This window comes from Nocardia harenae NBRC 108248, from assembly GCF_001612885.1.
In the GTDB taxonomy this organism is placed as follows: domain Bacteria; phylum Actinomycetota; class Actinomycetes; order Mycobacteriales; family Mycobacteriaceae; genus Nocardia; species Nocardia harenae.
Window position 1 is genome coordinate 1 of sequence record NZ_BDBH01000015.1, and the last position, 114012, is coordinate 114012.

A 114012-nucleotide genomic window follows, 5' to 3' on the forward strand; every position below is an offset into this window, starting at 1 on the left:
CGCATCATGGACCACCGGGTGCTCGCCCACTACCGGGGCGATGTGACCAAGGCCAATCTGCAGCCGGGGAAGCGGGAGCGGCTGCTCGCGCGGTACGGCAGCGCGGCCTAGCACCCCATGGTGCGGACGGGTGAGGTTAGGCTGCGCTCCATGCTCATGCGGATGATGTTCGCCGGCCTCGCGGCGGCGCTCGCCATGCTCGGCACCGCCGGGACGGGGCACGCCGAGCCCGCCCGTGCGGTCGTGGTGATCGTGCCGGGCCAGTACCTCGGGGCGCTGCCCTACCAGCCGCTGGCGGCCGCGCTCCGGGCCGACGGGTACGAACCGGTGGTACTCGATCTGAAGGGCATCGACATCGCCGCCGATGCCGGAGCGATCAGCGGCTCCGTCGCGGCTGTGGCAGCCGCGAACCCGGGGCGGGAGATCGCCCTGGTCGGGCACAGCATCGGCGCGCTCAGCACCCGCTACTACCTGCGTGAACTCGGCGGCACCGGCACCGTGGCCAGGTACGTCGCGATCGGCGCACCGCAGTACGGCTCGCCGGGCGCCTGCGGGCAGCCGGGCGCACCGGAGGCGTGCCCTGGCACGCCCTTCATGGCAAACCTCAATGCCGGGGACGACACCCCCGGCGCCACCGCCTACTACTCCATTCGCAGCGAGCGCGAGTGGAGCGACGGCAGGCTGGACGGCGGCCAGTGCCGCCTCACCCCGTTCCCGACCCTCGGCAACGGCGGTATCGACCACTCGCTGGAACCGGTGCTCCCCGCGGTACTCGAGCAGCTGCGCTCCGCGCTCGCCGGCGGCTGCGCGGGCGAGTACGCGGACGAACCGGACGGCGCCATCACGGCGGAGTCCACGCTCTTCCCGAGCGGGATTCCGTTCGGCTGAGCCGCACCGAATTCGGCTCGGTGCGTTCGGCCGCCGCAGCCGGGGACACCTCGGCACGGCCACCGACCGAGCGGCTAGCCTTGCCGGGTACCGCCGCCCAACCCTGGAGAGGCAGATGACGACTTCCGAACTTTCCGCTGAAACCGCTTTGACGGCCGATGTCCGCAACGGCATCGATTACAAGGTGGCGGATCTGTCGCTGGCCGAGTTCGGCCGCAAGGAGATCCGGTTGGCCGAGCACGAGATGCCCGGGTTGATGGCGTTGCGCCGTGAGTACGCGGAGGTGCAGCCGTTGCAGGGGGCGCGGATCTCCGGGTCGTTGCATATGACGGTGCAGACCGCGGTGTTGATCGAGACGTTGACTTCGCTGGGTGCGCAGGTGCGGTGGGCGTCGTGCAATATCTTCTCGACGCAGGACCACGCGGCCGCGGCTGTGGTGGTCGGCCCGCACGGGACGGTGGACGAGCCGAAGGGCACTCCGGTCTTCGCGTGGAAGGGCGAGAGCCTGGAGGAGTACTGGTGGGCCGCAGAGCAGATGCTGACGTGGCCGGGTGAGCCGGCGAACATGATCCTCGATGACGGCGGGGACGCGACCATGCTGGTGCTGCGGGGCGCGCAGTACGAGAAGGCCGGGGTCGTGCCCCCGGAGGACGAGGAGCACTCGGCGGAGTTCAAGGTCTTCCTGAAGCTGCTGCGGGAGCGGCTGGCGACCGAGAGCGGCAAGTGGTCGGCGATCGCGGAGTCGGTGCGGGGGGTGACCGAGGAGACCACGACCGGTGTGCTGCGGTTGTATCAGTTCGCGGCGGCGGGGGAGCTGGTGTTCCCGGCGATCAATGTCAACGATTCGGTGACCAAGTCGAAGTTCGACAACAAGTACGGCACCCGGCATTCGTTGATCGATGGCATCAACCGGGGCACGGATGTGCTGATCGGCGGGAAGAAGGTGCTGATCTGCGGGTACGGCGATGTCGGTAAGGGGTGTGCGGAATCGCTTGCCGGGCAGGGCGCGCGGGTGCAGGTGACCGAGATCGACCCGATCAACGCGTTGCAGGCGTTGATGGACGGCTATGACGTGGTGACCGTGGAGCAGGCGATCGGCCAGGCCGACATCGTGATCACCTCGACGGGGAACAAGGACATCATCACCCTCGAGCACATGAGGGCGATGAAGGATCAGGCGATCCTGGGCAATATCGGGCATTTCGACAACGAGATCGACATGGCCGCGCTGGAGCGGTCGGGTGCGGACCGGTTGAACATCAAGCCGCAGGTGGATCTGTGGACGTTCGAGTCGGGTAAGGCGATCATCGTGCTGTCGGAGGGGCGGCTGCTGAATCTGGGGAACGCGACCGGGCATCCGTCGTTCGTGATGTCGAACAGTTTCTCCAACCAGGTGATCGCGCAGATCGAGCTGTGGACCAAGCCGGACGAGTACGACAACGAGGTCTACCGGCTGCCCAAGCACCTGGACGAGAAGGTCGCCAAGATCCATGTCGAGGCGCTGGGTGGCACGTTGACCAAGCTGACCAAGGACCAGGCCGAGTACATCGGGGTGGATGTCGAGGGGCCGTTCAAGCCGGACCACTACCGGTACTGACGCACCGGGCCCCGCCGGGCACCCGGCGGGGCCCCGCGTAGTCTCCGTGCCCATGGGCACCCTCATCGTGCTGGAAGGGCTGGACGGCTCCGGCAAGCGCACGCTCACCGACCGGATCGTCGCCGATCTGGCCGCGCGCGGGGCGCGCACCGCCACGCTCGCCTTCCCGCGCTACGGGAGCTCGGTGCACGCCGACCTCGCGGCCGAGGCGCTGCGCGGCGCGCACGGCGATCTGGCCGCGTCGGTCTCCGGCATGGCGCTGCTCTTCGCGCTGGACCGGGCCGGCGCGCGGGACGACCTGGAACAGCTGCTCGCGGAGCACGATTACGTGGTGCTCGACCGCTACGTCGCCTCCAACGCGGCCTACAGCGCGGCCCGGCTCGGCCAGACCGCGGACGGCGACATCGTCTCCTGGACAGCGGAACTGGAGTACGGCCGGTTCCGGCTGCCCCGCCCCGACCTGCAGATCCTGCTCGACGTGCCGACCGAACTGGCCGCGACGCGAGCGCGGCGCCGCGGCGAACTGGACCCCGGCCGCGCGCTCGACGCCTACGAGCGCGATGCCGAGCTGCAACTGCGCACCGGCGCGGTGTACCGTGAGCTGGCCGAACGCGATTGGGCCGGACCCTGGTGGCGCTACCGCCCGGATGACGATCCGGCCACGGTCACCGACCGGCTGGCCGCGGTACTGCGCCGATAGCGCGGCGGGTACGGTGCGAAATCGCCAGTGTTGGCGTGGCGGCCCGTCGCCCGCCACCGAGATGACAACATAGGAATCATGAAGCCGAAGATTCTGGTCGTCGACGACGATATGGCTCTCGCCGAGATGCTGACCATCGTCCTGCGCGGGGAAGGGTTCGACCCGCACGTGGTCGGCGACGGTACCCAGGCGCTCTCCGCGGTGCGGGAGATCCGGCCGGACCTCGTGCTGCTCGACCTCATGCTGCCCGGCATGAACGGCATCGACGTGTGCCGGGTGCTGCGCGCCGACTCCGGCGTGCCGATCGTCATGCTCACCGCCAAGACCGACACCGTCGACGTGGTGCTCGGCCTGGAATCCGGCGCCGACGACTACATCGTCAAGCCCTTCAAGCCCAAGGAACTCGTCGCCAGGGTGCGGGCGCGGCTGCGCCGCACCGAGGACGAGCCCTCCGAGCAGCTCTCCATCGCGGACATCGTGATCGACGTGCCCGCGCACAAGGTCACCAGGGAGGGCACGCAGATCTCGCTCACCCCGCTGGAGTTCGACCTGCTGGTCGCGCTGGCCCGCAAGCCGCGCCAGGTCTTCACCCGCGAGGTGCTGCTGGAACAGGTCTGGGGCTACCGGCACGCGGCCGACACCAGGCTGGTCAACGTGCACGTGCAGCGGCTGCGCGCCAAAGTCGAGAAGGACCCGGAGAATCCGGAGATCGTGCTGACCGTTCGCGGGGTCGGGTACAAGGCCGGACCACCGTGATCGACCGCCTGATCGCGCGCTTGCGCCCGGCGGTGCAGATCGCCGCGGCGTGGGCGCAGCGCCAGGGCGTCGCACTCGGCCACCTGTGGCGGCGATCGCTGCAGCTGCGCGTGATCGTCTCCACCCTCACCCTCTCGCTCATCGTCATCACGGTGCTCGGCGTGGTGCTCACCAGCCAGATCACCGACCGGCTGCTGGACGCCAAGCTGAACGCGGCCATCGAGGAGATGGAGCGCGCCAGGAACACGGTGGAGAGCCAGCTGGCAGGCGCGCACGGCAACGGCATCCAGCAGCAGCAGCTGGCCGAGGCGCGGGATTCGCTCTCCAACCGCGGCGACACCGCGGAGTCCGGTGGCGTCGCGGGCAGCTTCGACTCCGCGCTCACCGTCATCGGCGGCTCCCCGCCGCAGCAGATGACCTCGGGGCCGGTCCAGGAGGTGCCCGAGGAGCTGCGCCGCTTCGTGCAGCGCAGCCAGATCAGCTACCAGTTCGCCACCGTCGACGACCCGGACGGCTACCGCGGCCGCGCGCTGGTGATCGGCAGCCCGAGCGCCGAGATCCCGACCCTGGAGATCTACCTGGTCTTCCCGCTGGTCAACGAGGAGCGCAGCCTCGCGCTCATGCGCGGCACCATGCTGGTCGGCGGCGCCGTGCTGCTGGTCCTGCTCGCCGCCATCTCCGCGCTGGTGACCAGGCAGGTGGTGCTGCCCATCCGGTCGGCCGCCCGGATCGCGGGGCGTTTCGCGGACGGCCGGCTCAAGGAGCGCATGCTGGTTCGGGGCGAGGACGACATGGCCAAACTCGCGCAGGCTTTCAACGAGATGGCCGAGAGCCTCTCCACCCAGATCAACCAGCTGGAGGAGTTCGGCAACCTGCAGAAGGGCTTCACCTCGGACGTCAGCCACGAGCTGCGCACCCCGCTCACCACCGTGCGGATGGCCGCCGACCTCATCCACAGCAGCAGCGACGAGCTCTCGCCCGCGCTGGCCCGCAGCGCCGAGCTGCTCGTCAACGAGCTGGACCGGTTCGAGGGGCTGCTCAACGACCTGCTGGAGATCAGCCGCCACGACGCGGGCGTCGCCGAGCTGCAGGTGGAATCGCTGGACGTGCGGATGTGCGCGAAGGCCGCCATCTCCACCGTGCGGCACCTGGCCAAGGACGCGGGAGTCGAGGTCGTCGCCGACCTGCCGGAGGACCCGCTGGTCGCCGAGGTGGACCCGCGCCGCGTCGAGCGGGTGCTGCGCAACCTGCTCGCCAATGCCATCGACCACGGCGACGGCAAGCCGGTGCTCATCCGGATGCGCGGCGACCAGGAGGCCAACGCGCTCGCCGTCGTCGTGCGGGACCAGGGCGTCGGGTTGCGGCCGGGCGAGGAGAAGCTGGTGTTCAACCGCTTCTGGCGCTCCGACCCCTCCCGCATGCGCCGCTCCGGCGGCACCGGGCTCGGGCTCTCGATCAGCCAGGAGGACGCGCACCTGCACGAGGGCAGGCTCGAGGCGTGGGGCGAGCTCGGCAGCGGCGCCAGCTTCCGGCTCACCCTCCCGATGGCCCGCGGCAGCAAGCTCGGCCCGAGCCCGCTGCCGCTGGACGCGCCGCGCAAGGTGCCGATCCGCACCGAGCCGGAACCGGACGAGTCGGACACCGTCCGGCTGCCGCGGGACGAGATCGAGGAGTTCGTCGCGAGTCTGGAGCGGGGTGCGTTCCCCACCGCCCCGGCGCGCCCCGAGGACCGGGACGTACAGTCATGACGATGCGTATCCGCCCCCCCGCCGCAGTACGCCGGGGCGTGATCGGTGTGCTGGTGGCCTTGCTGGTGCTGCTCACCGGCTGCGCCAGCCTGCCGGAGTCATCGGCCCCGCAGGCGCTCGGCACGCTCGACCGCGAACCGACCTCGGACGGCCCGCCGCCGCCCATCTCCGGCCGCGACCCCGACCTGCTGCTCCGCGACTTCCTGCAGGCCACCGCCACCCCGGCGAACCGGCACGAGGCGGCGCGGCAGTACCTGACCCCGTCCGCCTCCACCCGCTGGGACGACGCAGCGGGCACCGTGATCGTGGAGAAGCCGGACACGCTGCGCGAATCGCGCGGCGCCGACGCCGCGACCTACGTCATCCGGGCGCGCAAGGTCGGCGAGCTCGCCGCGGACGGCTCGTACCGGCCCGCGGACGGCTCGATGCTGGAGAACAAGATCGAGATGACCAGGGTCGGCGGCGAGTGGCGGATCGATGATCTGCAGGACGGCGTCGTCATGGACAATGCCGCCTTCGCCAAGGCCTACCAGCGGCACGCGCTCTACTTCCTCGACCCCAACGGCACCTCGCTGGTGCCGGACCTGCGCTGGATCTCGGTGCCGCCCGCGCAGCGCACCCAGCGCCTGCTCGACCTGCTGCTGGACGGTCCGCAGCCCGCGCTCACCGCGAATGTGCGCACCGTGGTCGCGCCGCCGGTGGCGCTGCGCGGTGTGGTGACCAAGGCCAATGGCGACCCGGAGGAGGTCGGGGTCGGGCTCGGCGGGGTCCGGATCGACCTGGCCGGGGCCGCCGCGCTGGCGCCGCGGGACAAGGAGCTGCTCGCCGCGCAGGTGGTCGCGACGCTCTCGGGGGCCGAGGTGCTCGGCCCGTACGTGCTGCTCGCCGACGGCAAGGCGCTGGACGACCGGTTCGCCGCCAACGGCTGGTCGGTCGCGGATATCGAGCAGTACACCCCGGATGCGCACCTGCGCAACAAGATCGGGCTCTTCGCGCTGCGCAACGGCACGCTGGTGCAGGTCAGGGAGACCGGCATCACCCCGGTGCCCGGGTACTTCGGCGCGGTGAACAACCTGCAGTCGGCCGCGCTCTCGGAGGACGGCCAGCTGGTCGCCGCGGTGGCCGACGCGGGCCGGGCCACCCTGATGGTCGGCAGCTACGGCGGCGACGCCTTCCCGGTCGCCGAGGGCGCCACCATCAGCAGGCCCTCCTGGAACTCGGACGGCAGCGCCGCCTGGGCCGTCGTCGACGGCGAGCGGGTGGTCAGGGCCGCCACCGACCGGGCCACCGGCACCGTCTCCCAGCAGGACGTCGACATCTCCGCGCTGACCGCGGTCACCTCGGCGCTCTCGCCCCGGCTGCCCATCACCGAGCTGCGGATCTCCGGCAGCGGGGTGCGGGCCGCGCTGATCGCGGACGGCAAGGTGTACGTCGCGGTGGTGGAGCGCCGCCCGGACGGCCGCTACGCCTTCACCGCGCCGCAGCCGCTCGCCGTCGGGCTCAGCACCAGGGCGGTCTCGGTGAGCTGGCTCAGCGGCGACACCATCATCATCGCCCGCGAGGGCAACGTCGACCCGGTCGTCACGGTCTCCATCGACGGCTCCGAGCAGGTCACCCAGACCTCGCAGAACCTGACCCCGCCCATGCGGGTGGTCAGTGCGGCGCTGGACACCTGGTACGTCGCCGACTCCCGCGCGGTGCTGCAGTTGCAGTACGGCCAGCCGGTGACCACCGAGGGGTTCTGGCGCGAGGTGCCGGGGTTGACCGGCGAGAACGTGGTCCCGGTGCTGCCCGGCTGATCGGTGTCGGTGGCCCCGGCCAGACTTACCGGCCATGCGGACCCTGCTGGACCTCATCCTGCCCGTCGAGTGCGGCGGCTGCGGCCTGCCCGCGGTGCCGTGGTGCCCCGCCTGTGCGAGCGCGCTGGACGGCCCGCCGGTCCGGCTGCGCCCCCGCACCGATCCGGGGGTGCCGTGCTGGGCGCTCGGCCCCTACGCCGGACCGGGGCGGCGCGCGGTGCTCGCGCTCAAGGAGCGCGGCCGCCGCGACCTCGCCGGGCCGCTCGGCTACGCCCTCGCCCGCGGGCTGCACCGGCTGCGCACCCCCGGCCGCCCGCTGCTGTTGATCCCCGCGCCCGGCCGGGCCGCCGCCGCCCGGCGCCGCGGCGGCGATCCGGTGGCGCGGACGGCGGCGGTGGCGGCGAGTTGGCTGCCCGGTTGCCGGATGCTGCCACTCTTGCGATCGCGGCACGGTACGCGGGATTCGGTGGGGTTGACTCCGACGCAACGCAGGCGCAATCTGGCAGCACGGGTCGTGGTGCGTCCCGAGGTCCTCGCCGCGCTGTCCGGGACAGCGAATCCGCAGGTCGTCCTGGTGGACGATGTTCTCACCACCGGCGCGACGGCGGCCGAGTCGGTCCGGGTCGCGCGACGCTACCGGATACCCATTCATGACGTGCTGGTGACATGCGGAACGTGATCGTCGGAAAATTTGCGTGAACAGTGGCGGACCGGTCGCGGGCGGACTAGCGTCGCGAACACACACCCGACACGGGAGTTGGAGGTGGGGCCTCGGACATTCGGTGCCGAGCGGAGAGCCGATCGGCACGATCAATCCCGCCGCACGCCATTTCGACGGTGCGGCCCTATCCGGGAGGTACGCGTGACGTCTTCACGTCCTTCAGTCCAAGACGCAGATCCTTCGATGCCGCGCGGCGGCACGCTGGACGAACCGGAAACCACCGCCGAGGGAGGAGGTAGCCGGGCCGACATCGTGGTCAAGGGCCGCAATGTCGAAGTGCCGGACCACTTCCGAATCTACGTCGCCGACAAGCTTTCCCGGCTCGAACGGTTCGACCCGTCGATCTTCCTCTTCGACGTCGAGCTGTTCCACGAACGCAACCGCAGGCAGCGCAAGAGCTGCCAGCGCGTCGAGATCACCGCGCGCGGCAAGGGGCCGATCGTCCGGGCCGAGGCCTGCGCCGACAGCTTCTACGCCGCCTTCGAGGCGGTCACCGCCAAGCTGGAGAGCCGCCTGCGCCGCACCAAGGACCGGCGCAAGGTGCACTACGGCGAGAAGACGCCGCTCTCGGTCGCCGAGGCCACCGCCGAGCTGGTCGACGAGACGCTCTTCGGCCGCAACGGCGCCACGCACGCGCACCCCGAGGCCGAGGCCGAGCCCGATCCGTGGGCGCCGCCCGAGAGCGAGGGCCCCGGCCACATCGTCCGCACCAAGGTGCACTCCGCGGCGCCCATGACGGTCGACGACGCGCTGTACCAGATGGAGCTGGTCGGCCACGATTTCTTCCTGTTCCACGACAAGGAGACCGACCGGCCGTCGGTGGTCTACCGCAGGCATGCCTTCGATTACGGCCTGATCCGCCTGGCCTGATCGAGCCCCCCGCCTCCAGCCGGCCGGTGCGCTCCGCACCGGCCGGTGGTGTGTCCGGGACAATCCGGCCCGCCCGACCTTACCCTCGGGTAAGTTACGGTCCATGGCCTCCACCGCTCGCCGTGCCGTCGTCGTCGCAGGCGCCCGCACCCCCTTCGTCCGCGCCTTCACCGATTTCACCCGGCTCGATTCGATCGCGCTCGCGGATGCCGCCGTCGGCGGGCTGCTGGAGCGCACCGGGCTGGACAAGCAGCTGGTGCAGGCGATCGTCTGGGGCGGGGTGATCCTGCCGAGCGCGGCGCCGAACATCGCACGCGAGGTCGCGCTCGACCTCGGCCTCGACCCGGGCTGCGAGGGGCACACCGTGACCAGGGCCTGCGCCTCCGGGCTGCAGGCGGTGACCACCGCCGCCGCCGCCATCGAGCGCGGCGAGTACGACGTCATGATCGCAGGCGGCAGCGATTCCACCAGCAATGCCGAGATCAAGCTGCCGCAGCACGTGGTGCACGCCGCCGCCCCGATCGCCCTCGGCAAGCCCAAGCTCCAGGACTACCTCGCCGCGGTGCGGCAGCTGGCGCCATTCACCGACATCCTGCCGACCCGGCCCAGGATCGCCGAGCGCACCACCGGCGAGGTGATGGGGGAGTCGGCGGAGAAGATGGCGCGGATCCACGGCATCGGCAGGGCCGCGCAGGACGAGTTCGCCGTCCGCTCGCACCAGCGGGCCGCGGCCGCCATCGCCTCCGGCCGCTTCGACGCCGAGGTGGTGCCGGTGCCCACGCCCGACGGCCGCACCGTGCGCCGCGACGGCCTGGTCCGCGGCGACACCAGCGTCGAGAAGCTGGCGAAGCTGAAGCCGGTCTTCGCCGCCGACGGCACCGTCACCGCGGGCAATGCCAGCCCGCTCACCGACGGCGCGTCGGCGGTGCTGCTCATGAGCGAGGAGAAGGCGCGCGCGCTCGGGCTGACCCCGCTCGCGGCCTTCCGCTCCTGGAGCTACGTCAGCGTCGACCCCGCCGACCAGGTGCTGATCGGCCCGGCCATCTCCATGCCGCGCGCGCTGGACAAGGCCGGGCTCGGGCTCGCCGACATCGACCTGGTCGACATCCACGAGGCGTTCGCCGCCCAGACGCTCTCCGTGCTCGCCGCGCTCGGCAGCGACGAGTGGGCCAAGACCAGGCTGGACCGCGCGCACGCGGTGGGCGAGGTGGACCCGGCGAAGGTGAATGTGCACGGCGGCTCGGTCTCGCTCGGCCACCCGTTCGGCGCCACCGGCGCCCGCATGGTCACCACCATGGCGAACGAACTCGCCCGCACCGGCGCCGAGACCGCGCTGCTCGGCATCTGCGCGGCGGGCGGCATCGGCGCCTCGGCCGTGCTCGAGCGGGTCTAGCCCGGCCGCGCTGCGGCGCTTCGGTCGCGCCGGATCGGGTCGGCCCCGGCGGCGTGGCCGGGCCCGTCCGGGCTCGCGGCTCGGCCGTGCTCAGGGGCGGTCCGGCCTGCGCGATGTACCGTTCGGCGGCTCCCCCGATCAGCCGCCGAAGCGCTCGGTGTGCACCGCCTGCTCGAGCGTGCGCCCGGCCCGCCAGCCGAACCGCTCCAGATCCGGCACCTGCTGGAACTCGCGCACCGGACCGACGCAGAGCCACGCCACCGGCCGCACCCCCGGCGGCAGCCCGACCAGCTCGGCGAGGTGGTCGGCGTCGTAGAACGACACCCAGCCGACGCCGACGCCCTCGGCGGTGGCCGCGAGCCAGAGGTTCTGGATGGCGAGCACGGTGGAGAAGATCCCGGTCTCCGGCACCGTGGCGCGGCCGAGCACGTTCGGCCCGCCGCGGGCGTGGTCGTAGCTGACCACCACGCCGGTGCCGCTCTCCCGGATGCCCTCGATCCGGATCGGGTCGAAGGTGGCGGCCCGCTCCGGCGGCAGGCTCGCCCGGAACTCGCGGCGCTTCTCCGCGACGTGTGCGGCGAACCGCTCCAGCGTCGCCGGTTCCCGCACCACCACGAAATCCCAGGGCTGGGAGTTGCCGACGCTCGGCGCCCGGTGCGCGGCGTCGAGCAGCCGCCACAGGGTGTCGTCGTCGATCGGGACCCCGGTGAACTCGGCGCGCACGTCGCGGCGCAGGCGGATGGCTTCGTAGACGCTCAGGGCGTGCTGGTGGACATCGTTGGCACACACCGTCTCAGTGAATCAGAATTCCCCACCCCGAACGGCCGAACGGCCCCGCACCGGGCAGGTGCGGGGCCGTTCGTGATCCCGGGTCAGCGCCGGCTGAGCCGACGCCTGCCCGCGGCCAGCGCGCTGCGCAGGCCGCGCCGCCGACCGGTCTCCGGGTCGATGATCGTCACGGCATTGCCGCCGAACTTGCGCTCCGACGCCGTCTCCGGCGCGTCGTCGACGGTGTCGCGCAAGTACTTGTTCGGCAGCGCGAGCTTGAGGATGGTGCGCCACGCCTTGAAGTACTGCACCGGCAGCGAGCCGGTGGTGTACGGCAGGTCGTACTTGTCGGCCAGCTCGCGCACCCGGACCGCGATGTGCACGTAGCGGTTGCTCGGCAGGTCGGGGAAGAGGTGGTGCTCGATCTGGTGGCTCAGGTTGCCGGTCATGAAGTGGATCACCGGGCCGCCGCTGATATTGGCGCTGCCGAGCATCTGGCGCAGGTACCACTGGCCCTTCGACTCGCCGTCGATATCGGCCTTGGTGAACTTCTCCGCGCCGTCCGGGAAGTGGCCGCAGAAGATCACCGCGTTGGACCAGACATTGCGCACCATATTGGCGGCCAGGTTCGCGGTCATGGTGCTCTTCCAGGCCGGGCCGGTGAGCGCGGGGAACATCACGTAGTCCTTGACCACCTGGCGGCCGACCTTGACCAGCACCTCCTGGCGCTTGCGCTCGAACTCCGCGCGCTCGGCGCTGCCCTCCTCGAACCGCCCCGCCGCGACCTTGCCCAGCTCCAGGTGCTGCACCGCGACCCCGAGCTCGAAGAAGAGCTGCAGGAACAGGTTGTAGACCGGGTTGCCGATATTGAACGGCTTCCACCGCTGGTCCCTGGTGACGCGCAGCAGGCCGTAGCCGATGTCGTCGTCCATGCCGAGCACGTTGGTGTACTTGTGGTGCAGGAAGTTGTGCGTCTGCTTCCAGTGCTTGGACGGGCCGGTGTTGTCCCACTCCCAGGAGCTGGAGTGGATCTCCGGGTCGTTCATCCAGTCCCACTGGCCGTGCATGACGTTGTGGCCGATCTCCATGTTCTCGATGATCTTGGCCGTGCCGAGCAGGGCGACGCCGGCCAGCCACGCCGGGCGCTTCCGGCTGGCGAAGAGCGCGGCGCGACCCGCGATCTCCAGCCCGCGCTGCAACCGGATGACGTTGCGGATGTAGCGGGCGTCGGCCGCGCCGCGCGACGACTCGATGTCCCGCCGGATCGCGTCGAACTCCGCACCGAGCGCCTCGACATCGGCCTCCGTGAGGTGCGCGTACTCCTTGACATCCGAAATAGCCATGCGGGTTACTCTATCGTAAGTTACGAGACCGTAGGTTACGACTTCTTTGCTCCCGCTGTGGTCTTGGTCACGTAGCCGGGCGGCGCCTGCCCCTGGCGCGGACCCGGTCGCGCACGGTGCTGCGCGCCTCCCGCAGCACGTCCTGCTCATGCCGCGCCTTCTCCTGCAGCGCCAGCTTGGCCTCGCGCAGCACCTGCTTCTCGTGCTCCGCCTTCTGCCGCAGCACGATCTTGGCCTCGTGCAGCGCCGAGCGCAATCCGCGGTGCCTGCCGGTTGCCGGGTCCACCCGGGTGGGCAGCGCGATCCCGGCGAACTTGCGCTCCGATGAGGTCTCCGGGGCATCGTCGGCGGTGCGCCGCAGGAAGCGGTCCGGCAGCGCCAGCTTGTGGATGGTACGGAAGGCGAGCAGGTACTGCCTGCCCAGCGAGCCGGTGGTGTAGGGCAGGTCGTACTTGTCGCAGAGCTCGCGCACCCGCACCGCGATCTCCGGGTACCGATTGCTCGGCAGGTCGGGGAAGAGGTGGTGCTCGATCTGGTAGCAGAGGTTGCCGCTGAGGAAGGCCATCGGGCGCCCCGCCTCGAAATCGGCGCTGCCGAGCATCTGCCGCAGGTACCACTCGGCCCTGGTCTCGCCGGTGAGCTGCTCCTCGGTGAACTTCTCCGCGCCGTCCGGGAAGTGGCCGCAGAAGATCACCGCGTAGGCCCACAGGTTGCGCACCAGGTTGGCGGTGGCGTTGGCCTTCAGCGTGCTCTTCCAGGCCGGGCCGGTGAGCGCCGGGTAGAAGACGAAGTCCTTGCCGACCTGCCTGGCGATCTTCCTGGCGAAGAGCACATTCGGCTCGGAGGCGAGCTGCCAGCGCGGCACCCCGGAGAGCTGCTTGTCGATCTTCCAGTCGTGCAGCGCGATGCCCCACTCGAAGCTCGCGGCCAGCACCAGGTTGGCGATCGGCTGCACCAGGTGGAGCGGGCGCCACGGCTCGTCCCTGGTCATCCGCAGGATGCCGAAGCCGAGGTCCTCGTCCTTGCCGAGCACGTTGGTATAGGTGTGGTGCGAGTAGTTGTGCGCCCGCCGCCACTGCGCCGACGGCCCGGTCTGATCCCACTCCCAGGTGCCGGAGTGGATCTCCGGGTCGTTCATCCAGTCCCACTGCCCGTGGCTGATGTTGTGCCCGAGCTCCATGTTCTCGATGATCTTCGCCAGCGAGAGCAGCGCGGTTCCGGTGAGCCAGGCCCACCGGTTCCGGCTGCCGAAGAGCACGGCGCGGCCCGCGACCTCCAGCCCGCGCTGCGCGGCGATCGTGTGCCTGATGTACCTGGCGTCCCGCTCGCCGCGCGACAGCTCGACCGAGCGGCGGATGGCGTCGAGCTCGTCCCCCAGGGTCTCGATGTCGGCGGCGGTGAGGTGCGCGAACGCGCCAATATCGGTGATGGCCACCGGGTTCCCTTCCGTGCTCTGGCTCTGCCCCGAGGGTACCGGCTCAGGCGTCCAGGGTGCAGTCGCCCGCGGCGGCGGAGATGCAGGTCTGCACCTTGTCGCCCTCCCGCCGCTCGTCGCCGTTGCGCAGGTCGCGGGCGTGCCCGGCGGTGATGGTGAGCACGCAGGTCTGGCAGATGCCCATGCGGCAGCCGAACGGCATCCGCACCCCCGCCGCCTCGCCCGCCTCCAGCAGGCTGGTCGCGCCGTCGGCCACGGTGCTGCGCTCGCTCCTGGCGAAGGTGACGGTGCCGCCCTCGCCGACCGCGGAGCGCTCCACCTCGAACCGCTCGACATTCAGCTTGGCCGCGAGTCCGGCGGCCGCCCAGTGCTTCTCGATGTCGTCGAGCATGGCGGCCGGGCCGCAGGCCCAGGTCTGCCGCTCGCGCCAGTCCGGGAAGAGGGTGTCGAGATCACCCGGCTCCAGCTTGCCGTGCACGCCGGTGAGGTGCAGGTGCGAGGTGAAGCCGGGGTGCCGCTCGGCGAGCGCGGTGAGCTCGGCGCCGAACATCACGTCCTCGGCGCTGCGGGCCGAGTGCACGTGCACCACGTCGCTGAAGTCGTCGCGCCGATCCAGCGCGCGCAGCATCGACATCACCGGGGTGATCCCGCTGCCCGCGGTGAGGAAGAGCACCTTCGCCGGCGGCGGCGACGGCAGCACGAACCCGCCCTGCGGCGCGGCCAGCCGCACCACGGTGCCCGCGGTCACGCCGTTCACCAGGTGGCTGGAGAGCAGCCCCTCCGGCATCGCCTTGACCGCGATCGAGATGAGCCGCTTTCCCCGCCCGGCCGGGTCGTCGGACCAGTTCGGCGGGGAGGTGAGCGAGTACGAGCGCCAGTGCCAGCGGCCGTCCACCAGCACGCCGATGCCGATGTACTGGCCCGGCTCGAAGGCCCAGTCGAAGCCCCAGCCGGGCTTGATCACCAGGGTCGCCGAGTCCGCGGTCTCCTTGCGGACCTCCAGTACCCGGCCGCGCAGCTCGCGCGCCGACCACAGCGGGTTCACCAGGTGCAGGTAGTCGTCCGGGAGCAGCGGCGTCGTGATCCGGGCGACCGCGCCACGCAGCACGTTCAGCCGGCCACCCCGGTCGGCCACCTCCGCCGCGGGCTCCTCCAGCCATTGCCGCACATTCTCGAACACCATCGTCGCCGGTCGTCTCCTGAGTTGCCGCGGGCCCCGTCGGGGCCCGTCCTGCCGTCAGGTTACGGCATCGTAGGTTCCGCTGTGGAGACGGCCACCGCGGCTTTGTGACTCCTCCCGACCGCCGATCACAGCAGCTCGAGCAGGAACGGCAGCTCCTGGGTCGCGTACCAGGCGAGCTGGTGGTCCTCCGCGTCGCCCAGGGTGAACTCGGCGTCCGGGTCGCCGAGATCGGCGGCATCGATCACCTCGACGGCCTTCGCCACGTCGGCCTCGGCGTCGGCCAGGTCGACGTGCACCGAGGCGATCTTCGCGTAGGGCACCGGCCCGGCCAGCCGGACCACCGCGTCGTCCAGGTCGGGGCGCGGGGTCGCGCCGGTGACGTCGGCGGCGATCACCGCGCGCCGCTGGATCGGCGGGGCGCCGGAATCCTCCGCCTCGGCGGCGAGCAGCCGCAGCGCGGCCCGCGCGGCCTCGCCCATGGCGACCTCGGCCAGCTCCTCGTCGTCGCCGGAGGCGTACGCCTCGCGCAGCGCGGGGGTGACCGCGAAGGCGGTGCCGCTGACCGCGCGCAGCTCCCGCTCCTCGACCAGGGTGCGCAGCATCGCGATGGTCGCGGGCAGGTAGACGCGCAGCGGGCGGTCGTCAGGCGCAGGCACCGAGCAGCTCCTCCAGGGACTCGTGCACCGACGCGGCCAGCACCCCGAGATCCGCCATCGCGTCGCGATCGGCATTGAGCCCGTAGCAGACCCGCCCGTCGTAGGAGGTGAGCCCGAGACTCAGTGCCTGATTGCGCAGCAGCGGCGACACCGGGTACATCTCCAGCATCCGCGCCCCGCCGATGTACATCGGGGACTGCGGACCAGGCGCGTTGGTGATCACCAGATTGAACGTGTGTTCTGCGAACGTACTCGCCGCCCGCACGCTCATCGCATGCAGGCTCGCCGGGGCGAAGCCTGCCAGGTGCACCAGGGTGCGGGCGCGCACGCCGCGGCGCCTGCCGCCCGCCGCCGCGGTGGCGTGCGTGATGTGCGAGAGCCGCATCACCGGGTTGGGCTCGCCGACCGGAAGGTCGATCAGGAACGAGGAGACCTCGCCCGCGGTGTCGCCGGGCGGATCGTCGGAGTAGACCGACATCGGCACGATCGCGCGCAGCGTCGCCGACTCGGTGACGGCCTGGTCGCGGGAGAGCAGCCACTCGCGCAGCGCGCCGGTGATCACCGCGAGGATGGCGTCGTTGATCGAGCAGCCGAAGCGGGCCCGGATGCGGCGATAGTCGGCGAGCTCGGTGCGGACCACGTCGAAGCGGCGATTCCTGGTCATCCTGGCATTGAGCGGGCTGTCCGGCGCGCCCGCGGTGGCGGTGCGCACCGCCGAGACCACCGAGTCCACCGCCCGGTTCGCCGCGCCGAGCACGGTGAACGCCGCGGCGCCCGCCTCCCGCGCGACCTCCAGCGCCTCCCGCGGCTGCTGGGCCAGGTGGCTCAGCGCCCCGGCGAGCAGCTCGGCATCGCCCGGCTCGCGCGGCGGGTGCCAGGAGTCGGGGGCGAGGGTGCGCGGGTCCGGGCCCTCGTCCAGGATGACGTGCCCGATCTCCAGCGCCGAGTCACCGTCGACCAGCGCCGCGTGCGTCTTGGTGAAGACCGCGGCGCGGCCGTCGGCGAGCCCCTCGATCAGGTACATCTCCCAGAGCGGGCGGTCCAGGTCGAGCGGGCGCGAGGCGAGCCGGGCGACCAGGTCGTGCAGCTGCTCCGCGCTGCCCGGCGCGGGCAGCGCGGAGCGCCGGATGTGGTAGGTCAGGTCGAAGGCGCTGTCCTCCACCCACACCGGTCTGCCCAGCGCCAGCGGGATGGCGCGCACCTTGCGGCGGTACCGCGGCACCATCGCCAGTCTGGTCTCCACCAGATCGAGCAGGCGGTCGTAGTCGAGGGGGCCCTCCACGATGGCGAGCGAACCGATGTAGACGGGGTTGCTGCTCTGTTCCTGACGGTGGAACGACGCGTCCTGCGCCGTCAGTCTGGTGATCACGCTGTCCGCTGCTCCTTCCGATGGCCTGCCGACCCATTGTGCGGGCAGTACCGCGTTTTGGCTCGTAGCCTGTGCGTCCGTGGTGTGACCGGCGTCGTTCTTTACCGTGTCGGGGGTGCGTGGCAGGATGGCGCGCATCGAGCTCGGGGGACTCGATTCGCACAGGGGGACGTCGGATGGAAAGCAGAGTGTCGTTGTCGTGCGCGCCGCACGGGGAGGTGCCGTTGCCAGGGATGCCGGTGTCCGGCGCCGAGCCGGACGGGGCGGCAGGGGTCTCGGCGGCAGGGGTCTCGGCGGTCGGAGTCTCGGCGGTCGGAGTCTCGGCGGTCGGGAGCGGCGCGGCCGTGGCGGCCCGGCGCGCGGCGGCCCGGCGCGTGGCCCGGCCGGAACTCGGGTCCGGCGCGGTGGCGCGTCCGGCAGCGAATCCCGCCCGGCGCCGCCAGGGGGCAGCGCCGTGTGCCCCGGGGCTGCCGGGGCAGGGCTCCGGCCGGGAACGGGACGCCAAGCGCTTCGCCGAGCGGGCACTGCGCGCGGTGCTCGAGGCACTCGACGGCCGCCGCCGTGCCCTGCACCTGCGCGATCTCGCCGACCCGGAGGTGGTCGCCGCGCTGGAGACCTACGCCCGCACTGGCGGAAGGGAGCGCAGGCTCGGCGCCGCCGTGCTGGAGCGGGTGAGGTGCGCGCCGGGCGCACACGGCCGGGTCGAGGTCTTCGGCCGGTACCGCCGCGGCGACCGCGTCTTCGCCGTCGCGGCCTGCCTGCGGGCGCACCGGGGCGGGTGGCGGCTCTGCGCGCTGCGGGTACGGTAGGGCCGGAGCGGTCCGGCGGGTCGGCGCTCTCCGCGCCTACCATGGGTGCCGCATTACCATGAAACGTGCCGATGACGTCGCGGGTCGCCGCGCCGGACGGCCCGGCCGACGACGGGACGCCGACGACACACCCGCACACCGACCAGAGGACTGACGAGACCCGTGCCTGCGCTGACACTTTCGAGGTTGCTACGGATTGGTGAAGGTCGCGTCGTGAAGCGGCTCGGCCAGGTCGCCGACCAGGTCACCGCGTACGGCTCGGAGATCGAGGAACTGACCGACGCCGAGCTGCGGGCCAAGACCGACGAGTTCCGCGAGCGCTACGCCGACGGCGAGGACCTGGACGACCTGCTGGTCGAGGCCTTCGCGGTGGCGCGCGAGGCGTCGTGGCGGGTGCTGAACCAGAAGCACTACAAGGTGCAGATCATGGGCGGCTCGGCGCTGCACCTCGGCAATATCGCCGAGATGAAGACCGGTGAGGGCAAGACCCTGACCTGTGTGCTCCCCGCCTACCTGAACGCCATCTCCGGCGCGGGCGTGCACGTCGTCACGGTGAACGACTACCTCGCCAAGCGCGACGCCGAGTGGATGGGGCGCGTGCACCGCTTCCTCGGCCTCGAGGTCGGCGTGATTCTCTCCGGCATGACGCCCGCGCAGCGCCGCCACGCCTACGCCGCCGACATCACCTACGGCACCAACAACGAGTTCGGCTTCGACTACCTGCGCGACAACATGACGCACTCGCTGGACGACCTGGTGCAGCGCGGGCACAACTTCGCCGTGGTCGACGAGGTCGACTCCATCCTGATCGACGAGGCGCGCACCCCGCTGATCATCTCCGGCCCGGCCGACGCCTCCTCGAAGTGGTACGCCGAGTTCGCGCGGATCGCCCCGCTGCTGAAGAAGGACCTGCACTACGAGGTCGACATCAAGAAGCGCACCATCGGCGTGCACGAGGCGGGCGTCGAGTTCGTCGAGGATCAGCTCGGCATCGACAACCTGTACGAATCCGCGAACTCCCCGCTGGTCAGCTACCTGAACAACGCCATCAAGGCCAAGGAGCTGTACAACCGGGACAAGGACTACATCGTCCGCGACGGCGAGGTCATCATCGTCGACGAGTTCACCGGGCGCATCCTGGTCGGCCGCCGCTACAACGAGGGCATGCACCAGGCGATCGAGGCCAAGGAGAAGGTCGAGATCCAGCCGGAGAACCAGACCCTGGCGACGATCACGCTGCAGAACTACTTCCGGCTCTACGACAAGCTCTCCGGCATGACCGGCACCGCCGAGACCGAGGCCGCCGAGCTGCACCAGATCTACAACCTCGGCGTCGTGCCGATCCCGACGAACCGCCCGATGGTCCGCATGGACCAGGCCGACCTCATCTACAAGACCGAAGAGGCCAAGTTCGCCGCGGTCGTCGACGACGTCACCGAGCGGCACGAGAACGGCCAGCCGGTGCTGATCGGCACCACCAGCGTGGAGCGCTCGGAGTACCTCTCCAAGCAGTTCACCAAGCGCGGCATCCCGCACAGCGTGCTGAACGCCAAGTTCCACGAGAACGAGGCCGCGATCATCGCCGAGGCGGGCCGCCCCGGCGCCGTCACCGTCGCCACCAACATGGCCGGTCGCGGTACCGATATCGTGCTCGGCGGCAACCCGGACATCATCGCCGACATCCTGCTCCGCAAGGAGGGGCTGGACCCGGTCGAGACCCCGGACCAGTACGAGGCCGCCTGGCTGCCCGCGCTGGAGCGGGTCAAGCAGCAGACCGAGGCGGACGCCGAGGCGGTGCGCGACGCGGGCGGGCTCTACGTGCTCGGCACCGAGCGGCACGAGTCCCGTCGCATCGACAACCAGCTGCGCGGCCGCTCCGGCCGCCAGGGCGACCCGGGTGAATCCCGGTTCTACCTCTCGCTCGGCGACGAGCTCATGCGGCGCTTCAACGGCGCCGCCCTCGAAGCCATCATGACCAGGCTGAACCTGCCGGACGACGTGCCGATCGAGGCCAAGATGGTCTCCAAGGCGATCAAGAGCGCGCAGACCCAGGTCGAGCAGCAGAACTTCGAGATCCGCAAGAACGTGCTCAAGTACGACGAGGTGATGAACCAGCAGCGCACCATCATCTACGGCGAGCGCAACCGGATCCTGCGCGGCGAGGACATGGAGGGCCAGGTCCAGGGCATGATCAGCGACGTGATCACCGCCTACGTGGACGGCGCCACCGCCGAGGGCTACGTCGAGGACTGGGATCTGGACAAGCTGTGGTCGGCGCTCAAGACGCTGTACCCGATCGCGCTGAACCATAAGGAGCTGACGGGCGAGACCCAGGTCGGCGAGGCGGGTGACCTGAGCCGCGACGAGCTGCTGGAGATCCTGCTCGACGACGCGCACGATGCCTATGCCAAGCGCGAACAGGAGATCGACGGCCTGGCAGGCCAGGGCGCCATGCGCAACCTGGAGCGCCAGGTGCTGCTCTCCGTGCTCGACCGCAAGTGGCGCGAGCACCTCTACGAGATGGACTACCTCAAGGAGGGCATCGGCCTGCGTGCCATGGCCCAGCGCGACCCGCTGGTCGAGTACCAGCGCGAGGGCTTCGACATGTTCACCGCCATGCTGGAGGGGCTGAAGGAGGAGTCGGTCGGCTTCCTGTTCAACCTCCAGGTCGAGGTGCAGCAGCCGCAGCCCGCCGGCGTCGCCGTCGACCCCGGCCTGCGCTCCCCGGTCGGCGCCGGCGCCCCCGCCCCCCGCCCGCTCCCCACCCAGGAAGCCGCCGCCAAGGCCGCCCCCTCCGCCGCGCCCGCCGCCCTGCTCGCCAAGGGCATCGACGACGCCGGCCCCCGCGGCCTCAGCTACTCGGGGCCCGACGAGGGTGGCCGCACTGCCGTGCACACCGACGACGAGGAGTACGGCGGAGACAACTCCGGCTCCCGCCGGGAGCGGCGCGAGGCGGCGCGGACCGAGTCGCGCGGGAAGCGTGGGCCCAAGAGCCGCCGCAGGCACTGATCTCCGTTCCGATCGAGGGCGTCCACTTCCGGGTGGGCGCCCTCGCTCATGCGGTAGATCGCGTCACAGGTCGAGGCCGGTGACGAAAGCCGCGGCAATCGGCCTGATCTCGTCGCACGACGGCGGCACCGGGACGAATGCCGCGTTCGCGAGGTAGCTGATGTCCACCCGGCCGTCGGGCGCCGCGAACGCCGCTCTGCACTCACCGTCCAGCCGCGGCACCGTGTAGAGCACCGCTTCGCGCCCTGCGAGCTGCTCCGTCGCGAAGATCGAGTACTCCGCCGAACCCCGGATGTCGTCGATACCGCGGTTCTGCACGCTGATCCAGACGGTTCCGGTCGGGACCGCGGCCGCGCCGGTGCCCTGGAAACGCAGAAATCTGCAGCCGAGCACCACGAGGTCGCCGGAGACCAGGTCGCCGGAGCGGTCTCGGGTCGACGGGTCGAAGCCGGCGGCGGTCGCCGTCGCGTCGTCGACGGCGAGGCACGGGTCGAGCCGGACCTGCTCGGCCACCCCGGTCTGATCCGGCGCGGCGGGCACGGAGACTGCGATCGAGGGGTTCGCGATCCTAGTCGGCGGGCCTGCGGTCGGCGAGTCATCCCCCCAGGCACCTGCGAGCAGCCCCAGCGCGACGATCGGCACGGTGTATGGCGACATCAACTCGACCTCCCGGTGGCCGTCGACAAGAACTGACCGCGGCGGTGAGTCCCCCGCGCTCAGCGTAAAGCACAGTCGGATGTGCTCTGCCCGAACTTCGGACCTATGCGGAGCGGGTTCGCGCCGGCGAATGTCACTGGTCGGAGATCGAGTATCGAGCGCAGACCGGCCCCGCGCTCGGCGGATACCGTTGGGCCGTCGGACTGGCCGGACGATTTCGACGACTACCCCACCCGGCGCTCCTGGCTGGAGTAGCAGCGGCTCAGGACTGGGAGCCGCTGTTGTCCGTACTGCTCGGCGGCTCCCACTCGAACGGCTGCACCACCACGAAACCCGGCCCGTGGAAGGCGTACTGGAACGCCTCGCCACTCCCACCGCGCAGCATGGACTTGAGATTCATGCTGGAGACCACCTTCGGCGCCAGATTCGCCGACCAGGCCACCGCGGCCTGGGTGTCGACGTAGGTCGGCTGCGTACTACAGTCCAGCACAACGGGTTTGCCGACCGCGCAGAGCGCGACGGTGCCGGTGCCGGTGACCGTCGTGTTGAACAGCCCGCCGGTGAAGAACCCGGCCCCCTTGACCCGGTTGATGTCCCACTCCAGCGCGGCGTCGAAGGCGAGCAGGTTGGTGCCGTTGACGCTCAGCGCGTCGCCGGTGAGGTCGATGAGGAAGACGTGGCCTGCCTGGTTGGCGAAGAACACCTCGCCCTGCCCGGACACCCGCATGAGCGGCACGTCCTCGTTGGTCACCATTCGCTTGAGCAGCTTCCCGACGCTTCCCGAACCCTGGTGGTCGAAGCGGATATCGCCCTGGTAGGCGACCATCGCCCCCTTCACCGCGAGCACATCCGGGCCGAGCCCCACCCGCAGCATCTGGGAGTTCTGCAGCGAGAACCGCTGCTGCGCCTGCACCTCGAGGTTGGCCTGGTCGAACAGTACGCTTCGCATGCTCTCCAGGGTACGGAGCGCATTCGCTACCGCCAGGCGAACGAGATCGTCCGGCCCATGCCGAAGGTACGTTCGCCGCCGCCGCGACGATATCGTCCACGCTGCCGGACATGAGCACCCGAACCTGCGCACTCACCTGCTCGATCGGCCGATCCCACCACGCCACCCCGAGCAACCGGGCGATGTCGTTGTCGGTGAGGATCACCGATCGCCGGGAGCGACAGCGCTTTTCAGGCCCGGTGCTCCGGGCAGTACGCGGCGACGGCGGCGTAGACGAAGAGGTACGGGAACTCGATGGTCTCGCTCGCGGACTCGGCCAGGTAGATGTGCTCGGCGGGGGAGTTGCCCACCGCCGTGAGGTAATCGCACTGGGTGCGCGCCAGTTTGATCGCCGCGTCCTGCACCGCGGCGGTCTCGTCGTCGTAGTGGCTGTCCCGAAGGAACTGCCGGTCCGCGGCGCTGCGCGGGGTCGCGGCGCCGACGATGTTCGATTGCGGCGCGGCTAGGGCCGCCTGCCCGCCGCCGAGCAGCAGCGTAGTCGCGGCGAGGGCGATGACGAGGGTGCGCATGGGGCCTCTCGGGAGTGTTCGATGGCTAGCCGGGAAGGGGCGGAACCTGTGGAACGGCGCCGTAGACGGGGTGGAACGGCCGTACGGCGTTGGATGTCATGCGTTGCGGCGCAACCGGATACGCGGGGGAGCCGTAGAGCTCGGGCAGCGGCCGGGTGTGGTCCTCCTTCGCGTCCTCGGCGGGAAGCGGGTCGGGCGATCCGGACATTCGAAACGACCTTCTGTCGAGCGAGAGCAGCGTGCGTGCGGAAGCCGCCGATGGGTACTCCGGTGGCGGCGGTCCGAACGGTAACGGAAAAGACTGCCGCAATACCGGTTTCACCCGCCCGGACAACGGTTGTTCGGGACGGCACCGGCGAGTGGTCGGGGCTCGCCGGTGCGCCGGTGCGGTCGGTTTTCCCGCCCCGCGACAAGCCGGGCGGTCTGCAAGTTCTAGCGCCGGGCGTGGAAGTACTTGGCTATCACGCCCACCGGGATCTCCACGTTGCCCTCGTCCTGGTCGGCGAACTCCTGCCAGGCCGGCTCGGCCTTGGTCATGTTCCGCAGCTTCCAGCCCGCAATGCCGCCGTAGGTGTTCCAGACCTTGGTCAGGAAGCGGGTGGTGTCGGCGTCGACGGCGTCCCAGTGGAACGGGTCGTCCTCGGCGAGCACCACCCAGCCCGCGCCGAACCCCTCGAACTCGCGGAAGACCGCGGGGACCACCGGCCCGGAGCGCCAGGCCTGCACCGGATCCTCGAAGAGCGGGCCCTCGTACTCGGCGAGGTGGTGCCCCTGCGCGTAGTAGAGCAGTTTCTGCAGCTTCAGGTTGGAGACTCCGGCGTCCTCGGTGGTCGCCCAGTCCACGAACCAGCGGGCTATGGTCGGCGCCGAATACGAGGGCACGGGTTCCGGCGTTGCCATGCGGTGCTCCTGCCCATCGACGTTCCCTCCCCGTGTCGTGCAAGCCGAGTTTACGTCCGGGAGTCCGCGGCGCCGCCGTTTTCCATTGTCACCAGGGGTCGTTCGAGTTCAGCGCGACGAGCAGACGGCGAATGGCGGCCACCCGCCGTTCCTTGCCCGGCAGCTCGTCCAGCGCGCACTCCGGGTCGGCGGGCGGGCCAAGGTGGGTGCAGCCGCGCGGGCAGTCCTCGATGGCGTCGGCGAGGTCGCTGAAGGCGGCGATCACGTCGTCGGGGGTGATGTGCGCGAGGCCGAAGGAGCGCACACCGGGGGTGTCGATCACCCAGCCGCCGGATGGCACCGGCAGCGCCACCGACTGGGTGGAGGTGTGTTTGCCCTTGCCCACCCCCGACACCTCGCCGACGGCGCGGAAGGCATCCGGCACCAGGCGGTTGACCAGCGTGGACTTGCCGACGCCCGAGTGCCCGATGAAGGCGGTGAGCCGCCCGGTGATCCGGTCCAGCACCGGTTCCAGCGGGTCCTCGATGCCGCCGTGCACGATGATCAGGTCCAGGTCGGCGAAGTCGGTGGCGAAGTCGGACTCGGCGGCCAGGTCGTCCTTGGTCAGGCAGAGCACCGGCTGCAGTCCGCCGACGAAGGCGGCGACCATGGTGCGCTCCACGAAGCCGGTGCGCGGCGGCGGGTCGGCCAGCGCGACCACGATGAACAGCTGCTCGGCATTGGCGACCACGACCCGCTCGAACGGGTCGGTGTCGTCGGCGGTGCGGCGCAGCACGGTGGCCCGCTCGGCCACCCGGACGATCCGGGCCAGGGTGTCCGGCGCGCCGGAGAGATCGCCGACCACGTCCACCAGGTCGCCGACGACGATCGGGGTGCGGCCCAGCTCCCTGGCCCGCATGGCGACCAGGCGCCGCTCCGGGTCGCCGGCGAGCACGCAGCCCCAGCGCCCGCGGTCCACCGCGACCACCATGGCCTGCTCGGCGTCGCTGTGCTGCGGCCGGGTCTTGGTGCGCGGGCGCGACCGCCCGCCGGGCCGGATCCGGACGTCGGATTCGTCGTACCCGGCCGCGGAGCGGCGCTGCCTGCTCAGCGGGCGGCCTGTCCGGCCGGTTCCGGGTCGAGCATGCGCTCCCAGAGCGCGACGAAGCCGGGCAGCGTCTTGGCGGTGGTGCCGATGTCCTCGATCCGCACATCGGCCACCCGGAGCCCCAGAATGGCTCCGGCCGTCGCCATCCGGTGATCGGCGTAGGAGTGCCAGGTGCCGCCGTGCAGCTCGGCGGGCTCGATCTCCAGCCCGTCCTCGGTCTCGGTGACCCGGCCGCCGAGCCGGTTGATCTCGGTGGCGAGCGCGGCCAGCCGGTCGGTCTCGTGCCCGCGCAGGTGCGCGATGCCGCGCAGCCGGGAGGGCGAGTCGGCGAGCGCGGCGAGCGCGGCCACGGTCGGCGTCAGCTCGCCGACGTCGTGCAGGTCGATATCGATGCCCGCCAGCCGCTCCGGGCCGCGCACCGTGAGCACGCCGTCCACGATCCCGGCCTCGCCGCCCATCCGGACCACGATCTCCCGGATGACGTCGCCGGGCTGGGTGGTGAGCCGCGGCCAGTGCGGGATGCTGACCTCGCCGCCGGTCACCGCGGCGGCGGCGAGGAAGGGGGTGGCGTTGGAGAGATCCGGCTCCACCTCGCGGTCCAGCGCGCGGATCGGGCCGGGCAGCACGGTCCAGGTCTGCGGGGCGCGTGGATCCTCCGGCGCCTCCACCTTGACATCGGCCTGGCGCAGCATCTCCACGGTCATCTCGATGTGCGGCATGGAGGGCAGCGCCGCGCCGCTGTGGTGCACCGTGATGCCATCGGAGAACCGGGCCGCGGAGAGCAGCAGCCCGGAGACGAACTGCGAGGAGCCGGAGGCGTCGATGGTCACCGGGCCGCCGCGCAGCCCGCCCGCGCCGCGCACGGTGAAGGGCAGCGTGTCGCCGGTGATGTCGGCGCCGAGCTCGCGCAACGCGTCCAGGATGGTGCGCAGCGGGCGGACCCTGGCCTGCGCGTCGCCGTCGAAGTGCACCTCGCCGGTGGCCAGCGCGGCCAGCGGCGGCAGGAACCGCATCACGGTGCCTGCGAGGCCGCAGTCCACGGTGCCCGCGTGCAGCGGGGCGGGGGTGACCACCAGGGTGTCGCCATCGCCGGAGATGTCGGCGCCGAGCGCGCGCAGCGCCCCGATCATGAGGTTGGTGTCCCGGCTGCGCAGCGCGCCGGTGATGGTGGAGGGGCCGTCGGCGAGCGCGGCCAGGACGAGTGCCCGATTGGTGATCGATTTCGAGCCGGGCAGGGTCACGGTCGCGTGCACGGGGACATCGACTTGGGGCGCTGGCCAGATACTCACTCGTCCATCTTCACCCATGTGAGTGCCGACCGGTGAACGCGGTACGGGCCGGAGCCGCCCCTCGACGGTTCCGGCCCGCGGATGGAGTGCGTGGCCGACGCCGTTGTCGCGCCACGCACCCCCGCCCGGAAAGCGGGCGGTCCGACCCCTTATTTGTTGCGCCCGTGCAGCACCGGGACGACCTTGCGCAGCAGGTTCACGGTCGACTTGGTGCGGCCGAAGCTGAGCAGCGCCATGCCGGGCACGGCGAACTTCTGGATGGCGATCGAGTGCGGCCGGGCGAACTCCTTCAGCCCGGGCTCGCCGTGGATCCGGCCGATGCCGGAATCCCCGACGCCGCCGAACGGCAGCCCCGGGATGGCGGCGAAGCCGAGCACCGAGTTCACCGAGGTGGCGCCGACCCGCAGCCGCCGCGCGATCTCCAGCCCCCTGCTCTTGGAGAAGACCGCGGAGGAGAGGCCGTACTTGGAGGTGTTCGCCAGCTCGATCGCCTCGTCCACGCTGTCCACCGTGCGCACGGTGACGGTCGGGCCGAAGGTCTCCTCGACCACCGCCTCCGACGACTCGTCCACGTCCACGAAGACCACCGGCTCGATGAAGGCGCCCTTGACCGACTCCGGCCCGCCGAGCACGGCCTTGCCGCCGCTGGCCAGCGCGGCGTCGATGTGCCGCTGCACGATGTCGATCTGGCTCGGCATGGTCATCGGGCCGTAGTCGGCGTCGTCACCGGAGCCCGGCTTGACGTCCTTCAGGATCCGGGTGAGCTCGGCGACGAAGGGCTCGCGCACCGAGCGCTCCACGTACACCCGCTCGACGCCGGCGCAGGTCTGCCCGCTGTTGCCCGCCGCGCCGAACGCGACGGCGTCGGCGGCGGCCTTGATATCGGCGTCCGCGGCGACGATCACCGCGTCCTTGCCGCCGCACTCCAGCAGCACCGGGGTGAGCCGCTCGGCGGCGACCGCCATGATCTTCTTTCCGGTGGCGGTGGAGCCGGTGAAGGCGATCTTGTCGATATCGGCCTTGACCAGCTCGGCGCCGGTCGCGCCGAAACCGTTGATTCCGACGAAGACGCCCTCGGGCAGCTCCGGGTTGGCCGCGCGGAACGCCTCGACCAGGAAGTTGCCGATGCCGGTCGAGTACTCGCTCGGCTTGAAGACCACGGCGTTCCCGGCGGCGAGCGCGTACGCGATCGAGCCGTTCGGGGTGTAGACCGGGTAGTTCCAGGGGCCGATGATGCCGACCACGCCGAGCGGGCGGTACTCCAGCCGCGCCGAGAAGTTGGACATCAGCGGGCCGGAGGCGATTCGCTTGGGGCCGAGCACCTTCTTGGCGTTCTTGGCGGCCCAGGCGATGTGCTCCAGCGCGAGCATGAGCTCGAGGAAGGCGTCGTCGTGCGTCTTGCCGGTCTCCCGGTGGATCAGGTCGGTGAACGCGTCCGATTCGGTGACCAGCCGGGTCGACCAGCGCAGCAGGGCCTTGCGGCGGTCGTCGAAGCTCAGCGCACCCCAGGCGGGGGCGGCGGCGCGGGCCTCGGCGACGGCCGCGCGCACCGCGTCCGCGTCGGCGACCGGATAAGTGGCGATGACCTCACCCGTGGCCGGGTCGACCGATTTCAGCGCCGTTTCGGGAGCGGCCGGGGTGGTCTCGGTGGTTGTCACGGTGGGTTCTCTCCTTGAACTGGGTTGGCCGGTCGGTGCGCGGCCGGCGCGTGCGGGTGGCGTGCGTCACCACCGCTGAGAGAATGCTAGGCCATATTTCTCACCAGGTCACCCCTGGTGTACTCGATTGTTCCCGATGCCCGCGGCGCGCGGTGGGAGTATCGATGCATGTGCGGACGATATGCGACCACGACCGATCCAGGGCGATTGGCAGCGGAGCTGGACGCCATCGATGAGGTCGAGGCGACGGAGAGCACGCCCAACTACAACGTGGCCCCGACCACCCAGGTGCTCACGGTGGTGCGCAGGCACGACCACGAGCATCCGGACGACGACCCGCGGCTGCGGGTGCGCCGGATGCGCTGGGGGCTGATCCCGCTGTGGGCCAAGGCCGCCGAGCCCGGCGTCCCGGTCAAGGGAAAGCCGCTGTTCAACGCGCGGGCAGACAAGGCCGCGACCACCCCGTCCTTCCGGGACGCGGTGCGGAAGCGGCGCTGCCTGGTGCCGATGGACGGCTGGTACGAGTGGCTGGTCGAGCCAGGCGCCGGGAAGGGCAAGGCCGCCAAGCAGCCGTACTTCATGGCGGCGGGCGATGGGGAGCGGCTGTACATGGCCGGGCTGTGGTCGGTCTGGCGCGACCGCGACGTGCCGGACTCCGCGCCGCTGCTCTCCTGCACCATCCTCACCACCGACGCGGTCGGCGAGCTGACGAAGATCCACGACCGGATGCCGCTGCCCATGCCGCGCGAGCACTGGGACGCCTGGCTGGACCCGGACCATCCGGCCCCGGCCGAGCTGCTGGCCACCCCGGACCCGGCCGTGGTCGCGGATATCGTGCCGCGCGCGGTGTCGCCGCTGGTGAACAGCGTGCGGAACAACGGGCCGGAGTTGCTCGCGCCGGTCGACCCGGGCGAGCTGCCCGAGCAGATCAGCCTGCTCTGACACTCAGAGCGGGCACTGCACCGCCGGGGTGGCCACGGCGAGCCCGCACTTGGCGGCGTCGGCGAGCAGGTCGATGATCTCGGCGGCGAGGTTGCCGCCGTACTCCGCCGCGCGGTCACCGGGGTCGGCGCCGCGGTTCGGGGCGTCGTCGGCGCCCTGCCCGTCGAACGGGAAGTCGGCCACCGGCGCCGCCGCGGGCGCGGCGGTGGCCTGGGCGCCCGCCATCCCGGTCAGCGCGGCGGCGGTGCACAGGGCGGCGAGCAGGCGGGACGCGGACATTCGACATCACTCCTCGGTTCGGCGCGGACGCGGTGATACGCATCACGTATACCCCGAGCGTGGAACTGGAATCGCGGCGGGCGGCGCAGCTTCGGGGCCGTCCGGCACGATCTCGCAGACGGGCTGCCGGATCCGCCTCGCGCGCGGGGGCGGGGGCGGTACTCACCGGCTGCGGATCGCGCCGGACCCGTGCGCGCGGCGTCGCTCAGGCGGCGATCGCCGCGGTCCGGGCGGAGGTGAGCCGGACCAGGTCGGCGGGGGCGAGCTCGATCTCCAGCCCGCGCCTGCCCGCGCTGCACAGCACGCGATCCCAGCCGAGCGCTGTCTCGTCGATCACCGTCGGCAGCCGCTTGCGCTGCCCGAGCGGGGAGATGCCGCCGAGTACGTAGCCGGTGCTGCGCTGCGCGGCCGCGGGCTCCGCCATGACCGCCTTGGCCGCGCCGAGCGCCGCGGCCGCCGCCTTGAGCGCGAGCGAGCGCGGCACCGGGACGACGGCTACCGCGAGCCCGCCGGTGTTCAGGCTGATCACCAGGGTCTTGAAGACCTGCGCGCCGACGATGCCGAGCTCGTGGGCGAGCGCGTCGACCGCCTCGGTGCCGTACGAATCCGAGCGCGGATCGTGGCCGTAGGCGTGCACGCGGTGCGCGACGCGCGCGGCGGTCAGTGCCTTGATCGCGGGGGTGGAGGCTCCGGCCATGTGCGCAACGGTAGCGGGAACACCGCGCACCGCTCGCGGCGTTGCACGCCGTGAGAGCGAACCAACCGAAGGAGGAGTGGTGCCCGTTCTGGTCGAGGAACGCCCGGCGTGGGCCGCGGCTTCGCCGAATGACCTGCGGTTCCCGGTCGCCTCGGACCTGCCGGTAGATTTGGCTGGTACGGCGACCGAAGGGACTCGTGTGACGAGCGACGATGACACCGGAGCCGGCCCCGCGGACGACAGCGGCGCCGGGCAGGAGAGCGACGAGGCGCGGTCCGAGCGGTTCGAGCGCGACGCCCTGCCGCTGCTGGACCAGCTCTACGGCGCGGCGCTGCGGATGACCAGGAACCCGGCCGACGCCGAGGATCTGGTGCAGGAGACCTACGTCAAGGCGTTCCAGGGCTTCAAGTCCTTCAAGGAGGGCACCAACCTGCGTGCCTGGCTCTACCGCATCCTGACGAACACCTACATCAACTCCTACCGCAAGAAGCAGCGGCAGCCCGCGCAGTACCCCACCGACGAGATTACCGACTGGCAGCTCGCGGCGACGGCCGAGCACACCTCGACCGGGCTCCGCTCGGCGGAGGTGGAGGCGCTGGACGCGCTGCCGGACGACGACATCAAGGCGGCACTGCAGGAACTCCCCGAGGAGTTCCGGATGGCGGTGTACTACGCCGACGTGGAGGGCTTCCCGTACAAGGAGATCGCCGAGATCATGGGCACTCCGATCGGTACGGTGATGTCCCGGCTGCACCGCGGGCGGAAGCAGCTCAAGGGGTTGCTCGCCGACGTGGCGCGCGAGCGGGGGTTCAACCGGGCGGATCGGCAGGAGGTCAGGCAGTGAGCGAGCTGGACGAGGGCACGCCCGAACCCGACCTGGAGCTGGACTGCACCGCGGTCCTCACCGACGTCTGGCTCATGCTCGACGGCGAGTGCGACGACGCCACCAGGGCCAGGCTGCAGCACCACATGGAGCACTGCTCGCCGTGCATCGAGGCGTACGGCATCGAGGAGAAGATCAAGAGCCTGCTCAGCCGCAAGTGCGGCGGCGACCGGGCGCCCGAGTCGCTGCGCGACCGGTTGACGCTGGAGATCAGGCGATCGGTCACGATCACCCGGATCGAGAGCACCGACCAGGGCTGACGACGAAAACGAGCGGCACGCGTCCTCCGGTGGAGGAGCGTGCCGCTCGTGCGTTCGGGCCGCGATTCAGGAATTGGGCCGCTTGCCGTGATTGGCCGCGTTTCCCTTGCGGCTGCGCTTCTTACGTCCGCGCTTACCCATAGGTAGTCTCCCTTCTGACTGGTTCACGGCCATTCTTCCACGTGTGGTTGGCTGTAACCGCAGCGGATGGGCCGATGCGAGGACGGGGTGTCATGGCTGAGGAAGTGCGGGCGGAGATGGTCTCCACGGTGCTGACCGTCGAGGTCGCGGTGGGTGACACGGTGCGGACCGACCAGACCCTCGTGCTGCTGGAATCCATGAAGATGGAGATCCCGGTCATCACCGAGTCGGACGGCGAGGTCACCTCGATCGCGGTCGAGCCGGGCCAGGTCCTGCAGCAGGGCGATCTGATCGCCGTCATCTCCTGATCCGGGGCATTCGTGGCCACCCTGAGCGAGCTGCTCGCGGAACATACCGACCTCCCCGGCCTCGCCGTCGACCACCTGCAGCGGGTGGTGGGCGACTGGCAGCTGCTGGCCGACCTCTCCTTCGCCGACCTGCTGCTCTGGGTGGGCTCCGGGCTGATCGACGACGGCGCCGACATCGTCTGCGTGGCCCAGTGCCGCCCGACCACCGCGCCCACCGTGCACCTGGAGGACCGGGTCGGCACCGCCGCCTCCAGGGACGAGCACGCCCAGGTCTTCGAGGCGCTCGGCACCGGGCGGATCGTCCGGGCGGACTCCGAGGTGGAGGCGCAGGGCGTCTACCACCCGCATCCCACGCACGCGGTACGCGAGGCCATCCCGGTGCGCTGCGGCGAGGACGTGATCGCGGTGCTCAGCCGGGACACCGACCAGCAGCGCTCGCGGGCCCGCAGCGCGCTGGAGACCGCCTACGTGGCCTGCTCCGACGACCTCTGCCAGATGATCGCCGACGGCACCTTCCCGACCCCGGAGGACCGCGCGGCCACCCACTCCAGTCCGCGCGCGGGCGACGGCTTCATCCGGCTGGACACCGACGGCATCGTGGTCTATGCCAGCCCGAACGCGCTCTCCGCCTACCACCGGATGGGGCTGCAGAGCGACCTGGCCGGGCAGGACCTCGCCATCACCACGCGCTCGCTGGTCACCGACCCGTTCGACGCGCAGGAGGTGGTCGGCGACATCCAGGCCGCGCTGGCCGGGCGCACCGGGCGGCGGATGGAGGTGGAGGCGCGCGGCGCGACCGTGCTGCTGCGCACCCTGGTGCTGCGCCCGCACGGCGAGCTGGCCGGCGCCGCGGTGCTGGTGCGCGACGTCACCGAGGTCAAGCGCAGGGACCGCGCGCTGCTCAGCAAGGACGCCACCATCCGGGAGATCCACCACCGGGTGAAGAACAACCTGCAGACCGTGGCCGCGCTGCTGCGGCTGCAGGCCCGCCGCACCGAGAACTCCGAGGCGCAGGTGGCGCTCACCGAGTCGGTGCGCCGGGTGACCTCCATCGCCTCGGTGCACGAGATGCTCTCGATGTCGGTGGACGAGGAGGTCGACCTCGACGAGGTGGTGGACCGGCTGCTGCCGATCATGGCCGACGTGGCCACCGTGCACACCGCGCGGATCAAGGTGCGGCGCGTCGGCTCGCTCGGCGTCTTCTCCGCCGAGCGGGCGACGCCGCTGGTCATGGTGCTGACCGAGCTGGTGCAGAACGCCATCGAGCACGCCTTCGACGCAGGCGAGAACGGCACCGTCACCATTCGCTCGGAGCGCTCGGCGCGCTGGCTGGACGTGATCATCAGCGACGACGGCCGCGGCCTTCCCCCCGGCTTCAGCCTGGAGTCGTCGGACCGGCTCGGGCTGCAGATCGTGCGCACCCTGGTCACCGCCGAGCTCGGCGGTTCGATCGGGCTGCACCCCGGCGCCGATATCGGCACCGACGCGGTGCTCCGGGTGCCGCTCGGCAGGCGTCCCGGCCGCTAGGAAAACAGCCCCGGGAAGCAAAGAAGCCCGGCACCACGGGGGTGCCGGGCCGGGTGGCATCCACCGGGCCGGGCTGGGCTCGGGTTCAGCCGGTCGTCGAAAACTAGACGACGGTGCGGGTGCGGGTGCGGGCGTTGCGACGCTTCAGCGCCCGGCGCTCGTCCTCGCTCATACCACCCCACACGCCGGCGTCCTGCCCGGACTTCAGGGCCCAGGAGAGGCAGTCGGCAGTGACAGGGCAGCGAGCGCAGACCAGCTTGGCATCAGCAATCTGCGCGAGCGCAGGACCACTGTTACCCACCGGGAAGAACAGTTCGGGGTCCTCGTCGCGACAGATGGCATTGTGGCGCCAGTCCATTCCTCTGCTCCTTGTCTGGGCGCCCCGAAAGACGCTTTGCTTTGTTGGTGATCAGTTCACTTGTGCGTATCGAATGTTTCCGCACGGTTGCTTGTGAATGCTTTCACGAACACCGTAGATGTCAATAGGTCTGCGGTGCACCGTGTGGAAGCTCACGCTGCGAAGGAACCCCTCGGGGATCCTGCTCGGTCCTTTGTACTCGCTATACCCGGTTCGTGCAGCCCAACCATGCGGGTTTGGCCTGGATCACACCCCGGGCGGCGGGGGCGGGGCGATGACGCCGAGCATGTCCGGCACCGCGGTGAACTCGACGGCGGTGCGCTCGCCGAGGTAGTCGCCATCGATTTGCAGCCCGATCGGCGCGTGCGCCTCGACCCGGACCGACTTCACGTCGTCGTCCCGGAAAAGGTTGCGTGACTTGGGGTTTCCCCCCGGCCTGAGGAGCTGCGCGGCGAGCAGGATGGTGGGTGCGACGGCGGTGGTGCGGACCGCGAAGAGCCCGAGCCCGGTCTCGAACCTGGTGCCGGGGTTGGTGTGCACCGGCGTGCTCTCCAGATAGGTCCACGGTGTGGTGTTGGTGACGAAGGCGTAATGCACATCATCAATGGGGGCATGGCCGGGGATGTGCAGCCGGACCTTCGGTTCCCGGCGCTTCGCTCGGAAGAACTCGCGGATGGTGGTGCGGACGTACCGCGCCGGGGTCGCGGCCTTGCCCCTGGCCCGGCTCGCGTCGATGGCCGCGCAGACCTCGGCGTCCAGCCCGACCCCGGCGGAGAAGGTGAACCAGCGGTCCTCGGCGAGGCCGAGCCCGATCCGGCGGTCGGAGCCGGTGCCGAGCAGCCCGATGAGCTGGTTGGTCGCGGTCACCGGGTCCGGCGAGATGCCGAGTGCGCGGGCGAAGACATTGGCCGAGCCGCCCGGGATCACGCCGAGCCGGGGCAGCCAGGCCTGGCCGTCGTCCACCGCGGGTAGCGGCAGGAAGCCGTTGATCGTCTCGTTGACGGTGCCGTCGCCACCGTGCACCACGATCAGGTCCATCTCGTTCGTCGACGCCCACTGCGCCAGCTCGGCCGCGTGGCCGCGGTGCTGGGTGTGCGCGACGGTCAGCTGGGTCCGGCTCTCCAGTGCGTGCGCCAGCAGATCGCGGGTCGCGGCGGTGGTGGAGGTGGCGTTGGGGTTGACGATGAGCAGCGTCCGCACACCGGAAGCCTAGTTGGCGGATCGCGCCAGTGCCGCCGGGGCGTCCCTCGCTAGGCTGGGCGGGTGGTCGACAGCGACGAGAACGAGCTCTCCGGGCAGGATGCGCGCGCCGCGACGCCGAACTCGGTGCGCGGGGCGGGAGCCCTGGTGGCGCTGGAGGGCGCGGTGGCGGTGGTGGTGGTCGTGGTGCTGGTCGTGCGCGGCCTGCGGGGTCACGATCAGAGCCAGGCCAGCGGGTACGGCACCGCCGCCTGGTTCGGCATCCTCGGCGGCGCGGTGCTCGCCGCCGGGATCGCGCTGCTGGCCGGGCAGCGCTGGGGCCGGGCCATCGCGGTGATCGCCCAGGTGTTGCTGCTCCCGGTGACCTGGTCGCTGCTCACCGACTCGCACCAGCCGTTCTACGGCGCGCTGCTCGGCGTGGTCGTGGTCGGCGCCCTGGTCCTGCTCTTCGCGCCGGGCACGAATCGCTGGATGGCGGCGGAGTACGGGGTCGAGGCGCCCTGAGTCAGGCGCCGTCGCGCAGGCGCTCCCGCGGCGCGATGGCGGCGTCGGCGGGCAGCTCCGGCGGGCCGGGCCGCGTCAGCCCCTGTCCGCGTCGGCGGCCAGCTCGGTGAGGGCGGCGCCCGCCAGCCGGTAGCCGATCCAGTCGTCCTGGGGCACGGCGCCGAGAGCGCGGTAGAACTCCAGCGCGGGGGTGTTCCAGGTGAGCACCGACCAGGCCACCCGGCTGTAGCCCTTGTCCACCGCTTCGGCGGCGAGCGCGGCGAGCAGCGCCCTGCCGTGGCCGCTGCCGCGCGCCTCCGGGGTGACGTAGAGATCCTCCAGGTAGATGCCGTGCACACCGTCCCAGGTGGAGAAGTTCAGGAACCAGACGGCGCTGCCGACCACCCGGCCGTCCGGCTCCTCGGCCACGTGCGCGAAGAGCGCGGGGGCCGGGCCGAAGAGCGCGCCGTGCAGTTGCTCGACGGTGAGCCTGCACTCGGCGGCGGCCTTCTCGTACTCGGCGAGATCGTGCACGAGCCGGACGATGGCGGGGATGTCGGAGGGGACGGCGCGGCGGATCACGCGGGGGCTCCTTCGGGTTCGGGGGTGCTGCCGACCAGGTTGTGCGCGAGCAGGGTGCGGACGTCGCGGTCGAAGCCGAGCACCGAGACGCCGCCGGTCGCCATGGCGAAGCGGCGCCCCTCGACGATCGGGAACTCGTTCCAGCGCGCGATGAGAGCGCGGGAGAAGTGGCCGTGGCCGACCAGTACCACGTCGCGCTCCGGCAGCACCGGAAGCGCCCTGGCCAGCACCGCGTCCGCCCGCGCGGTCACCCGCGCGGCCGATTCGCCGCCGGGGACGGCACCGGTCCAGATGGTCCAGTCCGGCACGGTCTGCCTGATCTCCTCGGTGGTGCGGCCCTCGTAGTCGCCGTAGTCCCACTCGGCGAGGTCGTCGTCCACGTCGTCCGGGGTGAGCCCGGCCAGCTCGGCGGTGTGGATCGCGCGCCGCCGCGGGCTGGTCAGGACGAGCGGGGTGCGCAGGGCGAGCCCGCCGAGCACCCGGCCCGCGGCCGCGGCCTGGTGCTCGCCGAGCGGGGTCAGCGGCAGGTCGGTGCGGCCGGTGTGTTTGTGCAGCGTCGACCACGGGGTCTCGCCGTGCCGGAGCAGTACGAGCCTGGCCTCGTCGAGTGCGGACATGGCTCCCATCATGTCCCCCCGGTGCTCAGCCGAGGGCGTGCACCCGGCCGTCGCGCAGCTCGAGCACCGTGGAGCCGCTCACCGCGAGCGCCACCGGGCCGGTGCCCGCGCCGCGGTCGACCGGGATGCGGCCGAGCACCTCGCCGGTGAGCGGATCGAGGACAAGGATGGCGCCGGGCGCGGGCAGCAGCAGCCTGCCCGCCATGGTCGCGGGTGAGCCGATCGCCTCCGGCGCCACCCAGAGCGGGTCGAACGAGCTGACGTTCAGCGCGATCACGCTGTTGCCGGTGAAGAGCAGCGCGGCCGAACCGATCCGGGTGAGGGTCGCGGAGTCGGCGAGCGGCGAGGAGAGCTCGTGCGTGGTGACGCCGTTGCCGGTGCCGTCGTAGACCTCGAGCCGGGGCGCGGCCGCGGTGCCGTCCGGGCCGGGGCCGCCCGGTAGCGCGACCAGGATGCGGTTCTCGGTCACCGCGAGCACCCGCGCCCCCGGAGCGTCGGCGCCGGGGGAGGTGAGCACCCGGGAGCCGAACTCCTCGGGCACGGTGTTGTCCTTCGGCGCCGGATCGAGCACGGTGAGCCGGGTGGAGGCGTCGCCGGGGCAGCGCTCCAGCACCGCGAGCCGGGAGGCGGAGGAGACCGCCGAGCGCAGCTCGCAGTCGCGCCGCGGCTGGGTCTTCACGTTCACCGGGGCGTCGACGTAGCCGTACTCCAGGGTGCGCACCAGGTCGGAGCGCCAGACCTCCAGCCTGCGGTCCCCGCTGGCCAGGGTGTAGGTGCCGTCCACCGTGAGCCGGATCTCGCCGTCGGCGTAGCTGCTGCGCGCAGTGCGGCGGGCGCCGGTGTCGGCGGCGAGCATGGTGGTCTCGCTGCAGCCGCGGTCGTCGCGGTAGGTGGCGATGACGGTGCCGAACTGGGTCTCCAGGCCGCAGAGCGGGAGGTCGCGGCGGTAGTGCCAGAGCTCGGCGCCGGAGGTGGCGTCGCGGCCGGTGACGGTGCCGCCCTCGCCGGTGATCAGTACCGCGCCCGCGACCAGAACCCGGGTCGAGACCGGGTCGGGGGCCTGCCACAGCTCGCGCAGCGCGGCCGGGACGGTCCCCGCCGCGGGCGGGGGTGCGAGGGTCGTCGCCGCCGTCGCCGATTCGGTCTGCCGCGCGCCCGAGTTGACCCAGACCACCAGGACCGCGAGCAGCACGAGCGCGGCGATCCCGGCGGCGGTCATGAGGTCGGCGCGGGTCTGCCGCTCGGGTTCGAGCACGCACGCGAGCGTAGCGCAGGGGTTTGCCGCGCCCGGCGCGACGGAGCGTGCGGGCCGCGGGGTTACCCGCGCGGGCCGGTAGTGGCAGCCGAGCGGAGGGCGCGCGGCGCGGAGCCGGCCGGGGCCGAATGGCCGGATTTCCGGTTTAGAGCGGGGATTGCAGGCGCCTGCCGGTGGTGGCGGCCGAGCGGACGGCACGCGAGCCGGCTGGGGCCGAATGGCCGGATTTCCGGCTACGGAGAGCGGGGGTTGCAGGCGCCCTCCGGTGGTGGCGGCCGAGAGGACGGCGCGGGAGCCGGCTGGGGCCGAATTGCCGAATCTCCGTCTGCGGAGACGCGACCGCCGCCGCACCGTGGCGATGCGGCGGCGGGCCGGGTGTGAACTCAGGCTTCGGCGGTGGCCTCGGACGGGGTGGCGGCGGTCTCGCCGGACGGCTTGCGCCGCCTGCGGCGACGGCGGGCGGGCCTGTCGCCGGAGTCCTCGGACTCGGCGGTGCCCTCGGCACTGCCTGCCTCGCTCGCCGCGATGGCGCCTGCCTCGGCCGTACCGGCCCCGTCGGCGGCGTGCACGCCGGACCCCTCCGCGACCGGAGCATCACCGGCGCGACGCCTGCGACGGCGTCTGCGCGGCGCATCGCCTTCCGCATCGCCTTCCGCATCGCTGTCGGTGACCGCACCGCTGTCGGTGCCCGCGTCCTCGACGGGCTGCCCGCCGCGCGTCCGCCGCCGCGACCTGCTGCGCGGCTCCCGCGCGGGCCGCTCGACGACGACCGCGTCGTCGTCCCGCTCGACCCGCGCCGTGCGCAGGGTCCCGGTGACCCCCTCCGGAATGCCGAGCTCGGCGAAGAGGTGCGGCGAGCGCGAGTAGGTCTCGACCGGCTCCGGGATGCCGAGCCCGAGCGCCTTATCGATGGCGGCCCAGCGGTTCAGCTCGTCCCAGTCGATGAGCGTGACGGCGACGCCGGTGCGCCCGGCCCGCCCGGTGCGGCCGATCCGGTGCACGTAGGTCTTCTCGTCCTCCGGGCACTGGTAGTTGAGGACGTGCGTGACGTCGTCGATATCGATGCCGCGCGCCGCAACGTCGGTGGCGACCAGCACGTCGATCTTGCCGCTGCGGAACCGGTCGAGCGCCTTCTCCCGCGCGATCTGCCCGAGGTCGCCGTGCACCGCGCCCACCGCGAACCCGCGCTCGGCCAGGTCGTCGGCGACCTTCTGCGCGGTCCGCTTGGTCCGGGTGAAGATCATGGTGGCGCCGCGCCCCTCCGCCTGCAGCACCCGCGCGACCAGCTCCGCCTTGTCCAGCGCGTGCGCCCGGTAGACGAACTGCGTGGTGCGCTCGTGGATGGCGGAATCGTGCGGCTCCTCGGCCCTGATGTGCGTCGGCCGGGTGAGGAAGGTGCGGGCCAGCGTGATGATCGGGCCGGGCATGGTGGCCGAGAAGAGCATGGTCTGCCGCTTCTCCGGGACCATGGTCAGGATCCGCTCGATATCGGGCAGGAAGCCGAGGTCGAGCATCTCGTCGGCCTCGTCCAGCACCAGCACCCCGACCTTGCCGAGGATCAGGTGCTGCTGGTCGGCCAGGTCCTGCAACCGGCCGGGGGTGCCGACCACCACGTCGACGCCGGAGCGCAGCGCGGCGATCTGCGAGTCGTACGGGCGGCCGCCGTAGATCGAGGTGACCCGCAGCTGGCCCTGGTGGTTGCGCAGGTACTTGCTCGCGTTCTCCAGATCCTGGGTGACCTGGATGCACAGCTCGCGGGTGGGCACGATGACCAGTGCCCGCGGCGTGCCGTCCAGCGGTGCGGTGCCGTCGGCGCTCGCGATCCGGTTCAGCAGCGGAACGCCGAATCCGAAGGTCTTGCCCATTCCGGTGCGCGCCTGGCCGATCAGGTCCTCACCGGCGAGCGCCAGGGGCAGGGTGAGTTCCTGAATCGCGAAAGTGCGTTCGATTCCGAGCTCGGTGAGCGCGCGGACGATTTCGTCGCGAACCCCCAATTCGGCGAATGTCGGTGCGGTGTGCGTCGCATCCAGTTCGGCGGTCAGCAGCGTATCCGCCAGCCCCGGTTCCTGTTCGACAGTGATCTTGCTCAGGTTCGTGCCTTTCCTCGTCGATCGCATCAGCGCGCACGAGGTGTGGGGCCTGGTGGCCCGCGACGACCACGTTTCTCCTCGGTCGACACCTGCTCGGCTCGCTGCCGGACGATCGGGGCAGGCAGCCCGTGGGCGGGGCCTGCTCGGGGAATCGTCGGCGCGGCGCGGCGGTGCCGCGGATTCGGTGCGCGCACATTTCCCGGCAACGGAGTCCCGAGTTCGGGCTGCGTTTCGCCGAGTTGTCGCCCCGGCAAACTTCCGTTGTCCGCAATGATTGTAGCGTGCTATTGTTCCGCGCCCGGAAAGGCGGGTTCGCGCAATTGCGATCGCCCGGTGGCTTGTCCTCGGTGAACGCCCACGTACGCTGCGGCTCATGGCAATTCATCCGGCCCGGCGAATCTGGACGACGCTCGAACCGCTGCACGATGTGGTGTATTTCGGGTCCGGGGTCAAGGAGGCCGGTACCGCGGTGGGGCTGCGCGGTTACTGGCAGACCTACTTCGCCTTCCGGGCCGCGCCGCTCGGCGCCGTCGCGCCCGCCGCGGTGCTCGCCACCTTCGCCGGATTCCATCCGGAGATGGTCGCGCGGGCGCTGCCGGACGCCTGGGCCCGCGCGACCCCGGAGACCTGCCTGACCGCCCGCTCGGAGATCGCCACCGCGCTGCTCCGCGGCGCGGGCGCCGGTGCCGCCGAGTGCGCCCGCGCGGTCGAGCTGCTCGCGCCGGTGCAGCGCGCCGCCGACCCCACCGGCCGGCCGCTCTTCGCCGCCAACGCGGCGCTGCCGCTGCCCGCCGACCCGGTGGCCGCGCTCTGGCAGCTGGCCACCGCGCTGCGCGAGCACCGCGGCGACGGCCACGTGGCCGCGCTGGTCGGGGCGGGCGTCACCGGGCGGCAGGCGCTGGTGCTGCAGACGGCGGCGGGCAAGACGCCGGTCTCGGTGATCCGGCCCGCGCGCGGGGTCTCCGAGTGGGAGTGGGCGGACGCCGTCGACGAGCTGCGCGCCGCCGGGCTGGTCTCCGGCGAGCCGGACGGCCCGACGCTCACCGGCAGCGGCGCCGCGCTGCTGCAGCGGGTCGAGCGGGTCACCGACGAGGCGGCCTGGAACGGCGCGCTGGCCGCGCTGCCGAGCGATGCCGCCACCGAGCTCACCACCTCGCTGGCGCCGCTGGTCGACGCGGTGCAGCGCGGTATCGTCCCGGCGGTGAGCCCGGTCGGATTGCGGCGCGAGTGATCCTCGGCACGAAACACAACTACCTGGTACCGGCGGTACCGTGATGTGCGACAGTGATCCGGTGAGCATCGTCGCCGCTGTTACCCGCGCCGCCCGCAACGCGCTGGCCCTGACCCCGCTCGGCTCCGGCGTCGGGGTGCCCGAGCCGATCCCCTCCGACGTGCTGCACGCCGAGCCACACCTGACGCTGCGCCGCTACCACCACGCCGCCCCGGCGAATGCCCCCGCGGTGCTGCTGGTGCCGCCGCTCGCCGCCCCGGCGAGCTGTTTCGACCTGCGGCCCGGGCAGAGCGTGGTCGAGTTCCTCGGCGGCTCCGGCCGGGCGCCGTACCTGGTCGACTACGGGCCGGTGGGGTACGCGGACCGGCGGATGGGGCTGGCGGACTGGATCGACCGCATCCTGCCCGAGGCGGTGCTGCGCACCTCGGCGGAGCGCGGCGGCGAGCCGGTGGACCTGGTCTGCTGGTCGCTCGGCGGCACGCTCGCGCTGCTCACCGCGGCCGCGCACCCGGAGCTGCCGATCCGCTCGGTCACCGCGGTCGGCTCGCCGCTGGACTACAGCCGGATGCTCGGCGTGCCGCAGCTCCGGCTGCTGGCCGCGCCGACCGGCGGGCAGCTCACCTCGGCGGCGATCAGGGCCGCGGGCGGGGTGCCCGCCCCGCTGACCCGGCTCTCCTACCGCCTCTCCGCCTGGGACCGCGAGCTGATGCGGCCGTTCTTCATCGCGGGCAACCTGGCGAACACCGACGCGCTGGCGAGGATGCAGACCATCGATCGGTTCCTCGCCGATATGGCCGGGTACCCCGGCCGCTTCATGGACCAGGTCTGGCGGCGCTTCGTGCTCGCCGGTGACCTGGAGTCCGGCGTCCTCCGGCTCGGCGCGCGCCGGATCGCGCTGGCCGATGTCACCGCGGCGGTGTTACTGATCGGCGGCCCGCGCGACGCCATCACCGCGGCGGGCGCCGTGCGGGGCGGGCTGCGCACCCTCACCGGCGCCCGCTCGGTGCGGTACGAGACCGCCCCCGGCAGCCATCTCGGCATTCTGACCGGCCCGGATGCCGCGGCTACCACCTGGTCGTACCTGGACGCGTTCCTCACCGAGCAGGTCGAGGTGCCGGGCGGGGCGGTGCCGGTCGGGTAGCGGGCTAGGCTGGTGCACATGGGAGTCGAGTCGCCTGCCGACGTGTCCTCGTCCGAGCCGGCCGTTGCCGCCGAGCATCCCGGGGTGAACGATCTCTTCGCGGTGCTCGCCTACGGTGAGATCTCCGCCTTCTACCGGCTCGCCGAGGAGGCCGCGCTCTCCCCGACGCTCTCCGGCAAGGTGCTCGCGGCCAAGATGGCGGCGGCCGAGATGGGGCACTTCCGCACGCTGGAGGTGGCGCTCGCCGAGCGCGGCGTCGACATCTACGCGGCGATGGCCCCCTTCATCCGCGCCCTCGACGATTACCACGCCTCCACCGACCCGTCGACCTGGCTGGAGTCGATGGTCAAGTTCTACGTCGGCGACGGGATCGCCGCCGACTTCTACACCGAGATCGCGGGCGCGCTGCCGACCGAGGTCGGCGCCGTGGTGCGTGACGTGCTCGCCGAGACCGGGCACTCCCAGTTCGTGGTGGACGAGGTGCGGAACGCGGTGCGGGAGAACCGCTCCGAGCGCGATCGGCTCACGCTCTGGGGGCGCAGGCTGCTCGGCGAGGCGATCACCCAGGCGCAGTACGTGATGGCGCAGCGGGACGAGCTCACCGAGCTCGTGCTCAGCGCCACCGGCGATCTCAACGGCATGGCGAAGCTCATCGAGCGCATGCAGGCCGGGCACGCGGCCCGCATGGAGGCACTCGGCCTCTGAGCCGGGCCGGCGCCGGGGAGCAGTCGCGCCCGGCGGACGGTGAGCCCGCGGCCGAGCACGAAGGCCGGGGTCGGGTCGAGCGCCCGGATGATCGCCTCGATGCCCTCCGGCACCATCCGCACCGGCGCGGCGCCGCCGGGGCAGCGCTCCTCGCGGGCTCCTCCGCCACCGCAAGCATCGACCGCACCGCGCTCGGCGTCGGCGCGCCCGCGCCGGGATTCCTGAGCAGCGCGGTCACGATCGAGCTGGAGATCCAGCTGGTGGAGCCGGCCTGAACCGTTCGCTGACAGCGGAGCAGCCGTGTGCCGCCCCGGTTACCTGCTCGACTAGCCTGGGACCGACAGCACAGGACTCTAGGTTCGGAGGTTGGCCGTGGAGGTCAAGATCGGTATTTCGGATAGCCCGCGGGAGCTCGTGATCGCCAGCTCGCAGACCCCGGCCGAGGTCGAGTCCCTGGTCAGCGGCGCGCTCGCCGGCGAGAACGGGGTACTGGCGCTCACCGACGAGAAGGGCCGCAAGTACCTGATCCAGTCCGGCAAGGTCGCCTACGTCGAGATCGGCACCTCCGCCGCGGGCCGGGTCGGCTTCGCCGCGGTCTGAACCGCTCGCCCACGACGAGGGCCCCGCACCGTCGATCGGTGCGGGGCCCTCGTCATCGCCGGATCAGGGCCGCTCGAGCGGGTGCTGCAGCGGGATGTGCGAGAGCCCGCCCCAGGCCAGCGCGACGGTGGTGTCCACCGCCTCCTCCTTGGGGATCGGGCGATCCGCCTCCAGCCAGTACCGCGCGGTGAACTGGCTGGCGCCGACCAGTCCGACCGCGAGGATGCGGGCTCGGTACGGGTCCAGCCCCGAGTCGTGCGCCACCACGTCGAAGACGGCGTCCACGCAGGCCTCGGTGGCCTGCTCGACCCGGCGCTGCACCTGCGGCTCGCTGGTGAGGTCGGACTCGAAGACCAGCCGGAAGCCCTGCTGCTCGTTGTCGACGAAGTCGTAGTACGCCTGCACCGCCGCGCGCACGCGCTGCCGGTTGTCGGTGGTCGAGCGCAGCGCCTGGCGCACGCTGGAGACCAGCATGTCGACGTAGTTCTGCAGCACGGCGACGTACAGCTCGAGCTTGCTGGTGAAGTGCTGATACAGCACCGGCTTGCTCACTCCCGCGCACTGCGAGATCTCGTCCATCCCGGAGGCGTGGTAGCCGCGGAGCACGAAGACCTCACTCGCGGCCTGGAGTAGCTGCAGCCTGCGCTCATCGCGCGGCAGCCTGGTGCCACGTTTGGTCGCTGTCGCGCCGCGGTTACCCGCGGGCTGGGGATCGGGCGACGAGTTTCGCGCCATCCGATCCACGAGGTCAGTCATGTCGGCTCTCCCAGTCGGCGCCCCGGCAAGAGTTGGGGTTTGCACCGGGTATCCCAAGCACGATACCAACTGTCGGCCGCCGCCCGTGCCCGCCCGTGATTGCCGGCCCAACGCCGCTGCGGCATGCGGCGATTCGAGGCAGACTGGCCGCTGTGAGAGTCTGTCTTCCGTGACCGACCGACCGGAACCACCGTCCGGCGCCGAGCTCGACCGCCTTCCCGTCGCGGCCGGAGGGGCCCCGCCGGTGCGCTACAGCCCGCCGGATCGCTCCCGCCAGCCGCTCGCCGCGAGCTGGAATCCGACCGAGCACGGCCCGGTCGCGGACGAGCCGGAACAGCGCGACGGCCCCGTCCGGCGATTCCTCTCCACCTACGGCTGGCGCGCCTACGTACTGCCGGTGCTGCTCGTGGTGTCGGTGCTGGTCGGGGTGGAGGCGGTGCGCGGCGGCGGGCCGCCCCCGGTGGTGGCGGCGAGCGGCGTGCCCGGCTTCGGCACGCTGAGCCCGCGCGCGGACGACGTCGGCATCATCGGCGCGCCGCCGGGCGACGGGAAGTTCCCGGCCGACCTGCCCACCGGCGCGCTGCCGGGGGGCGGGCCGTTCACCGAGGTCGGCGCGGGCACGTGGCGGGTGGTGCCGGGCGGCACCGAGCAGGTCGGGCACGGCACGCAGTATGTCTTCACGTACACCGTCGAGGTCGAGGACGGAGTGGACACCGCGGCCTACGGCGGCGACGCCGCGGTCGCCACGATGGTCGACTCCACGCTCGCCAACCCCAAGAGCTGGGGCCATGATTCGCGCTTCGGCTTCCGCCGGGTGGACCGGGGCGACCCGGACTTCCGGGTGGCGCTGAGCTCGCGGGCGAGCACCAGGAAGGCCTGCGGCTTCGACATCCCCATCGACTCGTCCTGCTACAACGCCGACTCCGAGCAAGTGGTGCTCTCCGAGGCGCGCTGGGTGCGCGGCGCCCCCGCCTTCGAGGGCGATATCGGCTCCTACCGGCAGTACCTGGTGAACCACGAGATCGGCCACGCCATCGGCTACCACCAGCACCAGCCGTGCGAGACCGACGGCGGGCTGGCGCCGGTGATGATGCAGCAGACCTTCGGCACCGACAACAACGCCATCGCCACGCTGGACCCGAGCGGGGTGGTTCCCATGGACGGGAAGCGCTGCCGCTTCAACGCATGGCCCTACCCACGTGGGTGAGCGCGGCTGCCCGGCCGGTGCGGTGCGGTGGCGGCGCAGACAGCAGCCCTACCCACGTGGGTGAGCGCGGCTGCCCGGCCGGTGCGGTGCGGTGGCGGCGCAGACAGCAGCCCTACCCACGTGGGTGAGGCGCGGCTGCCCGGCCGGTGCGGTGGCGGCGCAGACGGCGGCCCTACCCCGGGAGTGAGCGTGCTCGCCCGGTGCGCGACGATGGCCGGGAAGAACCGGCCGGTCACCGGCGTTGCACGGAGAAATTCACCGGCCATCGACGCGAGGAGCCCTTGACGTGTCATCACCGAAGCCGCTGCCGCCCCTTGTCGAACCGGCCGCCGAGCTCACCAGGGACGAGGTGGCCCGCTACAGCCGCCACCTGATCATCCCGGACCTGGGCGTGGACGGGCAGAAGCGGCTGAAGAACGCCAGGGTGCTCGTCATCGGCGCGGGCGGGCTCGGCTCCCCGGCCCTGCTCTACCTGGCCGCGGCCGGCGTCGGCACGCTCGGCATCGTGGAGTTCGACGAGGTGGACGCCTCCAACCTGCAGCGCCAGATCATCCACGGCGAGTCCGATATCGGGCGGCCGAAGGCGGAGAGCGCGCGCGACTCCATCCTGGAGATCAACTCCGGGATCGACGTCCGGCTGCACACCATCCGGCTGGAGCCGGAGAACGCCGTCGAGCTCTTCCGCGAGTACGACCTGATCGTCGACGGCACCGACAACTTCGCCACCCGCTACCTGGTGAACGACGCCGCGGTGCTGGCGGGCAAGCCGTACGTCTGGGGCTCGATCTACCGCTTCGAGGGCCAGGTCTCGGTCTTCTGGGAGGACGCCCCCGACGGCCGCGGCATCAACTACCGCGACCTCTACCCGGAGGCCCCGCCGCCGGGCATGGTCCCCTCCTGCGCCGAGGGCGGCGTGCTCGGCGTGCTCTGCGCCTCCATCGGCTCGGTCATGGTCACCGAGGCGATCAAGCTGCTCACCGGCATCGGCGAGCCGCTGCTCGGCCGGCTCATGGTCTACGACGCACTGGACATGAACTACCGCACCATCAAGCTGCGCCGCGACCCGGAGCGGCAGCCGATCACCGAACTGATCGACTACGACGCCTTCTGCGGCGTCGTCTCCGAGGAGGGGCAGGCGGCCGCCGCGGGCTCCACCATCACCGCGCGCGAGCTGGAGGCGCTGCTGGCGGAGAACAAGGTCGAGCTGATCGACGTGCGCGAGCCGGTGGAGTGGGACATCGTGCACATCGACGGCGCCACGCTCATCCCCAAGGACCGGATCCTCTCCGGCGAGGCGCTGGCCGAGCTGCCGCAGAACCGCCCGATCGTGCTGCACTGCAAGACCGGGATCCGCTCGGCGGAGGCGCTGGCCGCGCTCAAGCAGGCGGGCTTCGCCGACGCCACGCACCTGCAGGGCGGCGTGATCGCCTGGGCGAACCAGGTGGACAAGAGCCTGCCCGTCTACTGACCGGAGCCGCTCCGCACGGCGGATGCTACGGATGTGCTACAGCGGTTTTCCGCTGCGGCGCGGCATCCGTCGGGGCTCCGGCACCGGGGTTACGGTACGGCCGTGACCTCCGTGGAACCTCCCGATCACGTGCGTGCCACCTTCGGTCTCCAGTCGGTGACTCCGGTGTCGCTGGGGGACTGGGACGGCGGCTGGTTGTTCGACGATGTGGTGCTCAGCCCGGTGGCCGACCACGCCCGCGCCGCCTGGTCGGCGCGGGTGCGCGAGACGCTGGCGGTGGACGGGGTGCGGCTGGCCCGCCCGGTGCGCGCCACCGACGGCCGCTACGTGGTCTCCGGCTGGCGTGCCGACTACTACCTGGACGGCGTCCCCGAACCGCGGCACGACGAGGTGGTCTCGGTCTCGCTGCGGCTGCACGAGGCCACCGCCGCGCTGGAGCGGCCGCGCTTCCTGGTGCAGCCGCCGGTCGCGCCGTGGCTGGACGTCGACGTCTTCGTCGCCGCCGACCGCGCGGCCTGGGAGGCCATCCCGCTGCGCAGCCTGCGCGGCGCGGGTGCGCCCCCGCCCACCTCGCCGGACGGCGTGCACAGCATGGAGCTGCTCGGCCAGCTGGCCACGCTGCGCCGCCCGGTGCGCACCCCCGCGCAACTGGTGCACGGCGACCTCTTCGGCACCGTGCTCTTCAACGGCCTCAGCGCCCCCGGCCTCACCGACATCACCCCGTACTGGCGCCCCGCCGCCTGGGCCGCCGGGGTGATCGTGGTGGACGCGCTCTCCTGGGGCGGTGCCGACGACGGCCTGCTCGACCGCTGGGGCGAGCTGCCCGAGTGGCCGCAGATGCTGCTGCGGGCCGTGATCTTCCGGCTCGCGGTGCACGCACTGCACCCGCGCTCCAGCGCGGCGGCGTTCCCCGGGCTCGCCCGCACCGCCGATATGGTCCGGCTCCTGGTCTGAGCACGCGAACGGCGCGCCGGGGGCCCCGGCGCGCCGTTCGCGTCTGCGCGGACTCAGACCTTGGCGTAGGCGAGGGAGGGCGCGCGGCTCACCGCGAACGAGGAGCGCAGGTAGAACCACCAGGTCACCCCGGCCATCACCAGGAAGGCGGCTGCGTAGGCCCAGAAGGCGGGCGCCATGGTGCCGAAGTTGATGTTCGACAGCCGCAGCGCCTGCTGCAGCAGGTACCCACCGGAGGCGCCGACCGCGCCGATGACGCCGATCGCCGCGCCCGCCTGGCGCCGAGCCGATGCCGCCGCCTCCACGGCGTCCATGCCGTTCGCCTCCGCCCGCCGGGTGGCCTCGGCGCTGAAGATGGAGGGGATCATCCGGTAGGTGGAGCCGTTGCCGATCCCGGTGAGCACGAAGAGCAGCAGGAACGAGATCAGGTAGAGCGGGAAGCTCTTCAGCTCCAGCGCCGCCATGATGAGCCCCACCGCGACCGCCATGCCGCCGAACACGGCGACGGTCATCCGCGCCCCGCCCACCTTGTCCGAGATCCAGCCGCCGAACGGCCTGCTGAACGAGCCGACCAGTGCGCCGAGGAAGGCCAGGTTGCCCAGCGTGGTGATCCAGCCGATCTTCGCCAGGTCCGGGAAGTTGGCCTTGATCAGGGTCGGGAAGGCGAAGGAGAAGCCGATGAAGGAGCCGAAGGTGCCGATGTAGAGGAACGACATCACCCAGGTGTGCCGGTTGGTGAGTGCCAGTTTGTACGAGCGGCCGTCCGACCTCGCGGTGGTGATGCTGTCCATGTAGCGCAGCGCGCCGAAGGTCGCCACCAGGATGAACGGCACCCAGATCAGCACCGAGAGCGTGATGCCGAAGCGGTACCCGGCCGGGTCCTTCGCGGTCAGGTGGGTGCCGAGGGTGATCAGCAGCGGCAGCACCAGCTGGGTCTGCGCGACGCCGAGATTGCCGCCCGCGGCGTTGATTCCGAGCGCCGCGCCCTTCTTGCCCTCGGGGAAGAAGAACGAGATGTTCGCCATCGACGAGGAGAAGTTGCCGCCGCCGACCCCGGCCAGCGCGGCCAGCACCATGAACACCCACATGGGGGTGCCGGGCTGGTTGACGAAGAAGGCGAGCCCGAGCGTCGGGATCAGCAGCATGGCCGCGCTGAACGCCGTGAACGCCCGCCCGCCGAAGCGCGGGATGGCGAAGGTGTACGGGATCCGCAGCGCCGCGCCGACCAGGGTCGGGGTGGAGGTGAGCAGCAGCGCGTTGCTCACCGCGACGGGGTTGCCCTGGCCGAGCCCGGCCAGGAAGGGGAAGCCCGCGGCGCCCATGCTGGTCACCACGGTGCCCCAGATCACCCAGACGCTGAAGCCGAGGTTCTCCGCGAACACCGAGAACGCGAGGTTCTTCCTGGCCGTGCGCTTGCCGCCGGACTCCCAGAACCGGGGATTGTCCGGCTCCCAGCGCTCCAGCCAGCGGCCGCGCTTCTCGTGGGTGAACGGTTCTGTCTGCGTACCGGATTCAGCCACCGCTGTCATCGGATTCCTTCCCTCGACGCCTCGGTCGAGACCAAGGTAGGAAACCGTTGTTGCGTCCCCGTGGCCCCCGGTGACGTGGGCGGCAATTCCCGCTCACATCGCCGAAGGCCGGATGGTGACCCTTCGGTTACCTCAGTGGTCCGGGTACTCGGCGATGAGCGAGCCGAGGAAGCACTGCGCGGCCCGCTCGGCGCGCTGCTGGTCGCCGTCGATCACCGCCTGCACCAGGTCGGTGTGCTCCTCCTGGTAGGCGGCGGGCTGCTTGACCGCCCGCGCGGCGATCACCCGCTCGATGGTCGGCAGCAGCGAATCGTAGAACTCCAGGTACACGGCATTGTGGCTGGCGACCACGATGGCGCGGTGCAGTTCGACGTCGGCGGCGACCGAGTCGGCGTCGTAGTGGTCCCAGTTCTGCTCGTTGCGCACCGCGAGCAGGCGCAGCAGGTTCTCGATGTCGGCGTCGTCGCGGCGGCGCGCGGCCAGCCCGGCGGCGGTGGTGTCGAGCGCCTTGCGCAGCTCCAGGACGTCGCGCTCCTCGGCATCGGCGAAGTACTTGCCGAGCGTGCCGCCGACCTCGGAGGCGGCGATGACGTAGGTGCCCGAGCCCTGCCTGCGCTCCAGCATGCCGGCGTGCACCAGCGCCTGCACCGCCTCGCGCACGGTATTGCGGCCGGTGCCGGTGAGCTCGGTGAGCTCGGGTTCGGTGGGGATGCGCGAGCCGATGGCCCAACGGCCGGAGCGTATTTCGGCTCGCAGCTGTTCGGTCACCTGGGCGATGAGGCTGGTGCGCCGGACGGGTTGCACCGCAACAGGGTACCGCTGCTCACACCGGGTTGCCCGATATCATCGGGTCATCCTATGATTTCCAGGTGACTGCCACCCTCGACCCCTCGACGACCGAATCCACGTCGACGCAGCCCGCGGCGCGTCGGCGCGCGTTGCTGGAGGGTCGCCTGCTGGTATTCGCCGCCATTGTGATGTCCGCCTTCACCCTCCGCGTCGCGGTCACGGCGTTCAGCCCACTGGCCGAGCGGATCGGCGCCGACATCGGCTACGGCACCGCGGTGGTCGGGGTCTTCGGCATGATCCCCACCGCGGCCTTCGCGCTCTCCGGCGTGCTGGCGCCGCTGCTGGTGCGGCCGCTCGGGCTGGAGCGCACCGCGCTGGTGGCCATGCTGGCCGCGGGCGCGGGGATGCTGATCCGCGCCACCGTCTCCGGCACCGGCGCGCTGCTGGTCTTCTCCGCGCTCGCGCTCGCCGGGATGGGGATCGGCAATGTGGTGATCCCGCCGCTGGTCAAGCGGTACTTCCCGGACCGGGTGCCGGTGCTCAGCGCGCTCTACATCACCATGGTGCAGCTCGGCACGGTGCTGCCCGCGCTGGTGGCGGTGCCGCTGGCGGAGGCGCAGGGCTGGCGGATCTCGATCGGGGTCTGGGCGCTGGTCGGCTTCGCGGCGGCGGTGCCGTGGTTCGCGGTGCTGCGCGCCCGGCGCGGCCGGGACCGGGCGGATGGCACCGCGCTGCCCGAGTCGGGCGCCGCGCGCGGCCGGGTCTGGCGCTCGCCGGTGGCCTGGGGCATGGCCGTCATGTTCGGCATGACCTCGCTCTCCACCTACGCCATCTTCGCCTGGCTGCCCGCCGTGCTGGCCGACGCCGGCGCCGACGCCGCCTTCGGCGGCACCATGGTGGCGCTCTTCTCCCTGCTCGGGCTGGTCGCGGCGCTCGGCTCGCCGGTGGTGGTGGCCCGCTTCGCGAACCCGTTCCCCATTGTCTTCGGCTGCGCGGTCTGCTTCTGGGTGGCCTTCGCCGGGCTGCTCTTCGCGCCGATGGCGGCCCCGGTGCTGTGGGTGGTGATCCTCGGCCTCGGCCCGAGCACCTTCCCGATGGCGCTCACCCTGATCAACCTGCGCACCCGCACTCAGGCGGGCTCGGCCGCGCTCTCCGGCTTCGCGCAGGGCGTCGGGTACGCGGTGGCCTGCGTCGGCCCGCTGCTCTTCGGCGTGCTGCACACCGCGACCGGGGGCTGGGCGGCCTCCTTCGGGCTGCTGGCGGTGGTGGCCGTGGTCATGCTGCTCGGCGCGTGGCAGGCCTGCAAGCCGCGAATGCTCGAGGACAGCTGGTGATCCGGTTGCGCCCGGAGCGCGCCCGGTTCATGCTGTAGGTCACACCTCACCGTCGGCAGCCTGCGGTTTCGGCTCTTCGTGACGCGACGAGAACGCTTGCGTCACATGCCTGAAACAAAGCTCCGGGTCTCACCCGCGGTGATCACGGCAGGTGAGCAACCGTTGATCCGGCGGTCATTTCGCGCAGCATTCCGGCAATACCCGTTACCTACCGTTGGGCCATCCGCAAGACAGGGAGGCCTCGTTGAGCACGTCGACGCGCAAGCACACCATCTCCGAGTGGGATGCCGAGGACGTCGCGGCCTGGGAAGCAGGCGGCAAGGACATCGCACGGCGCAATCTGATCTGGTCGGTCTTCGCCGAGCATGTCGGGTTCTCGGTGTGGTCCATCTGGTCGGTGATGGTGCTCTTCATGCCGGCCGAGCAGTTCGGGATCGACCCGGCCGGGAAGTTCTTCCTGGTCGCGGTGCCGACGCTGGTCGGCGCGATCCTGCGCATCCCCTACACCGTCGCCACCGCCCGCTTCGGCGGCCGCAACTGGACGGTCTTCAGCGCCCTCATGCTGCTGATCCCCACGCTGCTCACGCTGTACTTCGTGAACCAGCCCGGCACCTCGTACACCACGTTCCTGGTGGTCGCGGCCTTCGCCGGGCTCGGCGGCGGTAACTTCGCCTCCTCCATGACCAATATCAACGCCTTCTACCCGCAGCGGCTCAAGGGCTGGGCGCTCGGGCTGAACGCCGGTGGCGGCAATATCGGCGTCCCGGTGATCCAGCTGGTCGGGCTGGCCGTGATCGCGACGCTCGGCAACGAGTACGCCTCGGTGATCTGCGCGGTCTACCTGGTGCTGATCGCGGTGGCCGGGCTCGGCGCCGCGCTCTACATGGACAACCTGGCGAATCAGAAGGCCGACCTCGGCTACATGCTCACCGCGCTCAAGGTGCGCCGCTCCTGGGCCGTCGCGTTCCTCTACATCGGCACCTTCGGCTCCTTCATCGGCTACGGCTTCGCCTTCGGCCAGGTGCTGCAGCTGAGCTTCAAGGCCGGTGGCGACACCGCCGCCCAGGCCACGCTGCACGCCGCATCGATCGCCTTCCTCGGCCCGCTGCTCGGCTCGCTGGCCAGGCCCTACGGCGGCAAGCTGGCCGACCGGATCGGCGGCGGCCGGGTGACCGCGGTGGTGTTCGTGCTGATGACCGCGGCGGCGCTGCTGGTCGCCGGGGCGAGCACCGCCGGTGACAGCAACGGCGGCGTCCCGACCGGCGGCACCATGACGCTGCTGGTCGTCGGCTTCATCACGCTCTTCGTGCTCTCCGGGCTCGGCAACGGCTCGGTCACCAAGCTCATCCCGTCGGTCTTCGAGGAGGAGTCCCGCGGGCTGGGGCTGCCCGAAGCCGAGCGGGCCGCGTGGTCGCAGAACACCTCCGGCGCGCTCATCGGCTTCGTCGGCGCCATCGGCGCGCTCGGCGGGGTCGGGATCAACCTGGTGCTGCGCTCCTCCTACGCCTCCACCGCCTCGGCCACCACCGCCTTCTGGGTCTTCACCGGCTTCTACGTCGCGTGTGTCGCGCTCACCTGGCTGGTGTTCGTCCGCCGTCCCGACGCGGCCACCGACATCGTCGTCGAGGCGGAGGCGCTGGTCCTCGAAGCCGAGGCCGACGCCGTCCGCGCCCGCTGACCCGCATCGACTCCCCGAAGGAAATCCCCATGACATCCACAGCAATTCGTACCGCCGTGGTCGTCGGTCACGGCATGGTCGGCCACCGCTTCGTCGAGGCTCTGCGCGCCAGGGACACCGAGGGCACCTGGCGGGTGATCGTGCTCAGCGAGGAGGCGCTGCCCGCCTACGACCGGGTCGGGCTCTCCTCCTACATCGGCAGCTGGGAGACCGCCGCGCTGGCGCTGCCCGGCAACGAGTACGCCGGGGACGACCTGGTGGAGCTGCGGCTCGGCCAGGGCGCCGCCACCGTCGACAGGGCCGCGCGCACCGTCACCACCACGACCGGCGAGGTGCTCGGCTACGACGCGCTGGTGCTCGCCACCGGCTCCTACCCCTTCGTGCCGCCGGTGCCCGGCCACGACCACGCCGAGTGCTTCGTCTACCGCACCCTGGACGACCTGGACGGCATCAGGGCCGCCGCCGAGGCCGCGGGGCCGGGCGCGCACGGCGTCGTGGTCGGCGGCGGGCTGCTCGGGCTGGAGGCGGCGAACGCGCTGCGCATGCTCGGGATGACCCCGCACGTCGTCGAGTACAACCAGCGGCTGATGCCCGCGCAGGTCGACGAGGGCGGCGGCGCGGTGCTGGAGCGGCTGGTCAGCGATCTCGGGCTGCACGTGCACACCGGCGTCGGCACCGCGTCCATCGAGGCCACCGGCGCCACCCCCGCGGACAAGCTCAAGATCACGCTGAGCGACGGGAGCGTGATCGAGGCCGGGCTGCTGGTCTTCTCGGCCGGTGTCCGCCCGCGCGACCAGATCGCCCGCGACGCCGGGCTGGAGGTGGGGCCGCGCGGCGGCATCGTCACCGACCTCGGGCTGCAGACCTCGGACCCGAACATCTGGGCCATCGGCGAGTGCGCCGCGGTCGAGGGTGTGTGCTACGGCCTGGTCGCCCCCGGCTACAGCACCGCCGAGATCGTGGCCGACCGGCTGCTCGGCGGCGCGGGCGAGTTCCCCGGCGCGGATATGTCCACCAAGCTCAAGCTGCTCGGCGTCGACGTCGCGAGCTTCGGCGACGCGCACGGCACCACCGAGGGCGCGCTGTCGGTGGTGCTGCACGACGCCGCCAAGGGCACCTACGCCAAGCTGGTCGTCTCCGACGACGCGCAGACCCTGCTCGGCGGCATCCTGGTCGGCGACGCCTCGCAGTACGCGGCGCTGCGCCCGCTGGTCGGGCGGCCGCTGCCCGCCGAGCCTGCCGCGCTCATCTCCCCGGCGGGCGCCGAGCTCGGCGCCGACGCGCTGCCGGACGACGCGCAGATCTGCTCCTGCAACAACATCTCGAAGGGCGCCATCTGCGGCGCCATCGCCGACGGCGCCTGCGACATCCCGGCCATCAAGAGCTGCACCTCGGCGGGCACCTCGTGCGGCGGCTGCGTCCCCATGCTGAAGAAGCTGCTGGAGCAGTCGGGCGTCGAGATGTCCAAGGCGCTCTGCGAGCACTTCGAGCACTCCAGGGCCGAGCTCTTCCAGATCGTGCAGGCCACCGGCATCCGCACCTTCTCCGGGCTGATCGCCAAGCACGGGAAGGGCTCCGGCTGCGATATCTGCAAGCCGACGGTCGCCTCCATCCTGGCCTCCACCTCCAGCGATCACATCCTGGACGGCGAGCAGGCCGCGCTGCAGGACACCAACGACCACTTCCTGGCCAACCTGCAGAAGAACGGCACCTACTCGGTGGTGCCGCGGATGCCGGGCGGCGAGGTCACCGCCGAGCAGCTCATCACCATCGGCCAGGTGGCGAAGGAATTCGACCTGTACGTCAAGGTCACCGGCGGGCAGCGGATCGACCTCTTCGGCGCCCGCGTGGAGCAGCTGCCGCTGATCTGGCAGCGACTGGTGGACGCGGGCATGGAGTCCGGGCACGCCTACGGCAAGTCGCTGCGCACCGTGAAGAGCTGCGTCGGCTCCACCTGGTGCCGGTACGGACAGCAGGACTCGGTCGGCATGGCGGTGCTGCTGGAGAAGCGCTACCGCGGGCTGCGCTCGCCGCACAAGCTCAAGCTCGCCGTCTCCGGCTGCGCGCGGGAGTGCGCCGAGGCGCGCGGCAAGGACGTCGGGGTGATCGCCACCGAGAACGGCTGGAACCTCTACGTCGGCGGCAACGGCGGGCTCACCCCCAAGCACGCGGTGCTGCTCGCGGGCGACCTCGACGACGCCACCCTGATCAGCTACATCGACCGCTACCTGATGTTCTACATCCGCACCGCGGACCGGCTGCAGCGCACCGCGCCGTGGCAGGAATCACTCGAGGGCGGCATCGACTACGTACGCTCGGTGGTCTGCGAGGACAGCCTCGGCATCGCCGCCGAGCTGGAGCAGGCGATGGCGCAGCACGTGGACGGCTACCGCGACGAATGGGCCGCGGTGCTGGATGATCCGGAGAAGCTCTCCCGGTTCGTCTCCTTCGTGAACGCGCCGGAGGAGTCCGACCCGACCATCTCCTTCGACGACAGCGGCGAGCGCAAGGTGCCGGTTCTGCTCGGCATGCCCGCGGTGACCGCTACCGCCGGGAAATGACCGTTTAACCGCCAGGAAACAGGACGCCGGTACCAAGTAGGTAGGGCTTCGGCGAGGAGAAGAGTGATGACCGTTATCGACACCCCCGGCTACGCGCCGGCAACGACGACCGGGTGGACACAGGCCTGCCGCCTCGATTACCTGACCCCGGGCCGCGGCGTCGCGGTCCTGCTGCGCGGCGGCCGTCAGGCGGCGCTGTTCCTGCTCCCCGGCGGTGTGCTCTACGCCGTCGGCAATATCGACCCGTTCGGTCGCGCCGCGGTGATGTCGCGCGGGATCGTCGGTGATCGCGGCGGCGTGCCGGTGGTGGCGTCGCCGCTGCTCAAGCAGGCCTTCTCCCTCGTGGACGGCCGCTGCCTCGATGACGATTCGGCAGCGCTGCCGGTGTACGCGGTGCGGGTCGAGGACGGGCTGGTGTCGATTTCGAACAAGCCGGTCGGTGATACCGCCTCGGACGGATGAGGCCACGCCCATGACGACGCCCGACCAGAGCGCCGCGCTAGCCGGCTTCACCATCGGCATCACCGCGGCGCGGCGCGCCGAGGAATTCGCCACCCTGCTCGTCCGGCGCGGGGCGGGCATCGTCTCCGCGCCCGCCATCCGGATCATCCCGCTCGCCGACGACACCGAACTCGAGCGCGTCACCAGGCAGCTCATGGCCGAGCCGCCGCAGCTCGTTGTCGCCACCACCGGCATCGGCTTCCGCGGCTGGATGGAGGCGGCCGAGGGCTGGGCGCTGGCCGAGGAGCTGCGCGCCACCTTCTCCGGGGTGCGCATGCTGGCCCGCGGCCCCAAGGCCAAGGGCGCCATCCGCGCCGCCGAGCTGCGCGAGGAGTGGTCGCCCGCCTCGGAATCCTCCGCCGAGGTGCTCGACCACCTGCTCGCCGAGGGCGTGGAGGGGGTGCGGATCGCGGTGCAGCTGCACGGCGCCACCACCGAGTGGGAGCCGGTCCCCGACTTCTGCGAGGTGCTGCGCTGCGCGGGCGCCGACGTGGTTCCGGTGCCGGTGTACCGCTGGGTGCCGCCGGACGACCACGGCCCGATGGACGCCCTGATCGAGTCCATCGTCACCGGCAGCATCGACTGCGTCACCTTCACCAGCGCACCGGCCGTCGCCTCGATGCTCATGCGCGCCAAGGCGACCGGGCTGCTGGACGGGCTGCTCTACGCGCTGCGCGGCCGGGTGCTCGCCGCCTGCGTGGGGCCGATCACCGCGGCCCCGCTGGAGGAGCTCGGGGTGCCGACCACCCAGCCCGCGAGGGCCAGGCTCGGCGCGCTGGCCAGGCACGTCGCCGAGGAGCTGCCGCGCCGCGCGAACCGGATCTACGCCGCCGGGCACCACATCAGCGTGCGCGGGGCCTGCGTGGTCGTGGACGGCGAGGTGCGCCAGCTGGCACCGGCGCCGATGGCGCTCATGCGCTCGCTGGCCAGGCAGCCGGGGCGGGTGGTGTCCAGGGAGGACCTGCTGGCCGCGCTGCCCGGCGGCGGCGACGACACGCACGCGGTGGAGACCGCCATCGCCCGGCTGCGCGCCGGGCTCGGCACGCCGAAGGCGATCCAGACCGTGGTCAAGCGCGGCTACCGGCTCGCGCTGGACGCCGCCGAGTGCATCGACAACAATCCGCCGCCGCCAGTGGTGACGCCGGGTGGCGGCGCGGGCACGGTCACCCCGTTCCGCGGCGGCAGGCAGCTGCCCGGGCGGCGCGCGGTGACCGCGACGGGGTCGTGGTGAGCGCCCCCGCGCTGGTGCTGGTCGCGCACGGGACGCGGAGCACGAGGGGTGTGCAGATGATCGCGGCGCTGGCCGAGGCGGTCGCCGCCGAGGCGGGGGCGCCGCGGGTGCGCACCGCCTTCGTCGACGTGCTCGGGCCATCGCCCGCCGAGGTGCTGCGGGATCTGGATTCCGAGGCGGCGGTGCTGGTCCCGGCCTTCCTGGCCTCGGGGTACCACGTCTATCAGGACGTGCCGCGCGAGGTGGCGGAGAGCGGGCACCGCGCCGTCACGGTGACGCCCGCCATGGGGCCGGATGCCGCGCTGGCCCGGGTCATGGTGCTGCGGCTGCGCGCGGCCGGGTGGCGGCGCGGGGACGCGGTGGTGCTGGCCGCGGCGGGGTCGTCGGATGCCAGGGCGCGCGGTGATGTGCGGCGGGCGGCCGGGCTGCTCGCCGAGCAGCTGCGGGTTCCGGTGCGGATCGCCTATGTCGCCACCGGTACGCCCCGGGTGCCCGAGGTCGTTGCCGAGCTGCGTGCCGCGGGCGCGGAGCGCGTCGTGGTCGCCTCGTACCTGCTGGCGCACGGGCTGTTCCACCAGCGGTTGCACGAGGCCGGGGCGGATGCGGTCGCCGAGCCCATCGGCGTGCACCCCGCGGTCGTCCGGCTGATCCTCGCGCGCTACCGCGCGGGGGTGAGGGAACTGGCGGAGGTTCGCTGACCGGCGGGACACGCTCGCCGGTGCTCCGGGCGCGGCCGTGCCGGGAGGAGCAGACTACAGGCATGATCCGCCGGACCCTGCTCGTCCTGCTCACGGCCATCGCCGGGGTGCTGCTCCCGCAGGCAACCGCCGCCGCCGACCCCGGCCCGGCGCGCATCCTGGATGTGCGCCCGCTCGGCGGCAGGCAGCTGGAGGTGGTGGTGCACTCCGCCGCCATGGACCGCCCGATCACGCTCTGGGTCTCGAACGCGGGCGCGGGCGCCCCGGTGCTCTACCTGCTGAACGCGGTGGACGGCGGCGAGGACGGCGGCCCGTGGACCACCCGCACCGACGTCGCGGAGTTCTACGCGGAGCAGCCGATCACCGTCGTCGTCCCGATGGGCGGCCGCGCCTCGTACTACACCGACTGGCAGGCCGACGACCCGGTCCTCGGCCGCAACCGCTGGTCCACCTTCCTCGGCGCCGAACTCCCGCCGCTGCTCCAGCAGCGTTTCGGCAGCACGGACCGGATGGCGGTGGCCGGCGTCTCCATGTCGGCCACCTCGGCGCTGAACCTCGCCATCGAGCACCCAGGCCGCTTCCGTGCCGTCGGTGCCTTCAGCGGCTGCCCGCGCACCAGCGACCCGGGCGCCCGCGCCATGGTCTACGCCCAGCTCGGCGTCTTCGGCGCCAACGCCACGAACATGTGGGGCGGCCCCGCCGACCCGGCCTGGCCCGCGCACGATCCAACGGTCAATGCCGACCGGCTGCGCGGCATCGCGCTCTACGTCTCCGCGGGCAACGGCCTGCCCGGCCCGCACGACTCGCTCGCCAACCCGGATCGCGCGCTGGTCGGCGGCATCATGGAGACGGTGATCGGCGGCTGCACCGGCCCGTTCCTGGCTCGGCTCGCCGCGCTCGGCATTCCCGCCGCCACCGACCTGCGCACCGGCACCCACGCCTGGCCCTACTGGCAGGACGACCTGCGCAACTCCTGGCCGGTCATCGCCGCCGCGGTCGGCGCCTGACAATTTCCTCCGGCGATGTGTCGAGAACCGGAATCCGGCTCCGACCGCAGGGTGACAGCAGTTCACCGATCGAGGAGTCACCATGACCGTCACCACCTTCCTCTGGCTCGAGTCCGGCGCCGACGAGGCCGCCGCGCTCTACACCGCCGCCGTGCCGAACTCCCGGATCACCGGAAGCACCCCCGGCCCGGACGGCCGCGCCTTCATCGTCACGCTCGACCTCGACGGCCACGCCGTCACCCTGATGAACGGCGGCCCCGGCCACCCGCTCTCCGACGCCGCCTCGCTGCAACTCACCGTCGACGGCCAGGACGAGATCGACCGGCTCTGGGCCGCGCTCACCGCGGACGGCGGCACGCCTGGCCCGTGCGGCTGGCTCACCGACCGCTTCGGGCTCTCCTGGCAGGTCGTCCCGGCCGAGCTGCCCGAGCTCATGGGCTCGCCGGAGCCCGCCCGCGCGGGCGCCGTCGCCACCGCGCTGCGCGGCATGTCCAAGATCGATATCGCCGCCCTGCGCGCGGCGCACGATCAGGGCTGATCAGGGCGTTTGCAGCGCCGGGAACCAGATGTCGGCGAGCACCGCGGCCGCCCGGTCCGCGGTGACGTCGATGGTGCCGAGCAGCGCCCAGCGGGTGAAGAAGCGCTCCAGCTGCGCCACCAGCATCTCCACCCGCAGCCTGGCCTCGTCGCGGCGCTCGGCGGGCCAGCGCGCCAGGTAGGCGGTCATGGATTCCGGGAGCGCGGCGAATCCGGCGCGCATGAGGTCGCGGAACTCCGGCTCGAGCGCGGTGGCCTCGTCCCAGGCCGAGAGCAGGTCGCGGTGCTGCTCGAACCAGTCGATGGCGCGGCGCATCCAGTCCTCGAACTCGGCGCGCGAGCCGGTCTCCAGCACCCGGTCCAGGTCCTCGCAGAAGGCGAGCGCGCTCGGCAGCGCGGTGCGCTCGCCGAGCTCCCGCAGCACCGCCATCTTGCCGGTGAAGTGCAGGTAGAAGGTGGCGCGGCTGCACCCGACGGCGGCCGCGACATCGTCCACCCGCACGGCGCCGTAGCCGCGCTGCACGAAGAGCGTGTTCGCCGCCTCCAGGATGCGCTCCCTGGTACGCAGCTTCTGCTCGTCGCGCAGCGTGCGCCGCGGCTCGGTGTGGGCGGGCATCGCCCGATCATAGACATTCCGTCGTTCACTGGACCCGGTGTCCAGCGACTGCTAGCGTCCTGTGTGCCAGGTCACGTCGGGCCCGGCGCGAACAGGAGCATGTGGTGGTCGATACCCCGACGATGCGAGCGCTGCAGCTCACCGGCCCCGGAACACTCGAGCTGCGCGAGGTGCCGATCCCGGAGCCCGGCCCCACCGAGCTGCTGGTCCGGGTGGGCGCGGTCGGCATCTGCCACTCCGACCTGTATGTGCTGGAGCTCGAGTTCCCGCTGCCGGATCCGCTCACCATGGGCCACGAGGTCGCGGGCACGGTGGTCGCCGTCGGCAGCGCCGTCGACGGGATCGCCGACGGGGAGCGCGGGCTGATCTACCTGTGCTGGTCCTGCGGGGTGTGCCGAGAGTGCGTGAGCGGCAACGAGAACGTGTGCCGGGCGGCCGGGCGCACCGCCATGCCGCCCTGCCCCGGGCTCGGCCCCGATGGCGGGATGGCCGAGTACATCAAGGTCCCGGCCGGCTCCTTCGTGCCGATCGGCGACCTGGATTTCGCCGCCGCCGCGCCGCTCGCCGATGCCGCGCTCACCTCGTACCACGCCATCCGCGGCGCCCGCGAGCAGCTGTACCCGGGCGCCACCGCGGTGACCATCGGGATCGGCGGCCTCGGGCACGTCGCGGTGCAGATCCTGAAGACCGTCGACGCGGTGCGGGTGATCGCGGTCGACGTCGGCCCGGACAAGCTGGCGCTGGCCGCCGAGTGCGGCGCCGACGTCGGGCTGATCGGCGGCCCCGAGACCGCCGCCGAGATCCTCGCGCTGACCGGCGGTCGCGGCGCCGAGGCCGTCTTCGACTTCGTCGGCACCGATGCCACCGCCGCGCTCGCGGTGCGTGCGGTGGCGCCGAACGGCGCGTACCGCATGGTCGGGCTCGGCGGCGGTGCGCCGGAGCTGACCGCGGGGCCGTCCGGTGGGCCGGGCTGGCCGTGGGGCGCCTCGGTGCGGAAGTCGTACGGCGGCACCAAATCCGACCTCATCGACTCGGTCGCGCTGGCGCGGGCGGGGCGGCTGCGGGTGGCGGTGGAGCGGTTCGCGCTCGCCGACGGCCGCACGGCCTTCGACCGGCTGGCCCGCGGCGAGATCCGCGGCCGCGCGGTGCTGGTCCCCTGAGCGGGTGGGTGTCCCGATGACCATGACGGCAGATCCGCGCCGCGCGGTACTGGTTCCCTGAGGCAGGAGAGTGTCCCGATGACGATGGCGGCAGATCCGCGGCAGCTCGCCGCGCAGGTGGCGGCGAAACTCGCCGGGCCGGGCGGCCCGTTCGCGCTCACCGTGGAGCCGGTGCTCGGCACCGAGCTCCCGGTGTTCGTGAACCGCCGCCGCTCGCTCGGCACCGCGCTCACCGACTCCCGGGTCTGGGGCGACCGCGACTACCTGGTCACCGCCGAGCGGCGCTGGACCTACACCGAGCACGCCGACGCCGCGGGCGCGCTGGCCGCCGGGCTGGCCGCGCGGTACGGCGTCGGCACGGGCGACCGGATCGCCGTCCTCGCCGCCAACTCCCCCGAGTGGGTCATCGCCTTCTGGGCCGCGCAGAGCCTCGGCGCCGTCGCCGTCGGGTACAACGCCTGGTGGGCGCCGCGCGAGATCGACTACGCGCTCGGCCACTCCAGGCCGACGGTGGTGATCGCCGACGCCGCGCGGGCCGCGCGGATCACGAACACCGATATCCCGGTGCTCACCGTCGAGCACGACCTCCCCGCGCTGCTCGCCGAGTTCGCGGGCGCCGCCCCCGAGACGCCGGTGGCCGAGGACGACCCGGCCGTCATCCTCTACACCAGCGGCACCAGCGGCAGGCCGAAGGGCGTGGTGCACACGCATCGCAACCTGCTCGCCGTCACCGAGTACCACCGCTTCACCGAGGCCATGGCCGACACCTTCGCCGGGCTCGCCTTCGACCCCGAGCGGCCGAGCGCCAAGCGCTGGCTGCTCAGCTCGCCGCTCTTCCACATCGCCAGCCTGCACAATCTGGTGGTGCCGCGGATCGCCACCGGCGCGGCGGTGATCTTCCCGGACGCCAAGTTCGACGCCGACCGGGTGCTGCGGCTGATCGAGCGCGAGCGGGTCACGCACTGGGGCGCGGTCCCGACCATGGCCATCCGGCTGCTGGAGCAGGACCTCGCCGAGTACGACCTGAGCTCGCTCAGCGCCTTCTCGCTGAACACCGCGCCCTCCTCGCCCGCATTGCACCGGAGGCTGCGGGAGGCACTGCCGGTGCAGCTCGCCACCAGCTACGGCCTCACCGAGGCGGGCACCGCCGCCACCCTGGCAACCCCGCCGGAGCTGGCTGCCTTCCCGGAGACCGTCGGCAGCCCGATCATCGGGGTGAGCGTCGCCATCCGCGACCCCGAGGGCAATGACCTGCCCGCGGGCGCCGAGGGCGAGATCTGCGTGCGCAGCCCGTACGTCATGCGCGAGTACTGGAACGATCCGGCCGCCACCGCCGCCGCGCTGGACGGCGAGCGCTGGCTGCGCACCGGCGACTTCGGCGCGCTGCGCGACGGCAGGCTCTACCTCGCCGGGCGGCGCAGCGATCTGATCCTGCGCGGCGGCGAGAACGTGTACCCGACCGAGATCGAGAACGTGCTCGACGAGCACCTCGCGGTCGCCGAGTCGGCGGTCTTCGGCGTCGCCGATCCGGATCTCGGCCAGGCCGTAGCGGCGCTGGTGGTCACCACCGCGCCCGTCACGGAGGCGGAACTGCGCGAATTCGCCGCGGCCCGGCTCGCCTACTTCAAGGTGCCCGCGCACTGGCGGCTGACCCCGGAGGCGTTGCCGCGCAATGCGACCGGCAAGGTCGTCCGGCGCGAACTATCGCTGTAGACAGGAGACATCGTGTACGACACCATCGTCAAGGGCGGCCGCTGGTTCGACGGCACCGGCGCGCCATCGGCCGTGCGGCACCTCGGCATCGTGGACGGCCGGGTCGCCACCATCTCCACCGTCCCGCTGGACGAGACCGGCTGCCCCCGCGTGATCGAGGCCGAGGGCCGCTGGGTGCTGCCCGGCATGGTCGACGTGCACACCCACTACGACATCGAGGTGCTGCAACAGCCGGGGCTCGCCGAATCGGTGCGGCACGGCGTCACCACCGTGCTGCTCGGCTCCTGCTCGCTCTCCACCGTGCACGTGGACGCCACCACCGCCGCCGACCTCTTCGCCCGCGTCGAGGCGATCCCGCGCAAACACGTGGTGGAGGGGGTTCGCACGCACCAGGTGTGGCGGGACGCGGCCGAGTACGCCGCCTACCTGGACGCGCTGCCGCTCGGCCCGAATATCGCCGCCTTCATCGGCCACTCCGACATCAGGGCGGATGTGCTCGGCCTCGACCGCGCCACCGACCGCTCGTTCCGCCCCGGCGCCGCCGAACTCGGCGAGATGGAGCGCAGGCTGACCGCCGCGCTGGAGGCCGGTTTCGTCGGAATGTCCTCGCAGCAGCTCGAATTCGACAAGCTGGACGGCGAGACCTGCCGCTCCCGCACCCTGCCCTCCACCTACGCCCGCAGCCGCGAACGGCACCAGCTGAACTCCGTGCTGCGCCGCTACGGCCGCGCCCTGCAGGGCGGGCCGGACGTAGCCCGCCCGCACAGCCTGGTCACCATGGCCGCGAGCACCGTCGGCCTCTTCCGCAAGCCTTTGCCGGTCAGCCTGCTCGCCGCCGCGGACCTGAAGGCCATCCCGTTCATCATCCGCGTCTTCCCGCTGCTCGCCCGGCTCTTCAACGGGCTGAGCGGCAACCTCCGCTTCCAGCACCTTCCCGTGCCCTTCGAGGTCTATGCCGACGGCATCGACCTGGTGATCTTCGAGGAGTTCGGCTCCGGCGCGGCCGCGCTGCACCTCGCCGACCGCATCGAGGAGCAGCGCTCGCTCCTGCAGGACGAGGAGTACCGCCGCCGCTTCCGCGCCGACTACGACAGCAAGTTCGGCCCCCGCGTCTGGCACCGCGACTTCTTCGACGCCGAGATCGTGGACTGCCCCGATGACTCGGTGATCGGTAAGACCTTCGGTCAGGTCGGAGTCGACCGCGGCGGCCTGCACCCCGTCGACGCCTACCTCGACCTGGTCGTCGAACACGGCCGCAAACTGCGCTGGCGCACGACCATCTCCAATCACCGCGAGGACGTCCTGAACCGGATCGCCGTCGACCCCGGCGTCCAGCTCGGCTTCTCCGACGCCGGGGCGCACCTACGCAATATGGCCTTCTACAACTTCGGCCTCCGCTTCCTGCGCCGCGTACACCGGGCCGAGCGGCCGTTCATGACCATCGAGCACGCCGTGCACCGACTCACCGGCGAACTCGCCGACTGGTACGGGCTCGACGCCGGTCATCTGCGCCTCGGCGACCGCGCGGACCTCGTCGTCCTCGACCCTGAGGGGTTGGATTCGTCGCTGGACGACTACGCCGAGGCCGCCATCCCCGCGTACGACGGGCTCTCGCGCATGGTCAATCGCAATGACCGGGCGATCACCGCTGTCCTGGTCAACGGTGAGTTCGTTTTCGGTGAAGGTGTCGCCGCCGAGCGTCTCGGCACCGTTCGCACCGGGCGGTTTTTGCGCGCGGAGAGCCGCTGACTACTATTCCTGTCGTTGCAATATTGATTGCAATACCTCGGCAAGCCGGGCGTGGGTGACGAAAGCTTGGTGACGCGCCGCTTTGAATGACTGGTAATCGAGCAAGTCGAAGTTCATCACCCAGCCGTAGCTCACTGCTAGCTGCTCGAAGAAGGCACGCTGAGTGCGGGTATTCCCCTCGCGAAACGCGTGGATGACATTCACCTCACCCCAGTGGAAGGCAAGTCGGTCAGCGAAAACACCGAGGCTCGCGGTTCGAAGGTCTTCATCGCGTGCCAAGCGTCCGTGGACGAAGCGGCTCTGTTCCTGAATATTGGCTGGTGGACAAAAAGGCATGCCCTTGGAGGTCTGCACTGTCCTCGGCCTACCGGCCCAATCGTAGAAATCTTGGAAGAGATGCCTATGAATCGCACATAGATGATCGAAATCGAAATCGCCGTCGATCGGCTTGACAGCGAGTTCAGTGGCACGGAACGAAGACAGTTCGAGTTCCAGACCGGCTGCTTCTTCAGGGCTCCGCTCATCGAGCAGATTCCGCAGTACGTTCGTTCCCGGATAGACGTATGGATCCCCTACCGGCGTCAGATCAGGATGCCTTCAGGCGACGCTTACGATGCTTGGCAATGGTTGCCGCGACGGCTTCATCGGCCGTGATCCTACCCGCCGCGATATCCCGCATGCGCTTGACGGTACGGGGTGGCGTCTCGTGGCCGGCCATGCGATTGCCAGCGATGACCGCCTTCACACGCCGCTCGACGTCGGGGGTGTCGCTCACGTCAACTCCTGCTTCGCTCGTCGGGCTGCTGCACCCCATTCTATACGTCAAGCAGCCCCGAATACCTCAGCGTGGCGGCAGTGCCGTGGACTCCCAGGCCCGCGCATACCGCCGCGTATCGGCGGCGTTCGTCTCCTTGCTCCGGTACACGATGTACGGCCGCGTGAGATACCCGATCGGCGCGCTGAACATGTGCACCAGCCGGGTGTACGGCCAGATCGCGACCAGAACGAGAACGAAGAGCCCGTGTGCCTGGAAGGTCCACGGCACCCCGACCATCAGCTCGGGTTGGGGATCGACGGTGAAGAGGCTGCGGAACCAGGGGGAGACGGTTTCGCGGTAGTTGTAGGTGCCCCAGAGGAGATTGCTGCCGACGGTGTTGAGGAGGCCGGTGATCAAAGCCCCGGCGAGCAGGAAATACATGACCTTGTCGGAGCGCGTGGTGGCCCGGCGCACGGCGGGGACGGTGAAGCGGCGGTAGAGCAGGATGCCGATCCCGGCGATCACGGCGAAGCCGGCGACGGAGCCCGCGCCGACGGCGACCACGTGGTACGTGTGGTGCGAGATGCCGATGGCATCGGTCCAGGACTGCGGGATGAGCACGCCGAGCACGTGCCCGCCGAAGACGCCGAGCATGCCGAAGTGGAACAGCGGGGAACCGAGCCGCAGCAGGCGGCTCTCGTGCAGCTGGGAGGAGCGGGTGGTCCAGCCGAACTGGTCGGTGCGGTACCGCCAGACGTGCCCGAGCAGGAACGACGTGAAGGCGATGTACGGCAGCGTCATCCAGATCATGGTGCTCATCGGCGGCCTTCCCCTCCGGAGGCGGTGAACAGGCTGGGGTCCATCGCGAACGGTTCGAGCCCGACGTCCTCGTCCGGCGGGCCCTGGGCGGCGAGTTCGGCGATGCGGCGGCGGTCGGCGGTGGTGAGCGGCGGGAGCGTGGCGGTCACCGCGCCGAGCACGGCGGCGTAGGGGGAGCCGGTGTCGGCGAGCGAGAGGCGGAGGAGTTCGATCACCGGGAGGTGCTCGCCGAGCAGGCGTTCGCCGCCGACGGGGTCGACGGTGGCGGCGAACTCCAGCAGCACCGGGAGGTGGTCGGGGAGTTCGCGTTCGTCGAGTTCGACGCCCGCGTGCTGATAGGCGTGCTTGAAGCGGAGCAGCGCCATGCCGCGCTTGCGGGTGTCGCCGTAGGCGTAGAAGGTGAGGTGCAGGCTGGCGCGTTTGCGCAGGTCGAAGGTTTCGACGTAGGTCGCGGCCAGGGAGATCTCGTCGGTGCCGCGGAGGTAGCCGACGAACTCGGTGAGCAACGGCCCGATGGGTCCGGGGAGCCGTTCGACGGCCGACGACACGGTGTCGAGGAGGGCGAGCGTTTCCCGCCCGGGATAGTCGAGCAGTAGCGCGGCCAGCCGCCAGACCAGCAGCCGATCCGCCTCGGGCAGCGCAACAGCGGGTTCCGGGCGACGGCGCAGTTTGAGCAGGCTCATCGAATCGCCGCCTCGTCGGCCGAGGCTGCGCCGGATCGGGTGGCGCCGTTGCCACCCGCCGTCGCGGCGCCGTTGCCGCGCCCCGCAGTCGCACCGTGCCCGGTGCCGTCACCGTTCGTCGTTCCGTTGCCGCCCGCCGCTTCGCCGATTCCGGCAGGCACCAGCCCGTCGGTGCTGCGACCGTCCCAGTTCAGCAGGTTGATCCGCCCCGACTTCTGCTCCGGCGCCGCCGAATTCGCATCCGTCAGATGGAACTTCTCCACCATCTGATCCAGCGCCGTCATCCCCGGCCCGCCATCCACATCCAGACTGCACCCGGTCGCCAGCGAATCCAGCTGGTGCGCCTCGGATCCCGCACCGCTGGGAATCACGTACCGGTGCTCGTACTTGGCGATGGCGAGCAGCCGATACATGGCCTCGATCTCCTCCGGCTCCAGCCGGATAGACGGCGCGATGGTGAGATCCGGCTCCTGCCCCAGGTTCACCGAGCGCATGAACGCCCGCATCCCGGCGAGCCGCCGCAGCGCCGCGCGCACCGGCCCGATCTCCCCGGCGGTGAAGAGCTCGGCCAGGTACTCCACCGGAATCCGCAGCGCGTCGATGGCGCCGAAGAGATTGCCCGCGTCCTCGCCGTCGTGCCCGGTCTCGCTGAGCACGTCGACCACGGGGGAGAGCGGCGGCACGTACCAGACCATGGGCATGGTCCGGTACTCCGGATGCAGCGGCAGCGCGATCTGATAGTCCACGATGAGCTTGTAGACCGGCGAATCCTGCGCCGCCTGAATCCATTCCGGCGAGATCCCGGCCCGCTCGGCCTCGGCGATCACCCGCGGGTCGTGCGGGTTGAGGAAGACCCCGAGCTGCGACGGGTACAGGTCGGCAACCTCGGTCACCGACGCCGCCTCGGCCACCTTGTCGGCGTCGTAGAGCATGACGCCGATGTAGCGCAGCCGCCCGACACACGTCTCGGAGCACACGGTCGGAATCCCGACCTCCACCCGCGGGTAACAGAACGTGCACTTCTCGGCCTTGCCGGTCTTGTGGTTGAAGTAGATCTTCTTGTACGGGCAGCCGGTGACGCACTGCCGCCAGCCGCGGCACTTGTCCTGGTCGACCAGGACGATGCCGTCCTCGGCGCGCTTGTAGATGGCGCCCGACGGGCAGGAAGCCGCGCAGGACGGGTTCAGGCAGTGCTCGCAGATGCGCGGCAGGTAGAACATGAAGGTCTGCTCGAACTCGAGCTTGACCTGCTCGGAGAGCTTGCCGAGCAGCGGGTCGCGGCCCACCTGCTCCGGCCCGGAGCCGAGGTCGTCGTCCCAGTTCGCGCCCCAGGTGACCTGGGTGTCCTCGCCGGTGATCAGCGACTTCGGCCTGGCCACCGGCACGGTGTCCGACGCCGGTGCGGAGAGCAGGTTGTCGTAGTCGTAGCTCCACGGCTCGTAGTAGTCCGAGACGGTGGGCAGCTCCGGGTTGGCGAAGATGTTCAGCAGCCGCTTGAGCCGGGAGCCGGATTTCAAGGTGAGCTTGCCGCGCTTGTTCAGCGTCCAGCCGCCCTTCCAGCGCTCCTGGTCCTGGTACTGCCGCGGGTACCCCTGGCCGGGGCGGGTCTCGACATTGTTGAACCAGACGTACTCGGTGCCGCCCCGGTTGGTCCACGCCTGCTTGCAGGTGACGCTGCAGGTGTGGCAGCCGATGCACTTGTCCAGGTTCATCACCATGGCGAGCTGGGCCATGACACGCATATCAGTACTCGACTTCCTGCGAGCGGCGACGAATCGTGGTGACCTCGTCGCGCTGATTTCCGGTGGGGCCGTGGTAGTTCAGCGCGAAGGACTGCTGCGCGTACCCGCCGATGAGGTGCGATGGCTTGATCATGATCCGGGTGAGCGCGTTGTGGATGCCGCCGCGCTTGCCCTTGCCCTTGAAGTCGGCGGCGCCGGTGCCCTCGATCCGCGGCACGTCCACCGCGCGGTCTTGCGCGTGGTACATGAAGACGGTGCCCTCGGGCATCCGGTGGCTCACGATGGCGCGCGCCACCACGACGCCGTTGCGGTTCACCGCCTCGATCCAGTCGTTGTCCGCCACCCCGATCTTGGCCGCGTCCTTCTCCGACATCCAGATCGACTGCCCGCCCCGGCTCAGCGTGAGCATGTGCAGGTTGTCCTGGTAGGCGGAGTGGATGGACCACTTGGAGTGCGGGGTCAGGTAGCGCACGGTGACGCCGCGCTCGCTGACGCTGCCGATGCCGGGCTCGGCGAAGAGCGCCGACATGTCCAGCGGCGGCCGGAAGACCGGGAGCTGCTCGCCGAGCTCGATCATCCAGTCGTGGTCGAGGTAGAAGTGCTGCCTGCCGGTGAGCGTGTGCCAGGGCTTGAGCCGCTCGACGTTGATGGTGAACGGCGAGTAGCGGCGGCCGCCGGTCTCGCTGCCCGACCACTCCGGCGAGGTGATCACCGGCACCGGGCGGGCCTGGGTATCGGCGAAGGTGATCCGCTTGCCCTCGTGCTCGCGGGCCAGGTCGGCGAGCTCGGTGCCGGTGCGCCGCTCCAGCGCCTCGAACCCCTCGACCGCGAGCCGGCCGTTGGTGGTGCCGGAGAGCGCCAGGATGGCCTCGGCGGCGTGCGTGTCCTTGGCCAGCGAGGGCCTGCCCTGCGCGATCCCGGAGACCACGGTGCCATTGGTCCCGGCGAGGTAGCGCACCTCGGGCTCCGGGTAGGTGGTGACGCCCTTGGTGGTGGTGCCCAGCGTCTCGACCAGCGGGCCGAGCGCCGCCATCTTCTCCGCCAGCCGCGGGTAGTCGCGCTCCACCTCGACCAGCTTGGGCATGGTGCGGCCGGGGATCGGCTCGCACTCGCCCGCCTTCCAGTCCAGCACCTTGCCGCCGGCCTGGGCCAGCGCGTCCGGGGAGTCGTGCTGCAGCGGCACCGCGACGATGTCCTTGCGCACGCCGAGGTGCTTCTCCGCGAGCCAGGAGAAGCCGCGGGCGATCCGGTGGAACGCCTCGAAATCGGTCTTCGCCTCCCAGGGCGGCGAGATGGCCGGGGAGAAGGCGTGCACGAAGGGGTGCATGTCGGTGGAGGAGAGGTCGTGCTTCTCGTACCAGGTGGCGGCGGGCAGCACGATATCGCTGAACAGCGTGGTACTCGTCATCCGGAAGTCCAGCGAGAGCAGCAGGTCCAGCTTGCCGGTGGCGGCCTCGTCGCGCCAGACCAGCTCCTGCGGCCGGACCCCCGGGGTGTCGTCGGTCTGCAGGTTGGAGTCGGTGCCGAGCAGGTGCCGGTGGAAGTACTCGTTGCCCTTGCCGGAGGAGCCGAGCAGATTGGCCCGCCAGACCGTGAGGCAGCGCGGGAAGTTCTCCGGGGCGTCCGGGTCCTCGCAGGCGAAGCGGAGGGCGTCGGATTTCAGCTCGTCCACGATGTATTCGGCGGCGGGCTTGCCCGCCTCGGCGGCCTGATCGGCGAGGTCGAGCGGGTTGCGGTCGAAGGTAGGGTAGCTCGGCATCCAGCCGAGGCGGGTGGCGAGCGCGATATTGTCCGCCGCGGTGCGGCCGGCGAAGCGGCCGGTTCCCAGCGGCGACGCGAAGCTCTCGGCGGTGAAGGGGTCGTAGCGCCACTGGTCGTTGCTCAGGTACCAGAAGACGGTGCCCTGCATCTGCCGCGGCGGGCGCTGCCAGTCCAGCCCGAAGGCCAGCGTGGACCAGCCGGTCACCGGGCGGCACTTCTCCTGCCCGACGTAGTGCGCCCAGCCGCCGCCGTTCACCCCCTGGCAGCCGGTGAGCAGCGTCAGGGTGAAGAACGAGCGGTAGATCTGGTCGGAGTGGAACCAGTGGTTGGTGCCCGCGCCCATGAGGATCATGGAGCGGCCGCCCGACTTCTCGGCGTTGTCGGCGAACTCGCGCGCGATCCGCTCGGCCTGCACGGCGGGGACGCCGGTGATGCGCTCCTGCCAGGCCGGGGTGTACGGCCGCTCGGGGTCGTCGTAGCCGGTGGGCCAGTCGCCCGGCAGCCCGTCGCGCCCGACCCCGTACTGGGCGAGCAGCAGGTCGAAGACGGTGGTCACCCGCTTGCCCGCGACCTCGCGGGTGGGCACCCCGCGCAGCAGCACCTCGGGCGAGTCGGCGTCGAAGCGCGGTAGCCGGATGGTCGCCGGTTCGCCGCCGAGCAGGGTGAGCAGCGGGCGGGTGTCGCCGAGGTCGAGGTTCCAGTGGCCCGCGTCGGCGGCGTTGAAGCGGTGGCCGAGCGCGCCGTTCGGCACCACCGGCGCGCCGCCCTCGTCCAGCAGCACCGGCTTGTGCGCGGCGCCCTCGCCGGATTCGCCCAGGTCGGCCGCGGTGAGGAACTTGCCGGGGAGCTCGCCGTCCAGGCAGACCAGGTACGGCAGGTCGGTGTACCTCGTGACGTACTCGTGGAACCGCTCGGTGCGCCGCTCGGCGAAGAACTCGCGCAGGATCACGTGGCCCATGGCCATGGCGAGCGCGGCGTCGGTGCCCGGCCGGGCGGGCACCCACTCGTCGGCGAACTTGGTGTTGTCGGCGTAGTCCGGCGAGACCACGATGACCTTCTGGCCGCGGTAGCGGGCCTCGGTCATGTAGTGCGCGTCCGGGGTCCTGGTCACCGGGACGTTCGAGCCCCACATGATGAGGTAGCTCGCGTCGAACCAGTCCGCCGACTCCGGCACGTCGGTCTGGTCGCCGAAGACCTGCGGCGAGGCGACCGGCAGGTCCGCGTACCAGTCGTAGAAGGAGAGCATGGAGCCGCCGAGCAGCGAGATGAACCTGGCCCCGGCGGCATGGCTGACCATGGACATGGCCGGGATCGGGGAGAACCCGGCGACCCGGTCCGGCCCGTACTGCTTGACCGTGTGCACGTGCGCGGCGGCCGCGATCTCGGCCGCCTCCCACCACTCGGCCCGGACGAAGCCGCCCTTGCCGCGCGCCGCCTTGTACCGCTTCGCCTTCGCCGGATCCTCGACCACATCGGCCCAGGCCAGCACCGGATCCTTGAGCCGCTCCTTGGCCTCCCGGTACAGCTCGAGCAGCACCCCGCGCACGTAGGGGTAGCGCACCCGCGCGGGGGAGTAGGTGTACCAGGAGAAGGAGGCCCCGCGCGGGCAGCCGCGCGGCTCGTACTCCGGCTTGTCCGCGCCGACCGAGGGGTAGTCGGTCTGCTGCGACTCCCAGGTGATCACGCCGTCCTTGACGTAGATCTTCCAGGAGCACGAGCCGGTGCAGTTCACCCCGTGCGTGGAGCGCACCACCTTGTCGTGCGACCAGCGGTCCCGGTAGAACTCGTCGGCCGAGCGCCCGCCCACCCGGTGCACGCTGCGCAGATCGTCCGAGGTCTCGTCGCGCCGGAAGTAGCGCCCGAGCCGGAGCAGCGCGTCACCCGGATCCTGCGTTTCTCGCGTATCGGCCACCACCCGAGGGTAAATAGGCATCGTCGCAGGTCAAAACGGTTGACTCACAGCCCGCTTCGGCTCGGGGTGAGCTGTGAGGGGGCCGCAACACCCCGGTCACGGAGCTCCGCGATCACCAGGCGGAACGGGCGCGGCAGCGGCCGCGGTGATGGTTCGGAAACCGCCGCTTCTCCGGCGGTTTACATTTGTTTACACAGCGGGCGCCGGAGCGGTAGGTAAAGAATCGATAAAGTTTCGTGGCTCCGCGCGCTGTTTCCGCCCGGATCGCTGAGCATGGGGCAACACAGGATCGGCCTGGCACCGCGGCCGACGCGTCGATGGAGCTCCGCCGGTTCGCGGTGTACGACAGCGCAGGGAGTGGTGTGCCGTGCCGGATGGTGTGCTGGAAGCTCGCGACCGCCTCGACGTGGTGCCCCCGACCTTCGGGGGCACGCTGCGCCGCATTCGTGACGACCGCGGCGTCTCCAGGGAGAAGCTGGCCTTCGCCGCCGGGGTGAGCGCCAGCTACATCGCGCACCTGGAGAGCGGGGAGCGCGAGCACCCCACCCGCTCGGTGGTCGACGCGCTGCTCCGCTACCTGGACCGGGTGGTCCGGCTGCCCGCCGACGACCGCAGGCACCTGTTCGAACTGGCCGGGCTGGCCGTCACCGAGGTGCCGACCGTCGACGAGCTGCGCGCCGGGATCGGCCCGGCCATGCGCCGCGGCCTGAGCCTGCACGAACCGAACCCGGCCGGGTTCTTCGACGCGCGCTGGAACCTGCTCGCGGTGAACCGGGTGGCCGCGGCGATGTTCCCCGGGCTGGCCGAGGGCGGGAACATGCTGCACTGGATGTTCGGCGACCCGTCCGCCCGCCGGGCACTGCCGGACTGGGAGCGGGTCACCGCGCTCAGCGTCGCCAACCTGCGCGGCCGGATCGGCAGGCCGGGCGAGGCGGCGTGGGCGGGCGCGCTGCTGGCCGAGCTGAGCCACTACCCGGAGTTCCGGAGGCTCTGGAGCACCGGCGCCATCTCCTACGGCGGCGACCTCCCGATGCTGCGCTTCCACGACGCCGCCGCGGGCGCCCCCTGCCTGCTGGAGTTCCAGGTCTACGAGGTCGACTCCGGCGTGCACCCGGGGTGGATCCGCTTCTTCCTCGGCTTCCGGAGCAGCTGAGCGCGTCCGCGCAGAGGACGATCGGCAGGGCCGAAGGTCCTCACTTCGCCGGGCCGACCGGCGCTGGTCAATTCACCGGTAATCCGTCGTTTAATATCGGCTCAGCGTGCTCGACGGGGTGGGCCGCCGATATGGCACTCGCTGTGGGAAATGTCTCGCACCGTCACGCCGCTTCGGTTTGCCGCCGGAAAGCCGGGCCGCGTGTGATCAACTACGGTGCTGCGTCGGATGGCGAATCGGGAGCGGGGTTGCTGTGGCACGCAAGACACCCGGATCGGGTGCGGAGGGGCAGCTACGGCTGCCGACGCTCGGGGGATTGCTCCGGGAGTTGCGGGACAGCCGCCGGATCTCCAGGGAAAAGCTCGCCTTCGCGGCGGGCGTGAGCGCCAGCTACATCACGCACCTGGAGAACGGCGACCGCGATCGCCCCACCAAGCCGGTGCTCGCGGCGCTCATCGCGTACCTGGACCGGATCGAGGTGCTCGGCGACGACGAGCGCAGGCACCTGCTCGAACTCGCCGGGCTGGAGCACGCCGAGCTACCGGAGGCGGCCACCCTGCGGGCCGCCATCACCACTGACATGCACCGCACGCTGGCCATGCAGGAGCCCAACCTCGCGGCCTACCTCGACATCCGCTGGAATGTCCTGGCCTGCAACGATGCCTACCGCAGCGCCTTTCCGGGGGTGGTGGAGAACGGCAATGTGCTGCGCTGGTTCTTCGCCGACCCGGCGGCGGCGAGGGTGGTGCTGGAGTGGGAGGACGAAGCCATGCTCGCGGTGCAGTCGCTGCGCGCCGCGATCGGCCGCTACGCTGAATCGGACTGGGCGGTCGGCTTTCTCGCCGAGCTGGCCGAGTTCCCGGAATTCCGCAGGTTGTGGGAGCGCGGCGGCGCCTCGTACGGGCGCGAGCGGCTCGCCATGTACCTGCGCGACCCGCGGACCGGGGTGCCGCAGCACATCGCGGTGCAGACCTTCCGGCTCGATGCCGGGCCGTACCCGGGCTTCGTGCAGTACTTCCTCGGTATGCGGGTGCGCCGAGAAGGCCGGGCAATCGGGTGATTTCGATTAACTAGAAGTTAGCTAGGACGTTGCGCTGGGGGCGCTGTCCGCCTCTGCGCTGAGGTCACGTGGTTCGCTGTGCGCGCTTCGGAGCGAATGCCGAGATTTTGCCCGACCACGATCGATTCTGCCTGCGGTTCAGTGGAATCCGGTGTGTCACTGCCGGGTGTATGTACAGCAAGGGGTTTGCCGGATCAACGGCGATTCATGGACATCTCCCTGTCCGCGTCGGTAGACCTGACTCGAGACAATTCAGCTCGAGTGGGCGAGACGTATTCCGGAGCAGGGATCCGATGGTTCGTATCGAACCGGACCGGAATCGTCGACCGCGGGGAAGTGAGCCGGAATGGTGCAGCGTTTCGAGTCCGTACCGCATATCTCGCTGGCGGCCGTCGGCGACGGCAGCTCCGGCACCTTCGCGGTGTGCGGGGAGGAGGGCAACGCGCTGTGGTACGGGCCGTTCGGCGCCGACGACCCGGACCACCCGCGCGGTGACCGGCTGGCCGCCGCGACGGCCGCCGCAGCCCGCGCGGTCTGGCTGGCGGGCCGGGCCCGCACCGACGCCGGGCTGGACGAGGCCACCCTGCATCTCTGCGTCATCGACCCCGACATCGACGCGACCGCACTGGCCTGCGCGGCCTCCCTGGCCGGGCTGGCGCTGGATCTGATCGTCACCGACGACAATCCCGCTCTCGACTGGTGCCACGCCCACGGGCGGCTGAACTGGCGCTCCGGCATCCTGGACGACCTCATCGACGACTGCGAACCCGCGGCGCTCGACGATGCCGCCGACCCCGCCAGCACCGCCAGGCTCGTGCACCGACAACTCCATACGGCCCCTGAGGAAAGGCTTGCCACCATGTACCACGCCACCGCCGACCGACCGGATTCCTTCGACCCCATCGACGAGAGCGTCGAGCTGCGCGCCGCGCTGGAGGCGCTGCTGCTGCACGACGCGGTCGGGCTGGACGCCAAGATGCGGCACGCGATCGCCGCGGTGGTCCACCTCGCCGTCGACACCCCGCACGGCCCGCCGGAGGACGCCATCGAGTTCCTCGGCAGGCTGGACGCGGCCTGGCTGATCGCCGCCTGGCAGGAGCAGGACACCGAGCTCTCGCTGATCGCCACCCTGGCCGCGGGCGAGGTGCCCGCGCTCTCCTGGTGCGAGCTCATGTTCACCACCGCGCTCGCGCCCTGGTCGACCAGCCCGGTCGCGCTGCACGCGCGCCGCATCTTCGCCACCGACCGCTCCGGGCGGCAGGTGACGCTGCGCGCGCACGGCGCGTAGCCCGGGGCAGCGCGAGCTCGCCGAACTGCGCGATCCAGCGGTGCGGTGGGCGCGGGACGTTCGGTGGCGAGCGGGGTGTCGCGGCGCACCGCCGGGGCCAGGTTCAGGGCGCGCTGCTGATTCGCCCGGCCCGGATCAGCCGGGGAGCGCGAGGAATTCGACGAGCGCGCCGTCGGCGGCGCCTGCCGGGACGACCACCAGCCCGTCCCGGCCGACCAGCCCGCCGAGGTGCGCGGTGCGGACGGCAGGGTCGCCGCGGAAGCCGCCCTCCGGTGCGTGCCTGGCCGGGACGACGCGCGGGACCGGGCCCGCGATCTCGGCGGCATTGTGCAGCGGGCCGCGGAGTGCCGTGGCCGGGGTGGCGCCGGTGCGGCCGGCGACGATGGCTTCGGCAAGGGCGAGCAGGGTCGCCACGGCGGCGTAGGGGTTGCCGGGCAGCCCGAGAACGGTGGTGCGTGCTGATGTTTCGGCGACAACGGTGGAGCCGCCGGGGCGGAGCCGGAGGCGCGGGACGAGGATGCGGGCACCGGATCGGGTGATCGCGCCGCGCAGCTGGTCGGCGGCGCCGCCGCCGGTGGCGCCGACCACCACCAGCAGGTCGCGGTCGTGCGCGGCGTCGAGGACGGCGTCGAAGCCGTGCGCGGTATCGCGCAGGTGCACGCGGTCGAGCGCGGTGATGCCGCAGGCCGCGAGGAGGTCGGGCAGGATCGGGCCGATGGAGTCCCTGGTCTGCCCGGCGTGCAGGGGGCCGTCGGCGCGAATCTCATCGCCGGTCATGATGATCCGGGCGCGCACCGGGCCGCGCACAGCGGCGGTGGTGACCTCGACCGAGGCGGCGGCCGAGATCAGTGCGGTGGTGACCGGGGTGCCCGCCGGGGCGATCTCGGCGCCGAGCGCGCGGTCCTCGCCCTGCCTGCGGATGTCGTCGCGGAGCGGGGAGTCGGGGAGCAGCGCGAGGATTGCCGTGGCCGGGGCCCGCTCGCCGAGCGGCGGCTCGGTCTGTCCGGTGCCGGCGGCCGGCCCCGGACCTTCCGCGTTCACGGATGCGCCCGAGCTCGAACCGTCCGCGCGGGCTGGTGCGGCCGGCCCCGGATCTTCCCCGCGGGCGGGGGTGCCCGAGCCGGGCAGGAGCGTCGCGAATTCGTCGCGGACGACGCGCGTGGTTCCGTCGGGGAGGTGCGCGCCGGTGGCGATCCGCACCGCCTCGCCCGGCTCCAGCCCGGCCGGGCGCTCGCCGCCCGCGTACCCGATATCGCGGCGGATGCGCCACGGGCCGGGGCCCGCGACGGCGTAGCCGTCCATGGCGGAGACGTCGAAGCGGGGGAGCGGGCCCGCGGCGTGCAGCGGCTCGGCGAGCGCGGCGCCGCGGGCGTCGGCGAGCGCGGTGGTGCGGGCGGGCAGCGGGGTGAGGCCGGTGCGCAGGGCGGCGCGGGCGTCGTCGAGGGTGTCGCCGAGGACGGTGCGGGCGCGCAGCACCTGCTCGGCGGTGTCGCAGTCGTCGGTGCCCGGCAGCTCCAGCACCGCGCTCGCGGCCGGGACCAGCGCCTTCATCGGGTGGTTCACCGGGGAGCCGAGCGCGGCCAGCGCGGAGTCGAGCGCGCCGCGCCGCCACACCCCGATCAGGTACTGCGGGCGGCCGTCCCGGTCCGCCGCGAAGGCGGCGTCGGCCGTGCCGAGGTGGTCGATCAGGCGCCGCATGGTGTCGGCGGTGAGGAAGGGGAGGTCGGCGGCGAGCACCACCACCAGCGGCGACGGCTCCGCGCCGAGCGCGTCCAGCCCGGCGGCGAGCGCCGCGACCGGACCGGAGCCGGGCGGCTCCTCCCTGGTCTGCCGGACGTCAGGGCCCAGCTCGGCGCGCTCGGGGCCGACCACCGCGACCCGCGCGCACCCGGCGACCGCGGCCAGCGCGGCGTCGAGCAGCGAGCGCCCGCCGACCACGATGCCCGGCTTGTCCACCCCGCCCATCCGGCTCGCCCTGCCGCCCGCCAGCACGACGGCGTCGGCCCGCTCCAGCGGCGGTGCGGCGCGGTTCCCCATGCGGGCGATGCTAGTTCGTCGGCTGCCCGCGCTCGGCGTCGACCAGACAGAACGGATTGTGGCCGGGGTCGGTGAAGCGGGTGCCGCCGCACGGGTTCGGCCCCGGCCGAGGGACGGCTCCCGCGGCGGTGAGCCGTTCGGCCGCGGTGCTTGGGGTGCGGGTGCCGAGCTCCAGGTGCAGCCGGTCGTCGCCGGGGCCGGGGTGCGGGATGAACTCCAGCCAGGAGCCCAGCTCGGTGGGGGAGCGCAGCCCCGCCACGGTGCCCTCGCGCACGATCGGCCACCCCGATGCCGCCGACCAGAACGCCGCCAGCCGGGCCGGTGCCGCGGCGCCGACCACCACCGCGGCCAGCGCGCCGGTGCCCGCGTACTCCGGGCGCGGCTCCAGCACGCAGAATTCGTTGCCCTCCGGGTCGGCGAGCACCACCCACGGCACCGCGCCCTGGCCGATATCCAGGTGCCTGCCGCCGAGATCGAGGGCCCGGCGGACGCGGGCCTCCTGCTGGCGCGGGCCGTGCGAGGCGAGGTCGAGGTGCAGGCGGTTGGGGGTGGTGTGCGCGGTGGCGTCCGGCGGTCCGGGGCGGAAGGTGAGTGCCGGGCCGGGGAGGCCGGGGTCGGGCGGGGCGATATCGACCCGGTCCGCGCGGTCGAGGGTCACGGTCCAGCCGAGCAGCCCGGCCCAGAACTCCGCGAGCGCCCGCGGGCGCTGCGCGCGGACCGCGACGTACACCAGGCGGGTGGACATGGTTCCCACGGTAGCCCGCAGCTCTCGGCCCACGGGCCCGAACCGCGCGGTTCCGGCCCGTGGCATGTGGCGCCGCTCGAATGGTGCGCGACGGCGGTGGTGCCGGTCGGTCCGGCAGGGCCGCGGTTGGCGTCGATCGGACGCTCTGGGCGGCGCTCCCGCCCGCGCGTACCCGCAGCGAGCACGATCAGCGCGGCCGCCTTGGCCAGCAGGCGCTCCCGCCCGCGGGTACCCGCGGACTCCTCAGTCGAGTTCGGCGAAGGGGTGGCGGACCTCCCGCAACCGGACTCGCCCGTCGACGATCGGCACCCCCTCGGCGGCGAGCAGCCGCAACTGCCGCTCGGCGAGATGCGCCGCCGGACGCCCGCTCGCCCCGAGCACCCGATGCCAGGGCAGATCACCGGAGTCGGTGCGCATGATCCAGCCGACCGTGCGCGCACTGGCCAGCCCCGCCGCCGCGGCCAGATCGCCGTAGGTGGTCACCCGCCCGGCGGGCACCGCCGCCACCAGTGCCCGCACCCGCTCGATCTGCTCGTCGCCGGTCGCCACTACAGCACCGAGCGGATGAGCGCCGCCGTCTCGGCGGGCAGCTCCTGCGCCACCATGTGATCGCAATCCCACTGCAGCAGCCGGAAATTCGACCCGAGCCGCTCGGAGATCGCGGCCAGGAACTCGGTCGTCAGGAACGGCGGCCGCACCCGCATGGCCTGCACCAGCACCGTCGGCAGCTCCGCGGGCGGAAGCACGTACCCGCGCGCCAGCTGCCCCCAGTACGAGTTCACCGCCGGAATGCTCATCCGCCACCCCACCTGCCCGTTCGCCGTCGGTACCAGGTGCTCGTCCAGCTCCGCCTCCAGCAGCCGCGGCTCCACCGGGCCCCACCCGGTCTCCTGCTTGTCCCGGCGCGCCTGCGCCACACTGTCGTAGTCGGGGTGGGCCAGCGAGGAGAGCGCGATGTCGAGCATCCGCTCCGGCTCCAGCCCGATCGCCGAGTCCAGCAGCACCAGACTGCGCACCAGGTCCGGGCGTCGGTGCGCGAGGTGCAGCGCGCAGGCCCCGCCGAACGAGTGCCCCACCAGCACCACGGGTCCGGCGTCCTCCGCCTCCAGCAGCGCGACCAGATCGGCGACGACGGTCTCGAAGTTCCACGGCGGCAGCCCGGTGGAGCGGCCGTGCCCGCGCAGGTCCGGCGCCAGCACCCTGGCCTCGGGCAGGTGCTCGGCGGCGAGCGCCTCCCAGCGTTTGCCGTGCCCGGTCACGCCGTGCAGCGCGAGGACGGCCGGGCCGGTCTCCGGACCGAAGCGATGGACGTGCAGATCGGACATTCGACTATTTTGCCGGGTGTCGAACGGCGGTGTCGCGGCGGACGCCGCCGCGGAGCTGTCGGGGGCGTCTGTTGCAATAGCCGGCGTGGTGCGATCGGATAGCGCGGTGCGGCTCGTTCGCCGGCGGATAACCGCGCCCCGGATCCCCGTCCGGGGCGCCGAGGTGCGCGCGCTCTTCGCGGCCGAGGACGCAGGCCCGGTCCGGCCCGGGTGGCGGCCGTGGCAGGTGCTCGGCGGGCCGGGCACGGGGAAGACCACGCTGCTGGTGGAGTACGCGGCGGAGCGGATCGCGGCCGGCGTCGACCCGGGATCGGTGCTTGTCGTCACCTACTCCAAGGAGGCGGCGAACACGCTGCGCGACGCCGTCACCGCCCGGCTGCGCCCCGAGGGCGCCGAGGAGGGCGGGGTGCCCGGCGCCAGCCGCGAGCCGCTGGCCCGCACCCTGCACTCCTACGCCTTCGCCATCCTGCGCAGGCACGCCACCAGGCACGGCAACCCGCCGCCCCGGTTGCTCACCGGTGCCGAGCAGGATGCCGTCGTCCGGGAGCTGCTGCAGGGCGACCTACTCGACATGGCCGCGGGGGCGCGGCTCTGGCCGCAGCGGTTGCAGCCCGCGCTCGGCCTGGCCGGCTTCGCCGACCAGCTGCGCGACCTCATGCTGCGCGCCACCGAGCGCGGGCTCGGGCCGGAGGACCTGGTCCGGCTCGGGCGCGAGCACGAGCGCGAGGAGTGGGTCGCGGCAGGGCGGTTCGCCCGCCGGTTCGAGGAGTCGCTGCTGCTGCGCTGGTCGGTGGGGGTGGAGGCGCCGGAGGCGAGCGCGCCCGCGCTGGACGCCGCCGAGCTCGTCGGCGCCGCGCTGGACGCGCTCGCCGCCGATCCCGAGCTGCTCGCCGAGGAGCGCGCGCGCATCCGCTACCTGCTCGTCGACGACGCGCAGCACCTGGACCCGCAGGCCGCCCTTCTGGTCCGCGCCATCGGCGCCGGGTCGGCGACCACCGTGCTGGCGGGCGACCCCGACCAGGCCGTCTTCACCTTCCGCGGCGCCGACCCCGCCTTCGTCACCGACCCGGGCGCCCCCGCCGACCGCCGCATCCTGCTGCGCCGCAACCACCGCACCGACGGCGCGATCGAGGTCGCGGTCGCCCGTATCGCCGGGCGGTTGCCGGGGAATCCGCCGCACCGCGTGGTCGAGTCGGCGCTGCACGCGGGGGAGGCGCAGGCCGAGCCCGACGGCGATCCGCCCGGCGCCGTCGCGCCGGCGGACCCGCCCCCCGCCGAGGTGCGGGTGCGGGTGCTCTCGACCCCGGCGAAGGAGGCGGCGCTCGTCGCCGACCACCTGCGCCGGGCGCACCTGAGCGACGGCGTCCCGTGGTCGCGCATGGCGGTGATCCTGCGCTCGGTGCCCGCCTCGCTGGCCCCGCTGCGCCGCGCCCTGCTCGCGGCAGGCGTCCCGGTGCACCAGCCCGCGCCGGACGTCCCGCTGGCGCGCAGGCGCGGTGCCGCCTGGCTGCTGCTCGCGGTCCGCGCCCTGCTCGCCGGCGACGAGACCCGCCGCGGCCCGGACGGCTCCACCGCCCAGCTCTTCGAGCCGGAGGACGCGCTCGACCTGCTGGCGGGCCCGCTCGGCGGCGCCGACCAGATCGCGCTGCGCCGGCTTCGCCGCGGCATCCGCCGCGCCGCGCTGGAGCGCGAACCCGACCCGGACGACCGCTCCTCCGCGGAGGCGCTGCGCGACATCATCGTCGGCACCGGCGACACCGCCCTGCTCGACCGGCTCACCGAGGTCGAGTCCGCCCCGCTGCGCCGCACCCTCGCCGCCCTGAAGCGCGGCCGGGCCGCCCGCCGCCGCGGCGGCGCCGTCGAGGACGTGCTGTGGGCGCTGTGGACCGGCTCCCGGCTGGAGCGCCGCTGGGTCGCGCAGTCCGCGCGCGGCGGCGCCGTCGGCATGCAGGCCGACCGCGACCTGGACGCCGCGGTCGGGATCTTCGACGCGGCCGCCGCCTACGTCGACCGGCTGCCCGGCGCCGGGCTGGAGGGGTTCGTCGAGTACGTCCGGCAGCAGGAGATCCCGCAGGAGTTCTCCGCGCCGATAGCCCCCGGCGACGCCGTCGAGCTGCTCAGCGCGCACGCCGCCGCCGGCCGCGAGTGGGACGTGGTCGCGGTGGCCGCGGTGCAGGAGGGGCTCTGGCCCAACCCGCGCCCGCGCGGCACCCTGCTGCACACCGAGGATCTGGTCGACCTGTACGGCGGCGTCTCCGGCGCGGGCGAGCGGGTCAGCAGGGCCGCGCCGATCCTGGCCGAGGAGCGCAGGCTGCTGCTCGTCGCGTGCAGCAGGGCGCGGCGCTCGCTGCTGGTGACGGCGGTCGAATCGGTCACCGGCGACCGGGATCTGGTGCCGTCGCGCTTCCTCACCGAGCTGCTCGGGCACACCGATGACGGCGAGCCGGGGGTGCTCCCGGTGGCCGACCCGGGCCGGGCGCTGGTACTGCACGCGCTCGTCGCCGAGCTGCGCGGCGTGGTCTGCGACCCGGAGGCGGAGGCGGAACGGCGCGACCGGGCCGCGCACCAGCTGGCCCGGCTGGCCGCCGCCGGGGTGCGCGGCACGCACCCGGACGAGTGGTACGGCACCGGCGCGCCGAGCACCGCGGAGCCGCTCTGGGCCGACGACGGCGCCCCGGTGAACCTCTCGCCCTCCACCGTCGAGCTGCTGCGCACCTGCCCGCTACGCTGGGCGCTGGAGCGCAACGGCGGCAGCGACGGCGAGAACCCGTACGCGCTCAAGGGGAACCTGGTGCACACCCTGGTGCAGGCGCTGGCCGGGAAGGTGCCGGAGGAGCGGGTGCGGGACGCGCTGTACGAGGCGTGGGCCAATGTCGAGCCGGGCAGCGGCTGGCACTCGCGCCAGGAGCTGCGCCGCACCGAGGGCATGCTGGAGAACTTCCTGGCCTGGTTCCGCGCCACCCGCGCCGAGCTCACCCAGGCCGGGGTGGAGATCGCCGTCGACTGCCTGCTGCCCGCCCGCGCCGACGGTGAGCCGCCGGTGCGCATCCGCGGCCGGGTGGACCGGCTGGAGCGCGATGCCGACGGGCGCTTCGTCATCGTCGACGTCAAGACCGGCAAGAGCCCGGTCACCAAGCAGGCCGCCGCCGACCACGCCCAGCTCGCCACCTACCAGGTCGCCGTCGCCGCGGGCGCCGTCGACGCCGCCCTGGCCGCCGCTGCCGTCGCCGAGCCGGGCGACTCGGCGCAGCCCCCGGGCGACTCGGCGCAGCCCCCGGGCGACATGGCGCAGCCCCCGGCCGCTTCCGGCGGTGCGGGGACGCCCGGTGGCGGCGCCGACTCCGACTCCGGCTCCGAACCGCAACCCCCCGGCGGCGCCCGCCTGGTGTACGTCGCCGTCCCGAACACCAAGCAGGGCGCGGCCGAACGCGCCCAGCCCCCGCTGACCGACGAGGCGCTCGAGGACTGGCGCGATACCGTGCACGATGCGGCGGGCGCGACGAAAGGCCCCGGCTTCCGCGCCGTCCGCAACGAGGGATGCAGGCACTGCCCGGTCACCGGGTGCTGCCCGACGCGCGACACGGGGAGGCAGGTGACCGACGAGTGAGCGCCCCCGGCGCGTTCCCCGGCCCGGCCGTGACCCCGCACGAACTCGCCGACGCCCTCGGCCTCCCACTGCCGACCGACGAGCAGGCCGCCGTCATCGCGGCCGACCCCGGCCCCGCGCTCGTGGTCGCGGGCGCGGGCGCGGGCAAGACCGAGACCATGGCGGCCAGGGTGGTCTGGATGGTCGCCAATCGCCTGGTCGCCCCGGACCAGGTGCTCGGGCTGACCTTCACCCGCAAGGCCGCCCAGCAGCTCACCGCCAGGATCCGCACCCGGCTGGCCCGGCTCGCGGGCGCTCCCCTGCTCCGCGACCTCGACCCCGGCGGCGAGCTGCGCACCCTGCTGGCCGGCGCCGAGCCGGAGATCAGCACCTACCACTCGTACGCGGGCAGGCTGCTCACCGAGCACGGCCTGCTGCTCCCGGTCGAGCCCTCCGCCACACTGCTCACCGAGACCCAGCTCTGGCAGCTCGCGCACCAGGTGGTGCGCGGCTGGGAGGGCGAGCTGGACACCGACCGCACCCCGGTCTCGGTGACCGAGGCGGTGCTCGCGCTGAGCGGCCAGCTCGCCGAGCACCTGGTGGAGCCGGAGCAGCTGGCCGAGGCGCACACCGAGCTGGAGAAGCTGGTCTTCACGCTGCCCGCGGGGCCGCGGCAGCGGGGCGGCCCGAGCAAGGGGCTGCAGGACATCGTCGCCGTACAGCGCGAGCGGGTCGGGCTGCTCCCGCTGGTGCGCCAGCTGGCGGAGGCGCTGCGCCGCCGCGGCGCGCTCGACTTCGGCTCGCAGATGTCGCTCGCCGCCCGGCTCGCCGCGGAGCACCCCGAGGTCGGCGCCGCCGAGCGGGACCGCTTCCGGCTGGTGCTGCTCGACGAGTACCAGGACACCGGCCACGCCCAGCGCATCCTGCTCGCGGCGCTCTTCGGCGGCGACCGCGCCGAGCGGGCCACCGACCGGCTCCCGCTCGCGGTGACCGCCGTCGGCGACCCCATGCAGTCCATCTACGGCTGGCGCGGCGCCTCCGCCGCCAATCTGCCGCGTTTCACCACCGACTTCCCCGCCGCCCCCGGCCGCCCCGCCCCGACGCTCTCGCTGCTCACCAGCTGGCGCAACCCGCCGGAGCCGCTGGTGCTGGCGAACCTGGTCTCGGAGCCGCTGCGGCGCAGGGCGATCGACGCGGGCGGCGTCACCGTCGCACAGCTGCGCGCGGCCCCGCACGCCGGGCCGGGCGCGGTCGCGCTCGCCCTCACCGAGACCGTCACCGCCGAGCGCGACTGGGTCGCCGATCGGGTGGCCGCGGAGTGGCTGGCCAAGCGCGCGGCGGGTGAGCCGCCGCCGACCTCGGCGGTACTGGTCCGCCGCAATGCCGATGCCGCGCCGCTGGCCGAGGCGCTGCGCGAGCGCGACCTGCCGGTGGAGATCGTCGGGCTCGGCGGGCTGCTCGCCGCCCCCGAGGTCGCCGACGTGGTCGCCACGCTGCGGCTGATCGCGGAGCCGGGCGCGGGCAGCGCCGCGCTGCGGGTGCTCACCGGCGCCCGCTGGCAGCTCGGCATCGCCGACGTCGCCGCGCTGGCAAGGCGCGCCCGCGAGCTCTCCATCGCCCGCCGCCCGGACGAGGCGGCCGGCGAGATCACCGACGCCGCCGGGCTCGCCGCCGCGTTGCGCGACGTGGCGCCGGAGCCCGCCGAGCAGGCCGGGCTGGCCGACGCCATCGCCGATCCCGGTGCCGCCGAGCACTACTCGGAGCCGGGCTACGCCCGGATCACCGCGCTGGCCAGGGAGCTGGCGGCGCTGCGCGAGCGGGCCGGGCAGCCGCTCACCGAGCTGGTCGCCGACGTCGAGCGCACCATCGGCGTCGCGGTGGAGACCCAGGCCAGGCGGGCCATGCTCGGCGCGGGCGCGGGCCGCGAGCACCTGGACGCCTTCGCCGACGTGGTCTCCGGCTACGCCGCCGACTCCGATGCCACGCTGGCCGGGCTGCTCGCCTTCCTCACCGCGGCCGAGTCGGTGGAGAACGGGCTGGAGCCCGGTGAGATCGAGGTGGCCAGGGACCGGGTGCAGATCCTCACCGTGCACGCCGCCAAGGGGCTGGAGTGGGAGGTGGTCGCGGTGCCGCACGTCGCGGCGGGCGTCTTCCCCTCCGGCACCGGCAATTCCACCTGGCTCGGCGCCCCCGCCGAGCTCCCCACCGCGCTGCGCGGCGACCGGGCCACCGCCGACTCGGTGGAGGGCGTCCCGGTGCTCGACCTGCTCGAGCTCGGCGACCGCGCCGACCTGGACCGGGCCATCGGCGAGCACCGGGAGGCGCTCGGCGCGCGCAGGCTGGACGAGGAGCGGCGGCTCTTCTACGTCGCGCTCACCCGCACCGAGCGGGTGCTGCTGGTCTCCGGCTTCTGGTGGGCCGAGACCGGCTCGAAACCCAAGGGCCCCTCGGACTTCCTGCTCGAACTGCGCGAGGCGGGCGAGCAGACCGAAGGCCTGCTCGAGCTCGCGCACTGGGCCGATCCACCCGCGGACGGCGCCGAGAACCCGCTCACCGACGAGCCGATCGGCGCCGACTGGCCGCGCGACCCGCTCGGGCACCGCCGCGCCGCGGTGACCGGCGGGGCCGAGCGGGTGCGCGACGCGCTGGCCCGGCTGCGCGCCGACGATGCCGATCATGCGGTCCCCCCTGGATCGTCGAGCCCGGACGAGCCAAGTGTGGCAGCGGGGTCCGACACCGAACCCGATCCGGACGGCTGGGCCGAGGACGTGGACGCGCTGCTCGCCGAGATCGCCGCCGAGCGCGAGACGGGGGAGCGGGAGGTCGAGCTGCCCGGCCGGATCCCGGCCACCGCGCTGGTCGACCTGCGCGCCGACCCGGCCGCGCTGGCGGCCCGGCTGCGCAGGCCGCTGCCCTACCCGCCGAACCCGATGGCGCGCCGCGGCACCGCCTTCCACGCCTGGGTGCAGCGCTGGTTCGCCGCCGACCAGCTGCCCGGGCTGGACGAGCTGCCCGGCGCCGCCGACGCGGGCGCCGCGGGCCAGGACGTCGAGCTCGTCCGCATGCAGGACCGCTTCCTCGGCTCGACCTGGGCCAACCGCACCCCGATCGACGTCGAGATCCCCTTCGAGACCACCATCGCGGGCACCGTGGTGCGCGGCCGGATGGACGCGGTCTTCGCCGACGCGGACGGCTGGACCGTGGTCGACTGGAAGACCGGCGCCGAGCCGGACACCGCCGACGAGCCCGCGCTGGCCATGCAGCTCGCGGTCTACCGCGTCGCCTGGGCCCGGCTCATGGCCGCGCGCACCGGCTCCTCGGAGGCCGAGCTGCTCGGCAAGGTCACCGCCGCGTTCTACTACGTCCGCACCGGCCGCACCGTCGCCCCCACCGGCTTGGCCGGCCCCGAAGAGCTCGCGGAACTGGTCCGCGCGGCCGCACCCGCCCGCGACGGCGACGCCCCGGGCGCGACCGGGGAGTGGCTCGCGGACGACCCGGAAGCCTGACACCCGGCGCTCGCCCTGGCGGCTGGGCAGCAGCGGCCCCGCGGTGCCCCTCGCCCGCTGCGGCGAACCGCGCGCCGACCGGCCTGGCGGGCGGAGCTCAGCCCCGCGCCCTGCGGCTCACCGAGAGCGCCGTCGTGATCATCGGAATCTGCAGCGGCAGCCGCAGCAGCGACCCGAGCTTGAACAGCGGCGACGTCTTGGGATTGGTCGTCACATCCACCGCCATCTGCACATTCGCCGGAAACACCGCCAGGAACAGCAGCGCGGCGAGCTTCCCGCCGACCCCCCTGGTCCGCGGCACCACCAGGGTGCCCGCCACGGCGAGCTCGGCGACCCCGGAGGCGTAGGTGTAGGTGCGCGCCTGCCCCGGCAGCACCGGCGGCACGATGGAATCGAAGAACTTGGGGGTGACGAAGTGCATCACACCCGCGCCCGCGAGCCCGGCCGCGAGCAGCAGCGCGGGACGGCGGGCGGGGTCGGTGGTGGTTGCCATATCTCACCCTGACATTCGCCCCCCGTTCGCGTCGAGCCCCGACGCCGCTCCCGGCATCGGTTAGGCTGCCGTCTCGTGCCGGAGGAAGAGGCTGGGCTCCGCGAGGATCGGCTCGGCGAACGAAGCGGGCGGGTCTTCGCCGATCTGCGATTGCGGCCGCGCGCCGTCGGGCTGACCGGGCGCCCGGACTTCGCGCTCGTCGGCGTGCTGCGCATCCCGGAGATCCAGGCCAGCCCGTGGATCTCGCTCACCCGCCGGGTGCTGTTCGCGATCTTCCTGCTCTTCTTCGCCGCCTTCGTGGTCTGGCTCGGCCGGGACGGCTACCGCGACAACTCCGGCGACGAGCTCTCCTTCCTCGACGCGTTCTACTACGCCACCGTCTCGCTCTCGACTACCGGCTACGGCGATATCGCCCCGATCTCGCCGGACGCCAGGCTGGTCAACATCATCGTCATCACCCCGCTGCGGGTCCTCTTCCTCATCGTGCTGGTCGGCACCACCCTCGGCGTGCTGACCGAGCGATCCCGGCAGGCGTTCAAGATTCAGCGTTGGAGGCACCGCGTGCGCAATCACACCGTCGTCGTCGGCTACGGCACCAAGGGCCGCACGGCGATCGACGCCATGCTCGGCGACAATGTCCAGCCCGGCGACGTCGTCGTGGTCGACACCGATCTCACGGCGCTGGAGGCCGCGGCCAATGCCGGGCTGGTGACCGTGCACGGCTCGGCCACCCAGTCCGACGTGCTGCGCCTGGCCGGGCTGCAGAACGCTGCCTCGGTGGTGGTCGCGACCAACCGCGACGACACCGCGGTGCTGGTCACGCTCACCGCGCGCGAGCTGAACAAGAAGGCCAAGATCGTGGTCGCCATCCGCGAGGCGGAGAACATCCACCTGCTGCGCCAGTCCGGCGCGGACTCGGTGGTCGTCTCCTCGGAGACCGCGGGCCGGCTGCTCGGCATCGCCACCACCACCCCCTCGGTGGTGGAGATGATGGAGGACCTGCTCACCCCCGAGCACGGCTTCGCCGTCGCCGAGCGCGAGGTGGAGCTCTCCGAGGTGGGCGGCTCGCCGCGGCACCTCAGCGATATCGTGCTCGGCGTGGTGCGCGGCGGCGACCTGATCCGGGTGGGCGAGCCGGAGGTGGACGCGATCGAGGCAGGCGACAAGCTGCTCTACATCAAACGCGTCGCCAAATAGCCGCGCGCTAGGCTCGACGGGTGTCTTTCACGCTCAAGGACGTTCCGCTGCTGTCGCGCTCCACGATCGATCGGGCCGAGCACATCAGGGCCGACGAACAGGCGCTGAAGGAGGGGTGGGCGCAGGCCAGGCTGCTGCACGTGGACCGGCGCGGCCGATTCCGCCGCGCCGAGGGTGCGCTGGTGCTCGAGCCCGCCCTCGACTACTCCGCCGAGCCGAGCCCGAACGCCGTTTTCCTCGGCACCGACCCCGACGGCAGGCACCTCTGGGCGATCCGGGAGCCCGAACTCGCGGGCGACCTGACCGACCTGCGCGCCCTCGCCGGTGATCTGGACGATTACACCGCGGGCATCCTCACCGCGGCCATGGCCCTGCTGAACTGGCACGACAAGGCCGGATTCAGCGGCGTCGACGGGGTCGCGACGGCCGCGAGCAAGGGCGGCTGGTCCCGCACCACCGAGGCCGGGCACGAGGAGTTCCCGCGCATCGACCCCGCGGTGATCTGCCTCATCCACGACGGCGCCGACCGGGTGCTGCTCGCCCGCCAGCACAGCTGGCCGACCACCCTGTTCTCGCTGCTCGCCGGGTTCGTGGAGGCGGGCGAGTCGCTGGAGCGCTGCGTCGAGCGGGAGATGCTGGAGGAGGTGGGCGTGCACGTGCGCGACATCACCTACCTGGGCAGCCAGCCCTGGCCGTTCCCGCGCTCGCTCATGCTCGGCTTCGCCGCCGTCGGCGACCCCGACGAGGAGCTGGTCTTCTCGGACGGCGAGATCGCCGAGGCGCACTGGTTCACCCGCGCGGAGGTCAGGGCCGCCCTGGAGCAGGGCGACTGGTCCGCACGGGAGAGCGGCTCCCGGCTGCTGCTGCCGAGCACCATCTCCATCGCCCGCACCATCGTGGAGTCGTGGGCGGGCGTGTAGCGCTACGAGGAGATGCCGGACAGGATCTTCTTGACGTCGGCGAGCGTCGGGTTGGTGGCGGTGGAGCCGTCGGCGAACTTCACCGTCGGCACCACGTGGTTGCCGTTGTTGACGCTGCCGACGAACTCGGCGGAGGCCGGATCCTGCTCGATGTCGACCTCGGCGTAGGTGATGCCGTTCTCGTCCAGCTGCTTCTTCAGCCTGCGGCAGTAGCCGCACCAGGTGGTCGAGTACATGGTCAGCTGCGGGGTTGCGTCACTCACGACCGGAACAACGCGGCCGCGGCCGAACCTGTTCCCGCCGGGACCTGTCGGCGCGCACTGCCATGATGGGAGCCGTGCCGCCCTTCGATCCCGCCGCGCTCGACCCCGAGCAGGCCGCCGCCGTGCGCGCGCCGCGCGGGCCGCTGTGCGTGCTCGCGGGTGCGGGCACCGGCAAGACCAGGACCATCACCTACCGGATCGCGCACCTGGTCTCGGCCGGGCACGTCAAGGCCGACCAGGTGCTCGCGGTCACCTTCACCGCCCGCGCGGCGGGTGAGCTGCGCGGGCGGCTGCGCGGGCTCGGGCTCGGCGGCGACGCGGGCCGGGTGCAGGCCCGCACCTTCCACGCCGCCGCGCTGCGCCAGCTGCGCTACTTCTGGCCGCAGATCGTCGGCGATGTGCCGTGGCGGCTCGTCGACAACAAGTTCCCGCTGGTCGCCAGGGCCGCACACGCCGAGGGGCTGCCCTCGGACACCGAGAGCGTGCGCGACCTGCTGAGCGAGATCGAGTGGGCGAAGGCCTCGCTCATCGCCCCGGAGGACTACCCGGCCGCGGTGGCCGAGCGCCGCCGCGACACCCCGCGCGAGGCACTCCGGGTGGCGAGGGTCTACGACGCCTACGAGACCGCCAAGTCCTCCGCCGACGGCATGCTGCTCGACTTCGACGACCTGCTGCTGCACACCGCCGCCGCGCTGGAGGACTACCCGGCGGTGGCCGACGAGTTCCGCGAGCGCTACCGCAGCTTCGTCGTGGACGAGTACCAGGACGTCACCCCGCTGCAGCAGCGGGTGCTCGACGCCTGGCTCGGCGAGCGCGACGACCTCACCGTGGTCGGCGACGCCAACCAGACCATCTACTCCTTCACCGGGGCGAGCCCGCGCTACCTGCTCGACTTCTCCCGGCGCTTCCCGGAGGCGACCGTGGTCCGGCTGGAGCGCGACTACCGGTCGAGCCCGCAGGTGGTGTCGCTGGCGAACCGGGTGATCGGCGCCGCCCGCGGCCGGATCGCGGGGACCAGACTCCAGCTGATCGGCCAGCGGGCGGACGGCCCGGAGCCGGTCTTCGCCGAGTACGACGACGCCCCCGCCGAGGCCGCCGCGGTGGCGAAGGAGATCGAACGGCTGCTCGCGGCGGGTACCGCGGCCGCCGAGATCGCGGTGCTCTTCCGGATCAATGCCCAGTCCGAGGCGTACGAGGAGGCGCTCGGCGCGCTGGGCATCCCCTACCAGGTGCGCGGCGGCGAGGCGTTCTTCGCCAGGGCCGAGATCAAGCAGGGCGTCTCGGCGCTGCGCCGGGCCGCCGAGCGCGACGACCTGCCGGACGCGGCGCGCCGCGGCGCCGCGCTGGCCACGCTCACCCGCGCTGCGCTGGCCCCGCTCGGGCTCACCGCCGAGGAGCCCGCGGGCGCGGGCGCGCGGGAGCGCTGGTCCGGGCTCTCGGCGCTGGCCGGGCTGGTCGACGAGCTGGTCGCGCACGACCCCGAGCTGGACGCGGCCGGGCTGCTGCGCGAGCTGGCGGCCCGCTCCGAGGCCAGGCACCCGCCGACCGTGCAGGGCGTCACACTGGCCTCGCTGCACGCCGCCAAGGGGCTGGAGTGGGACGCCGTCTTCCTGGTCGGGCTCACCGACGGCACGCTGCCCATCGGCCACGTGCTCGGCGACGACGGCTCGGTGGCCGACCAGCACCAGCTGGAGGAGGAGCGCAGGCTGCTCTACGTCGGCGTCACTCGCGCCCGCGAACACCTGCGGCTCTCCTGGGCGCTGGCCCGCGGCGCGGGCGGCAGGCGCAACCGCCGCCGCTCCCGCTTCCTCGCCGGCCTGGTCCCGGACGACTCCCCGGCCTCGCGGATCGCCGCCGCGGCCGAGCCCGTCCGCTCGACCGAGCGGCCGCTCTGCCGGGTCTGCGCCAAGCCGCTGATCGGCACCTACGCCACCATGCTCGGCCGCTGCAGGCGCTGCCCGGCCGAACTCGACAAGGAGCTGCTCGCCGCGCTGCACGACTGGCGAGGGGAGAAGGCCGAGGCCATGCGGGTGCGCGAGTTCACCGTCTTCACCGATCTCACGCTCACCGCCATCGCCGAGCAGCTGCCCGCCGACGACGCGGCGCTGGCGAGCATCGCCGGTGTCGGCGCGGGCAAACTCGAGCAGTACGGCGCCGACGTGCTCGCGATCGTGCGCTCGCGGCGGCGCACTACCACTCCCGCCGATCCCGCGAATGCCCCTGAAACTGCAGGTAGAAAATAGGTTGTGGCGTTATGGTGCGCCCGCCTATGGTGGATGAGCGCGCAACGGGAGGTCTCTCCCGCGCGCACTGGCCGGGCTCGCGCCCGGTGAACACGGAACACGACAACCGACGAGTACAGGAGGGAGGCAGACAAGTGGACAACATCACGATCTTCGGCAGCACCGGCGTCGGCACCGCACCGCGCGGCGGCGAAACCGTGCGCGTCGACGGCGCGATGGGCAAAGCCATGTCGGCCTCCCGGGGGATCCTCGCCGTGCAGGGGATCGGTCTGTCCGGTGTCGGCGGTGGCAATGCGCAGGTCTGCACTACGCACGGCCTGCGGCTGCCCGTTTACGCCATTTCGCAGGACAAGCCCAGCGCCGGCTGGCCGTTCGCATTCGCCGATGAGTTCGGCGATGCGGCAGCCCGCCTCCGCAACGCACACCCAGCGTCCGTGATCAGGATTCGACAGAGATGTCGACCTAGGTAGGGAATTCTCCCCGACCTCCTGGCCACGGAGCGCACAGCGCGAAATCGTGGCCAGTATTCTCCGGCTCCTTCAGCCGCAGTGGCACCGGTTTCGCACCGAACATCCGAACCGCTGCAACGAGCTGAAGGAGAACGACGTGTTCACCGCCCAGGAATGGCCGCAGGCCGCTACTGACGTGACATGCCGGACCGTGGCCAAGTCCCCGCGCGCCTGCGCGGTGTCCGCCCTGCCCTGCCGAGCCGGCGACCCCGACCTGTGGTTCGCCGAGAGCCCGGTCCAGCTGGAAGAGGCCAAGGCGCTGTGCGCCAGCTGCCCGATCCGGAAGCGCTGCCTGAGCGCCGCCATCGACCGGCGCGAGCCGTGGGGTGTCTGGGGTGGCGAGATCTTCGATCAGGGGGTCGTGATCGCCCGCAAGCGGCCGCGTGGCCGGCCGCGTAAGGTCGCGATCCCGGCATGAGAGCCGGCTTTCCGACTGTCCGCCGACGAACCGCTCACCGTTTTCCGGTGGGCGGTTCGTTGGTTTCCGGGGTCGGCGCCGCGCGGGTCAGTGCAGCGCGGATTCCTCGGTGAAGCCGGGCATCCACTCCCGCGCCAGCTGCATGAAGGGCAGCTCGGCGTCGAGCTGGGCCAGGATGCCGATCGAGCCGCCGAGCACCCGGAAGATCATCACGTACTCCGGCGGAAGTTGCAGTGCCCGCGCGGTTTTCATCTCCGCGCTGGAGATGTTCGACGCCTTGCCCGCCACCCGCTGCATCCAGCGCCGGGTGAAATGGAACGAGTCGGACTCGATCGGGTCGGTGAAGGGGCGCAGGTAATCGGCGATCTCCTGGTGGGTCACGGTGCGGCCGGGGATCACCCAGCCGTTGTCGTACATGAGCGCGGTCAGCTCCTCGTACCGCTCGGCCACCGAGAGCGCCAGCATTCGGCCGAGCTCCGGCGGGAAGCCGTTCGGCAGCGGGGCGCAGGCGCCGAAGTCGATCACCGCGAGCCTGCCGTCCGGCAGCATCATGAAGTTGCCCGGGTGCGGATCGGCGTGCAGCAGCCCGGCCCGCGCCGGTGAGGAGAAGTGGAAGGTGCCGAGCAGCGCCGCGACCCGGTTGCGCAGCTCGATCGTGCCCGCCGGATCCTCGTCGCCCGCCCGGATGATGCCGGAGAGCGGGGTACCGGTAACCCACTCGGTCACGATCACCTTGGGCGAACCCGCGACAACTTTCGGGATCACGTAGTCGGCGTGGCCGGCGAATGCCTTCGCGAAGGCGCGCTGGTGCGCGGCCTCGTTCCGGTAGTCCAGCTCCTCCTCGGTGCGCTCGGTGATCTCGGCGAGCACCGGCTTGACGTCCGCGCCGGGGATGACCGAGGCGAAGAGCCCGGACATCCGGGAGAGCGTCTTCAGATCCGCACGCAGCGCCTCGTCGGCGCCGGGGTACTGCACCTTCACCGCGACCCGGCGGCCGTCCGACCAGACCGCGCGGTGCACCTGCCCGATGCTCGCCGACGCCGTCGGCTCGTCGTCGAACTCGCTGAACCGCTCCCGCCAGCGGGTGCCGAGCTGCTGGTCGAGTACCCGGTGCACGGTGGCGGTCGGCATCGGCGGGGCCGCGGCCTGGAGCTTGGTCAGCGCCTCGCGGTAGTGCTCGCCGAACTCCTCCGGCACCGCCGCCTCCATGACGCTCAGCGCCTGACCGAACTTCATGGCGCCGCCCTTGAGCTCGCCGAGCACCGAGAACAGCTGCTCGGCGGCCTTCTGGTTCAGATCGGCGCTGATCTCGGTGCGATCCCCGCCCACCAGCCGCCTGCCGAACCCGACGGCAGCGCGACCCGCGATCCCGAGTGGAATCTTGGCTAACTTCGCGTTGCGGGATGAGCTGCGGCGCGCAATGTCGGACACAGTTCCCATCATGGCCGAAACCGCCCCGGCCGTGCCATGAAAATCAATGGTCTGTGCGCCACACTCGCCGGCCGGGCCCGGCTCGGCCTGCTTCCCGCCGCGCTGGTCCGGGCGGGTGTCCGTGGGCGGCCGTCCGGCGGCCTCATGCGGCCGGGCCCGCCGCCAGCAGCCTGCACCCGCAGTCCGGGTGCGCGGGCCAGCGCCTGCTGTGTACGGCGTGCGAGTCGGGGTCCGGCTCCAGGATCGCGTCCAGCGTCTGCGGCTCGCGGCTCGCGGAACATGCGAAGATCGCCTCCAGCTCGGTGAGCGCGAGCGCGCTGGTCCGCGCGACCATGGCCGGCGAGGCCGCGCCCACCCGGTTCAGCAGCTGCGCGGCCAGGTGCGGCCACTCCGCGTCGCCGCCGCTGCGGGTCAGGTCGGCGCAGCGCAGGCAGCTGGTGGCGCCGGGCAGCACCAGCGGTCCGACCACGCCGCGGCCGTCCCGGATCCGGATCGGCAGGTGCGCGATCCTGGCCAGCACCAGCTCGGCGCCGAGCCGCGGGTCGACGACCAGGGTGTCGGTGAGGAGCACCAGGTCCTCGCGCCAGCGCCGCACCTCGCCGCGGCGGTAGCCGCCGGGCGAGCGGGCCGGGGCGAACCCCTCGGCGCGCAGCCACTCCAGTACCCGGTCGGTGAGCGGGCCGCGGCCGTGCACCCGCACCGCGCGGATCGGGGCGGGGCCGTCGGCGGGCGGGACCAGCAGCCCGGCGGCCGCCACCGCGTCCAGCACGGCGTTCGCCTGCTCCGGCGCGAGCCCGAGCTCACCGGCTCGCCAGAGCACCTGGGGCCTGGTCTGCAACCCGTCCAGCCCGCGCAGGAAGCGCTCGACGACGGCCGGGTCGAGCCCGGGCGGGCGGAGCACGACGGCGCGCTCCGGATCCCAGCCGAGCTGAACGGCCCCGGAGGGGCGGACCAGGATGGCGACCCCCGGCTGCAGCAGGGGCCCTCGCGGTGGTGGCGTCATACCGAGCAGTATTGCCACCCGCGCACCGCGCCCCGGCCGGGCGAGCGCGAGTTATCCACAGGATCGCCCCTGTTCACAGGGGCATTCGCTCAGGACTTGCCGGAGCCGTCGCCCTCGTCCGGCTCGGCCTGCGATTCCGCCTGCTCCCTGCGCTCGCGCTCCTCGGTAGCGGCGAGTTGCGCGAGCGGGTCGTCGAAGCTGGAGGCGGTGCCGCCGAGCACGCCGTCGATGAAACCGGCCGGGTTGTCCAGATCGTCCGAGCCGGGCAGCAGGTCCGGGTGCGCCCAGACCCCGTCGCGGGCATCGAGCCCGGCGTCGTCGGTGAGCCGCCGCCAGAGCGCCGCGGCCTCGCGCAGCTTGCGCGGCCGCAGCTCCAGCCCAACCAGGGTGGCGAAGGTCTGCTCGGCCGGGCCGCCGGTGGCGCGCCTGCGCCGCAGCGTTTCGGCGAGCGCGCCCGCGCCGGGCAGCCGATCGCCGAGCGCCGCGGCCACCACCACCTGCACCCAGCCCTCGATCAGGGCGAGCAGCGTCTCCAACCGCTCCAGCGCCTGCTTCTGCTCCGGCGTCGTCTGCGGCTCGAAGGCGCCCGCGGCCAGGATCTCCTCCAGCTTCGACGGATCGGCCAGCGACATCGGGTCCAGGTTCTGCGCGGCCTCCTCGAGCGCGGAGAAATCCATCCTGATGCCGCGCGCGTAGCTCTCCACCGCGCCGAGCACCTGCTGGCGCAGCCACGGCACGTGCGCGAAGAGCCGCTGGTGCGCGGCCTCGCGGGCGGCGAGGAAGACCAGGATCTCGCTCTCCGGCTGCTCCAGCCCGCTGCTGAACTCGGCGACGGCGGCGGGCAGCAGCGCGGCGGTGCCGTCCGGGCCGAGCGGGAGTCCGATATCGGTGGAGGTCAGCACCTCCTTGGCCAGTTGGCCGAGCGCCTGGCCCAGCTGCGAGCCGAAGGCCATGCCGCCCATCTGGGTCATCATGCCGAGCAGCGGCCCGGCGAACTGCTTGGCCTCCTCCGGCAGCTGGCTGCTCCACATGCCGCCGAGCTGCTCGGCGACCGGATCGCAGAGCCGCTGCCAGGTGGGCAGCGTCTGCTCGATCCACTCGGTCGCGGTCCAGGCGACGGTGCGGCTCGCGCCCGCGGGCAGCGTGGTGGCGCCGTCCAGCCAGAGTTCGGCCAGGTGCGCGGCGTCCGCGACGGCCTTGCGCTGCTGCTCGGAGACCGGGGTGCCCGCGGTGCCGAGCTGCTGGCGGGCCAGCCGCTTGGCGACGTCGTAGTTCACCGGGCCGGAGCCGCCGCCCGCCTGCGTGCCGACGCCGCTGAACATCTGCCCCAGCTGGGTGAACATCTGCCCGAGCTGCGACGGGTCGAAGCCGGGGCCCGCACCCTGCGCGCCCGCCCCGGCCGGGCCCGCGCCGCCGAAGAGGAAGCCGAACGGATTGCCCGCGCCGCCGCCGAAGGGGTTGCCCGCGCCGCCGGGCGCATCGCCCTTGTCACCGGACGGATTGCTGCCCCTGTCACCGGAAGGATTGCCGCCGCCCGCACCGGGCTCGTCGCCGCGCCGTTCCCTGTCGTCGTCGCGGTTCGAGAAGCCGAACGGGATGTCACTCATACCCCCAACGGTACGCGGAACCCCGCCCACCTCTGTGTTCGCGCAGCGCGAAACCATTGCGGACACCGCGGCGGGCCGGTGCCACGCCGCGCGCGGCCCGCTCATTACTGTGGTCCGGGTGAATCGCCGCATCCTCACCCTGCTGGCCGCGCTCGTCCCGGTGCTCGTGCTCGGGCTGGCGGGCAGCGTCTTCACGGTGCCGTTCGTCGCGCTCGGCCCCGGCCCCACCTTCAACACCCTCGGTGAGGTGGACGGCAAGCAGGTGGTGGATGTGCAGGGCGCCGAGGTGGACCCGACCACGGGCAACCTGAACATGACCACCGTCTCGGTGCGCGACCGGCTCAATATCTTCGAGGCGTTGGGCTTCTGGCTCAGCGGCGAGCACGGCCTGGTCCCGCGCGCCGAGGTGTACCCGCCCGGGGTGCCGCGCGAGGAGATCGACCGCTCCAACCAGCAGGAGTTCGAGAACTCCGAGGCCTCGGCCGAGGTGGCGGCGCTGCGTTTCCTGAACCTGCCCACCGTGGTGCTGGTCGGCGAGGTGGTCGAAGAGGGGCCCGCCAATGGCGTACTGCGGGCGGGCGACGAGATCGTCAGCATCGATGGCGCGCCGATCACCGCCCCCAAGGGAGTGGTGGACGCGGTCTCCGCGCGCAAGCCCGGTGACGTACTGAGCCTGGTGGTGCGCCGGGAGGCCGCCGAGCAGACGCTTTCGGTCACGCTCGGCGCGCGGCCCGACGACGCCGCCAAGGGGTACCTCGGCATCACTCCGACCGAGGGTGCGCGCCCGCCTCTGCAGGTGACCTTCAATCTCGCCGATATCGGCGGCCCCTCCGCGGGGCTCATGTTCAGCCTCGCGCTGATCGACAAGCTCTCGCCCGGCGAGCTGGACAACGGGCGCTTCGTCGCCGGTACTGGGACGATCGACCAGGAGGGCGCGGTCGGGCCGATCGGCGGCATCCAGTACAAGATGATGGCCGCGCGCGACGAGGGCGCCGAGACCTTCCTGGTTCCGGCGGCCAACTGCGCCGAGGCGCGGCAGCGCACCCCCGAGGGGCTGCGGCTGGTCAAGGTCGAGACGCTGACCGGCGCGGTCCAGTCGCTCGCCGACATCGGCGCGGGCCGGGACACGCCGAACTGCGGCTGATCCGGGCCGCCGAGGGCGGCGGGACCGTGCGCCGAGTCCCCGGTCACGCCGCGCCCGCCCGGCGGTCGGGGGCCGCGCACGCGCGATTCGGCCCGGCCGCGACGTTCGGCGACGCCCTCAGTCCAGGGTGTGCCGGAGCGCCTCGACCACGTTCGGCGCCAGCCCGGGGTAGGTGCGCAGGTCGAGGTCGCCGAAGTCGTCGGTCTCCGCGTCCTCGTCCGGGCGCACCTGGAGCAGGCAGAGCGACGCCCCGCCGCGCAGCACCGCGGCGAAGAGCCTGGCCTCCCGCCGCCCCGGGTGCTCGGCGGCGGCGGTGCGCGCCGCCGCGTCCGCCGCCTCCGGGTCGGCGAGCAGCGGCGCCAGCGCGTCGTCCAGCGCGGTCTCGGCGTCCGGCGGGAGCACCACGATCTCCTGCACCAGCAGGCAGCCGTGCACCGCGGGCGGCCAGGTGGTGGTCGCCAGGAACTCGTCGAGCGCCCACGACCCGCCGGTGATGTCCTCCGGGAAGGGCTCCTGCGCGACCGGCGTGTACTCGGCGCCCTGGTCGAGCTGATCCACCAGCCCCGGCTCGGCCGCGACGAGGTCGCCGGTCGGTACCAGCGCGAAGATCTGCGGCGGTCGGCCCCAGCCCTCGGCGTCGACGAATTCGGCGACCTCCCGGACGGAGCGGGCAAGGGCGAGTTCGGCGTGCAGGTCAGCGGTCACGTCGCACATCCTGTCAAATTCGCCCCTGGCACCGGCACGGTGTCCGATTTCCGTAGAGTGGGCTCGGGCGGTCCGGCAACGGCCCGCCCACCGATATCCCCGGACCCTGGAGCGTGGCATCGTGGGCATGCGGCCCCCCACCGGCTTACCATCGCTGTCCCGACGCAGCCGCGTGCTGCTGGTGGCGGCCGTCGTGCTCGCGGCCCTGCTGCTGCTCGGGCCGCGGCTGGTCGACACCTATACCAACTGGCTGTGGTTCGGGGAGGTGGGCTACCGGGGTGTCTTCCTGACCGTGCTGCGCAGCAGGCTGCTGCTCTTCGCCGCGGTGGCGATCTTCGTCGGGCTCGCGGTCTGGCTGGCGCTGCTGCTCGCCTACCGCTCGCGGCCGGTCTTCATCCCGGTCGCCGGGCCGAACGACCCGATCGCGCGGTACCGCACCACGGTGATGAGCAGGCTGCGGCTCTTCGGCATCGGCATCCCGGTGCTGCTCGGGCTGCTCTCCGGGCTGGTCGCGCAGTCGAACTGGGTGACCCTGCAGCTCTTCCTGAACGGCGGCTCGTTCGGCACCGAGGACCCGCAGTTCCACATCGACGTCGGCTTCTACGTCTTCGACCTGCCGTTCTACCGGATGGTGCTGAACTGGCTCTTCGTCGCCGTCGTCATCGCCTTCTTCGCGAACCTGGTGACGCACTACATCTTCGGCGGGCTGCGGCTGAGCGGCCGCGAGGGCACGCTCACCACCGCCGCCCGGGTGCAGCTCGCGCTGCTGGCCGGGATCTTCGTGCTGCTCAAGGCGGTAGCGTACTGGTTCGACCGGTACGAGCTGCTCTCCAGCGCCAGGAAGGAGCCGACCTTCTTCGGCGGCTCGTTCACCGATATCAACGCGGTGCTCCCGGCCAAACTCATCCTGCTCGCCATCGCGGTGATCTGCGCGATCGCCTTCTTCGCCGGGGTGGTGCTGCGCGACCTGCGGGTGCCCGCCATGGCGGCGGCGCTGCTCGTGCTCTCCTCGATCCTGGTCGGTTCGGTGTACCCGCTGCTGGTCGAGCAGTTCTCGGTGCGCCCGAACGCGGCGGACAAGGAGAGCGAGTACATCGAGCGGAATATCGACGCCACCCGCAGGGCGTACGGCATCACTCCCGACAAGATCGATTACCAGGACTACAAGGGCGACGGCACCAAGAACCCGGTCGACGTGCCCGCCGATGTCGAGACCATCCAGAAGATCCGGCTGCTCGACCCGAACATCCTCTCCCGCACCTTCACCCAGCAGAAGCAGCTGAAGAACTTCTACGGCTTCCGCGACCCGCTGGACATCGACCGCTACACCATCGACGGCGAGGTGCAGGATTACATCGTCGGCGCGCGCGAGCTCACCCCGAGCAGCCTGACCGGCAACCAGACGGACTGGATCAACCGGCACACCGTCTACACGCACGGCGACGGCTTCGTCGCGGCCCCGGCGAACCGGGTCAACCGCCCGCCCGCCCAGGACGCGGCCGCCGCGGGCAGCACCGACACCGGCTACCCCGAGTACACCGTGACCAGCGACCTGGCCACGCCGAAGGATAACCAGCTGATCGAGGTCGATCAGCCGCGTATCTACTACGGCGAGCTCATCTCGCAGACCGACGCCGACTACGCCATCGTCGGTCAGGTGGACGGCCAGGGCCCGCGCGAGTACGACAGCGATATCGCCCAGTTCACCTACGACGGCGCGGGCGGCGTCCCGATCGGCAACTGGTTCGACCGGCTGGCCTTCGCCACCAAGTACGCCGAGCGGAACATCCTGCTCTCCGGCGCCATCGGCCCGGACTCCAAGATCATCTTCAACCGCAATCCGCGGGAGCGGGTGGAGAAGGTGGCGCCCTGGCTGACCGCCGACGGCGATATCTACCCGACCGTGGTGGACGGCCGGATCAAGTGGATCGTCGACGCGTACACCACGCTGGACTCCTACCCCTACTCGCAGCGCACCTCGCTGGAGGGCGCGGTCGAGGACAGCATCGATCAGAAGACCGGTCGCATGCTGCCGCGCGAGGAGGTCAGCTACATCCGCAACTCGGTGAAGGCCACCGTGGACGCCTACGACGGCACCGTCACGCTCTACGAGGTGGACGCAGGAGATCCCGTGCTGCAGGCCTGGCGCGGCGTCTTCCCCGGCGTGGTCAAGCCGGAGAGCGAGATCAGCCCGGAGCTGCGCGCGCACTTCCGCTACCCGGCCGACCTGTTCAAGGTGCAGCGCGAGATGCTCGCCAAGTACCACGTGAACGACCCGCGCGAGTTCTTCACCAACAACGCCTTCTGGTCGGTGCCTGCCGACCCGACGGTGGAGGGCAGCACCGGCGCGCTCCCGCCCTACTACATGCTCATGGGCGACCCGGAGACGGGGCAGCCGGTGTTCAACCTGACCAGCGCGATGGTCGGTTACAACCGGCAGTTCCTCTCGGCCTACATCTCGGTGCGCTCGGACCCGGTGGACTACGGCAAGTTCACCATCCTGCGGCTGCCCACCGACTCGCAGACCCAGGGTCCGCAGCAGACGCAGAACTCGATGACGACCTTCCCGCCGGTGTCCAGCGACCGCACGCTGCTGGCGTCGAACAACATCAAGTACGGCAATCTGCTCACCCTGCCGATCGCCCAGGGCGGCATTCTCTACGTGGAGCCGCTCTACACCGAGCCGCGCAACGCGCCGCCGTCGGCGACCTTCCCGCAGCTGGCCAAGGTGCTGGTCAGCTACAAGGAGCCGGGCTCGAACAGCCCCAAGGTCGGGTACGCCTCCACGCTGGAGGAGGCGCTGAACCAGATCCTGCCCGGCGTGGGCGGGGTGGCGACCAAGCCGGGCGCCGCCGCGCCGAACACCGGCAGCGGCGCGACGCCACCGGCGCAGGGCGGCACGCCGCCCCCGGCGACGAACGGCACCGCGCCGCCGCCCGCATCGACGGCGGCCCGCGATGCCGCCGCGGCGGATCTGAACCGTCGGATCGAGGCGGCGCGCACCGCCATGCGGACCGGGAACTTCGAGGAGTTCGGCAGGGCGCTGGATGATCTCGAGGCCGCGGTCAAGGCGTATCAGGACGCCAACCGCTGACCGGAACGGCAAGGGCCCCCGTCACCAGGTGACGGGGGCCCTTGCCGTAAGCATCACGTTCGCGGCCCCGTCTCGCCGGTCGGCGCTCGAAGCGCATTCGGCGCAGCCGCGAGTCTCGAGCGCCGAGCCGCGAGACCCCGAAGGGGCCGCGAGCCCGCCCGGCGGAGCCGGGCCGGATTACCTGCCGATGCTGTCGATCAGGCCCGAGTTCTGCTCGAGGAGGGCCTGGAAGGGGCCCTCCAGGCCGTACTGCTTGGCCAGATCGCCACCGGCGGTCTTGGCCTGCTCGACCAGCGCGGCGGGGCTGCCGGGGGCGGGCTCGGGAGCCGCGGGCTCGGGGGCGGGGGCCGGCTCCGGCTCGGCGGCGGGCTCGACATCGCTGGAGGTGCCCTGGGTCAGGTACTTGCCGCAGGTCGGCCAGGCGCCGACGCCCTGGTTGGCGAGCACGTTCTCGGCCACCCGGATCTGCTCCGCCTTGCTGGCGGTGTGCGCGGAGCCCGCGCCGCCGTGCGCGTTCCAGGTGCTCTGCGAGAACTGCAGGCCACCGTAGTAGCCGTTACCGGTGTTGATGCTCCAGTTGCCGCCGCTCTCGCACTGGGCGACGCCGTCCCAGTTATGGGTGGCGGCCGACGCGGTTCCGGTGGCGAGACCGAACGGGACGGCAACGAGGGCGCCGGTGACGGCGGCGAAGCCGAGGGCGCGGGTGCTGAACTTCCGGTTTCGAGACATGTGGTTTCCCTCCCCGCGCCCACCGCCGCGCCGTTCGCACGTATCCCTGCCCCCAGGAAGTCGGGGTGACACGGCCGCGGGGCAGGGTTGCCGGTGTTCGGCGATCCGTGTTCTGGCCCAGCGCAGGTGCCCCGGGCCGGATCCGACGGTAACGGCAAATCTCGGTGAGATCACGCCTCGGTAACGATGAGTTGCGAGAGGTTTCGTTCGCAAGCGTCCGGCGAACGCGCAGGTGAATTCGGCGATTTCCGCATTCGAATACCTGCCCGTGATGGTGCTGTTATGTGTCGGAGATCACCGCGAAATAGCGATCCGGCCCACGTTTCCGGGCGGCCTCGGCCGGCCTACGCGCGGTTGCGGCACATCCGCGCAGGTAGCGGGGCGATTTGCATTGGCGGCGCACCCGTGTGTAATGTTGTGTTCACCGACGCGGGGTGGAGCAGCTCGGTAGCTCGCTGGGCTCATAACCCAGAGGTCGCAGGTTCAAATCCTGTCCCCGCTACTAGTGGGAGCAGCCCCCGGAGAATTTCTCCGGGGGCTGTTTTCGTCTCCGGTTACTCTGCGGCGGATTCGCCGTCTTCGTCCCGGCGCGGCGTGGTCAGCCGTACGACGCCGGAGTCCAGGTCCAGCTCGACGGCGGGCCGGTGCGACTGGCCGTCACCGGACTGGCCGGATTCGTCCTGCAGCTTGCCGCCGGGGAACATCTCGCCTATGACACCCATGCCTCGACCATAACCGCGTCGGCCGAACGGCTGTCGCCCGAACAGTAGATATCGGACATCGAGCCGCGGTGGAAGTCTGTTCCCGGAGAAGAACAGACGGCTTCGCGGAGGGAAAAGTCTTGGTTGGGAACGGTATTCGACGGGTCGCGGCGGTCGGTGCGCTGGCGGCGCTGGTGACGGCGGGCGGTGCCGCCGGGGTGTCGGCACAGCCGTCGGGGAGCGCGGGGATCGACACCGGCAGCGCGGGCGGGGTCATCGACACCGGGAGCGGGATCCTGAACAGCGGGAGCGGGGTGCTGGACAGCGGGAGTGCGGTGCTGGACGGGCTGGGGTTGGGGCTCGGGCTGCCGGACACCGGGTCCGGGGGCGGGGGCGGTGTGCAGACGCAGCAGTGCAACCAGTCGACCCAGTCCGGCAACGACGGGATCACCACGACGCGGCACGAGCTGGGGCGCCGCGGCCCGACGTCTTTCGTGCTGGCCTACGAGACGTACTACGTCCCCGACCTCATCGAGGTCTTCTACGAGGGCTCGCTCGTGCGCAGCACCGGCTGGGTCGGCGACGAGACGAACGAGGGCACTGGATCGGTTCTGGTCACGCTGCCGCCGGGTGCTGCGAGCTCGGTGACCGTGCGAGTCACCGGTGGGTACCAGACCGACTGGGACTACGTGGTCAACTGCCCGCGGTGACCCATCTCGCAAACCGCCCGGCCCCCGGAATCCCACCGGCGGCCGGGCGTTTGCGTCCGGCGGCGAACCGGCCACATCCGTGCCACCTGCAGCGCGCCGCTCGATCCGCGCTTCGTCGACTCGGCGGTGCTCGCCGGCGGCCGACCCTCGGCGAGTTCGCGCGGGCCGGCGCGACCGCGGGCGCGCGGCTCGGGCGGGACGCTTCAGCCGAGGTCGCGCGGGCGCAGTGCGTAGGCGGGGACCAGCTGGTCGCGCACGTGCAGCGGCGAACGGCCGTCGGCGTAGCGGACGGTGTAGGAGACCCGGCCCAGCCAGAAGCCGTCCACCGTCGGCACCCAGTGTGTGAGGGTGCCCGCGCATTCGCCGCTCATCTCCACCCCGGCCCCGTTCACGTGCTTCGGGGTGCCGGGGTCGCGGATCAGCAGGGCGTCCAGCCGCACCCAGACCGGGCGCGGCGGGTAGGTCGCGGTGCGGTAGTAATGCCCGGTTGCGCTGGGGAAACGCAGCTCGGGGCCGGTGCCCTCGGTGCGCGGTACCGGCCGCGCGCGCGAGCTGGTTCGGTCGGGTCCGGCCGCTGGCAGCTCGTCATCCGTCGAACTCATGTTCGAATACTAGCCCATCCAGCAAACCGTTCGGTATCTCCATGGAGAGGTTTACTGATACCGTGAGTTTCGCTAAATTGGAGGTGCGGCGGATCACACCGCGAACGTGAGGAGACACCGATGACGCTGTCCACTTCATCCCAGGCCGACGCCTACCGCGACATGGTGCGCACGCTCTCCGAGGGCTCGGTGCACCGCAAGTTCGATCCCTACCTGGATATCGACTGGGACTCGCCCGAGCTCGCCATCGACCCCGACGATCCGCGCTGGATCCTCATTCCGGAGCTGGACCCGCTCGGCGCCACCGCCTGGTACCGGGGCCTGCCGCGGGAGCGGCAGATCGAGATCGGCAAATGGCGGATGGCGAACGCCATCAAGGTCGGCGCGGCGTTCGAGAGCGTCCTGATCCGCGGCATGATGCAGTACGCCATGAAGCTGCCGAACGGCGCGCCGGAGTTCCGCTACTGCATGCACGAGATGACCGAGGAGTGCAACCACATCCAGATGTTCCAGGAGCTGGTGAACCGGATCGGGGTGGATGTGCCCGGCATGCGGCCCCTCTTCCGGCGGCTCTCCCCGCTGATCGGCGTGGCGGGCGGGTACGCGCACGTCGTGCTCTTCATCGGCATCCTCGGTGGCGAGGAGCCGATCGACCACTACCAGAAGGCGCTGATCCGGCGCGGCGCCGATCTGCCGCCCGCGGTGCTGCGCACCATGGAGATCCACATCGCCGAGGAGGCGCGGCACATCTCCTTCGCCAACGAGTTCCTGAAGGCGAAGGTGCCGAAACTGGGGCCGGTCACCACCGCCGTCTGCGCGCTCGCCTTCCCGCTCGCCATGCGCTGGCTGGCCGGCGAGATCATGGTGCCGCCGCGCTCCTTCGCCCGCGAGTTCGATATTCCGGACGAGGTGTTCCGTGAGGCGTTCTGGCGATCGCCGCGGGCCACGGCAATTCTGGCCGGGTACTTCACCGATGTCCGCGCGCTGGCCGACGACCTCGGGCTCATGACACCGGTCACCCGCCGCCTCTGGCGCGCGCTCGGTATCGACGGCGCGCGCGCCCGGTACCGCTCCGAGCCTGTACGCTCCCGGCGCGCTGTCGCCTGACCTGTTCGGGGTGCCGCGGCCCGCCGCCCGCCGGTTGCGGTCGGCTCGTTCGCCCTGATCCGGGAGCGACCCGGGGCCGGATCGGTCGGTCACTCCTCGGCGACGAGCCGGAGCTTCGTAACCCGCGGACCGGCGAACTCGGCGATGGCAACGGCCGGGCGGTCGCCCAGCCGGACCGAGGCAGTCACGGTGCGTCCCGCGGCGAGCACCTTGGAGACCGTGGCCCCGCGCAGGTACGCGGCGAATTCGCCGGGCCGCACCCGGCCGGTGGGCAACTCCAGCGCCACCCCGGCCAGCTCCGCGACCGCCCCGTCGGCGGCGGCGCGCAGCACCCGCTCCGCGCGCGCCCGCCCGCGGCCCCCGACCCCGCGCACGGCGCCGAGCATGCCGAGCGCGCCACCGGGGCCGAGGTGCCGGAGCAGCTGCCCGCCGAGCAGCGTGCCCGCGCCGAGCCCGGGCAGCCCGGTGCCGAGCAACTGCCGCACCATCGGCGCGAACTCCCAGTGCGCGGCGAGCTGCGCGATGCGCCACGAGTCCTCGCGCCACACCAGGTCGTAGCGCAGGTGCATGGGCACCCGGACGGTGGCGCCGGTGGCCATCCGGATGGTGATGGCGAGGTCGCGCAGCACGGTCCGGCCGGTGACGATATCGGCGTCCGGCTGGAAGGTGATGGTGTTCGGCGCGATGAAGGTGTCGTGGAAGCGGCCGATCGCCGCGAGCCCGACGTGCGGGCGCGAGCCGACCGGGTCCTCGACCACCGCCTCCGGCGTGAAGAGCGCGAGCCACCCGGCCCGGTCCTTCGCCGCCACCGCGGCGGGGGAGGCCAGCACGGCGGCGAGCAGGTCGTCGCGGGCGAGGGCGGGATCCGGTGCCATCCGGCAATTCTAGAACGTGTTGCAATTCTCGGCGGAACGATGCGGGAACGTTTCGCCGGGCCATTCCGCGGCTACTGTCGGACCATGGGAATCGAGTCGAGCGCCGTCGTCCCGGCGCCGCGTTCCGAGGTCTTCGCGTGGTACGGCAGGCCGGGCGCGTTCGCCCGGCTCACCCCGCCGTGGCAGCCCGTCACGCTGGCCGCGGAGGCGGAGTCGCTGCGCGACGGCACCGCGGTGCTGCGGCTGCCGGGCGGGTTGCGCTGGGTCGCGCGGCACCGGGCCGCGGAGTACGACCCGCCGCGCCGCTTCGTCGACGAGATCGCGGTGGACGGCATCGCCTCGGCCCCGGCCGGGACGGTGCTGCGCTGGCGGCACGTGCACGACTTCGAGGAGGTCGACGCCGGCCACACGCGGGTGGTCGACCGGGTCGAGAGCACCGTGCCCGAGCTCGCGCTGCGCGCCATGTTCGACTACCGGTACCGCCAGCTCACCGGCGATCTCGCCGCGCACGCCGCGGCGGCCGGGCACGGGTACCGGCCGGGCACCGTCGCGGTGACCGGCGCCTCCGGGCTGGTCGGCTCGGCGGTCGCGGCCTTCCTGAGCACCGGCGGGCACCGGGTGCTCCGGCTGGTCAGGCACGCGCCGCGGACGCCGGACGAGCGGCGGTGGCAGCCGGACGACCCCGCCCCCGACCTGCTGGACGGCGTCGACGCGGTGGTGCACCTGGCGGGCGCCTCGATCGCGGGCCGCTTCACCGCGGCGCACCGGGAGGCGGTGGCGGGCAGCCGGATCGGGCCGACGCGGAAGCTGGCCGAGGTCGCCGTCCGGGCAGGCGTGCGCGACTTCGTCAGCGCCTCCGCCATCGGCTTCTACGGCTACGACCGCGGTGACGAGACGCTCACCGAGGACTCCGGCCGCGGCGACGGCTTCCTCGCCGACGTGGTGGCGGACTGGGAGGCCGAGCTGCGCCCGGCGACCGAAGCGGGGGTGCGCACGGTCGCGGTGCGCACCGGGATCGTGCAGTCGCCCGCGGGCGGGACGCTGAAGCTGCTGCGGCCGCTCTTCAGCGCCGGTCTCGGGGGCCGGATCGGCGACGGCAGGCAGTGGTTCTCCTGGATCGGCATCGACGACCTGGTCGACGTCTACCACCGCGCGCTCTGGGACGAGAGCCTGCGCGGCCCGGTCAATGCCGTCGCGCCGGAGCCGGTGTGCAATGCCGAGTACACGAAGGTGCTGGCGCGGGTGCTGCATCGCCCGGCGCTGCTCCCGGTGCCGAAGTTCGGCCCCGCGCTGCTGCTCGGCGAGCAGGGGGCGCGCGAGGTCGCGGCGGCGAGTCAGCGGGTGGAGCCGACGCGGCTGCACGCCGCGGGACACCGGTTCCGCGACCCCGGCCTGGATTCCGCGCTGCGCCACGTCCTCGGTCGCACCCCGCGCGGCTGAGGCCGGCCACCTGCTCGTCACGGCCGCGCGCAGCCCGAGCCGGTACCGAGTCGGCGGCCGCCCGCGCGCCGTGGGCTGCGTCGGCGCGCGTACTACCCGGCCGCGGAGGCGCTGCCGCTCAGCGCAGCCGGGCTACGGCGTCGGCCAGGCTGCCGACCCGCCGCGCGCCGTCGGGCAGGATCACCGACTCCCAGCCGGGCCCGCCCGCGAGGACCCGCGCCCCGGCTTCGACGCAGGTCAGCACGGCCGAGGTGAGCGCGGTCGGCTCCTGCTGGGACCAGAGCAGCACCGCCTTCGCCCCGGTGCCGCGGCCGAGGGTGTCGGCCAGCGCGGAGGTCGGCACGTTCGCGCCGAGCATGTGCGCCCCCACCCCCTGCTCGGCGAGTGCGGCGCGCAGCACCTCCAGCGGCAGCGTGTGCGTCTCGCCGCCGGTGCAGGCCAGCACCACCGCGATCCGCCCCGAGGCGGGCGGCGGGCAGCAGCGGTGCAGCACCGAGGTGATGCTCCAGGAGAGCATGTGCTCGACGTCGATGCAGCGCTCCCCGCCCAGCTGGCGCGCGACGATATCGGCGAAGGCCGGGCGGCACACCAGGTCCCAGGTGTCGACCACGCCGAAGGCGCGGACGTGCGCCTCCACGATCGCGGCCACCGTCGTGGTGTCCAGCGCGAAGGCGGCCGCGAGCAGCCCGGTGCGATCGCCGCGGAGCGGAGCAGGGCCGCGCACGGCCGCGGCGGCCCCCGCCGGGCTCGCCCCCTCCTTGATCAGCGTGAGCATCCGCCCGAGCTGGGCGATATCGGCCTCGGAGTAGAGCCGGTGCTTGCCCGGCCGCTCCTGCGCGGGGCCGATGTCGTAGCGGCGGGTCCAGCTGCGTAACGTCGCGGTGGGGATCCCGAGGCGGTCGGCCACCGCGCGGACGGTGTAGCCGGCCGTCTCGGTGCTTGGGGTGGAACCGGCTGGCATGAGGTCATTCTGCCCGCTGTGGGCGATCCCCGTCATCGGTCCTCCGCTCGGTGGGCTGGGTAGCGCGGTGCGTCCTGGGTATCCGACGGGCGGGCCGTCCGATCCGGGCCACGCCCGTCCAGGGAATGAATCGATTATGCATCGTTTCCGTTACCATGGGCCACGACGTCGAGAACGAGGAGTTCCGGTGAACCCATTCCGCACGCAACGCCCGACGCCCCGCCGCGGCGGACGGCTGCTCGCGCTGGCCGCGGCCACCGCCGCCGCGCTCGCCCCCGCGCTCACCGCGGGCCCCGCCGCCGCGGCGGGCCCGGCCCCGGTGCCCGCGCTGGACGTGAGCCGCTACCTCGGCACCTGGAACCAGCTGGCCGCGGTGCCTGCGCCCTTCAACCTGGAGTGCGCCCGCGACACCCAGGCGAACTACACCCTCGACCCGCAGGGCAATGTCGCGGTCTTCAACCGCTGCACCACCTGGGACGGCGGCACCAACGAGATCCGCGGCACCGCGCGGATCATCGACCAGGTGAGCAAGGCCCAGCTGCGGGTGGAGTTCCCGAACGTGCCCTTCCAGGAGGACCCGGCGGGCACCCCGAACTACATCGTGACCGCGCTCGGCCCCGACTACTCGTGGGCCGTGGTCACCGACCCCTCGCGGCTCTCCGGCTTCGTGCTCTCCCGGCAGCCCGCGCTGGACGAGGCCACCTGGGATCAGGTGCGCGGCGCCATCGAGGCCGCGGGCCAGAGCCCGTGCGTCTACCTGACCTCGCCCACCACCGGCGGCATCGACACCGTCGCCCCGCTGTGCACCCGGTGACCCGGCGGTGACAGCGCGCACCACCCTCGCCCTGTTCACCCGGGATCTCCGGGTGCACGACAACCCGGTGCTCACCGCGGCCCATCGCGGGGGTGGTGCGGTCGTCCCGGTCTTCGTCCTGGACGACGCCATCCTCGGCGGCGGGTACGCCGCCCCGAACCGCGTCCGCTTCCTGCTCGCTGCGCTGGACGAGCTCGACGCCGAGCTGCGCGCCATCGGCGGCAGGCTGATCCTGCGCCGCGGCCGGGTCGCCGACGAGGTGGTCCGGCTGGCCGCGGAGGTGGACGCCGCCGAGGTGCACGTGGCCGCCGACGCCAGCGGCTACAGCAGCCGCAGGGAGCACGCGCTGCGCGACGGCCTCGCCGCCGACGGCCGCGCGCTCGTCGTGCATACCGCCGTTGTCACCGCCGCCGACCCGGAGCTGCTCACCCCCTCCACCGGTCGCGACCACTTCGCCGTCTTCTCGCCGTACTTCCGGCGCTGGACCCAGACCCACCAGCGCCGCCCGCTCGGCAAGCCGCGCGCGCTCACCCTGCCCGAGGTGCGCGGGGAGAAGCTGCCGGACGCCGCGAAGCTGAGCCGCGGCGAGCCGTCGCCGCGGCTCGCGGTCGGCGGCGAGACCTCGGGGCGCAAGATCGTCAGGGACTGGCTGGCAGGCCCGATCGAGCGGTACGCCGAGCGCCACGACGACCTGGCGGGCGACGCTACCTCGAAGATCTCGCCCTACCTGCACTTCGGCTGCCTCTCCCCGGTCGAACTGGTGCACCGGGTCGACATGGACACCGAGGGTGGCCACGCCTTCGTCCGGCAGCTGGCCTGGCGCGACTTCTACGCGCAGCTCCTCGGCGGCCGCCCGGACGCCGCCACGAAGGACTACCGCTCCGGACCGGTCGAGTGGCGCGACGACCAGGAGTCGGCGGCTGCCTGGAAGGAAGCGCGCACCGGCTACCCGCTGGTGGACGCGGCCATGCGGCAGCTGCACGAGGAGGGCTGGATGCACAACCGCGGGCGGCTGATCACCGCCAGCTTCCTGAGCAAGTCGCTGCGGATCGACTGGCGGATCGGCGCGGCGCACTTCCTGCACTGGCTGGTCGACGGCGATATCGCCAACAACCAGCTGAACTGGCAGTGGGTCGCGGGCACCGGCACCGACACCAGGCCGAACCGGGTGCTCAACCCGCTGCGCCAGGCCGAGCGGTACGACCCGGACGGCGCGTACGTGCGCCGCTACATCCCGGAGCTGGCGCACCTGCCCGGCGCCGAGATCCACCGGCCCTGGCGGGCGCAGGCCGATTACCCGGCGCCGATCATCGACGTCAACGGGATGTAGGTCAGCGCACCGTGTCGCAGGTCGCCGGGTCGGCGAGCGCGCCCTCGGCGGCGCGCAGCCGGTCGGTGATGGCGGCGAGCAGGTCGATGGACTCGGGGGAGAGCCCGGCGGCATTGCGCATCAGCCTGCGTAGCCCGGAGAGCGCGAAGCGGGCGGCGAGGGCGTCGTCGCCCTCGGGCTCGCCGGGTAGGGCCCTCGGCTCGTCCGGTGCGACGACGGTCGCGACGCCACCGCCGAGCAGGTCATCGACGGTCCGGTGTTCGTCCTGGTCGAGTTTCACGGCGCAGTGCTCTCAATCTGTGGATTACGTTCGTCCACCACGAACGGGCGGAAGGTGTCGCCGTCGGTACGGCCACGTCCTCGAGACGGGTGCGCGGATTGTGACGCATGGTACGACGCGCCGCTCCCGTCCGCGCATCGGGTGGCCCGCGCGCGCGTAGGGTCGCGGGTGATCGAAGCCACGACCGCGCGTGAGGAGCCGGGAATGGGACAGCTGGACGGCCGGGTCGCCGTGATCACCGGCGGGGCGCGCGGCCAAGGCCGCTCGCACGCCGCCCTGCTCGCCGCGGAGGGCGCCGATATCGTGCTCGCCGACCTGGCGGCCCCGCTGCCCGGCCTCCAGTACCCGCTGGCCACCCTCGACGACCTCGCCGAGACCGCCGACCTGGTGCGCGCGGCGGGCGGGCGCTGCCACACCGTGCGCGCCGACGTGCGCAGCCGCGACGACATGGAGCGGGTGGCCGCCGAGACGCTGCGCGAATTCGGCCGGATCGACATCCTGCTCGCCAATGCCGGGATCGCCGCGCACGGCACCGTCGCCGATACCGACGAGCGCACCTGGCGCGACACCATCGACATCGACCTCTCCGGCGTCTTCCACAGCGTCAAGGCGGTGCTGCCGACCATGCTGGAGCGGCGCTGGGGCCGGATCGTCGCCACCTCCTCGATCGTGGGCCGGATGGGCGCCACCGGCTCCGGCGCCTACGCCGCCGCCAAGTGGGGCGTCATCGGGCTGATCAAGTCGCTCGCGCTGGAGGTGGGGGAGGCGGGCATCACCGCCAACGCGGTGCTGCCCTCCGGCGTCCGCACCGACATGGTGATGAACCCCGCCACCTACCGCGTGCTGCTCCCCGACCTGGAGAACCCCACCCGCGAGGACGCCGAGGCCATGTTCGCGAAGGGCGGCGGGCTGATCGAGCCGGAGGAGGTCTCCCGGCTGGTGCTGCTGCTGGTCGGCCCGCACGGCGGCCGGTTCAACGGCGAGGCGCTGAGCATCTCGGACGGCATGTCCGGCGGCACCGTCTGAGCACGTGACCCGCCCCACCTGCGGTAACACCGCTCCAGCGGGGCTCGATGAACCGGGTGGACGCAGCGACGAAGAAGGGGAGAACGGTGGATAACACCACGGCGGCACAGCATTTCGATGCCATGGTGCCCGGTCTCGCCGAGTTGCCGCGCTGCACCCTCCGGATCGACGGCGCGCGCTGCGCGACCAGGGCCGATCGCTGGGCGCGCGGCCGCGGCTGCTGCCGGGCCGCCGGCATCGACCTGCTGTGTGAGAACTGCGCGCTGCGGCTGGAGTGGTGGTTCGCGCTCGGCGTCCGCTTCGAGTGCAGCGGCTGCGGCGCCGTCTCGGACTCGCTGGAGGCGCTGTTCCCGGAATCGGACATGGTGTAACGCCGGACCGTCCGGTATCGGTTGCTCGGATCATGCTCGGGGGCAATTCGTTACGGGTTCCCGGCCGCGCCTCCGGCGAGACACGCGGACGAAATGCGCGGGGAGCCCTATGCTCTCGGTATCGCTGTAAGCCGGGAGAGGCACGGGCGGCCCGTCCCGGCCCGGTTTCGTGCCGCCCGGTCGAGGAGTTCGATGGCCGCTCATCCGGCAGGGCCCGGTGCCGATCGCCCGTGCCGCCCGGAGCCCGATCTGGTCGCGCCCGGAACCGGTGCGGCGGTGTGCTTCTCGGAGGCCAGGCTGCGGCGCGACATCACGCTGCTCACGGTCGGCGGCGAGATCGACCTCTCCACCGCGCCGGTGCTGAAGGCGCGGCTCAGCGCCGCCGCCGACGGAGCGGGCACGCTGGTCGTCGACCTGACGCCGGTGACCTTCCTCGCCGCCGCCGGGCTGCGAGTGCTGCTCGACGCGCAGTGCGCCGCCGACCGCTCGCAGCTGCGGCTGGTCTGGATCACCGGGGCGAGGCCGGTGGAACGGGCGGTCGAGATCGGCGGAGCTGGGGACCGGCTGCGCCGGGTCTCCTCGCTCGCCACCATCATCGGGCATCGGGAACGCCGCATGCCGGCGACCGGCTGACCGATCGCCGGCATGCGGTCCGGCGTCTCCGGCCGCGGGTTCGGCGAAACCCGCGGCCGGAGAACTCCGCCTCAGCGCAGCCGGGCCTCGGC

The 114012-nt window shown here is 72.2% G+C and carries 104 protein-coding genes and 1 tRNA gene (1 of these 105 only partly in view); 56 read left to right on the forward strand and 49 right to left on the reverse strand.

Features of this window, described 5'->3' with window-relative positions; translation table 11 throughout:
* Positions 1–150 precede the first annotated feature (150 nt).
* The 9 genes from NH2_RS25555 to NH2_RS25595 all read left to right on the forward strand — a co-directional run bounded on the left by NH2_RS25555 (position 151) and on the right by NH2_RS25595 (position 10472).
* A complete protein-coding gene (locus tag NH2_RS25555; RefSeq protein WP_067659663.1) occupies positions 151–888 on the forward strand; it encodes an esterase/lipase family protein in 738 nt (245 codons plus the stop codon).
* 115 nt (positions 889–1003) lie between these two features.
* A complete protein-coding gene (gene ahcY / locus NH2_RS25560) occupies positions 1004–2485 on the forward strand; it encodes an adenosylhomocysteinase (protein WP_067659666.1) in 1482 nt (493 codons plus the stop codon).
* A gap of 52 nt (positions 2486–2537) precedes the next feature.
* On the forward strand, positions 2538–3185 hold the full coding sequence (locus tag NH2_RS25565) for a dTMP kinase (protein WP_067659669.1): 648 nt from the start codon (positions 2538–2540) through the stop codon (positions 3183–3185).
* A gap of 78 nt (positions 3186–3263) precedes the next feature.
* Positions 3264–3941, forward strand: coding sequence for an MtrAB system response regulator MtrA (mtrA, locus tag NH2_RS25570; protein ID WP_067659671.1), 678 nt, complete (start codon positions 3264–3266; stop codon positions 3939–3941).
* A 20-nt stretch (positions 3942–3961) separates the two neighbouring features.
* The gene (gene mtrB, locus NH2_RS25575; RefSeq protein ID WP_439951791.1) at positions 3962–5689 is read left to right on the forward strand and encodes an MtrAB system histidine kinase MtrB; all 1728 of its coding nucleotides are present in this window, start codon (positions 3962–3964) and stop codon (positions 5687–5689) included.
* Positions 5686–7488 (forward strand): MtrAB system accessory lipoprotein LpqB, encoded by a 1803-nt coding sequence (lpqB, locus tag NH2_RS25580; RefSeq protein ID WP_067659674.1) that lies wholly within the window; start codon positions 5686–5688, stop codon positions 7486–7488. The genes mtrB and lpqB overlap by 4 nt, the downstream gene beginning before the upstream one ends.
* 34 nt (positions 7489–7522) lie before the next feature.
* A complete protein-coding gene (locus tag NH2_RS25585; protein WP_067659678.1) occupies positions 7523–8167 on the forward strand; it encodes a ComF family protein in 645 nt (214 codons plus the stop codon).
* 225 nt (positions 8168–8392) lie between these two features.
* Complete coding sequence (hpf, locus tag NH2_RS25590) at positions 8393–9079, forward strand: ribosome hibernation-promoting factor, HPF/YfiA family (RefSeq protein WP_067659681.1); 687 nt, start codon at positions 8393–8395, stop codon at positions 9077–9079.
* 103 nt (positions 9080–9182) lie between these two features.
* Positions 9183–10472, forward strand: a complete 1290-nt coding sequence (locus NH2_RS25595; RefSeq protein ID WP_067659684.1) for an acetyl-CoA C-acyltransferase — start codon at positions 9183–9185, stop codon at positions 10470–10472.
* 138 nt (positions 10473–10610) lie between these two features.
* Here the strand turns inward: NH2_RS25595 and bluB are convergent, their stop codons facing one another.
* The 6 genes from bluB to NH2_RS25625 form a co-directional block, all read right to left on the reverse strand.
* A complete protein-coding gene (gene bluB / locus NH2_RS25600) occupies positions 10611–11231 on the reverse strand; it encodes a 5,6-dimethylbenzimidazole synthase (protein WP_067660122.1) in 621 nt (206 codons plus the stop codon).
* Between the two features lie 113 nt (positions 11232–11344).
* Positions 11345–12583, reverse strand: a complete 1239-nt coding sequence (locus tag NH2_RS25605; protein ID WP_067659686.1) for a fatty acid desaturase family protein — start codon at positions 12581–12583, stop codon at positions 11345–11347.
* Between the two features lie 67 nt (positions 12584–12650).
* Positions 12651–14018: a fatty acid desaturase family protein gene (locus NH2_RS25610; RefSeq protein ID WP_067659689.1), complete on the reverse strand. Its 1368-nt coding sequence runs from the start codon at positions 14016–14018 to the stop codon at positions 12651–12653.
* Positions 14019–14061: 43 nt separating this feature from the next.
* Positions 14062–15201 (reverse strand): ferredoxin reductase, encoded by a 1140-nt coding sequence (locus tag NH2_RS25615; protein ID WP_067659692.1) that lies wholly within the window; start codon positions 15199–15201, stop codon positions 14062–14064.
* 125 nt (positions 15202–15326) lie between these two features.
* Positions 15327–15833, reverse strand: a complete 507-nt coding sequence (locus tag NH2_RS25620) for a DUF6912 family protein (RefSeq protein WP_439951792.1) — start codon at positions 15831–15833, stop codon at positions 15327–15329.
* Positions 15834–15843: 10 nt separating this feature from the next.
* The gene (locus tag NH2_RS25625; RefSeq protein WP_067659695.1) at positions 15844–17226 is read right to left on the reverse strand and encodes a WS/DGAT/MGAT family O-acyltransferase; all 1383 of its coding nucleotides are present in this window, start codon (positions 17224–17226) and stop codon (positions 15844–15846) included.
* A gap of 233 nt (positions 17227–17459) precedes the next feature.
* Between NH2_RS25625 and NH2_RS25630 the strand changes: the two genes are divergently transcribed.
* A complete protein-coding gene (locus NH2_RS25630) occupies positions 17460–18035 on the forward strand; it encodes an Rv3235 family protein (RefSeq protein WP_067659698.1) in 576 nt (191 codons plus the stop codon).
* A gap of 162 nt (positions 18036–18197) precedes the next feature.
* Complete coding sequence (gene secA / locus NH2_RS25635) at positions 18198–21044, forward strand: preprotein translocase subunit SecA (protein WP_067659701.1); 2847 nt, start codon at positions 18198–18200, stop codon at positions 21042–21044.
* 63 nt (positions 21045–21107) lie between these two features.
* On the opposite strand, the gene NH2_RS25640 is transcribed toward secA, so the two are convergent.
* The 7 genes from NH2_RS25640 to NH2_RS25670 all read right to left on the reverse strand — a co-directional run bounded on the left by NH2_RS25640 (position 21108) and on the right by NH2_RS25670 (position 28153).
* A complete protein-coding gene (locus NH2_RS25640; protein ID WP_084505889.1) occupies positions 21108–21701 on the reverse strand; it encodes a DUF3558 family protein in 594 nt (197 codons plus the stop codon).
* A gap of 262 nt (positions 21702–21963) precedes the next feature.
* On the reverse strand, positions 21964–22650 hold the full coding sequence (locus NH2_RS25645) for an AIM24 family protein (RefSeq protein ID WP_067659707.1): 687 nt from the start codon (positions 22648–22650) through the stop codon (positions 21964–21966).
* 230 nt (positions 22651–22880) lie between these two features.
* On the reverse strand, positions 22881–23219 hold the full coding sequence (locus NH2_RS25650; RefSeq protein WP_067659713.1) for a DUF732 domain-containing protein: 339 nt from the start codon (positions 23217–23219) through the stop codon (positions 22881–22883).
* 432 nt (positions 23220–23651) lie between these two features.
* Complete coding sequence (locus tag NH2_RS25655) at positions 23652–24119, reverse strand: Panacea domain-containing protein (protein ID WP_067659716.1); 468 nt, start codon at positions 24117–24119, stop codon at positions 23652–23654.
* 88 nt (positions 24120–24207) lie between these two features.
* On the reverse strand, positions 24208–25254 hold the full coding sequence (gene rsgA, locus NH2_RS25660) for a ribosome small subunit-dependent GTPase A (protein WP_084505890.1): 1047 nt from the start codon (positions 25252–25254) through the stop codon (positions 24208–24210).
* Complete coding sequence (gene aroA / locus NH2_RS25665) at positions 25206–26513, reverse strand: 3-phosphoshikimate 1-carboxyvinyltransferase (RefSeq protein ID WP_067659722.1); 1308 nt, start codon at positions 26511–26513, stop codon at positions 25206–25208. The genes rsgA and aroA overlap by 49 nt, the downstream gene beginning before the upstream one ends.
* Positions 26514–26644: 131 nt before the next feature.
* The gene (locus NH2_RS25670; protein ID WP_067659725.1) at positions 26645–28153 is read right to left on the reverse strand and encodes an aldehyde dehydrogenase family protein; all 1509 of its coding nucleotides are present in this window, start codon (positions 28151–28153) and stop codon (positions 26645–26647) included.
* 168 nt (positions 28154–28321) lie between these two features.
* Between NH2_RS25670 and NH2_RS25675 the strand changes: the two genes are divergently transcribed.
* Positions 28322–29095 carry an SOS response-associated peptidase gene (locus NH2_RS25675; RefSeq protein WP_067659728.1) on the forward strand — a complete coding sequence of 258 codons (774 nt, stop codon included), beginning with the start codon at positions 28322–28324 and terminating at the stop codon, positions 29093–29095.
* Positions 29096–29098: 3 nt separating this feature from the next.
* Here the strand turns inward: NH2_RS25675 and NH2_RS25680 are convergent, their stop codons facing one another.
* Together NH2_RS25680 and ybaK are read right to left on the reverse strand one after the other, a co-directional pair.
* Complete coding sequence (locus tag NH2_RS25680; RefSeq protein WP_067659731.1) at positions 29099–29374, reverse strand: hypothetical protein; 276 nt, start codon at positions 29372–29374, stop codon at positions 29099–29101.
* 205 nt (positions 29375–29579) lie between these two features.
* The gene (gene ybaK, locus NH2_RS25685; RefSeq protein WP_067659734.1) at positions 29580–30071 is read right to left on the reverse strand and encodes a Cys-tRNA(Pro) deacylase; all 492 of its coding nucleotides are present in this window, start codon (positions 30069–30071) and stop codon (positions 29580–29582) included.
* Between the two features lie 79 nt (positions 30072–30150).
* On the opposite strand from ybaK, the gene NH2_RS25690 reads away from it, so the two are divergent.
* On the forward strand, positions 30151–30915 hold the full coding sequence (locus NH2_RS25690) for a sigma-70 family RNA polymerase sigma factor (RefSeq protein WP_439951786.1): 765 nt from the start codon (positions 30151–30153) through the stop codon (positions 30913–30915).
* Positions 30912–31214 (forward strand): mycothiol system anti-sigma-R factor, encoded by a 303-nt coding sequence (gene rsrA / locus NH2_RS25695; RefSeq protein ID WP_281202066.1) that lies wholly within the window; start codon positions 30912–30914, stop codon positions 31212–31214. Before NH2_RS25690 ends, rsrA begins: the two co-directional genes overlap by 4 nt.
* 66 nt (positions 31215–31280) lie before the next feature.
* Here the strand turns inward: rsrA and NH2_RS30415 are convergent, their stop codons facing one another.
* Positions 31281–31355, reverse strand: coding sequence for a 50S ribosomal protein bL37 (locus tag NH2_RS30415; RefSeq protein ID WP_110293457.1), 75 nt, complete (start codon positions 31353–31355; stop codon positions 31281–31283).
* Between the two features lie 92 nt (positions 31356–31447).
* Here NH2_RS30415 and NH2_RS25700 point away from each other — a divergent pair, with 92 nt between their 5' ends.
* Both NH2_RS25700 and NH2_RS25705 read left to right on the forward strand, forming a co-directional pair.
* Positions 31448–31663 (forward strand): biotin/lipoyl-binding carrier protein, encoded by a 216-nt coding sequence (locus NH2_RS25700; RefSeq protein WP_067659739.1) that lies wholly within the window; start codon positions 31448–31450, stop codon positions 31661–31663.
* A gap of 12 nt (positions 31664–31675) precedes the next feature.
* Entirely contained in the window at positions 31676–33190 is a 1515-nt protein-coding gene (locus NH2_RS25705) for a sensor histidine kinase (RefSeq protein ID WP_067659742.1), read from the forward strand.
* Between the two features lie 103 nt (positions 33191–33293).
* On the opposite strand, the gene NH2_RS25710 is transcribed toward NH2_RS25705, so the two are convergent.
* Both NH2_RS25710 and NH2_RS25715 read right to left on the reverse strand, forming a co-directional pair.
* Entirely contained in the window at positions 33294–33548 is a 255-nt protein-coding gene (locus NH2_RS25710; protein ID WP_067659745.1) for a WhiB family transcriptional regulator, read from the reverse strand.
* A gap of 246 nt (positions 33549–33794) precedes the next feature.
* Complete coding sequence (locus tag NH2_RS25715) at positions 33795–34748, reverse strand: diacylglycerol/lipid kinase family protein (RefSeq protein ID WP_067659747.1); 954 nt, start codon at positions 34746–34748, stop codon at positions 33795–33797.
* A 63-nt stretch (positions 34749–34811) separates the two neighbouring features.
* Here NH2_RS25715 and NH2_RS25720 point away from each other — a divergent pair, with 63 nt between their 5' ends.
* Positions 34812–35252 (forward strand): hypothetical protein, encoded by a 441-nt coding sequence (locus tag NH2_RS25720; RefSeq protein ID WP_067659750.1) that lies wholly within the window; start codon positions 34812–34814, stop codon positions 35250–35252.
* 75 nt (positions 35253–35327) lie between these two features.
* Here NH2_RS25720 and NH2_RS25725 read toward each other — a convergent pair whose 3' ends face one another.
* From NH2_RS25725 to NH2_RS25740, 4 genes are all read right to left on the reverse strand, one after another.
* Positions 35328–35813 (reverse strand): GNAT family N-acetyltransferase, encoded by a 486-nt coding sequence (locus NH2_RS25725; protein ID WP_067659753.1) that lies wholly within the window; start codon positions 35811–35813, stop codon positions 35328–35330.
* Positions 35810–36430 carry an acid phosphatase gene (locus NH2_RS25730; protein ID WP_245650762.1) on the reverse strand — a complete coding sequence of 207 codons (621 nt, stop codon included), beginning with the start codon at positions 36428–36430 and terminating at the stop codon, positions 35810–35812. The genes NH2_RS25725 and NH2_RS25730 overlap by 4 nt, the downstream gene beginning before the upstream one ends.
* Positions 36431–36455: 25 nt before the next feature.
* Positions 36456–37685, reverse strand: coding sequence for an Rv3212 family protein (locus tag NH2_RS25735; protein ID WP_067659756.1), 1230 nt, complete (start codon positions 37683–37685; stop codon positions 36456–36458).
* A 383-nt stretch (positions 37686–38068) separates the two neighbouring features.
* The gene (locus NH2_RS25740; protein ID WP_067659759.1) at positions 38069–39802 is read right to left on the reverse strand and encodes a DEAD/DEAH box helicase; all 1734 of its coding nucleotides are present in this window, start codon (positions 39800–39802) and stop codon (positions 38069–38071) included.
* 346 nt (positions 39803–40148) lie between these two features.
* On the opposite strand from NH2_RS25740, the gene NH2_RS25745 reads away from it, so the two are divergent.
* From NH2_RS25745 to NH2_RS25760, 4 genes are all read left to right on the forward strand, one after another.
* Entirely contained in the window at positions 40149–41006 is an 858-nt protein-coding gene (locus NH2_RS25745) for an SCO6745 family protein (RefSeq protein ID WP_067659762.1), read from the forward strand.
* A gap of 61 nt (positions 41007–41067) precedes the next feature.
* Complete coding sequence (locus NH2_RS25750) at positions 41068–42147, forward strand: alpha/beta fold hydrolase (RefSeq protein ID WP_174552877.1); 1080 nt, start codon at positions 41068–41070, stop codon at positions 42145–42147.
* A gap of 18 nt (positions 42148–42165) precedes the next feature.
* A complete protein-coding gene (locus tag NH2_RS25755) occupies positions 42166–42852 on the forward strand; it encodes a ferritin-like fold-containing protein (RefSeq protein WP_067659767.1) in 687 nt (228 codons plus the stop codon).
* 372 nt (positions 42853–43224) lie between these two features.
* Positions 43225–43452 (forward strand): DUF3107 domain-containing protein, encoded by a 228-nt coding sequence (locus tag NH2_RS25760; RefSeq protein ID WP_067659770.1) that lies wholly within the window; start codon positions 43225–43227, stop codon positions 43450–43452.
* 63 nt (positions 43453–43515) lie between these two features.
* Here NH2_RS25760 and fasR read toward each other — a convergent pair whose 3' ends face one another.
* On the reverse strand, positions 43516–44208 hold the full coding sequence (fasR, locus tag NH2_RS25765) for an HTH-type transcriptional activator FasR (protein WP_067659772.1): 693 nt from the start codon (positions 44206–44208) through the stop codon (positions 43516–43518).
* A 169-nt stretch (positions 44209–44377) separates the two neighbouring features.
* On the opposite strand from fasR, the gene NH2_RS25770 reads away from it, so the two are divergent.
* From NH2_RS25770 to NH2_RS25780, 3 genes are all read left to right on the forward strand, one after another.
* Positions 44378–45415 carry a DUF3152 domain-containing protein gene (locus NH2_RS25770; protein WP_245650763.1) on the forward strand — a complete coding sequence of 346 codons (1038 nt, stop codon included), beginning with the start codon at positions 44378–44380 and terminating at the stop codon, positions 45413–45415.
* A 286-nt stretch (positions 45416–45701) separates the two neighbouring features.
* Positions 45702–46883: an adenylyltransferase/sulfurtransferase MoeZ gene (gene moeZ, locus NH2_RS25775; protein WP_067659775.1), complete on the forward strand. Its 1182-nt coding sequence runs from the start codon at positions 45702–45704 to the stop codon at positions 46881–46883.
* Between the two features lie 102 nt (positions 46884–46985).
* Positions 46986–47837: a TIGR02569 family protein gene (locus NH2_RS25780; RefSeq protein ID WP_067659778.1), complete on the forward strand. Its 852-nt coding sequence runs from the start codon at positions 46986–46988 to the stop codon at positions 47835–47837.
* Positions 47838–47890: 53 nt separating this feature from the next.
* Here the strand turns inward: NH2_RS25780 and NH2_RS25785 are convergent, their stop codons facing one another.
* Positions 47891–49366, reverse strand: a complete 1476-nt coding sequence (locus NH2_RS25785) for an MFS transporter (protein ID WP_067659780.1) — start codon at positions 49364–49366, stop codon at positions 47891–47893.
* Positions 49367–49498: 132 nt separating this feature from the next.
* On the reverse strand, positions 49499–50170 hold the full coding sequence (locus NH2_RS25790; RefSeq protein WP_067659783.1) for a FadR/GntR family transcriptional regulator: 672 nt from the start codon (positions 50168–50170) through the stop codon (positions 49499–49501).
* Positions 50171–50235: 65 nt separating this feature from the next.
* On the opposite strand from NH2_RS25790, the gene NH2_RS25795 reads away from it, so the two are divergent.
* The 8 genes from NH2_RS25795 to NH2_RS25830 all read left to right on the forward strand — a co-directional run bounded on the left by NH2_RS25795 (position 50236) and on the right by NH2_RS25830 (position 59703).
* A complete protein-coding gene (locus NH2_RS25795; protein ID WP_439951787.1) occupies positions 50236–51489 on the forward strand; it encodes an MFS transporter in 1254 nt (417 codons plus the stop codon).
* A gap of 244 nt (positions 51490–51733) precedes the next feature.
* Positions 51734–53167 (forward strand): nitrate/nitrite transporter, encoded by a 1434-nt coding sequence (locus NH2_RS25800; protein ID WP_084505893.1) that lies wholly within the window; start codon positions 51734–51736, stop codon positions 53165–53167.
* 29 nt (positions 53168–53196) lie between these two features.
* On the forward strand, positions 53197–55728 hold the full coding sequence (gene nirB / locus NH2_RS25805) for a nitrite reductase large subunit NirB (protein ID WP_067659787.1): 2532 nt from the start codon (positions 53197–53199) through the stop codon (positions 55726–55728).
* A 66-nt stretch (positions 55729–55794) separates the two neighbouring features.
* Positions 55795–56190, forward strand: coding sequence for a nitrite reductase small subunit NirD (gene nirD / locus NH2_RS25810; protein WP_067659790.1), 396 nt, complete (start codon positions 55795–55797; stop codon positions 56188–56190).
* A 10-nt stretch (positions 56191–56200) separates the two neighbouring features.
* Complete coding sequence (locus tag NH2_RS25815; protein WP_067659793.1) at positions 56201–57460, forward strand: uroporphyrinogen-III synthase; 1260 nt, start codon at positions 56201–56203, stop codon at positions 57458–57460.
* Positions 57457–58158: a sirohydrochlorin chelatase gene (locus tag NH2_RS25820; protein ID WP_067660140.1), complete on the forward strand. Its 702-nt coding sequence runs from the start codon at positions 57457–57459 to the stop codon at positions 58156–58158. Before NH2_RS25815 ends, NH2_RS25820 begins: the two co-directional genes overlap by 4 nt.
* Positions 58159–58220: 62 nt before the next feature.
* Positions 58221–59165: an alpha/beta hydrolase gene (locus tag NH2_RS25825; protein ID WP_084505894.1), complete on the forward strand. Its 945-nt coding sequence runs from the start codon at positions 58221–58223 to the stop codon at positions 59163–59165.
* Between the two features lie 82 nt (positions 59166–59247).
* Positions 59248–59703 (forward strand): VOC family protein, encoded by a 456-nt coding sequence (locus NH2_RS25830; protein WP_067659795.1) that lies wholly within the window; start codon positions 59248–59250, stop codon positions 59701–59703.
* Here NH2_RS25830 and NH2_RS25835 read toward each other — a convergent pair whose 3' ends face one another.
* On the reverse strand, positions 59704–60318 hold the full coding sequence (locus tag NH2_RS25835; protein ID WP_067659797.1) for a TetR/AcrR family transcriptional regulator: 615 nt from the start codon (positions 60316–60318) through the stop codon (positions 59704–59706).
* A gap of 122 nt (positions 60319–60440) precedes the next feature.
* Here NH2_RS25835 and NH2_RS25840 point away from each other — a divergent pair, with 122 nt between their 5' ends.
* The 3 genes from NH2_RS25840 to NH2_RS25850 all read left to right on the forward strand — a co-directional run bounded on the left by NH2_RS25840 (position 60441) and on the right by NH2_RS25850 (position 64940).
* Positions 60441–61478 (forward strand): NAD(P)-dependent alcohol dehydrogenase, encoded by a 1038-nt coding sequence (locus tag NH2_RS25840; protein ID WP_067660146.1) that lies wholly within the window; start codon positions 60441–60443, stop codon positions 61476–61478.
* 78 nt (positions 61479–61556) lie between these two features.
* Positions 61557–63191: a steroid-24-oyl-CoA synthetase gene (casG, locus tag NH2_RS25845; RefSeq protein ID WP_067659799.1), complete on the forward strand. Its 1635-nt coding sequence runs from the start codon at positions 61557–61559 to the stop codon at positions 63189–63191.
* 9 nt (positions 63192–63200) lie between these two features.
* Positions 63201–64940 (forward strand): N-acyl-D-amino-acid deacylase family protein, encoded by a 1740-nt coding sequence (locus NH2_RS25850; RefSeq protein ID WP_067659801.1) that lies wholly within the window; start codon positions 63201–63203, stop codon positions 64938–64940.
* A gap of 3 nt (positions 64941–64943) precedes the next feature.
* Here NH2_RS25850 and NH2_RS28435 read toward each other — a convergent pair whose 3' ends face one another.
* The 6 genes from NH2_RS28435 to NH2_RS25875 form a co-directional block, all read right to left on the reverse strand.
* Positions 64944–65525, reverse strand: a complete 582-nt coding sequence (locus NH2_RS28435) for a Fic/DOC family protein (protein WP_084505895.1) — start codon at positions 65523–65525, stop codon at positions 64944–64946.
* A gap of 1 nt (position 65526) precedes the next feature.
* Positions 65527–65715 carry an antitoxin VbhA family protein gene (locus NH2_RS29080; RefSeq protein ID WP_157103978.1) on the reverse strand — a complete coding sequence of 63 codons (189 nt, stop codon included), beginning with the start codon at positions 65713–65715 and terminating at the stop codon, positions 65527–65529.
* A gap of 66 nt (positions 65716–65781) precedes the next feature.
* Positions 65782–66516, reverse strand: a complete 735-nt coding sequence (narI, locus tag NH2_RS25860; RefSeq protein ID WP_067659806.1) for a respiratory nitrate reductase subunit gamma — start codon at positions 66514–66516, stop codon at positions 65782–65784.
* Positions 66513–67199: a nitrate reductase molybdenum cofactor assembly chaperone gene (narJ, locus tag NH2_RS25865; RefSeq protein ID WP_067659809.1), complete on the reverse strand. Its 687-nt coding sequence runs from the start codon at positions 67197–67199 to the stop codon at positions 66513–66515. Before narJ ends, narI begins: the two co-directional genes overlap by 4 nt.
* A complete protein-coding gene (gene narH / locus NH2_RS25870) occupies positions 67196–68932 on the reverse strand; it encodes a nitrate reductase subunit beta (protein ID WP_245650779.1) in 1737 nt (578 codons plus the stop codon). The genes narJ and narH overlap by 4 nt, the downstream gene beginning before the upstream one ends.
* Positions 68933–68942: 10 nt before the next feature.
* The gene (locus NH2_RS25875; protein ID WP_245650764.1) at positions 68943–72614 is read right to left on the reverse strand and encodes a nitrate reductase subunit alpha; all 3672 of its coding nucleotides are present in this window, start codon (positions 72612–72614) and stop codon (positions 68943–68945) included.
* 367 nt (positions 72615–72981) lie between these two features.
* On the opposite strand from NH2_RS25875, the gene NH2_RS25880 reads away from it, so the two are divergent.
* The 3 genes from NH2_RS25880 to NH2_RS25890 all read left to right on the forward strand — a co-directional run bounded on the left by NH2_RS25880 (position 72982) and on the right by NH2_RS25890 (position 76115).
* Positions 72982–73767, forward strand: a complete 786-nt coding sequence (locus NH2_RS25880; RefSeq protein WP_084505896.1) for a helix-turn-helix domain-containing protein — start codon at positions 72982–72984, stop codon at positions 73765–73767.
* A gap of 253 nt (positions 73768–74020) precedes the next feature.
* Positions 74021–74827 (forward strand): helix-turn-helix transcriptional regulator, encoded by an 807-nt coding sequence (locus tag NH2_RS25885; protein ID WP_245650765.1) that lies wholly within the window; start codon positions 74021–74023, stop codon positions 74825–74827.
* Between the two features lie 346 nt (positions 74828–75173).
* Positions 75174–76115: a hypothetical protein gene (locus NH2_RS25890; RefSeq protein WP_067659823.1), complete on the forward strand. Its 942-nt coding sequence runs from the start codon at positions 75174–75176 to the stop codon at positions 76113–76115.
* A gap of 135 nt (positions 76116–76250) precedes the next feature.
* Here the strand turns inward: NH2_RS25890 and NH2_RS25895 are convergent, their stop codons facing one another.
* The 4 genes from NH2_RS25895 to NH2_RS25910 all read right to left on the reverse strand — a co-directional run bounded on the left by NH2_RS25895 (position 76251) and on the right by NH2_RS25910 (position 80222).
* The gene (locus tag NH2_RS25895; protein WP_067659824.1) at positions 76251–78152 is read right to left on the reverse strand and encodes an NTP transferase domain-containing protein; all 1902 of its coding nucleotides are present in this window, start codon (positions 78150–78152) and stop codon (positions 76251–76253) included.
* Positions 78153–78162: 10 nt separating this feature from the next.
* On the reverse strand, positions 78163–78897 hold the full coding sequence (locus NH2_RS25900; protein ID WP_067659826.1) for a VOC family protein: 735 nt from the start codon (positions 78895–78897) through the stop codon (positions 78163–78165).
* Positions 78898–79140: 243 nt separating this feature from the next.
* Positions 79141–79446: an MGMT family protein gene (locus tag NH2_RS25905; RefSeq protein WP_067659829.1), complete on the reverse strand. Its 306-nt coding sequence runs from the start codon at positions 79444–79446 to the stop codon at positions 79141–79143.
* A complete protein-coding gene (locus tag NH2_RS25910; RefSeq protein ID WP_067659832.1) occupies positions 79446–80222 on the reverse strand; it encodes an alpha/beta hydrolase in 777 nt (258 codons plus the stop codon). The genes NH2_RS25905 and NH2_RS25910 overlap by 1 nt, the downstream gene beginning before the upstream one ends.
* Positions 80223–80328: 106 nt before the next feature.
* On the opposite strand from NH2_RS25910, the gene NH2_RS25915 reads away from it, so the two are divergent.
* Together NH2_RS25915 and NH2_RS25920 are read left to right on the forward strand one after the other, a co-directional pair.
* Positions 80329–83829 (forward strand): ATP-dependent helicase, encoded by a 3501-nt coding sequence (locus NH2_RS25915; protein ID WP_439951788.1) that lies wholly within the window; start codon positions 80329–80331, stop codon positions 83827–83829.
* Entirely contained in the window at positions 83760–87314 is a 3555-nt protein-coding gene (locus NH2_RS25920) for an ATP-dependent helicase (RefSeq protein ID WP_084505897.1), read from the forward strand. The genes NH2_RS25915 and NH2_RS25920 overlap by 70 nt, the downstream gene beginning before the upstream one ends.
* A 97-nt stretch (positions 87315–87411) precedes the next feature.
* On the opposite strand, the gene NH2_RS25925 is transcribed toward NH2_RS25920, so the two are convergent.
* A complete protein-coding gene (locus NH2_RS25925; protein WP_067659835.1) occupies positions 87412–87807 on the reverse strand; it encodes a DoxX family protein in 396 nt (131 codons plus the stop codon).
* A gap of 144 nt (positions 87808–87951) precedes the next feature.
* On the opposite strand from NH2_RS25925, the gene NH2_RS25930 reads away from it, so the two are divergent.
* Positions 87952–89004 carry a potassium channel family protein gene (locus NH2_RS25930; protein WP_067660155.1) on the forward strand — a complete coding sequence of 351 codons (1053 nt, stop codon included), beginning with the start codon at positions 87952–87954 and terminating at the stop codon, positions 89002–89004.
* Between the two features lie 20 nt (positions 89005–89024).
* A complete protein-coding gene (nudC, locus tag NH2_RS25935) occupies positions 89025–89924 on the forward strand; it encodes an NAD(+) diphosphatase (protein WP_067659838.1) in 900 nt (299 codons plus the stop codon).
* Positions 89925–89926: 2 nt separating this feature from the next.
* Here the strand turns inward: nudC and NH2_RS25940 are convergent, their stop codons facing one another.
* Positions 89927–90160 (reverse strand): mycoredoxin, encoded by a 234-nt coding sequence (locus NH2_RS25940; RefSeq protein ID WP_067660159.1) that lies wholly within the window; start codon positions 90158–90160, stop codon positions 89927–89929.
* A 92-nt stretch (positions 90161–90252) separates the two neighbouring features.
* On the opposite strand from NH2_RS25940, the gene NH2_RS25945 reads away from it, so the two are divergent.
* From NH2_RS25945 to NH2_RS25955, 3 genes are all read left to right on the forward strand, one after another.
* Positions 90253–92430, forward strand: a complete 2178-nt coding sequence (locus tag NH2_RS25945) for an ATP-dependent DNA helicase UvrD2 (RefSeq protein WP_067660162.1) — start codon at positions 90253–90255, stop codon at positions 92428–92430.
* A gap of 134 nt (positions 92431–92564) precedes the next feature.
* Positions 92565–92900, forward strand: a complete 336-nt coding sequence (locus tag NH2_RS25950) for a hypothetical protein (protein WP_067659841.1) — start codon at positions 92565–92567, stop codon at positions 92898–92900.
* Between the two features lie 136 nt (positions 92901–93036).
* Positions 93037–93357, forward strand: a complete 321-nt coding sequence (locus tag NH2_RS25955) for a WhiB family transcriptional regulator (RefSeq protein WP_084505914.1) — start codon at positions 93037–93039, stop codon at positions 93355–93357.
* A gap of 87 nt (positions 93358–93444) precedes the next feature.
* Here the strand turns inward: NH2_RS25955 and NH2_RS25960 are convergent, their stop codons facing one another.
* The 3 genes from NH2_RS25960 to NH2_RS25970 all read right to left on the reverse strand — a co-directional run bounded on the left by NH2_RS25960 (position 93445) and on the right by NH2_RS25970 (position 97398).
* Positions 93445–94800, reverse strand: coding sequence for an ABC1 kinase family protein (locus NH2_RS25960; protein ID WP_067659844.1), 1356 nt, complete (start codon positions 94798–94800; stop codon positions 93445–93447).
* A 130-nt stretch (positions 94801–94930) separates the two neighbouring features.
* A complete protein-coding gene (locus NH2_RS25965; protein WP_067659847.1) occupies positions 94931–95791 on the reverse strand; it encodes a hypothetical protein in 861 nt (286 codons plus the stop codon).
* Positions 95792–95880: 89 nt separating this feature from the next.
* Positions 95881–97398: a zinc-dependent metalloprotease gene (locus tag NH2_RS25970; RefSeq protein ID WP_067659850.1), complete on the reverse strand. Its 1518-nt coding sequence runs from the start codon at positions 97396–97398 to the stop codon at positions 95881–95883.
* Between the two features lie 118 nt (positions 97399–97516).
* Here NH2_RS25970 and NH2_RS25975 point away from each other — a divergent pair, with 118 nt between their 5' ends.
* The gene (locus tag NH2_RS25975) at positions 97517–98542 is read left to right on the forward strand and encodes a YlbL family protein (RefSeq protein ID WP_067660169.1); all 1026 of its coding nucleotides are present in this window, start codon (positions 97517–97519) and stop codon (positions 98540–98542) included.
* A gap of 117 nt (positions 98543–98659) precedes the next feature.
* Here NH2_RS25975 and NH2_RS25980 read toward each other — a convergent pair whose 3' ends face one another.
* Positions 98660–99247, reverse strand: a complete 588-nt coding sequence (locus tag NH2_RS25980; RefSeq protein ID WP_439951789.1) for a PPA1309 family protein — start codon at positions 99245–99247, stop codon at positions 98660–98662.
* Between the two features lie 121 nt (positions 99248–99368).
* Between NH2_RS25980 and NH2_RS25985 the strand changes: the two genes are divergently transcribed.
* A complete protein-coding gene (locus NH2_RS25985) occupies positions 99369–102341 on the forward strand; it encodes a UPF0182 family protein (RefSeq protein ID WP_067659856.1) in 2973 nt (990 codons plus the stop codon).
* Between the two features lie 177 nt (positions 102342–102518).
* On the opposite strand, the gene NH2_RS25990 is transcribed toward NH2_RS25985, so the two are convergent.
* Entirely contained in the window at positions 102519–103070 is a 552-nt protein-coding gene (locus NH2_RS25990; protein ID WP_067659859.1) for a transglycosylase family protein, read from the reverse strand.
* Positions 103071–103498: 428 nt separating this feature from the next.
* Between NH2_RS25990 and NH2_RS25995 the strand changes: the two genes are divergently transcribed.
* Positions 103499–103572: transfer RNA gene (locus tag NH2_RS25995), tRNA-Met, on the forward strand.
* Positions 103573–103624: 52 nt separating this feature from the next.
* Here NH2_RS25995 and NH2_RS29340 read toward each other — a convergent pair.
* Positions 103625–103792 carry a hypothetical protein gene (locus tag NH2_RS29340; protein ID WP_169811538.1) on the reverse strand — a complete coding sequence of 56 codons (168 nt, stop codon included), beginning with the start codon at positions 103790–103792 and terminating at the stop codon, positions 103625–103627.
* 119 nt (positions 103793–103911) lie between these two features.
* Here NH2_RS29340 and NH2_RS26000 point away from each other — a divergent pair, with 119 nt between their 5' ends.
* A complete protein-coding gene (locus tag NH2_RS26000; protein ID WP_084505898.1) occupies positions 103912–104481 on the forward strand; it encodes a hypothetical protein in 570 nt (189 codons plus the stop codon).
* 203 nt (positions 104482–104684) lie between these two features.
* Here NH2_RS26000 and NH2_RS26005 read toward each other — a convergent pair whose 3' ends face one another.
* Positions 104685–105083 carry a hypothetical protein gene (locus NH2_RS26005; RefSeq protein WP_245650766.1) on the reverse strand — a complete coding sequence of 133 codons (399 nt, stop codon included), beginning with the start codon at positions 105081–105083 and terminating at the stop codon, positions 104685–104687.
* Between the two features lie 120 nt (positions 105084–105203).
* Between NH2_RS26005 and NH2_RS26010 the strand changes: the two genes are divergently transcribed.
* The gene (locus NH2_RS26010) at positions 105204–106190 is read left to right on the forward strand and encodes an AurF N-oxygenase family protein (protein ID WP_067659866.1); all 987 of its coding nucleotides are present in this window, start codon (positions 105204–105206) and stop codon (positions 106188–106190) included.
* An 89-nt stretch (positions 106191–106279) separates the two neighbouring features.
* On the opposite strand, the gene NH2_RS26015 is transcribed toward NH2_RS26010, so the two are convergent.
* Complete coding sequence (locus NH2_RS26015; RefSeq protein ID WP_067659869.1) at positions 106280–107065, reverse strand: nuclear transport factor 2 family protein; 786 nt, start codon at positions 107063–107065, stop codon at positions 106280–106282.
* Positions 107066–107149: 84 nt separating this feature from the next.
* On the opposite strand from NH2_RS26015, the gene NH2_RS26020 reads away from it, so the two are divergent.
* Positions 107150–108505: a TIGR01777 family oxidoreductase gene (locus NH2_RS26020; protein ID WP_067659872.1), complete on the forward strand. Its 1356-nt coding sequence runs from the start codon at positions 107150–107152 to the stop codon at positions 108503–108505.
* 118 nt (positions 108506–108623) lie between these two features.
* On the opposite strand, the gene NH2_RS26025 is transcribed toward NH2_RS26020, so the two are convergent.
* The gene (locus NH2_RS26025) at positions 108624–109466 is read right to left on the reverse strand and encodes a MerR family transcriptional regulator (RefSeq protein WP_067660175.1); all 843 of its coding nucleotides are present in this window, start codon (positions 109464–109466) and stop codon (positions 108624–108626) included.
* A 187-nt stretch (positions 109467–109653) separates the two neighbouring features.
* Here NH2_RS26025 and NH2_RS26030 point away from each other — a divergent pair, with 187 nt between their 5' ends.
* Complete coding sequence (locus NH2_RS26030) at positions 109654–110280, forward strand: lipocalin family protein (RefSeq protein WP_439951790.1); 627 nt, start codon at positions 109654–109656, stop codon at positions 110278–110280.
* A 7-nt stretch (positions 110281–110287) separates the two neighbouring features.
* The gene (locus NH2_RS26035; RefSeq protein WP_067659875.1) at positions 110288–111610 is read left to right on the forward strand and encodes a cryptochrome/photolyase family protein; all 1323 of its coding nucleotides are present in this window, start codon (positions 110288–110290) and stop codon (positions 111608–111610) included.
* Between the two features lies 1 nt (position 111611).
* Here NH2_RS26035 and NH2_RS26040 read toward each other — a convergent pair whose 3' ends face one another.
* Positions 111612–111890, reverse strand: coding sequence for a hypothetical protein (locus NH2_RS26040; protein ID WP_067659878.1), 279 nt, complete (start codon positions 111888–111890; stop codon positions 111612–111614).
* Positions 111891–112094: 204 nt separating this feature from the next.
* Between NH2_RS26040 and NH2_RS26045 the strand changes: the two genes are divergently transcribed.
* The 3 genes from NH2_RS26045 to NH2_RS26055 all read left to right on the forward strand — a co-directional run bounded on the left by NH2_RS26045 (position 112095) and on the right by NH2_RS26055 (position 113920).
* A complete protein-coding gene (locus NH2_RS26045) occupies positions 112095–112916 on the forward strand; it encodes a mycofactocin-coupled SDR family oxidoreductase (RefSeq protein WP_067659881.1) in 822 nt (273 codons plus the stop codon).
* An 86-nt stretch (positions 112917–113002) separates the two neighbouring features.
* Entirely contained in the window at positions 113003–113287 is a 285-nt protein-coding gene (locus tag NH2_RS26050) for a hypothetical protein (protein WP_067659887.1), read from the forward strand.
* 192 nt (positions 113288–113479) lie between these two features.
* Positions 113480–113920 carry an STAS domain-containing protein gene (locus NH2_RS26055; protein ID WP_169811539.1) on the forward strand — a complete coding sequence of 147 codons (441 nt, stop codon included), beginning with the start codon at positions 113480–113482 and terminating at the stop codon, positions 113918–113920.
* A 71-nt stretch (positions 113921–113991) separates the two neighbouring features.
* On the opposite strand, the gene NH2_RS26060 is transcribed toward NH2_RS26055, so the two are convergent.
* On the reverse strand, positions 113992–114012 hold the 3' portion of the coding sequence (locus NH2_RS26060; protein WP_084505901.1) for a DoxX family protein. 1401 nt of this gene lie beyond the right edge of the window; 21 of the gene's 1422 nt are visible here — the last part of the coding sequence; its start codon lies off the right edge, out of view — the gene reads right to left on this strand; its stop codon occupies positions 113992–113994.

Excerpts from the sequence above, each read along its gene's own strand:
- NH2_RS26020 (WP_067659872.1), top strand. The coding sequence starts at position 107,150 with ATGGGAATCGAGTCGAGCGCCGTCGTCCCGGCGCCGCGTTCCGAGGTC.
- lpqB (WP_067659674.1), top strand. The coding sequence starts at position 5,686 with ATGACGATGCGTATCCGCCCCCCCGCCGCAGTACGCCGGGGCGTGATC.
- NH2_RS25785 (WP_067659780.1), bottom strand. The coding sequence starts at position 49,366 with ATGACAGCGGTGGCTGAATCCGGTACGCAGACAGAACCGTTCACCCAC.
- NH2_RS26010 (WP_067659866.1), top strand. The coding sequence starts at position 105,204 with ATGACGCTGTCCACTTCATCCCAGGCCGACGCCTACCGCGACATGGTG.
- NH2_RS26045 (WP_067659881.1), top strand. The coding sequence starts at position 112,095 with ATGGGACAGCTGGACGGCCGGGTCGCCGTGATCACCGGCGGGGCGCGC.
- NH2_RS25565 (WP_067659669.1), top strand. The coding sequence starts at position 2,538 with ATGGGCACCCTCATCGTGCTGGAAGGGCTGGACGGCTCCGGCAAGCGC.
- NH2_RS25555 (WP_067659663.1), top strand. The coding sequence starts at position 151 with ATGCTCATGCGGATGATGTTCGCCGGCCTCGCGGCGGCGCTCGCCATG.
- NH2_RS25650 (WP_067659713.1), bottom strand. The coding sequence starts at position 23,219 with ATGCGCACCCTCGTCATCGCCCTCGCCGCGACTACGCTGCTGCTCGGC.
- nirD (WP_067659790.1), top strand. The coding sequence starts at position 55,795 with ATGACCGTTATCGACACCCCCGGCTACGCGCCGGCAACGACGACCGGG.
- NH2_RS25630 (WP_067659698.1), top strand. The coding sequence starts at position 17,460 with ATGCCGGTGTCCGGCGCCGAGCCGGACGGGGCGGCAGGGGTCTCGGCG.
- NH2_RS29340 (WP_169811538.1), bottom strand. The coding sequence starts at position 103,792 with ATGGGTGTCATAGGCGAGATGTTCCCCGGCGGCAAGCTGCAGGACGAA.
- NH2_RS25840 (WP_067660146.1), top strand. The coding sequence starts at position 60,441 with ATGCGAGCGCTGCAGCTCACCGGCCCCGGAACACTCGAGCTGCGCGAG.
- casG (WP_067659799.1), top strand. The coding sequence starts at position 61,557 with ATGACGATGGCGGCAGATCCGCGGCAGCTCGCCGCGCAGGTGGCGGCG.
- narJ (WP_067659809.1), bottom strand. The coding sequence starts at position 67,199 with ATGAGCCTGCTCAAACTGCGCCGTCGCCCGGAACCCGCTGTTGCGCTG.
- NH2_RS25940 (WP_067660159.1), bottom strand. The coding sequence starts at position 90,160 with ATGTACTCGACCACCTGGTGCGGCTACTGCCGCAGGCTGAAGAAGCAG.
- NH2_RS25890 (WP_067659823.1), top strand. The coding sequence starts at position 75,174 with ATGGTGCAGCGTTTCGAGTCCGTACCGCATATCTCGCTGGCGGCCGTC.
- NH2_RS25755 (WP_067659767.1), top strand. The coding sequence starts at position 42,166 with ATGGGAGTCGAGTCGCCTGCCGACGTGTCCTCGTCCGAGCCGGCCGTT.
- NH2_RS26055 (WP_169811539.1), top strand. The coding sequence starts at position 113,480 with ATGGCCGCTCATCCGGCAGGGCCCGGTGCCGATCGCCCGTGCCGCCCG.
- NH2_RS25680 (WP_067659731.1), bottom strand. The coding sequence starts at position 29,374 with ATGTCCGCGTCCCGCCTGCTCGCCGCCCTGTGCACCGCCGCCGCGCTG.
- NH2_RS26025 (WP_067660175.1), bottom strand. The coding sequence starts at position 109,466 with ATGCCAGCCGGTTCCACCCCAAGCACCGAGACGGCCGGCTACACCGTC.
- NH2_RS25710 (WP_067659745.1), bottom strand. The coding sequence starts at position 33,548 with ATGGACTGGCGCCACAATGCCATCTGTCGCGACGAGGACCCCGAACTG.
- NH2_RS25640 (WP_084505889.1), bottom strand. The coding sequence starts at position 21,701 with ATGTCGCCATACACCGTGCCGATCGTCGCGCTGGGGCTGCTCGCAGGT.
- NH2_RS26005 (WP_245650766.1), bottom strand. The coding sequence starts at position 105,083 with ATGAGTTCGACGGATGACGAGCTGCCAGCGGCCGGACCCGACCGAACC.
- fasR (WP_067659772.1), bottom strand. The coding sequence starts at position 44,208 with ATGACTGACCTCGTGGATCGGATGGCGCGAAACTCGTCGCCCGATCCC.
- hpf (WP_067659681.1), top strand. The coding sequence starts at position 8,393 with ATGCCGCGCGGCGGCACGCTGGACGAACCGGAAACCACCGCCGAGGGA.
- NH2_RS25835 (WP_067659797.1), bottom strand. The coding sequence starts at position 60,318 with ATGCCCGCCCACACCGAGCCGCGGCGCACGCTGCGCGACGAGCAGAAG.
- NH2_RS25990 (WP_067659859.1), bottom strand. The coding sequence starts at position 103,070 with ATGTCTCGAAACCGGAAGTTCAGCACCCGCGCCCTCGGCTTCGCCGCC.
- NH2_RS25815 (WP_067659793.1), top strand. The coding sequence starts at position 56,201 with ATGACGACGCCCGACCAGAGCGCCGCGCTAGCCGGCTTCACCATCGGC.
- NH2_RS25730 (WP_245650762.1), bottom strand. The coding sequence starts at position 36,430 with ATGTCCGCACTCGACGAGGCCAGGCTCGTACTGCTCCGGCACGGCGAG.
- NH2_RS26015 (WP_067659869.1), bottom strand. The coding sequence starts at position 107,065 with ATGGCACCGGATCCCGCCCTCGCCCGCGACGACCTGCTCGCCGCCGTG.
- NH2_RS25645 (WP_067659707.1), bottom strand. The coding sequence starts at position 22,650 with ATGCGAAGCGTACTGTTCGACCAGGCCAACCTCGAGGTGCAGGCGCAG.
- NH2_RS25945 (WP_067660162.1), top strand. The coding sequence starts at position 90,253 with ATGGGAGCCGTGCCGCCCTTCGATCCCGCCGCGCTCGACCCCGAGCAG.
- NH2_RS25970 (WP_067659850.1), bottom strand. The coding sequence starts at position 97,398 with ATGAGTGACATCCCGTTCGGCTTCTCGAACCGCGACGACGACAGGGAA.
- NH2_RS25595 (WP_067659684.1), top strand. The coding sequence starts at position 9,183 with ATGGCCTCCACCGCTCGCCGTGCCGTCGTCGTCGCAGGCGCCCGCACC.
- NH2_RS25965 (WP_067659847.1), bottom strand. The coding sequence starts at position 95,791 with ATGACGCCACCACCGCGAGGGCCCCTGCTGCAGCCGGGGGTCGCCATC.
- NH2_RS25925 (WP_067659835.1), bottom strand. The coding sequence starts at position 87,807 with ATGGCAACCACCACCGACCCCGCCCGCCGTCCCGCGCTGCTGCTCGCG.
- NH2_RS25825 (WP_084505894.1), top strand. The coding sequence starts at position 58,221 with ATGATCCGCCGGACCCTGCTCGTCCTGCTCACGGCCATCGCCGGGGTG.
- NH2_RS25910 (WP_067659832.1), bottom strand. The coding sequence starts at position 80,222 with ATGTCCGATCTGCACGTCCATCGCTTCGGTCCGGAGACCGGCCCGGCC.
- NH2_RS25655 (WP_067659716.1), bottom strand. The coding sequence starts at position 24,119 with ATGGCAACGCCGGAACCCGTGCCCTCGTATTCGGCGCCGACCATAGCC.
- NH2_RS25830 (WP_067659795.1), top strand. The coding sequence starts at position 59,248 with ATGACCGTCACCACCTTCCTCTGGCTCGAGTCCGGCGCCGACGAGGCC.
- NH2_RS25900 (WP_067659826.1), bottom strand. The coding sequence starts at position 78,897 with ATGTCCACCCGCCTGGTGTACGTCGCGGTCCGCGCGCAGCGCCCGCGG.
- NH2_RS25700 (WP_067659739.1), top strand. The coding sequence starts at position 31,448 with ATGGCTGAGGAAGTGCGGGCGGAGATGGTCTCCACGGTGCTGACCGTC.
- mtrA (WP_067659671.1), top strand. The coding sequence starts at position 3,264 with ATGAAGCCGAAGATTCTGGTCGTCGACGACGATATGGCTCTCGCCGAG.
- NH2_RS25745 (WP_067659762.1), top strand. The coding sequence starts at position 40,149 with ATGGCAATTCATCCGGCCCGGCGAATCTGGACGACGCTCGAACCGCTG.
- NH2_RS25605 (WP_067659686.1), bottom strand. The coding sequence starts at position 12,583 with ATGGCTATTTCGGATGTCAAGGAGTACGCGCACCTCACGGAGGCCGAT.
- NH2_RS25675 (WP_067659728.1), top strand. The coding sequence starts at position 28,322 with ATGTGCGGACGATATGCGACCACGACCGATCCAGGGCGATTGGCAGCG.
- narH (WP_245650779.1), bottom strand. The coding sequence starts at position 68,932 with ATGGCCCAGCTCGCCATGGTGATGAACCTGGACAAGTGCATCGGCTGC.
- NH2_RS25615 (WP_067659692.1), bottom strand. The coding sequence starts at position 15,201 with ATGGTGTTCGAGAATGTGCGGCAATGGCTGGAGGAGCCCGCGGCGGAG.
- aroA (WP_067659722.1), bottom strand. The coding sequence starts at position 26,513 with ATGGGTGAAGATGGACGAGTGAGTATCTGGCCAGCGCCCCAAGTCGAT.
- ahcY (WP_067659666.1), top strand. The coding sequence starts at position 1,004 with ATGACGACTTCCGAACTTTCCGCTGAAACCGCTTTGACGGCCGATGTC.
- NH2_RS25740 (WP_067659759.1), bottom strand. The coding sequence starts at position 39,802 with ATGCGATCGACGAGGAAAGGCACGAACCTGAGCAAGATCACTGTCGAA.
- NH2_RS25920 (WP_084505897.1), top strand. The coding sequence starts at position 83,760 with ATGCAGGCACTGCCCGGTCACCGGGTGCTGCCCGACGCGCGACACGGG.
- NH2_RS25960 (WP_067659844.1), bottom strand. The coding sequence starts at position 94,800 with ATGATGGGAACTGTGTCCGACATTGCGCGCCGCAGCTCATCCCGCAAC.
- nirB (WP_067659787.1), top strand. The coding sequence starts at position 53,197 with ATGACATCCACAGCAATTCGTACCGCCGTGGTCGTCGGTCACGGCATG.
- NH2_RS25895 (WP_067659824.1), bottom strand. The coding sequence starts at position 78,152 with ATGGGGAACCGCGCCGCACCGCCGCTGGAGCGGGCCGACGCCGTCGTG.
- ybaK (WP_067659734.1), bottom strand. The coding sequence starts at position 30,071 with ATGGCCGGAGCCTCCACCCCCGCGATCAAGGCACTGACCGCCGCGCGC.
- NH2_RS25585 (WP_067659678.1), top strand. The coding sequence starts at position 7,523 with ATGCGGACCCTGCTGGACCTCATCCTGCCCGTCGAGTGCGGCGGCTGC.
- narI (WP_067659806.1), bottom strand. The coding sequence starts at position 66,516 with ATGAGCACCATGATCTGGATGACGCTGCCGTACATCGCCTTCACGTCG.